This window comes from Priestia sp. P1_B12_1 (assembly GCF_056406695.1).
The window spans coordinates 806913-922255 of record NZ_JBFTZR010000002.1; the positions used below are offsets into that span (position 1 = coordinate 806913).

120 protein-coding genes, 1 other RNA gene, 2 pseudogenes and 2 riboswitches (1 of these 125 only partly in view) are annotated in these 115343 nt (G+C 37.8%); of the genes and pseudogenes, 89 read left to right on the forward strand and 34 right to left on the reverse strand.

All coding sequences use genetic code 11. The features are described 5' to 3' along the window. Window positions 1-812: the 3' portion of a DUF2515 family protein gene (locus tag AC1D0Y_RS09540; protein WP_060745795.1), read on the forward strand. Its footprint begins 181 nt before the window's first position; only the last 812 of its 993 coding nucleotides appear in the window; the start codon falls outside the window, past its left edge; its stop codon occupies window positions 810-812. A gap of 11 nt (window positions 813-823) precedes the next feature. On the opposite strand, the gene AC1D0Y_RS09545 is transcribed toward AC1D0Y_RS09540, so the two are convergent. Then, complete coding sequence (locus tag AC1D0Y_RS09545) at window positions 824-925, reverse strand: hypothetical protein (RefSeq protein WP_016763465.1); 102 nt, start codon at window positions 923-925, stop codon at window positions 824-826. A 227-nt stretch (window positions 926-1152) separates the two neighbouring features. Between AC1D0Y_RS09545 and AC1D0Y_RS09550 the strand changes: the two genes are divergently transcribed. After that, window positions 1153-1407, forward strand: coding sequence for a hypothetical protein (locus AC1D0Y_RS09550; protein ID WP_029325131.1), 255 nt, complete (start codon window positions 1153-1155; stop codon window positions 1405-1407). A gap of 45 nt (window positions 1408-1452) precedes the next feature. Beyond that, window positions 1453-1803, forward strand: a complete 351-nt coding sequence (locus tag AC1D0Y_RS09555) for a YppE family protein (protein ID WP_013056113.1) — start codon at window positions 1453-1455, stop codon at window positions 1801-1803. Window positions 1804-1896: 93 nt separating this feature from the next. Here the strand turns inward: AC1D0Y_RS09555 and AC1D0Y_RS09560 are convergent, their stop codons facing one another. Beyond that, on the reverse strand, window positions 1897-2067 hold the full coding sequence (locus AC1D0Y_RS09560) for a hypothetical protein (RefSeq protein WP_167387310.1): 171 nt from the start codon (window positions 2065-2067) through the stop codon (window positions 1897-1899). Between the two features lie 125 nt (window positions 2068-2192). Continuing rightward, entirely contained in the window at window positions 2193-2387 is a 195-nt protein-coding gene (locus tag AC1D0Y_RS09565; RefSeq protein WP_013056115.1) for a YppF family protein, read from the reverse strand. Window positions 2388-2616: 229 nt separating this feature from the next. Between AC1D0Y_RS09565 and AC1D0Y_RS09570 the strand changes: the two genes are divergently transcribed. Next, on the forward strand, window positions 2617-3030 hold the full coding sequence (locus AC1D0Y_RS09570; protein ID WP_028414073.1) for a YppG family protein: 414 nt from the start codon (window positions 2617-2619) through the stop codon (window positions 3028-3030). A 31-nt stretch (window positions 3031-3061) separates the two neighbouring features. Here AC1D0Y_RS09570 and AC1D0Y_RS09575 read toward each other — a convergent pair whose 3' ends face one another. Both AC1D0Y_RS09575 and AC1D0Y_RS09580 read right to left on the reverse strand, forming a co-directional pair. Next, window positions 3062-3208: a hypothetical protein gene (locus tag AC1D0Y_RS09575; RefSeq protein ID WP_165635688.1), complete on the reverse strand. Its 147-nt coding sequence runs from the start codon at window positions 3206-3208 to the stop codon at window positions 3062-3064. A 151-nt stretch (window positions 3209-3359) separates the two neighbouring features. Beyond that, the gene (locus tag AC1D0Y_RS09580; protein WP_477707525.1) at window positions 3360-3713 is read right to left on the reverse strand and encodes a CotG/ExsB N-terminal domain-containing protein; all 354 of its coding nucleotides are present in this window, start codon (window positions 3711-3713) and stop codon (window positions 3360-3362) included. 168 nt (window positions 3714-3881) lie between these two features. Here AC1D0Y_RS09580 and AC1D0Y_RS09585 point away from each other — a divergent pair, with 168 nt between their 5' ends. The 5 genes from AC1D0Y_RS09585 (at window position 3882) to AC1D0Y_RS09605 (ending at window position 9592) form a co-directional block, all read left to right on the forward strand. After that, on the forward strand, window positions 3882-4970 hold the full coding sequence (locus tag AC1D0Y_RS09585) for a CotH kinase family protein (protein WP_371264468.1): 1089 nt from the start codon (window positions 3882-3884) through the stop codon (window positions 4968-4970). Between the two features lie 131 nt (window positions 4971-5101). Further along, complete coding sequence (locus AC1D0Y_RS09590; RefSeq protein WP_217599220.1) at window positions 5102-6193, forward strand: spore coat protein; 1092 nt, start codon at window positions 5102-5104, stop codon at window positions 6191-6193. A gap of 69 nt (window positions 6194-6262) precedes the next feature. Further along, entirely contained in the window at window positions 6263-6925 is a 663-nt protein-coding gene (locus tag AC1D0Y_RS09595) for a hypothetical protein (RefSeq protein ID WP_033578431.1), read from the forward strand. 167 nt (window positions 6926-7092) lie between these two features. After that, window positions 7093-7210, forward strand: a riboswitch (SAM riboswitch). A gap of 71 nt (window positions 7211-7281) precedes the next feature. After that, window positions 7282-8427: a trans-sulfuration enzyme family protein gene (locus AC1D0Y_RS09600; RefSeq protein ID WP_028407979.1), complete on the forward strand. Its 1146-nt coding sequence runs from the start codon at window positions 7282-7284 to the stop codon at window positions 8425-8427. Next, window positions 8411-9592, forward strand: coding sequence for a trans-sulfuration enzyme family protein (locus AC1D0Y_RS09605; RefSeq protein ID WP_060746059.1), 1182 nt, complete (start codon window positions 8411-8413; stop codon window positions 9590-9592). The genes AC1D0Y_RS09600 and AC1D0Y_RS09605 overlap by 17 nt, the downstream gene beginning before the upstream one ends. A 37-nt stretch (window positions 9593-9629) precedes the next feature. Here the strand turns inward: AC1D0Y_RS09605 and AC1D0Y_RS09610 are convergent, their stop codons facing one another. The 4 genes from AC1D0Y_RS09610 to AC1D0Y_RS09625 all read right to left on the reverse strand — a co-directional run bounded on the left by AC1D0Y_RS09610 (window position 9630) and on the right by AC1D0Y_RS09625 (window position 13035). Further along, window positions 9630-9896 carry a hypothetical protein gene (locus AC1D0Y_RS09610; protein ID WP_060746058.1) on the reverse strand — a complete coding sequence of 89 codons (267 nt, stop codon included), beginning with the start codon at window positions 9894-9896 and terminating at the stop codon, window positions 9630-9632. Between the two features lie 62 nt (window positions 9897-9958). After that, complete coding sequence (locus tag AC1D0Y_RS09615; RefSeq protein WP_028407982.1) at window positions 9959-10618, reverse strand: SIMPL domain-containing protein; 660 nt, start codon at window positions 10616-10618, stop codon at window positions 9959-9961. A gap of 100 nt (window positions 10619-10718) precedes the next feature. Continuing rightward, window positions 10719-12152 carry a sodium/proline symporter PutP gene (gene putP / locus AC1D0Y_RS09620; RefSeq protein ID WP_372482328.1) on the reverse strand — a complete coding sequence of 478 codons (1434 nt, stop codon included), beginning with the start codon at window positions 12150-12152 and terminating at the stop codon, window positions 10719-10721. A 337-nt stretch (window positions 12153-12489) separates the two neighbouring features. Continuing rightward, window positions 12490-13035 (reverse strand): YhcN/YlaJ family sporulation lipoprotein, encoded by a 546-nt coding sequence (locus tag AC1D0Y_RS09625; protein ID WP_016763474.1) that lies wholly within the window; start codon window positions 13033-13035, stop codon window positions 12490-12492. 108 nt (window positions 13036-13143) lie between these two features. Here AC1D0Y_RS09625 and AC1D0Y_RS09630 point away from each other — a divergent pair, with 108 nt between their 5' ends. The 3 genes from AC1D0Y_RS09630 (at window position 13144) to AC1D0Y_RS09640 (ending at window position 14082) form a co-directional block, all read left to right on the forward strand. Further along, on the forward strand, window positions 13144-13311 hold the full coding sequence (locus tag AC1D0Y_RS09630; protein WP_013056129.1) for a hypothetical protein: 168 nt from the start codon (window positions 13144-13146) through the stop codon (window positions 13309-13311). Window positions 13312-13597: 286 nt separating this feature from the next. Next, window positions 13598-13801, forward strand: a complete 204-nt coding sequence (locus AC1D0Y_RS09635; protein WP_013056130.1) for a cold-shock protein — start codon at window positions 13598-13600, stop codon at window positions 13799-13801. A 104-nt stretch (window positions 13802-13905) separates the two neighbouring features. Further along, complete coding sequence (locus AC1D0Y_RS09640) at window positions 13906-14082, forward strand: hypothetical protein (RefSeq protein ID WP_165575379.1); 177 nt, start codon at window positions 13906-13908, stop codon at window positions 14080-14082. 224 nt (window positions 14083-14306) lie between these two features. On the opposite strand, the gene AC1D0Y_RS09645 is transcribed toward AC1D0Y_RS09640, so the two are convergent. The 3 genes from AC1D0Y_RS09645 to AC1D0Y_RS09655 all read right to left on the reverse strand — a co-directional run bounded on the left by AC1D0Y_RS09645 (window position 14307) and on the right by AC1D0Y_RS09655 (window position 16681). Then, window positions 14307-14618, reverse strand: coding sequence for a DUF6509 family protein (locus AC1D0Y_RS09645; RefSeq protein WP_043980580.1), 312 nt, complete (start codon window positions 14616-14618; stop codon window positions 14307-14309). A gap of 150 nt (window positions 14619-14768) precedes the next feature. Next, the gene (locus AC1D0Y_RS09650) at window positions 14769-16280 is read right to left on the reverse strand and encodes a sensor domain-containing diguanylate cyclase (RefSeq protein WP_477707526.1); all 1512 of its coding nucleotides are present in this window, start codon (window positions 16278-16280) and stop codon (window positions 14769-14771) included. Window positions 16281-16429: 149 nt separating this feature from the next. Continuing rightward, window positions 16430-16681 (reverse strand): hypothetical protein, encoded by a 252-nt coding sequence (locus AC1D0Y_RS09655; protein WP_013056134.1) that lies wholly within the window; start codon window positions 16679-16681, stop codon window positions 16430-16432. 121 nt (window positions 16682-16802) lie between these two features. On the opposite strand from AC1D0Y_RS09655, the gene AC1D0Y_RS09660 reads away from it, so the two are divergent. The 13 genes from AC1D0Y_RS09660 (at window position 16803) to AC1D0Y_RS09720 (ending at window position 29618) form a co-directional block, all read left to right on the forward strand. Beyond that, window positions 16803-19073, forward strand: coding sequence for a DEAD/DEAH box helicase (locus AC1D0Y_RS09660; protein WP_028407986.1), 2271 nt, complete (start codon window positions 16803-16805; stop codon window positions 19071-19073). Between the two features lie 4 nt (window positions 19074-19077). After that, entirely contained in the window at window positions 19078-20328 is a 1251-nt protein-coding gene (locus AC1D0Y_RS09665; RefSeq protein WP_477707527.1) for a ribonuclease H-like domain-containing protein, read from the forward strand. 346 nt (window positions 20329-20674) lie between these two features. Beyond that, on the forward strand, window positions 20675-21178 hold the full coding sequence (locus tag AC1D0Y_RS09670; RefSeq protein ID WP_098248337.1) for a spore coat protein: 504 nt from the start codon (window positions 20675-20677) through the stop codon (window positions 21176-21178). A gap of 63 nt (window positions 21179-21241) precedes the next feature. Further along, window positions 21242-21793, forward strand: a complete 552-nt coding sequence (locus tag AC1D0Y_RS09675) for an SLOG family protein (protein ID WP_028414057.1) — start codon at window positions 21242-21244, stop codon at window positions 21791-21793. 104 nt (window positions 21794-21897) lie between these two features. Then, window positions 21898-22230, forward strand: coding sequence for a cell division regulator GpsB (gene gpsB / locus AC1D0Y_RS09680; protein ID WP_013056140.1), 333 nt, complete (start codon window positions 21898-21900; stop codon window positions 22228-22230). A gap of 63 nt (window positions 22231-22293) precedes the next feature. Continuing rightward, window positions 22294-22682: RNase P RNA component class B (gene rnpB, locus AC1D0Y_RS09685), an RNA gene on the forward strand. Window positions 22683-22929: 247 nt separating this feature from the next. After that, window positions 22930-23274 (forward strand): lmo0954 family membrane protein, encoded by a 345-nt coding sequence (locus tag AC1D0Y_RS09690; protein WP_060746054.1) that lies wholly within the window; start codon window positions 22930-22932, stop codon window positions 23272-23274. A 36-nt stretch (window positions 23275-23310) separates the two neighbouring features. Continuing rightward, on the forward strand, window positions 23311-23937 hold the full coding sequence (locus AC1D0Y_RS09695; protein WP_098248336.1) for a PspA/IM30 family protein: 627 nt from the start codon (window positions 23311-23313) through the stop codon (window positions 23935-23937). Between the two features lie 135 nt (window positions 23938-24072). Continuing rightward, window positions 24073-24801, forward strand: a complete 729-nt coding sequence (gene liaF, locus AC1D0Y_RS09700; protein WP_028407991.1) for a cell wall-active antibiotics response protein LiaF — start codon at window positions 24073-24075, stop codon at window positions 24799-24801. Further along, entirely contained in the window at window positions 24798-25844 is a 1047-nt protein-coding gene (locus tag AC1D0Y_RS09705; RefSeq protein WP_477707528.1) for a sensor histidine kinase, read from the forward strand. The genes liaF and AC1D0Y_RS09705 overlap by 4 nt, the downstream gene beginning before the upstream one ends. Further along, window positions 25837-26463 (forward strand): response regulator, encoded by a 627-nt coding sequence (locus AC1D0Y_RS09710; protein WP_477707529.1) that lies wholly within the window; start codon window positions 25837-25839, stop codon window positions 26461-26463. Before AC1D0Y_RS09705 ends, AC1D0Y_RS09710 begins: the two co-directional genes overlap by 8 nt. Before the next feature lie 132 nt (window positions 26464-26595). Further along, window positions 26596-28263 (forward strand): glycoside hydrolase family 13 protein, encoded by a 1668-nt coding sequence (locus tag AC1D0Y_RS09715; RefSeq protein ID WP_028407993.1) that lies wholly within the window; start codon window positions 26596-26598, stop codon window positions 28261-28263. Window positions 28264-28472: 209 nt separating this feature from the next. Next, window positions 28473-29618, forward strand: a complete 1146-nt coding sequence (locus AC1D0Y_RS09720; RefSeq protein ID WP_060746051.1) for a THUMP domain-containing class I SAM-dependent RNA methyltransferase — start codon at window positions 28473-28475, stop codon at window positions 29616-29618. A 41-nt stretch (window positions 29619-29659) separates the two neighbouring features. Here the strand turns inward: AC1D0Y_RS09720 and AC1D0Y_RS09725 are convergent, their stop codons facing one another. Further along, complete coding sequence (locus AC1D0Y_RS09725; protein WP_013056148.1) at window positions 29660-29788, reverse strand: hypothetical protein; 129 nt, start codon at window positions 29786-29788, stop codon at window positions 29660-29662. Between the two features lie 159 nt (window positions 29789-29947). On the opposite strand from AC1D0Y_RS09725, the gene AC1D0Y_RS09730 reads away from it, so the two are divergent. Next, on the forward strand, window positions 29948-30442 hold the full coding sequence (locus AC1D0Y_RS09730) for a hypothetical protein (RefSeq protein WP_477707530.1): 495 nt from the start codon (window positions 29948-29950) through the stop codon (window positions 30440-30442). A 34-nt stretch (window positions 30443-30476) separates the two neighbouring features. Here AC1D0Y_RS09730 and AC1D0Y_RS09735 read toward each other — a convergent pair whose 3' ends face one another. From AC1D0Y_RS09735 to AC1D0Y_RS09750, 4 genes are read right to left on the reverse strand one after another with little or no spacing between them, the layout of a single operon-like run. Next, window positions 30477-31289, reverse strand: coding sequence for a carbohydrate ABC transporter permease (locus AC1D0Y_RS09735; RefSeq protein ID WP_060746049.1), 813 nt, complete (start codon window positions 31287-31289; stop codon window positions 30477-30479). 14 nt (window positions 31290-31303) lie between these two features. Then, the gene (locus AC1D0Y_RS09740) at window positions 31304-32257 is read right to left on the reverse strand and encodes a carbohydrate ABC transporter permease (protein WP_013082365.1); all 954 of its coding nucleotides are present in this window, start codon (window positions 32255-32257) and stop codon (window positions 31304-31306) included. Then, entirely contained in the window at window positions 32241-33488 is a 1248-nt protein-coding gene (locus AC1D0Y_RS09745; protein ID WP_028407997.1) for an ABC transporter substrate-binding protein, read from the reverse strand. The genes AC1D0Y_RS09740 and AC1D0Y_RS09745 overlap by 17 nt, the downstream gene beginning before the upstream one ends. 36 nt (window positions 33489-33524) lie before the next feature. After that, on the reverse strand, window positions 33525-34616 hold the full coding sequence (locus AC1D0Y_RS09750) for an ABC transporter ATP-binding protein (protein ID WP_477707531.1): 1092 nt from the start codon (window positions 34614-34616) through the stop codon (window positions 33525-33527). Window positions 34617-34948: 332 nt separating this feature from the next. On the opposite strand from AC1D0Y_RS09750, the gene AC1D0Y_RS09755 reads away from it, so the two are divergent. The 5 genes from AC1D0Y_RS09755 to AC1D0Y_RS09775 all read left to right on the forward strand — a co-directional run bounded on the left by AC1D0Y_RS09755 (window position 34949) and on the right by AC1D0Y_RS09775 (window position 41140). Continuing rightward, window positions 34949-35128, forward strand: coding sequence for a hypothetical protein (locus AC1D0Y_RS09755; RefSeq protein WP_028407999.1), 180 nt, complete (start codon window positions 34949-34951; stop codon window positions 35126-35128). A gap of 224 nt (window positions 35129-35352) precedes the next feature. Next, window positions 35353-37290 carry an ATP-dependent DNA helicase gene (locus AC1D0Y_RS09760; RefSeq protein ID WP_028408000.1) on the forward strand — a complete coding sequence of 646 codons (1938 nt, stop codon included), beginning with the start codon at window positions 35353-35355 and terminating at the stop codon, window positions 37288-37290. A 124-nt stretch (window positions 37291-37414) separates the two neighbouring features. Next, window positions 37415-38932, forward strand: a complete 1518-nt coding sequence (locus tag AC1D0Y_RS09765; protein ID WP_477707532.1) for a carboxypeptidase M32 — start codon at window positions 37415-37417, stop codon at window positions 38930-38932. A gap of 97 nt (window positions 38933-39029) precedes the next feature. After that, a riboswitch (purine riboswitch) is annotated at window positions 39030-39131 on the forward strand. Window positions 39132-39234: 103 nt separating this feature from the next. Further along, complete coding sequence (locus AC1D0Y_RS09770) at window positions 39235-39828, forward strand: xanthine phosphoribosyltransferase (protein ID WP_028408002.1); 594 nt, start codon at window positions 39235-39237, stop codon at window positions 39826-39828. Window position 39829: 1 nt separating this feature from the next. Further along, window positions 39830-41140 (forward strand): nucleobase:cation symporter-2 family protein, encoded by a 1311-nt coding sequence (locus tag AC1D0Y_RS09775; protein ID WP_028408003.1) that lies wholly within the window; start codon window positions 39830-39832, stop codon window positions 41138-41140. 107 nt (window positions 41141-41247) lie between these two features. Here AC1D0Y_RS09775 and AC1D0Y_RS09780 read toward each other — a convergent pair whose 3' ends face one another. Continuing rightward, window positions 41248-42108, reverse strand: coding sequence for a LysR family transcriptional regulator (locus AC1D0Y_RS09780; RefSeq protein WP_477707533.1), 861 nt, complete (start codon window positions 42106-42108; stop codon window positions 41248-41250). A gap of 130 nt (window positions 42109-42238) precedes the next feature. Here AC1D0Y_RS09780 and AC1D0Y_RS09785 point away from each other — a divergent pair, with 130 nt between their 5' ends. The 10 genes from AC1D0Y_RS09785 (at window position 42239) to AC1D0Y_RS09830 (ending at window position 52855) form a co-directional block, all read left to right on the forward strand. Continuing rightward, window positions 42239-43663 carry an NAD-dependent succinate-semialdehyde dehydrogenase gene (locus AC1D0Y_RS09785; RefSeq protein WP_060746044.1) on the forward strand — a complete coding sequence of 475 codons (1425 nt, stop codon included), beginning with the start codon at window positions 42239-42241 and terminating at the stop codon, window positions 43661-43663. A 392-nt stretch (window positions 43664-44055) separates the two neighbouring features. After that, window positions 44056-44598 carry a GNAT family N-acetyltransferase gene (locus AC1D0Y_RS09790; protein ID WP_060746043.1) on the forward strand — a complete coding sequence of 181 codons (543 nt, stop codon included), beginning with the start codon at window positions 44056-44058 and terminating at the stop codon, window positions 44596-44598. A gap of 224 nt (window positions 44599-44822) precedes the next feature. Further along, on the forward strand, window positions 44823-45908 hold the full coding sequence (locus AC1D0Y_RS09795) for a type III polyketide synthase (protein WP_477707534.1): 1086 nt from the start codon (window positions 44823-44825) through the stop codon (window positions 45906-45908). A 5-nt stretch (window positions 45909-45913) separates the two neighbouring features. Then, window positions 45914-46471 carry an isoprenylcysteine carboxyl methyltransferase family protein gene (locus tag AC1D0Y_RS09800; protein WP_060746042.1) on the forward strand — a complete coding sequence of 186 codons (558 nt, stop codon included), beginning with the start codon at window positions 45914-45916 and terminating at the stop codon, window positions 46469-46471. Window positions 46472-46855: 384 nt separating this feature from the next. Continuing rightward, the gene (locus AC1D0Y_RS09805) at window positions 46856-50473 is read left to right on the forward strand and encodes a dynamin family protein (protein WP_477707535.1); all 3618 of its coding nucleotides are present in this window, start codon (window positions 46856-46858) and stop codon (window positions 50471-50473) included. A gap of 5 nt (window positions 50474-50478) precedes the next feature. After that, window positions 50479-51252: a nucleotidyltransferase domain-containing protein gene (locus AC1D0Y_RS09810; protein WP_060746040.1), complete on the forward strand. Its 774-nt coding sequence runs from the start codon at window positions 50479-50481 to the stop codon at window positions 51250-51252. Further along, window positions 51249-51506, forward strand: coding sequence for a DUF2533 family protein (locus tag AC1D0Y_RS09815; RefSeq protein WP_477707536.1), 258 nt, complete (start codon window positions 51249-51251; stop codon window positions 51504-51506). Before AC1D0Y_RS09810 ends, AC1D0Y_RS09815 begins: the two co-directional genes overlap by 4 nt. Before the next feature lie 105 nt (window positions 51507-51611). Then, window positions 51612-51926, forward strand: coding sequence for a hypothetical protein (locus tag AC1D0Y_RS09820; RefSeq protein ID WP_013056168.1), 315 nt, complete (start codon window positions 51612-51614; stop codon window positions 51924-51926). A gap of 130 nt (window positions 51927-52056) precedes the next feature. Beyond that, window positions 52057-52518 carry a divergent PAP2 family protein gene (locus AC1D0Y_RS09825; protein ID WP_013056169.1) on the forward strand — a complete coding sequence of 154 codons (462 nt, stop codon included), beginning with the start codon at window positions 52057-52059 and terminating at the stop codon, window positions 52516-52518. Between the two features lie 61 nt (window positions 52519-52579). After that, window positions 52580-52855, forward strand: a complete 276-nt coding sequence (locus AC1D0Y_RS09830) for a DUF6123 family protein (RefSeq protein ID WP_028408009.1) — start codon at window positions 52580-52582, stop codon at window positions 52853-52855. Between the two features lie 6 nt (window positions 52856-52861). Here the strand turns inward: AC1D0Y_RS09830 and AC1D0Y_RS09835 are convergent, their stop codons facing one another. Beyond that, entirely contained in the window at window positions 52862-53260 is a 399-nt protein-coding gene (locus AC1D0Y_RS09835; protein ID WP_016763502.1) for a reverse transcriptase-like protein, read from the reverse strand. A gap of 219 nt (window positions 53261-53479) precedes the next feature. Between AC1D0Y_RS09835 and AC1D0Y_RS09840 the strand changes: the two genes are divergently transcribed. From AC1D0Y_RS09840 to AC1D0Y_RS09850, 3 genes are read left to right on the forward strand one after another with little or no spacing between them, the layout of a single operon-like run. Then, on the forward strand, window positions 53480-54133 hold the full coding sequence (locus AC1D0Y_RS09840; protein WP_060746039.1) for a ribonuclease H family protein: 654 nt from the start codon (window positions 53480-53482) through the stop codon (window positions 54131-54133). Window positions 54134-54162: 29 nt separating this feature from the next. Beyond that, complete coding sequence (locus AC1D0Y_RS09845) at window positions 54163-54345, forward strand: zinc-finger domain-containing protein (RefSeq protein WP_013056173.1); 183 nt, start codon at window positions 54163-54165, stop codon at window positions 54343-54345. A gap of 56 nt (window positions 54346-54401) precedes the next feature. Further along, entirely contained in the window at window positions 54402-54674 is a 273-nt protein-coding gene (locus AC1D0Y_RS09850; protein WP_013056174.1) for a DUF2564 family protein, read from the forward strand. Window positions 54675-54733: 59 nt separating this feature from the next. Here AC1D0Y_RS09850 and cspD read toward each other — a convergent pair whose 3' ends face one another. Beyond that, complete coding sequence (gene cspD, locus AC1D0Y_RS09855; RefSeq protein ID WP_013056175.1) at window positions 54734-54937, reverse strand: cold-shock protein CspD; 204 nt, start codon at window positions 54935-54937, stop codon at window positions 54734-54736. 277 nt (window positions 54938-55214) lie between these two features. Here cspD and AC1D0Y_RS09860 point away from each other — a divergent pair, with 277 nt between their 5' ends. From AC1D0Y_RS09860 to AC1D0Y_RS09870, 3 genes are all read left to right on the forward strand, one after another. Continuing rightward, window positions 55215-55502 carry a hypothetical protein gene (locus AC1D0Y_RS09860; protein ID WP_013056176.1) on the forward strand — a complete coding sequence of 96 codons (288 nt, stop codon included), beginning with the start codon at window positions 55215-55217 and terminating at the stop codon, window positions 55500-55502. Between the two features lie 302 nt (window positions 55503-55804). Next, a complete protein-coding gene (locus AC1D0Y_RS09865) occupies window positions 55805-57046 on the forward strand; it encodes an MFS transporter (protein ID WP_028408011.1) in 1242 nt (413 codons plus the stop codon). Window positions 57047-57213: 167 nt separating this feature from the next. Next, window positions 57214-61419, forward strand: coding sequence for a tetratricopeptide repeat protein (locus AC1D0Y_RS09870; RefSeq protein WP_477707537.1), 4206 nt, complete (start codon window positions 57214-57216; stop codon window positions 61417-61419). A gap of 30 nt (window positions 61420-61449) precedes the next feature. Here AC1D0Y_RS09870 and AC1D0Y_RS09875 read toward each other — a convergent pair whose 3' ends face one another. Further along, window positions 61450-62745, reverse strand: coding sequence for a purine/pyrimidine permease (locus AC1D0Y_RS09875; RefSeq protein WP_050690748.1), 1296 nt, complete (start codon window positions 62743-62745; stop codon window positions 61450-61452). Between the two features lie 252 nt (window positions 62746-62997). Here AC1D0Y_RS09875 and AC1D0Y_RS09880 point away from each other — a divergent pair, with 252 nt between their 5' ends. From AC1D0Y_RS09880 to AC1D0Y_RS09935, 12 genes are all read left to right on the forward strand, one after another. Continuing rightward, window positions 62998-63822 carry a M55 family metallopeptidase gene (locus AC1D0Y_RS09880; protein ID WP_060746037.1) on the forward strand — a complete coding sequence of 275 codons (825 nt, stop codon included), beginning with the start codon at window positions 62998-63000 and terminating at the stop codon, window positions 63820-63822. 14 nt (window positions 63823-63836) lie between these two features. Further along, complete coding sequence (locus tag AC1D0Y_RS09885) at window positions 63837-64766, forward strand: ABC transporter permease (RefSeq protein WP_028408015.1); 930 nt, start codon at window positions 63837-63839, stop codon at window positions 64764-64766. Between the two features lies 1 nt (window position 64767). Then, on the forward strand, window positions 64768-65706 hold the full coding sequence (locus AC1D0Y_RS09890) for an ABC transporter permease (RefSeq protein WP_028408016.1): 939 nt from the start codon (window positions 64768-64770) through the stop codon (window positions 65704-65706). A gap of 4 nt (window positions 65707-65710) precedes the next feature. Then, window positions 65711-66709, forward strand: a complete 999-nt coding sequence (locus AC1D0Y_RS09895) for an ABC transporter ATP-binding protein (RefSeq protein WP_028408017.1) — start codon at window positions 65711-65713, stop codon at window positions 66707-66709. A gap of 31 nt (window positions 66710-66740) precedes the next feature. Continuing rightward, on the forward strand, window positions 66741-68384 hold the full coding sequence (locus tag AC1D0Y_RS09900) for a peptide ABC transporter substrate-binding protein (RefSeq protein ID WP_060746036.1): 1644 nt from the start codon (window positions 66741-66743) through the stop codon (window positions 68382-68384). 88 nt (window positions 68385-68472) lie between these two features. After that, entirely contained in the window at window positions 68473-69417 is a 945-nt protein-coding gene (locus AC1D0Y_RS09905; protein ID WP_272801605.1) for a S66 peptidase family protein, read from the forward strand. A 31-nt stretch (window positions 69418-69448) separates the two neighbouring features. Further along, entirely contained in the window at window positions 69449-70354 is a 906-nt protein-coding gene (locus AC1D0Y_RS09910) for a C40 family peptidase (protein WP_060746062.1), read from the forward strand. Window positions 70355-70366: 12 nt separating this feature from the next. Then, window positions 70367-71374: an ABC transporter ATP-binding protein gene (locus AC1D0Y_RS09915; RefSeq protein ID WP_060746034.1), complete on the forward strand. Its 1008-nt coding sequence runs from the start codon at window positions 70367-70369 to the stop codon at window positions 71372-71374. Window positions 71375-71388: 14 nt separating this feature from the next. Beyond that, a complete protein-coding gene (locus AC1D0Y_RS09920; protein ID WP_477707538.1) occupies window positions 71389-72150 on the forward strand; it encodes a serine hydrolase in 762 nt (253 codons plus the stop codon). A gap of 341 nt (window positions 72151-72491) precedes the next feature. Further along, window positions 72492-73043, forward strand: coding sequence for a hypothetical protein (locus AC1D0Y_RS09925; RefSeq protein WP_013056190.1), 552 nt, complete (start codon window positions 72492-72494; stop codon window positions 73041-73043). A gap of 109 nt (window positions 73044-73152) precedes the next feature. Then, window positions 73153-73680: a GNAT family N-acetyltransferase gene (locus tag AC1D0Y_RS09930; protein WP_028408023.1), complete on the forward strand. Its 528-nt coding sequence runs from the start codon at window positions 73153-73155 to the stop codon at window positions 73678-73680. Window positions 73681-73766: 86 nt separating this feature from the next. Next, a complete protein-coding gene (locus tag AC1D0Y_RS09935; protein WP_477707539.1) occupies window positions 73767-76535 on the forward strand; it encodes a bifunctional diguanylate cyclase/phosphodiesterase in 2769 nt (922 codons plus the stop codon). 15 nt (window positions 76536-76550) lie between these two features. Here AC1D0Y_RS09935 and AC1D0Y_RS09940 read toward each other — a convergent pair whose 3' ends face one another. After that, complete coding sequence (locus AC1D0Y_RS09940; protein ID WP_060746032.1) at window positions 76551-76853, reverse strand: hypothetical protein; 303 nt, start codon at window positions 76851-76853, stop codon at window positions 76551-76553. Window positions 76854-76941: 88 nt separating this feature from the next. Continuing rightward, entirely contained in the window at window positions 76942-77493 is a 552-nt protein-coding gene (locus tag AC1D0Y_RS09945) for a TVP38/TMEM64 family protein (protein ID WP_060746031.1), read from the reverse strand. Window positions 77494-77987: 494 nt separating this feature from the next. Here AC1D0Y_RS09945 and AC1D0Y_RS09950 point away from each other — a divergent pair, with 494 nt between their 5' ends. The 3 genes from AC1D0Y_RS09950 to AC1D0Y_RS09960 all read left to right on the forward strand — a co-directional run bounded on the left by AC1D0Y_RS09950 (window position 77988) and on the right by AC1D0Y_RS09960 (window position 79168). Continuing rightward, the gene (locus tag AC1D0Y_RS09950) at window positions 77988-78305 is read left to right on the forward strand and encodes a hypothetical protein (RefSeq protein WP_013056195.1); all 318 of its coding nucleotides are present in this window, start codon (window positions 77988-77990) and stop codon (window positions 78303-78305) included. A 29-nt stretch (window positions 78306-78334) separates the two neighbouring features. Beyond that, window positions 78335-78517, forward strand: coding sequence for a hypothetical protein (locus tag AC1D0Y_RS09955; protein WP_060746030.1), 183 nt, complete (start codon window positions 78335-78337; stop codon window positions 78515-78517). A 126-nt stretch (window positions 78518-78643) separates the two neighbouring features. Then, window positions 78644-79168: a cupin domain-containing protein gene (locus tag AC1D0Y_RS09960; protein ID WP_013056196.1), complete on the forward strand. Its 525-nt coding sequence runs from the start codon at window positions 78644-78646 to the stop codon at window positions 79166-79168. A gap of 33 nt (window positions 79169-79201) precedes the next feature. Here AC1D0Y_RS09960 and AC1D0Y_RS09965 read toward each other — a convergent pair whose 3' ends face one another. From AC1D0Y_RS09965 to desA, 3 genes are all read right to left on the reverse strand, one after another. Beyond that, on the reverse strand, window positions 79202-79804 hold the full coding sequence (locus tag AC1D0Y_RS09965; RefSeq protein ID WP_013056197.1) for a response regulator transcription factor: 603 nt from the start codon (window positions 79802-79804) through the stop codon (window positions 79202-79204). After that, window positions 79801-80943: a sensor histidine kinase gene (locus tag AC1D0Y_RS09970; protein WP_028408034.1), complete on the reverse strand. Its 1143-nt coding sequence runs from the start codon at window positions 80941-80943 to the stop codon at window positions 79801-79803. Before AC1D0Y_RS09970 ends, AC1D0Y_RS09965 begins: the two co-directional genes overlap by 4 nt. Before the next feature lie 117 nt (window positions 80944-81060). Beyond that, a complete protein-coding gene (gene desA, locus AC1D0Y_RS09975) occupies window positions 81061-82104 on the reverse strand; it encodes a Delta(5) desaturase DesA (protein ID WP_013082402.1) in 1044 nt (347 codons plus the stop codon). Between the two features lie 223 nt (window positions 82105-82327). Between desA and AC1D0Y_RS09980 the strand changes: the two genes are divergently transcribed. The 9 genes from AC1D0Y_RS09980 (at window position 82328) to AC1D0Y_RS10020 (ending at window position 91820) form a co-directional block, all read left to right on the forward strand. Further along, complete coding sequence (locus AC1D0Y_RS09980; RefSeq protein WP_217599235.1) at window positions 82328-82723, forward strand: ribosomal maturation YjgA family protein; 396 nt, start codon at window positions 82328-82330, stop codon at window positions 82721-82723. A 158-nt stretch (window positions 82724-82881) separates the two neighbouring features. After that, window positions 82882-83436 carry a hypothetical protein gene (locus AC1D0Y_RS09985; RefSeq protein WP_098332317.1) on the forward strand — a complete coding sequence of 185 codons (555 nt, stop codon included), beginning with the start codon at window positions 82882-82884 and terminating at the stop codon, window positions 83434-83436. 262 nt (window positions 83437-83698) lie between these two features. Continuing rightward, window positions 83699-85201, forward strand: a complete 1503-nt coding sequence (cls, locus tag AC1D0Y_RS09990; RefSeq protein ID WP_060746028.1) for a cardiolipin synthase — start codon at window positions 83699-83701, stop codon at window positions 85199-85201. A gap of 35 nt (window positions 85202-85236) precedes the next feature. After that, window positions 85237-86091, forward strand: coding sequence for a DUF1206 domain-containing protein (locus AC1D0Y_RS09995; protein WP_014460878.1), 855 nt, complete (start codon window positions 85237-85239; stop codon window positions 86089-86091). 84 nt (window positions 86092-86175) lie between these two features. Continuing rightward, the gene (locus tag AC1D0Y_RS10000; protein WP_028408039.1) at window positions 86176-86397 is read left to right on the forward strand and encodes a spore germination protein; all 222 of its coding nucleotides are present in this window, start codon (window positions 86176-86178) and stop codon (window positions 86395-86397) included. 217 nt (window positions 86398-86614) lie between these two features. Further along, window positions 86615-88060 carry a glycosyl hydrolase family 18 protein gene (locus tag AC1D0Y_RS10005; RefSeq protein WP_060746027.1) on the forward strand — a complete coding sequence of 482 codons (1446 nt, stop codon included), beginning with the start codon at window positions 86615-86617 and terminating at the stop codon, window positions 88058-88060. Window positions 88061-88348: 288 nt separating this feature from the next. Then, entirely contained in the window at window positions 88349-89551 is a 1203-nt protein-coding gene (locus AC1D0Y_RS10010) for a macrolide family glycosyltransferase (RefSeq protein WP_028408041.1), read from the forward strand. 45 nt (window positions 89552-89596) lie between these two features. Continuing rightward, on the forward strand, window positions 89597-90505 hold the full coding sequence (gene galU, locus AC1D0Y_RS10015; RefSeq protein ID WP_060746026.1) for a UTP--glucose-1-phosphate uridylyltransferase GalU: 909 nt from the start codon (window positions 89597-89599) through the stop codon (window positions 90503-90505). Between the two features lie 103 nt (window positions 90506-90608). After that, window positions 90609-91820, forward strand: coding sequence for an MFS transporter (locus AC1D0Y_RS10020; RefSeq protein ID WP_477707540.1), 1212 nt, complete (start codon window positions 90609-90611; stop codon window positions 91818-91820). Between the two features lie 110 nt (window positions 91821-91930). Here AC1D0Y_RS10020 and AC1D0Y_RS10025 read toward each other — a convergent pair whose 3' ends face one another. Beyond that, window positions 91931-93154: an MFS transporter gene (locus tag AC1D0Y_RS10025; RefSeq protein WP_060746744.1), complete on the reverse strand. Its 1224-nt coding sequence runs from the start codon at window positions 93152-93154 to the stop codon at window positions 91931-91933. A 418-nt stretch (window positions 93155-93572) separates the two neighbouring features. Here AC1D0Y_RS10025 and AC1D0Y_RS10030 point away from each other — a divergent pair, with 418 nt between their 5' ends. The 7 genes from AC1D0Y_RS10030 to AC1D0Y_RS10060 all read left to right on the forward strand — a co-directional run bounded on the left by AC1D0Y_RS10030 (window position 93573) and on the right by AC1D0Y_RS10060 (window position 100642). Beyond that, window positions 93573-93944: a thiol-disulfide oxidoreductase DCC family protein gene (locus AC1D0Y_RS10030; protein ID WP_028408045.1), complete on the forward strand. Its 372-nt coding sequence runs from the start codon at window positions 93573-93575 to the stop codon at window positions 93942-93944. 154 nt (window positions 93945-94098) lie between these two features. Then, entirely contained in the window at window positions 94099-95019 is a 921-nt protein-coding gene (locus AC1D0Y_RS10035; protein ID WP_060746745.1) for an oxidoreductase, read from the forward strand. A 401-nt stretch (window positions 95020-95420) separates the two neighbouring features. Further along, entirely contained in the window at window positions 95421-96401 is a 981-nt protein-coding gene (locus AC1D0Y_RS10040) for a DUF3231 family protein (protein WP_060746746.1), read from the forward strand. Between the two features lie 140 nt (window positions 96402-96541). After that, a complete protein-coding gene (locus AC1D0Y_RS10045) occupies window positions 96542-97798 on the forward strand; it encodes an alkaline phosphatase (protein WP_060746747.1) in 1257 nt (418 codons plus the stop codon). Window positions 97799-97940: 142 nt separating this feature from the next. Continuing rightward, a complete protein-coding gene (locus AC1D0Y_RS10050; protein WP_060746748.1) occupies window positions 97941-98681 on the forward strand; it encodes a DsbA family oxidoreductase in 741 nt (246 codons plus the stop codon). Window positions 98682-98882: 201 nt separating this feature from the next. Then, the gene (locus tag AC1D0Y_RS10055) at window positions 98883-99842 is read left to right on the forward strand and encodes a S8 family peptidase (protein ID WP_060746749.1); all 960 of its coding nucleotides are present in this window, start codon (window positions 98883-98885) and stop codon (window positions 99840-99842) included. After that, entirely contained in the window at window positions 99839-100642 is an 804-nt protein-coding gene (locus AC1D0Y_RS10060) for an endonuclease I family protein (protein ID WP_060746750.1), read from the forward strand. The genes AC1D0Y_RS10055 and AC1D0Y_RS10060 overlap by 4 nt, the downstream gene beginning before the upstream one ends. A 49-nt stretch (window positions 100643-100691) precedes the next feature. On the opposite strand, the gene AC1D0Y_RS10065 is transcribed toward AC1D0Y_RS10060, so the two are convergent. Next, window positions 100692-101153: a MarR family winged helix-turn-helix transcriptional regulator gene (locus AC1D0Y_RS10065; protein ID WP_050690712.1), complete on the reverse strand. Its 462-nt coding sequence runs from the start codon at window positions 101151-101153 to the stop codon at window positions 100692-100694. Window positions 101154-101432: 279 nt separating this feature from the next. Between AC1D0Y_RS10065 and AC1D0Y_RS10070 the strand changes: the two genes are divergently transcribed. The 4 genes from AC1D0Y_RS10070 (at window position 101433) to AC1D0Y_RS10085 (ending at window position 104463) form a co-directional block, all read left to right on the forward strand. Then, window positions 101433-102071 (forward strand): biotin/lipoyl-containing protein, encoded by a 639-nt coding sequence (locus AC1D0Y_RS10070; RefSeq protein WP_013082429.1) that lies wholly within the window; start codon window positions 101433-101435, stop codon window positions 102069-102071. 33 nt (window positions 102072-102104) lie between these two features. Further along, window positions 102105-103730: a DHA2 family efflux MFS transporter permease subunit gene (locus tag AC1D0Y_RS10075; RefSeq protein ID WP_034275603.1), complete on the forward strand. Its 1626-nt coding sequence runs from the start codon at window positions 102105-102107 to the stop codon at window positions 103728-103730. A 61-nt stretch (window positions 103731-103791) separates the two neighbouring features. Further along, window positions 103792-104220 (forward strand): MarR family winged helix-turn-helix transcriptional regulator, encoded by a 429-nt coding sequence (locus AC1D0Y_RS10080; RefSeq protein ID WP_043979311.1) that lies wholly within the window; start codon window positions 103792-103794, stop codon window positions 104218-104220. 45 nt (window positions 104221-104265) lie between these two features. Further along, complete coding sequence (locus tag AC1D0Y_RS10085; RefSeq protein ID WP_013082432.1) at window positions 104266-104463, forward strand: helix-turn-helix domain-containing protein; 198 nt, start codon at window positions 104266-104268, stop codon at window positions 104461-104463. Between the two features lie 29 nt (window positions 104464-104492). Here AC1D0Y_RS10085 and ytzI read toward each other — a convergent pair whose 3' ends face one another. Next, a complete protein-coding gene (gene ytzI / locus AC1D0Y_RS10090; RefSeq protein WP_013082433.1) occupies window positions 104493-104627 on the reverse strand; it encodes a YtzI protein in 135 nt (44 codons plus the stop codon). Between the two features lie 128 nt (window positions 104628-104755). On the opposite strand from ytzI, the gene AC1D0Y_RS10095 reads away from it, so the two are divergent. After that, the gene (locus tag AC1D0Y_RS10095) at window positions 104756-104923 is read left to right on the forward strand and encodes a YfhD family protein (RefSeq protein ID WP_081085297.1); all 168 of its coding nucleotides are present in this window, start codon (window positions 104756-104758) and stop codon (window positions 104921-104923) included. Window positions 104924-105088: 165 nt separating this feature from the next. Here AC1D0Y_RS10095 and AC1D0Y_RS10100 read toward each other — a convergent pair whose 3' ends face one another. The 4 genes from AC1D0Y_RS10100 to AC1D0Y_RS10115 all read right to left on the reverse strand — a co-directional run bounded on the left by AC1D0Y_RS10100 (window position 105089) and on the right by AC1D0Y_RS10115 (window position 108903). After that, the gene (locus tag AC1D0Y_RS10100; RefSeq protein WP_477707541.1) at window positions 105089-106096 is read right to left on the reverse strand and encodes a FecCD family ABC transporter permease; all 1008 of its coding nucleotides are present in this window, start codon (window positions 106094-106096) and stop codon (window positions 105089-105091) included. Beyond that, window positions 106093-107103, reverse strand: a complete 1011-nt coding sequence (locus AC1D0Y_RS10105; protein WP_336090858.1) for a FecCD family ABC transporter permease — start codon at window positions 107101-107103, stop codon at window positions 106093-106095. Before AC1D0Y_RS10105 ends, AC1D0Y_RS10100 begins: the two co-directional genes overlap by 4 nt. An 81-nt stretch (window positions 107104-107184) precedes the next feature. Continuing rightward, on the reverse strand, window positions 107185-108108 hold the full coding sequence (locus AC1D0Y_RS10110; RefSeq protein WP_028408057.1) for an iron-hydroxamate ABC transporter substrate-binding protein: 924 nt from the start codon (window positions 108106-108108) through the stop codon (window positions 107185-107187). Beyond that, window positions 108109-108903, reverse strand: a complete 795-nt coding sequence (locus AC1D0Y_RS10115; RefSeq protein ID WP_060746753.1) for an ABC transporter ATP-binding protein — start codon at window positions 108901-108903, stop codon at window positions 108109-108111. It abuts the gene before it with no gap. 189 nt (window positions 108904-109092) lie between these two features. Here AC1D0Y_RS10115 and AC1D0Y_RS10120 point away from each other — a divergent pair, with 189 nt between their 5' ends. From AC1D0Y_RS10120 to AC1D0Y_RS10135, 4 genes and pseudogenes are all read left to right on the forward strand, one after another. Then, the gene (locus tag AC1D0Y_RS10120; RefSeq protein ID WP_060746754.1) at window positions 109093-110142 is read left to right on the forward strand and encodes an NAD(P)/FAD-dependent oxidoreductase; all 1050 of its coding nucleotides are present in this window, start codon (window positions 109093-109095) and stop codon (window positions 110140-110142) included. Between the two features lie 153 nt (window positions 110143-110295). Next, the gene (megL, locus tag AC1D0Y_RS10125) at window positions 110296-111483 is read left to right on the forward strand and encodes a methionine gamma-lyase (RefSeq protein WP_028408060.1); all 1188 of its coding nucleotides are present in this window, start codon (window positions 110296-110298) and stop codon (window positions 111481-111483) included. A 213-nt stretch (window positions 111484-111696) separates the two neighbouring features. Next, window positions 111697-112941: a Bcr/CflA family efflux MFS transporter gene (locus AC1D0Y_RS10130; RefSeq protein WP_060746755.1), complete on the forward strand. Its 1245-nt coding sequence runs from the start codon at window positions 111697-111699 to the stop codon at window positions 112939-112941. Between the two features lie 117 nt (window positions 112942-113058). Further along, window positions 113059-113178 (forward strand): annotated as a pseudogene (locus tag AC1D0Y_RS10135) (aldo/keto reductase); the annotation flags it as partial. A gap of 4 nt (window positions 113179-113182) precedes the next feature. Here AC1D0Y_RS10135 and AC1D0Y_RS10140 read toward each other — a convergent pair. Continuing rightward, window positions 113183-113752: pseudogene (locus AC1D0Y_RS10140) on the reverse strand (Y-family DNA polymerase); the annotation flags it as partial. Window positions 113753-113896: 144 nt separating this feature from the next. On the opposite strand from AC1D0Y_RS10140, the gene AC1D0Y_RS10145 reads away from it, so the two are divergent. Both AC1D0Y_RS10145 and AC1D0Y_RS10150 read left to right on the forward strand, forming a co-directional pair. After that, window positions 113897-114178, forward strand: coding sequence for a hypothetical protein (locus AC1D0Y_RS10145; RefSeq protein ID WP_477707542.1), 282 nt, complete (start codon window positions 113897-113899; stop codon window positions 114176-114178). 316 nt (window positions 114179-114494) lie between these two features. After that, on the forward strand, window positions 114495-115064 hold the full coding sequence (locus tag AC1D0Y_RS10150; protein ID WP_060746756.1) for a hypothetical protein: 570 nt from the start codon (window positions 114495-114497) through the stop codon (window positions 115062-115064). The last annotated feature ends 279 nt before the right edge of the window (window positions 115065-115343 follow it).

The following is a 115343-nucleotide window of genomic DNA, read 5'->3' on the forward strand; positions in this document are numbered from 1 at the left end:
CAGGGTGGAATATGTGTGATTTGCAAGGGAAGAACATGAAAAAAGCGTTATCAAAGCAAACGCGCGATTTATTATTTTTGACGTATGAAAGAGCAAATTGGCTTATTTTTAAAGATGCCTTCCCACAATTACTATTGTATGCTGTTTCGCGTAAAAAACATGTCTCTTACGCTCATTTACTTCCCTATTTAAATGTTTCATCTTTTATCGAAGAGAAGTGGAGACAATTTATGCAGAGACCTTGTGAACTGCAGCTTATTCATGCGTTAATTGTGAATGAGCAGCATGTTATTCAACAGCCCGTTATTGAACAGCCTTTTTATCAAGATAGAGTATTTAAAAGTGCGCTGTTTTTTTTTCAAGATATATTCCACTTTAGTTCCGTCCTTTTTCCTACTACAAAAGGGGAATTATACGGTTGTTCTGTTCATGATTTTACAAAAGTAAATAATCGGATTGATTTGGGCAAGAAATTAGCGGCTTTATTATTTCATGAAAAGTATTATCCCTTGTTTTATGAATTTTCTTTGAAAACAAAGCATACGGGGTCGAGATACGATTATGAGCAGTATTTTGTGGATGAAACCAGTTGTACACCTGCACTTCGAAAGGTGTATCCGGTTATTAGACATCATGAAAAAAAGAGAGAAAAGTGGTTTTTAACAAAAAAAGAGGAACAAAAGCTCATGAAAAAGCCGCATTTTCCAAAGAAAGTTCATTTTACAAAGTGGTATCTTCAAAAGCAAAAGCAGCTGCATATATTAATGAAAGTAGCGCAATTAGTTAATGTAAATAAAAACGGTCACAAGTGACCGTTTTGTTCTTAAGTAGAAGGCTGGTTAGGACCGTTTAACTTTTTAGGATCACCGTAGGTTTTTGTTTCAGGCTTATTTTTAGGCTGTGATTTTTGCTGTTTGTTGGCCATGTCTAGGCACCTCCTATCATGTTGTAATGAACGTTCAGCAGCAGAATGTATCTCCTTAGCTGAAATGTCTATACTAGTGTTTTCAATATGTTCTCTTTCGATTCACCATAAATGAAAATGTCGAAAACATCTTTCTTTGACGAATAGAAACTAGTTTTGTCATGTGTGAAGGGACATTGAATAAAAAAGAGAATACGTTATGCAAAGGAAAATTTGGAGGGATGGCGATGAAACAAAGTATGGTTAAAACAAGCGAAATGATGACTTTATTAGATAGCTTACTAGAGCAAGTAGATTTAGTGGATAAAACGATGTCTACATCTATAAATGAAGCATTTACACATTGTGAAGAAACATATATGGAACAAGTTCATCGCATTGACCAATCACTGCAAGAAATTGAAGTAGCTGTGTACGAAAGCATGCCTTCCGAAACAGAATGGAGTAGAAGCCGAAGAGAAATGGTTCTTCATACAGTATAAAGATTGTTTATGTTACAATAGTCATCGTAGAGGTGACGAATAACGATGAATGAAGATGTGAAAAAAAGTACGGAGATCATGTTTCAATATAATGAAGTAGCTGTAGAACGATTAGCGTCTATTCAACAGGAAGAAAATTATGAAGTGAAATTTTTTGAAGAAGTAAAGCCTTATGGAGATATTTTCTTCAAAGAACTTGATGAATGGGCTAGTCTCGTAACGGAATGGCTGAAGAAAGAGCGACCAAAATATATTCATGTTAATCAAGTAGAGACGTTAAAAGAAAATTTACAAAACGTTGTACTACAGTCATTTTATCCCGAGACGCGAGAAAAGCGATTTAAAAAGATGTATCACTCAAATAAGTATGTGCTCGAGTCGATATTGAATAATTAATCCCGGCCTTCCGTTGAGACTTATAAGGTGGGGATTTTCTATGTATGCCTAAAGAGAAAACTCTTTAGGCATTTTATCATTATCAATAAAAAGTTAATCAAAATCTTTTTGTGATTGGATAGAAACAGCTGGGTGATCTTGTGAAGCAACTGTATCGATATGATAATCAACTTTTTCGGTATGTTTAGAAGCAACGGCGTTATTTGTTTTATTTACTGCACCTTGTCCTTGTTTTTTATGATCAAAATGTTTTCCACGACTCATGAAATAAACCTCCTTTATTGAATACTACGTTAAAGCCTTTATAGTATAAACAAGTCAAAAAAGAAGTATGTGTCCACTTTATAAGAAACAAAGAAACCACCGATTTCTCGGTGGTAGTAAAAAAATTAATCATCTTGTGCACTAAAATCGGGCTTAGTAGCTCCAATTTGTTCGAGTTCACGTACAGCGGCTTTGTAATTCATAGGAGTTAAAAAACCTTTTAAATACTGCTGCTGAGCAAAATCGAGTAATTCATTACTTGACTGCGGCTCATACTGTTTCACCGCAATAAAAGCTTCTTGAAGTTCGTTCACATACATGTAAATTCCCTCCTAATCCCCGTTTGTGCCACTACGTATCGTAGTATCACTTGTTCTTATCGTACCATATATTTAAATAATCTCGTTTTTTTGAAAAATTTAAACTTTCGACAGAAACCTACATATTTTTGAATGTGTTTTCCAAAAGTACAAGTAGACGAACGTCACCTCTTATTTCTGCATACATACTATATATTATGTAATATTAAAAAGGAGGTATTGATTTTGCATGTATACAAGTAAGCATTATCCGTATTATGAGCAACATCAACCAGAACGTTTTGATTTAAGTCAGGTACATCCATTTCCGCAGTATCATCAGCAGCCATGGACGGAAGCTTATATGCCGCAACATCCGTACGCTCAGCAACAAATGCCTTTTGGCCCTCAGCAAATTCCCTATATGAACGGAATGTACCAGCAGCCCATGTACAACAATGCAGGTGCGCCTTTTAATCCATATCCTAAAGGTCAGCAGCAAAAGCCTCAGCCATCTCAATTTCAGTCATTAATGTCTCAGTTTAAATCGAGTGATGGCAATTACGATATGAACAAAATGATGAATACTGCGGGACAGATGATGGGAGCCATGAACCAATTAACATCCTTAGTAAAAGGGTTTTCCGGGATTTTCAAAGTATAAGGACTAGAAGTTGTTTTCTAGTCCCAGCTTATTATTTTTTCTGTTGATTTTTCAAATAGTTTTCTCCAAGAAGTGCAAATACTTCATTGTAAGTTAGTCCAGACTGCGCATTTAAACGTTTGATTTCTTCGACATCTGTGGTTGATGAAGTTAAAATTCGATGCTTGTTTTTTTTCATAAAAGCTCTCCTTTTCTATTTCTATGTAAAATGAATAACGCTCCATCTTAGTATATTTCCAAATGTGCACCTTCTATAAGTGGAAAAAAACGCCGAAGACATTCGTAGTTCTTCGGCGTTTTTTTGCAATAAAGATGAGCGTTTAGAGAAATTAAGAGCGGCGAGTAGAACGGCGAGAGCGGCGAGTAGAACGGCGAGAGCGGCGAGTAGAACGRCGAGAGCGGCGAGTAGAACGACGAGAGCGGCGAGTAGAACGGCGAGTACGGCGAGTAGAACGGCGAGTACGGCGAGTAGAACGGCGAGTACGGCGAGTAGAACGACGAGAGCCGCGAGAAGAGCGACGCGTACCGCGGGTAGAACGGCGAGAGCTGCGGCCAGTGCTACGAGAAGAGCGACGTGGCTTTGTTAGTGGACCGGCAGTTGGCTCTTGAAACATAAAAGATTTCAGTTCTGTACATTCTAGGGCTTCAGCAGCCTCTTTAATTTTTTCAGGTGTAATATGCAATACAAAAACCTCCTTGTCAATTGGACTAGGTCTTGCATTAATAGAATACGCGATGATGCTTGTCCTTGATATGAGTCAAAAGTGGAGTTTGCGGAAATAGTTGATGCTGCGGGGTATCATGGAGAATTTACCCTTCATATACTTTAATAATTGAAGAAAGGTGGTCGAATCATGAAGCAAAAAGAAATCCCTCAATACGCTCTGTTTGTGAATGTAAAAGATTTAAAGGAAATGCAAAGAGATATTTGGTCAGAAGAAGCGGTTCAGGCAACGATGAAGTTTAACAAAAAACGCTACGATATTGATTTGCTCCTAAGAGGCTCCCATATTCGGAAGATGAAGAAAAAGTCATATTATATTGAATTTTATTCTCCGAAAATATTTCAGCGCGCCAAAGAAATACATCTAAACGCTGAATACAAAGATCCATCGCTTATGCGCAATAAATTGTCCCTCGATTTTTTCTCTTCTTTAGATGTTTTATCTCCCCACTCTCAGTTTGTCACTCTTAAGATTAATGGGAAAAATGAAGGAATATATCTTCAGCTCGAATCGGTAGATGAACTATTTTTGAAAAAAAGAAATTTAGCGGATGGATCTATATTTTATGCAGTAGACGGAGATGCTAATTTTTCTTTGATGAGCGATTTGGATAAAAAGCCAAAAACAACTTTGTTATCTGGATATGAAGATAAAGCAGTGAGAGAAGGAGACGAGGAAAAATTAGAAAAGTTTATATTTAATCTTAATACATGGACAAATACAGAATTCGAACAGAATATTGAGAAGTACCTGAACGTCGACCGCTACTTATCTTGGTTAGTTGGTATTATTTGTATGCAGAATTACGACGGTTTTGTCCATAACTATGCCCTCTATCTAAATCATGAAAGCGGGCGCTTTGAACTGATTCCATGGGATTATGATGCAACTTGGGGAAGAGATGTAAATGGAAAAGTAATGGAAGGAGACTATGTACGTGCACAAGGATTTAATACGCTTACAGCTCGCTTACTGGCGGTGAATAGCATTAAAAAGCGATATATTCAAAAAATGAACAATGTTCTAAATAATCAATTTACAATAGAATACATGAAACCAATCATTTATCAACTGCATGATTATATTGCTCCATATGTATTAAAAGATCCTTACGTAAAAGATAACTTGGAGCAATTCTATAAGGAACCAGACCTTATGCTTTCTTTCGTAAAAGACCGAACAGCGTACATTAAAAGTCATCTTTTTGATTTTTGAATTTTACTAGACTGATAGGCAAAAGTGGAATTTAAGAATAATAGGCAAATGCAGGAAGACAATAGCTGTACATGATACGTATATATACATTATGAATGACCAATAAGGACAATTAATAAGGAGGAAAAATAATGAGTAACTATTACTACGACCAAAATCAAGACCAAACTCAAAATGCAAATCGTAGTCGCGCTCGTAAAGTTCAACAATCTGAAAGCACGGGCTACTCTGCCCACTTTAAACCATTAAAAGGGAGAGTAGTAACTGTCTATCGCGGGGGGCCTGAATCTAAAACGGGATATTTAATCGACGTTCAATCAGATTATTTAACACTTGCTCTTGAAACAAAACAAAATAACAACCAGCAAAATAATCAACCGGCGCAGCTTATTCCACAACAGCAATATACATTTATTTATTACCAGCTCGCTCATGTTAAAAGCATTACAGAGGATACAAAGTCTAATTCCGCGCAAACATTTTCTGGATTTAATAGTGAAGTAGAACTGCACAGAGCCAACACATTTGCAGGCACTTTATTATTGATGAAAGATAAACAAGTGCAAATAAATCAAGGAGGGCCAGAGAAAAAATTGGGTAAGATCCTTGATGTATTAGGCTCATTTGAATCTGCGTATGTCGTATTACTAACAGAAGATGACGGCGTCGTTTATATCAATGTAGAGCACATAAAGAGTGTAAGTGAAGTTGTAAGCAAAAATACGCCTGTTGTTCCGCAAAACCCATTATTAGTTGAAGAAACACCTGAGTATATTAAAGCGAAAAGTTTCAATGAACTGTTTGAAGAGTTTTCGCATAGATGGGTAGCTATTAACGGTGGAGGGCCAGAGGCTGTAGAAGGTGTGTTAGTTCAAAGTCGCAATGGAAACTTTACTCTTGTACAAAATAATCAAGTTTTACGTTTACAACCAAGACACGTAAAAACCATTGCCTTAGGATCAAAAGGATCTTTCAAGCAAAATGAAGAAAATTCTGAGCAAAATGGAGATACAAATGAAGAAGATTCTGTGCAAGAATCAACTACAGTAGATAAAACCGGAGGTCGCACGGATGGCCGTACTGGAGACCGTACCGGAAGACGTACAGGAAGACGTACAGGAGGTCGCACAGACGATCGCTCGGGAGGTCGCCGTACGGGTTCACGCTCTTCAACACCAGGTGAAAAAGTTATTAAAACGAAAAATTATCGTTGGAAAGCATGATGAACTGGAACATAAAAGGTGCTTATAAAGCACCTTTTCTATCATATAGGAAAAAGGAGGAGAATGAGTATGAGTATGAATCATTATATTGATAAAATTGTTGAAGTCGATATATCAGGTAAAACAACGTTTGTAGGAAAACTTGTTGATCTCGGGTTAGATGTAATGGTTTTATATAATGGACATGATTATTTGTATATTCCCCTTTTACACATACATCGCTTGCGAGAGGTTTCAGAAGAAGATTATACACCTTTACGAACCATAGAAGAGAACTTAATAGAAGAAAGTCAGCGGATTTCTTATCGTAATATTTTACAGCAGGCAAAAGGGAAATTTATTGAAATTTATGTAACGGGAGGGAAATCATTGCATGGCTATATCACAAGCGTGCTGAATGATTATCTTGTGTTTTATTCTCCAGTGTATAAAAATGTCTTTGTTTCTCTACATCATTTGAAATGGCTCACTCCTTACAGCAATGAGTTAACCCCTTATTCTTTAAGTGACAAAGAGCTCCCAGTAAGGCCCGCCTCTGCACCTTTTGTCAGAAACTTTGAAGAGCAGCTTAAAAAATATGAAAATCAACTGGTCGTATTAGATTTAGGGGATCAATCAGAAAAAATTGGCGTACTTAAAGAAGTTTCTAATAATATTGTTGAACTAATTACGGCAAATGGAGAAAGTATGTATTGGAAGTTAGCTCACGTAAAATCTGTACACTTGCCTTAGAAAAAGAGACCTCGCTTTCGTCTCTTTTTTTTATGTGCTTATCAGGACAGGTATATTGAATAAACAAATGAGATGATTTAAATTTTTTAGAAAATTATGTTGACAATAAAGAAAATCTTTATTAAAGTTAGTAACAACAAACGTTAACCACCAACAATTATATAGAACTCTTATCAAGAGTGGCGGAGGGACTGGCCCTGCGATGCCCGGCAACCATCAAATGAAACATTCATTTGAACGGTGCTAATTCCTGTGGAACATCAGTATTGTTCTAACAGATGAGAGAAATCGTGTATAAACGAACACTCTTCCATCTGTGAAGAGTGTTTTTTATTTTGAGTTAAGGAGAGAAATAGATGAAAATTGAAACTTTATTAGTTCGTTCAGGAGTAGGTCGTGATCCTTCAACAGGTTCTATTACAACACCCATTTACCAAGCATCAACATTTGCTCATCCTGCTTTAGGGCAAAGTACAGGATTTGACTATGCACGTACGGCAAACCCTACTCGTACAGCATTGGAAGAAGCAATTGCTGCTTTGGAAAAAGGAGAAGTAGGAGTAGCATTCGCTTCAGGAATGGCGGGTGTAATGGCAGTTTTGGCACTGTTTAAAAACGGAGATCATTTAATTGTATCAGAGGATTTATACGGAGGAACGTACCGAGTACTAAATGAAATCTTTTCAGAGCAAGGAATTACTGTTTCGTACGTCAACACAGCCCATCTCGAGCAAGTAAAAGATGCGCTTCGTCCCAACACAAAAGCTTTATTTATTGAAACACCTACGAATCCAATGATGCACGTGACTGATTTGCCAGAAGCAATTTCGTTAGCTAAACAGCATGATTTGCTTACTATCGTTGACAATACCTTCATGTCCCCTTATTATCAGCGTCCTTTAGAGCTTGGAGCAGATATTGTGATACATAGTGCAAGCAAATACATTGGGGGTCATAATGATGTAGTTGCTGGTCTTGTAGTGGCTCGATGTAGTAGCTTAGGAGAGAAAATTCGTTTTTATCAAAATGCAGCTGGGGCAATCTTAGGTCCACAGGATAGCTGGCTGTTATTACGCGGTGTTAAAACGCTAGCGCTTCGTATGGAAAAGCATAATGAAAACGCACTGAAAATTGCAAATTGGCTTACTGCTCATGATCTCGTGGAAAAAGTGTATTACCCTGGTCTTGAAACACATCCAGGCTATGAAATCATGAAGAAACAAGCAACTGGATTTGGAGGCATGATTTCTTTTGCTGTCTCACACCCTGACATCGTGTCAGTACTTTTAGAAAATGTCAAAGTTATTACATTTGCAGAAAGCTTAGGAGGCGTGGAAAGTTTAATGACATTCCCAGCTCGTCAAACACATGCTGATATTCCGGAAGAAATTCGAAATCGTGTCGGAGTAACAAACTGTTTACTGCGATTATCAGTTGGAATTGAGCACGCAGATGATTTAATTAAAGATTTGAAGGAGGCATTTGATGCATACCAACAATAATAAACATAGATTTGGTACGAACTTAATTCATGCAAATACAGGAATTGACGGTCATTTTGGAGCGGTTAACGTACCTATTTATCAGGTATCTACATTTAACCAAGAAGATGAGACGAACAACGGCCGCTATGACTATTCTCGTTCAGGAAATCCAACTCGTGAGGCTTTAGAAAACACCATTGCTCAGATAGAAAATGGATACGCTGGTTTTGCTTTTTCATCAGGTATGGCTGCTATCTCATCGGTGTTATCTATTTTTGAATCGGGGGATGAAATTTTAGTTTCACATGATACGTACGGCGGGACATATCGTGTATTAACACGATTATTTTCAAAGTTTGGTATCAAAACAACTTTTGTTGATACAACGAAGGTTGAGAAAGTTGAAGAAGCTATCACAAAGGATACGAAGGCTATTTATATCGAAAGCCCTTCAAATCCATTTTTACAGGTAACGGATATTAAAGCAGTAGCAAGTTTGGCGAAGGAGCGCAATCTCCTTACAATTGTGGATAACACGTTTTTAACACCTTATCTACAGCAGCCGATTGACCTTGGTGTAAACATTGTGATTCATAGTGCTACAAAATATATCAGCGGTCACAGTGACGTCATTGGCGGTTTAGTTGTAGTAAGCGATGAAAAGCTAGCAGAAGAAGTAAAGTTTGTACAAAATGCTTTTGGTGCTATCTTGGGACCGCAGGATTGTTTTTTACTGCTTCGAGGAATTAAGACATTAAAAGTTCGTTTAGATCAGCAGTTAAAAACAGCGCTGCAGTTTGCAAAGTGGCTTGAAGAACAATCTCTAGTAAGCCATGTATATTATCCAGGATTAAAAAGTCATCCAGACCACAAACTGATTTCAGAACAAGCAAATGGATACGGAGCTATGATTTCTTTCCAAGTACAGGATGAAAAGGTAGCACGACATATTTTACAAGGAGTAAAATTGGCTTCAATTGGCGTTAGTCTAGGTGCAGTTGAATCCATTTTAACGCATCCTGCAACAATGTCTCATGCAAGTATCCCAAAAGAAGTGCGTGAAGAAAAAGGAATTACTGATTCACTTCTTCGTCTTTCAGTAGGGTTAGAGGAATTCGAAGATTTAAAGCAAGACTTTAAGGCGGTTTTTCAAAGCTTAGAAGAAAAAGCGTTAATTAAATAAAGAAAAGGACTTCCATCAAGGAAGTCCTTTTTTATCGTTATATACAGCTATCTAAAAGGTTTGTGTATAGGGACGCAAGCGCAACTTTTTCATCAGAGGAAAGACTGCTGTTTAGAATTCTTTTTATGCCAAGGTGATATTTTACATACGGTGTTTGCCGGACGCGTGGATGAGTCATTTCATCTTTTAAATCTTTCATAATGGCTTCGTGAAGCTGATCTTCACTTGTCATGGCTTGTTTAGAAGCGAACGAACGGTTCAACCATAGGGTTTGATAAGCTGCTAGTAAATGTTCAGAAGTCATTGTGCAAAGAGCTCCTTTAGATTAGTTTCTTCATTATAATAATCTATAGTTTACCACAAGTATTAATACGTGTACGTAACTTTTACAGAAGCAGATACAATCAAGGACTGAGCTTGAATAGGGGGAGAGGCTGCTAATAACTTAGGCGAGGAGCCAGATGACTGATAGACAGGTCCTTCTTCGATTAAAATAGGAATTTGGTTAATAGGGAGCTGCAGCGTGTTGGCAATGGTAAAGGCCTTTTCTTTAGCGTTAAGCAAAGCTTTGCTTATCGCTTCTTGTTCATATTTATCATCATTTGTAACGTGGAATTGAAGATCTTGCGCTACGTTGGCTCCGCTTGAAAAAGTAGCGTTATAGACATCGCCAGCTTGTTTTACATCTTGTACTCTTACTCTAAATAAGTGCTGTACTTCGTATCCTGTAAGAGTCGATTTTCCATCGCTGTAATCATATTTAGGATTTATGGTGAACGAAGCTGTTTCAATTTGCTGGTCATTGATTCCAAGTTTTTTTATTTCTTGCAGCAAAGTATTTGAAACAGCTGAATTTTCTTTTAAGGCTTCTTGAACGTCTCGGTTTTCCGTGCGGGTTCCAATCGTCATGGAAATTTCATTTGGAACTGCTGAAACACTTCCTTCACCAATTACTTTAATTTCTCTATTTTGTGTATCTACGCGCAGTTGCTGTGTAGGTTCGTAAGGGAAATAAGAATGTTGCATGTAAAAACCCTCCTTAATCTGTCTTTAGTACATATATATGACAACATGGCTTGCATTAAAAGCAAAAAGTACACAAGTTACGACTTGTGTACTTTTTTTACTATTTTGTATGCTGTTCTAATACGCTTTCCATGTTTCTAAATTGATCTTCTACAGCTTTTGAAGGCTTTTTTGTTAACAGACTTACTACAATAACAGCCAGCAAGCTTAAGAAAAATCCAGGAATCATTTCGTAAAGGGCATCCTTCAATGGAGTATTTACCCAAATTAATACTGTAGCAGCACCTACAATCATCCCTGCAAGTGCTCCCCATCGAGTCATACGTTTCCAGTAAAGACTTAGTAAAATAGCAGGACCAAAAGCTGAACCAAATCCAGCCCAAGCATATCCAACCAGTCCTAAAATCGTATCACTAGGTTTTAAAGAAAGCAAAATGCCAATAATTGCAACACCTAAAACTGCAGCTCTTCCAACCGTTACAAGCTCTTTGTCAGAGGCCTTGCGTCGGAAAAATGTTTTATAAAAGTCTTCTGTAACAGAGCTTGCCGTTACAAGCAGCTGAGAAGAAATGGTACTCATAATTGCCGCTAGTAAAGCTGCATATAAGAATCCAGTAATTAACGGATTGAAGAGTATATCCGCAAATTTAATAAAAATAGTTTCAGGATCTGCTAATTTCATACCTGTTTTTTCTACATATGCAATCCCAACCAGTCCTGTCAGCATAGCACCAATAATAGAAATAATCATCCAGCTCATTCCAATACGACGTGCGGGTTTTAACTCCTTAACAGAAGAGATAGCCATAAAGCGAACGATAATATGAGGCTGTCCGAAATAGCCAAGTCCCCAGGCTAAGAAAGATATAATACCTAAAACGGTCGTACCTTTAAAAATGTCAAGGTATGCTGGATTAATGTCCTGTACAATATCTATTGTTGTGTTAACGCCTCCAACATTGGTGAAAGCTACAATAGGTACTAAAACTAAGGCAAGAAACATAATAACACCTTGAACAAAATCTGTTAAACTAACGGCTAAAAATCCACCGAAAAGGGTGTAGGCAATAACAACAGATGCTGTTACAAATAAGCCAATTTGATAATTCACACCAAATGCCGATTCGAATAATCGTCCGCCTGATACCATACCAGCTGAAGTGTAAAGAGTGAAGAAAATAAAGATAACAATCGCTGATACGGTTCGAAGAATCTTGGCATGGTCGCCAAAGCGATTTTCAAAAAAGTCTGGAATTGTAATGGAGTCATTCGCTACTTCCGTATAAGTGCGAAGACGCGGAGCGAGGATTAAATAATTTAAATAAGCACCAATAGATAAACCTACTGCAAGCCATAAACTCGAAAGACCTGTCACATACATGGATCCTGGAAGCCCCATTAACATCCATCCACTCATATCTGAAGCGCCAGCTGAAAGCGCAGTAACGGCCGGACCTAGTCCGCGTCCGCCTAGCATGTAACCCGATACGTCCTGAGTTGTTTTTGTGTAGGCATACCATCCTATTCCAAGCATTCCTACAAAATAAATGCCCAGTGAAATATAAACACCAATATCCACCAAATCTCCCCTTTATGCATTTTTTATGCATGAAACGAGCAGTGCTCGCCATGCAAACATCTTATGGTTTCTAAAACTAACAAACTTTTCCCTTACTATCAACCCACAAAACCGTAAATTACCTAAGTCTAAAATCCCCTAAACCTTTATATTATAGAAATGAAATCGTTTTCAAAATAAAGTAAAATAAAAATATTCAGAAATTTATAAGCGCATTTTTTATGCAATATTTTATGCAAAAAATAAAATAAAAAGAGCATTTCGTAAAATGCTCTTTTGACATTCATGTATATTAGCGTGAGTTCGGGAATACGCGGCGAACAACTTCTGAAAACTCATCAAACAGCCCAGAGACTGGTTTGCCGGTTTGAAGCTTGTCTACATATCCGTTCATACGGTTTACAAAGTCAGGGTTTGTTGATACAAACACTCGATGAACACTGCCGTCAGCTTTTCTCACTTCATGTGCGATCTTATGCTCCATATCTTTTGTGAGATTACCTTCTTTGTTATCGTCTAACACAGCTGCTACGTAAGCTGTATGATCGGTTACGATTACGTTAGCATCTTTAACGTTTTTTAATGCTACGATACGATCAGCCGCCACATCGGCTACTCTCATTCCGCCCGACTGGTTATATTGTTCTTTTTCGTTACGCTGTACATCTTGCGTATCGTTCACGTCATTCATTTTCGTTTTATTGTTTCCATTTTCATATGTGACGTTGCGGACTGTATCATCATCAATGACGCCATCTTTACCTTGATCTGCTGTGCTGCAGCCGAATAAAGAAAGGGTCGTCATGCAGCCTACAACAAACAAAAACGATTTCTTCATAGTATCACTCCTTATAAGTTTTAACCTTTCTTATAATTTGTTAAAAACGTGTGAAGCATACATGAAAAATATAAAAAAGCCTATACTATCGAAAAAGGAGGAATATGTATGAGTGGAATTCAACAAAGCATATTTGTGCTTCATACAAAAGAAGAAAACCATGAAGAAACAACAACGTTTGCACTAACTTCAGAAGAAGCTAAGTTATTATTTGAGACCCTGCAAAATAAACGAAAAGAAATTATCGACGCCCATATTGATAACATGTTGACGTAAGGAAGATCAATATTTTGCAAAACGGCTGAGCCATATGCTAAGAATGGCCAAATATTTGCATTTTACATATAGGTATAGTATAATGCAAACGCAACCAAATTTAATAAATGTAATGAATACTACGTTTGACCATACACTCGAATTAGATTTAGTGAAAATTCACTTGTTATAAAGGAGATCTACTTCGCGTAGGTCTCTTTTATAATATGTGAATTTTTTATTTACGGTATAAATGTAAATATAGAGTAACATATTAAATTTTTTACATTTTTTGGAGGTTTTTTACATGGCTACTACAGGTACAGTAAAATGGTTTAACAGTGAAAAGGGCTTCGGTTTTATCGAAGTACCAGGCGAAAATGACGTATTCGTTCATTTTTCAGCTATCCAATCTGAAGGCTTCAAAACATTAGAAGAAGGCCAAAAAGTTGAATTTGAAATCGTTGAAGGTCAACGTGGACCTCAAGCGGAGAATGTTGTAAAATTATAATTCAACGCTACATATGAAAGCTGCCGACAGGCAGCTTTTTTTATACAAATTTGTTTTATTTGTATGATTAAGAAAATAGATTAAAGTAGGGAAGAAGGGAAGGCATGAGTTCATTTCATTGCTGTGCCACATGTCAACATTTTCAAAGTATTAAATTGGATAAGGGAATGAAATATCGATGCAAAAGACTGGGCTATGAAACCCGTCCTTCTTATCAGTTTACATGCTGGGAGCCAAAAGAAGTAGTTAAAAAGCTAATGGAAAAACGAAATCAAAAATGAGGATTGGACATAACGCAATCAATTCAATCTACAGACGAACAAATGAGATAAATGAGCTAGTAGGGATCGTTTTTTACACAACAGCTAGAAGCAGTTACATACATAAAACCTATGTTCACTCTACCAATGAAAAAATCCGAACGAGTTTGATTCTCCACCAAGAATCTCGATTCATCGTTCGGATTTTCCTTCAACTAAAATACGTTTGTCCCAGTCTCTTTTAATTATTCCTCGTTATTTGTACCTTCCTCTGAAGGTAAGTGCTTCCCGCAAAACTCTTTTACAGCTTCTTCTTCCTCTTCTTCAAGGTCGAAGTCTAATACTTTATTTGTTGAAACTTCGTAAAAATGAGTTTGGGCAATAGAAGTGTTATCTTTGCCTTTAATATATACTAAGCGTAGTGCTAGGTCGTTGCCCGTATATAATTCATCATCTTCTTCTACCTCAATGTATAAATGAAATTCATAGCGTTCACCTAGAAGGAGACCAAATGGATCCTGCAATTGTTCAGCTGTATATTCTTTAATTGTAAACATATGTACGTCCTTTCCATATATCAGTAAAATGCTTGCATCATCTATTATAGTTTTTCTTTGCAAAGAAAGAAAGTGCATGCGTAATCCATGCACGGATTTATTCCTTGATCATTCTATTTAGCGAATCGATGGCGCAAGAACTTCGATGATTTACTTAAATGTGGAAGAAACGCGCGTATGTTTTTGCTTATACATGGCAGCATCTGCTTTTTGAATTAATGTATCTAGGTTGGTGTTGTCTGAAGGCGCACATATAATAAATCCGTAACTCGCAGACAGTGCATACGGCTTATTAAATTCTTTCTTTTTATCTTCTAGCTGTTCATTAATATTTTGCCACAGCTCTTGTACGTATTCTTCCGTTTGTTCAGGAGCAATTAATAAAAACTCATCTCCTCCGTAGCGAAAGAGCGTATCATCGTTGCCAACATAACCACTAATTGATTCTGCTATTGTTTTAATAAGCCAGTCGCCTTCTCTATGACCATATTGATCATTTACTAGTTTTAAAGAATTAATATCGATAAAACATAATAGGAAAGATGTATGATTGGTTTTAGCTCTCAGCAGTTCCAGCTGCAGTTTTTCCATTCCGCTTCTTCGATTTAAAATTCCGGTTAGCATATCAGTTGAAGCGTGCAAGCTCAATTCATGCTCAACCGCTTTTAAATCGGTTATATCGGTAATACCTGCGAGTATACAGCTTTCGCTTTGATACTCTAGTAATTCATAATTGATCATAACCCACTTTGAATCTCCATGTTCACGTGCTTCTAGGATGTAGTTTTTTACATATTTCTCTTGTTGAAGACGTTTTAAAATCTTCTCTCGATCTTCATCAGTAGGATAGATTATAAATCCGTCTATTTGATCAAGATCTTGAGAAACAAGATTGTAAAAGTGAATAGCTTTATTGTTAATGAGCAGCACTTTGTGGTCGGATAATCTCGTTAATAGCAAAGGATAGGGATTAATTTTGAACAGCGTAAAAAAATTACGTTCGCTTTCTTTTAGCTGTAAATGATTCATATATTCTTTGTGACGGTATGTATAAAGAATGTATGAAATAAGCAAAGCGATAACAACTGCTGCAGTTGTATTGATCTGCTTTGAAATAAGGGAAAAAGAATCCGGTACATATCGTGATAAGCCGTATAGTAAAAAAAGATGGTTAGGAATAAAAATGATGCACAGATGTTTTAATTTCATAGGACATAAAACAGCTGTGGAAATCAAAAGCATCATATACACGTCTACGCGACCTGTGAAAAGCTGACTGTTAATAGTAGAAAGTGCTGCAGCAAATACGTAATAAAATATATAGCCATATACAATGGTGCTTAAGTAGTTAGCAAACCGTTCTTTTCTCTTACTAACATAGTAGAAAAATAAATAAAGAGAGGAGAGAGCAAAACTAGTGAAATGAATACCAATTAGTGTATGTCTAAACTGAGATGTCCCCGCATGTTGAAGTAAAGAAAACCCTATATAAATATAAATAGGATAGGAAACTACAAGAGCAAGTGAAACTAGCTTGACTCTCTGTTGAAGCATCTCTACATTCGTTTTATCGAACATTTTATCTTCATTAACTTCTCTTCCAGAAGGAAAACGAAATTTCTTCAAAAAGGAGAAAGGTAAAAGCGAAAGAAGAAATGACATGAACATCATCTCCATATCTTTTTTAGGTATTTTAGCATGTTTCTATAAGAAAAGACATGAATTTTTCAGATGAAAATGTCTGCTTTTTGATTAAGAAAAAGCATAAAGATTTATATGATTAAAGGTGAGGACAAAGAGCCTCACCTTTTTTATTGAAGTTTATTGGATTCAGCATGCCGTACAAACATGGTTTCATCTTCTACTAATCCGCAAGCTCCGCACTGAATGCGTTTTTGCGGTCCGTTATAAGCAGCGTGAAAGGCATCGAGCGTATCGTTTGTGTATTCTTCTACAACGTCTCCGCTTCTTGGATCCATTTTTACAGGTTTTGCATTTTGTTCAATGATATTAAAACGCGTTCGATTTGTTTTGCAGCTAGGGCAAAGATAAGGGCTTCCCATTTTTAACATCTCCTTGAAAAATTTACTGTATTAATACCATGTCCGAATCCACCAAAAACATACAAAAACTTATGGTTTTCTATCGAACGTTCATTCGTTAAAATAGAAGTAGGTGATGAAAATGAGAATACGAAAAAACTTACAAGAAGTAATGGATGTCTTGCAAACGAATCCATCGTATCAGAAAAATATTGTTCATTGGCATACAATCGAAGAGAAAGAAGCTAAAACTTCGCCATTTCCGGCTTCTTTGCATACGAAACTGCGGCAAGCACTTGAGAACCGAGGAATTGGTTCGCTTTATACGCATCAAAAAACAGCGTTTGATTTGGCGACAGCTAAGAAGAATGTTGTGGCTGTGACGCCTACAGCATCGGGGAAAACATTGTGTTACAACTTGCCGGTACTTCAGAGTATCATGGAGAATGATCAAGCTAGAGCTCTTTATTTGTTTCCAACAAAAGCGCTTGCCCAAGATCAAAAAAGTGAATTAAATGAAATCATTGAAGAAATGGAAGTACCAATCAATAGCTACACGTATGATGGAGATACTCCGGCAAATATCCGTCAAAAGGTAAGAAAAGCAGGTCATATTGTTATTACGAATCCAGATATGCTTCATTCAGCTATTTTACCTCATCATACTAAATGGGTATCACTGTTTGAAAACCTGAAGTACATTGTGATCGATGAACTTCATACGTACCGCGGTGTTTTTGGAAGCCACGTAGCTAACGTTATACGCCGGTTAAAGCGAATTTGCCGCTACTATGGAAGCAATCCTATCTTTATTTGTACATCAGCGACCATCGCTAACCCAAAAGAACTTGCTGAGCATTTAACGGGAGCTCATGTTATGTTAGTAGATAACAACGGAGCGCCTAGCGGCCGCAAGCATTTTATTTTTTATAACCCGCCTATTGTTAATAAACCTTTAAACATTAGAAGAAGTGCTACCCTTGAAGTGCGAAATATTGCAGGAGAGTTTTTGAAAAATAAAATTCAAACGATTGTATTTGCACGAAGTCGAGTACGAGTGGAAATTATTTTAACGTATCTGCAGGAGCTCGTAAAAAACCAGCTTCAAAATAAGTCTATTCAAGGGTACCGCGGAGGATATTTGCCGAAGCAGCGACGCGAAATAGAAAGAGGACTTCGAGAGGGAAGTATTTACGGGGTAGTCAGTACGAATGCTTTAGAGCTAGGAGTGGATATCGGGCAGCTGCAGGTGTGTGTGATGACAGGTTATCCAGGCACGGTTGCAAGCGCTTGGCAGCAAGCAGGACGAGCAGGGAGACGTCACGGAGAAGCCGTCATTGTGATGGTCGCAAGTTCAAGTCCGCTTGATCAGTATATGATTCAGCATCCCGATTACTTTTTTAGCAGAAATCCAGAAACAGCTCGAATTAATCCTGATAATCTTGTTATTTTAGTCGATCATTTAAAATGCGCGTCCTATGAGCTGCCGTTTAAGCAGGGAGAAACATTTGATGGGGTAGAAATTGAAGACGTGCTGGAGTTTTTGCAAGAAGAGCGAGTGATTCATTTTAGCGGAGACAAATGGTACTGGATGAACGATTCGTTTCCAGCTCATAATATCAGTCTGCGCTCTGCATCCCAAGAAAATGTTGTCATCATTGATCAATCGGACGTTGCAAATGTGAAAGTAATTGGAGAAATGGATCGCTTTAGTGCCATGACGCTTCTTCATGATGAGGCGATTTACTTGCATCAAGGCATTCAGTATCAAGTAGAATACTTGGACTGGGATGAGAAAAAAGCGTATGTTCGTGAAGTCGATGTAGACTATTTCACCGATGCAAACTTAGCGGTTAACTTAAAGGTTCTAGAAGCTGATAAAGAACGAGTGGAAAGGACATATTCAATCGGTTACGGTGATGTAATGGTCAGCGCTATGGCTACGATATTTAAAAAAATAAAGTTTGAGACGCATGAAAACATAGGGTCAGGTCCCATTTCACTTCCGGAAGAAGAGCTTCATACAAATGCCGTGTGGCTAAGCTTTGAAAAAGAACAGTTTTACGAATCTGAAGAACGATTGGAACAAGCACTCATTTCCGTGGCAAATGCCATTCAGTCAATTGCACCGCTTATGGTGATGTGCGATCCGGCTGATTTACATGTAGTGCCTCAGATAAAAGCGGTGCACAACGAACAGCCGACTATCTTCTTATATGATCGATACCCGGGAGGCATTGGACTAAGTGATAAAGTATACGAACAAATGAATGATGTGCTAAATCAAACCAATCAATTAATTGTAAATTGTTCTTGCGAAAGCGGCTGTCCGTCTTGTATCGGTATGGAAGCACAGGGAGAACACGCAAAAAGCGATGCGCTCGTGCTGCTACAACAACTGCAAAGTAGGTGAACTCTTGTCTTTTAAAAATAAATTAAACCGTATGAAAAAGCATCTTCACGTTACAGAAGCAAAGCCGCCGGTTGAAAGTAACCCGCAGCGGCCTAAGAGCGCATCTATTCCCTATGAGCAGGAATGGAAGGGAAATCGTGCTGTGCCTTACTTTGCGGAAGACAGCTACTGTATGATCAGAGAAGTGGTGTACCCGCTCGACTACAAACATGGACATTATGAATTTAATGAGCTAAAAAAAGTAGTGCAAGTATGGAATCGGTCTACAGTTGCCCATCCGCTTTCATCAAAAGGCCACACATATTCAGATTTATTTTTCTTTGATACGGAAACGACGGGGCTTAGTACAGGTACGGGAACGACTATCTTTTTGCTAGGATATGCAAGGGTGCTAAAAGATTCCGTCGTTTTTCGTCAGCATATATTAACGGAGCCAAGTGGAGAAGTAGCATTTTACGAAAGTTTTTTAAAAGAAGTAGACTATACGACGCTTGTGACTTATAATGGGAAATCTTTCGATTGGCCTCACGTGAAGACTCGCCATACGCTATTGAGAGATCATTTGCCCAAGCTGCCTAAGTTCGGTCACTTTGATTTGCTGCATGCGTCAAGAAGGCTGTGGAAACACAAAATGAGTTCGGTGAAGCTTGCGAATGTCGAAAAAGAAATACTTGGAATTGAAAGAGTTGATGATATTCCAGGTTTTTTAGCTCCCATGATCTATTTTGATTTTATTGAAACGAAAAATCCAAGAGGCTTATTCGATATTATGAAACATAATGAACATGATATTTTATCGCTTATTACCTTATACATTCATTTATCAAAGCATCTCCTTACTAGTGAGGAGTTTACAGAGAAAGAAACATACGAAGTAGCAAGGTGGTATGAGCAGTTAGGGGAGAACAAGCACGCTTTCTCTCTTTATCAGGGCGTAGCAGAAAAAGAAAAAGAAGAGCATGAAAAAGCTCAGCTAGCGATGGCTTATCATTATAAAAAAGAGAAGAGTTGGAAAGAGGCAGTGGACATGTTTGAACCCTTGGTTCAAACATGTGAAGGTGACGTCGCTATAGAAGCATTGGTTGAGCTAGCTAAAATTTATGAGCATCGTCTCAAAGATGTTCATCAAGCACTTCTATATACTGAGCTAGCCTCGGAGAAGTGGAATCAACTCAGAGGAATGACTAAAAAAACGTCGAAGGAAGCACTTGAAAAAAGACTTCTTAGACTAAAAAATAAATCAGCTAAAGCATAGACTTCGGCTGATTTATTTTAAAAAATTCAGAATTATTATTCTTTTGTTTTTGTGGATGTTTTATATTGTTCTATTTTTCAGTCATTGATAAAATTAGTCAATGTAAGACTTATTCTTACAGCTTAAAAACAGAACTTTGGTGAGATGGAGAGAGGCCCCATGAAAAATGTGATTTTAGTATCATTTTTCGCATTAATTTGTTTAACAGTAATTGTCTTAAGCAGTTTGAAAAATTCGTATAACTCCTTTATGTAGGTCAAAAATAGGTGTTTGTCTTAGTACATGTACATTGCCCTTCACATATTGTAATAGTGTAATAACTAAACAGTGAAAGGGGAAAAAGGATATGTATCCAAGACCAACAAAATGTATGCCACCAATTGTGCATCCAACAAAATGCTGCACGCAGTTTACTTCTCAGGAGGTAGTAGTACCTCACATTCATCCAAGTCATAATACATTGGTGAATCATACAAATGTGAAGCACGTACATTACTTCCCGCAAACGCAATCTGTTGTAAATGAAACTTCAAATCAACAGTTTTTTGGCGGCGCGCAGCAATATCCAACTCAAGTAGGAGGAGCAGGCTATCCAGGTCAAGTGGCAGGAGCAGGCTACCCAGGTCAAGTAGCAGGTGCTGGTTATCCAGGTCAAATGGGAGGCTATCCAGGTCAAGTAGCAGGTGCTGGTTATCCAGGTCAAATGGGAGGCTATCCAGGTCAAGTGGCAGGAGCAGGCTACCCAGGTCAAGTAGCAGGTGCTAGTTATCCGGGACACAAAGGTTGCGGCCAAGGAAGCTGTCATACAAAAGGCGCGCATCAAGGACCAAATTCAGGGTATTTTAGATAATGTACGCTAATAGGAGCTGATTTCATCAGTTCCTATTCTATTTTGTTATAAAGGAGTTATATAATGAAGGTGCTAACAGTTACCGGTTATAAGCCATTCGAACTTGGCATTTTTAATGAAAAACATCAAGGTATTACATATATAAAAAAAGCACTCTATAAAAAATTACAGGAATTAGTAGAAGATGGATTAGAATGGGTATTGATTAGCGGCCAGCTAGGAGTAGAAATTTGGGCAGCAGAAGTGGTATTTGATCTTCAGCTCGATTATCCCGAGCTTCAGTTAGCTGTTTTAACACCGTTTTTGGAGCAAGAAGAAAAATGGAATGACGTGAATAAAGAATTGTATGAATTCGTCTTAAGTCAAGCAGATTATGTAGATAGCATTACAAAAAAGAAATATGAAAGTCCAGCACAGTTTCGGTTGAAAAATCAATTTTTAGTAGAAAAAAGTGAAGGTATTTGTTTAGTTTACGATGAAGAGCACGAAGGAAGTCCCAAATATATGTTAGAAACGGCTAAAAAACGTGCTGAACGAGAAGAATACCCTATTATAATGGTGACATCTCATGACTTACAGGATATCGTGGATGAAGAAAAATTTTCGTCTTTTTAACGCCACTTGGCGAAACATTTTAAAAGATAAATTGACATTTGAAGCTATTTTTGAAAAAATGAATTATAATAAAGATAAGGTTTATCGTATTCGAGGTGATAGAGATGTTAGCTGATAAAATCCGTTTAACGGCCAAAGAAATTTTAGAAAAAGAATTTAAAACAGGCATGAGAGGCTATAATCAAGAAGAAGTAGATAAGTATCTAGATTCTGTTATTAAAGATTATGAAGCATTTCATGAAGAAATTGAAGCATTACAAACTGAAAATTTACGCTTAAAAAAGCAAGTAGAAGAATTATCTAAAAAGCCGCAACAACCTTCGTTTACCCCGCCGCCGGCTCAACAGCAGCAGCAAGCGGGTACGACAAACTTTGATATTTTAAAACGTTTGTCGAACTTAGAAAAACATGTGTTTGGAAGTAAATTATACGAATAACCTAAAAATAGGAGTTGCATTCAACTCCTATTTTTATTATACTAAGGAAAGTCGTTATCAATAACGTTCGGGTAATTGCTGCATCACATATGAGGATGTAGAGGAAAGTCCATGCTCGCACAGACTGCGATGTCTGTAGTGTTCGTGCCTAGCGAAGTCATAAGCTAGGGTAGCTGTTAAAAGCTAACGGCGGGGAAAAAGCCTAAGTCTTTTTAAGATATGGCTTGACTACTCTGAAAGTGCCACAGTGACGAAGTCTTATCAGAAATGATAAGAGTGGAACGAGGTAAACCCCTCGAGCGAGAAACCCAAATAATGGTAGGGGAACTTTCTGGAAGGAACTGAACGGAAGGAAGGACAAAATGGTTACATTTTGTAGATAGATAATTGCCACCGGAGTACGAGGTAGCTAGCCGCTTGCAGTACAATGGTACAAAACATGGCTTACAGAACGTTATTGAAAAGCAATCGACACTTGTTGTTACACACTATATTTTAATCCAACCCAGCTCTTCGTATAACGGAAGAGCTTTTTTTATGTCAAAATGACAGCTTATCATAAGCTGTCATTTTTTTGTACAACCAGACTGAGCTTGTTGTCAGCCTCAGGTCTTAGGAGAAAATAAAGCTTTAGCTCGTTTTGAAAAAACGTCATAATCCTTAAACTAAGTATATAGATAAGCGAAAGGAGGAGACAAAATGAAAAAAGTTGGTTTGTTTTTGATTGGAGCGGTAGCTGCTATCGTTCTTCTTGCAAATGCCGGTCCGATGGTAGGACTTGCACTTGGCTTAGTTATTTTGTACGTAGCATTTAGAGGGTTTGTTAAAGCAGAGACCCCCTTTAAAAAATGGCTCTGGGGGTTTATAGGTGTTGTCGTACTCTTAACAACTGTTTCAAATCTCCCGGCCCTTGCTGGTATCATCGCAGCAGTCGTACTTTACATTGTATATAAAAAATGGAACAGCAGCAGCCCTATAAAAACGGAAAAAGAAGATCCGTTTAAGCATTTTGAACGTCAGTGGGCTGATTTAAATCAAAAATAATGAAAGTTTACTTTATTATCTAAGGAGATGAACAAAATGAGAAACTTATTTACTCGAATGAAAGAAACGATTTCTGCAGACCTTCATCAATTACTTGATCACAAAGAACAAAAAAATCCAATTGCTGCACTAAACCACTATTTGCGTCAATGCGAGCAGGAGACCGAAAAGGTAAGGCAGCTTGTTGAGCGACAGCACACGTTAAAAGAACAGTTTAATCGCGAATACCATCTGGCCCTTGACATGATGAAAAAACGTCATGAGCAAGCACAAGTAGCACAAGCAGCTGAAGAAACGGAATTACATGAATTTATTTTAAAAGAACATGCTCACTACGAAGAGAGAGCAAAGCGTGTAAAAGAATCTTATGAAGATACATCCAAGCAGTTAGAAGAGCTTGAACAAAAGTATGAAGAAATGAAGCATAAGGTAAAAGATATGCATATTCGCCGCATGGAACTAATGGGACGCGAAAATATTGCTCGTGCGCATCATCGTATGAATTCAGTAATGAAAACAGAAGCATCTTATACGTCCTACAGCCAGTTTGACGAAATGGAAACCTATATTGACCAGCTTGAAAATCAAATTAATACAAATTACTATAGACAAACGGTAGACAGCAAGATTGCTGAATTAGAAAAAAGAGTAAAATCATCGTAAAAAATCAGTGTTTCTGCATAAAACATGGTATTCTAAAAAAGGCGTAGGTTTCTGCGTCTTTTTAAGGTGAGAGAATAGATACCTGCAGCATCCAAAGAACGCTATGTCATCTACGAGGAGAAGGGAGAGAGAGCTGTGCAAAGCGTAAACAAAACAGAATCTCTTATGTTCATTTTTATTTGCAGTTTATTTGTCCTGTTTATTGAAATTATGTTTTTTCACAGCGGCTTGATCTTTTCTGTATTAATTGCCGGTGCGTTCATGTATATTGGGCGAAAAAAAATGAGAAGAAAACTAGGGCGCATTTTATTTTGGATTGGCGTTATTGGACTTGTGTTGAATATATTTAATACGGTTGCCTTTAAGTTTTTAGTTATTGCTCTTTTTCTGTATTTTTTACTTAGATTTATTCAATCAAGAAAGCACCCGGTTGAATTCAGACCAACTGACCAATTTACCCAGCAGCCAAACCAAAGTTTGGTGCAGGTCCGCCCGGTTTTGACGAATAAACTTCTTGGTAGTCAAAGAACCGAAGACTCCGTATACGAATGGGATGATATTAATATTCAAAGCGTATGGGGAGACATTGTGGTTGATTTAAGCAATACCGTTCTGCCAAAAGGCGATGCGGTTATTTTTATTCGTCAGGTGTTTGGAAATATTAAAGTGCTCATTCCTTACGAAACGGAAGTATCTGTGAATCATTCTAAACTAGCAGGAAACGTAACGGTTTTTGGACATCAGCGCGGCTTTTCGTTCAATGAAAATTTGTCTATCAAAACAGAGGAATTTGATCAATCTGCTCATAGGGTGAAGATTGTTACAACTGTTGTGATTGGAGATTTAGAGGTGCAAAGGATATGAGTATTCTTCAACGGCAGTTATTATGGGGGATTTTCTTAAGTTTTTTTGTATTTGTATCCGTGCTCCTTACCGTGTTTTTTGCATATCCTGTTTTTCAACTTAGCGACTTATGGAAAACAAGCGTATTTGGCATGCCTTTTGTGCTGTTTTCCTTCAGTTTAAGCCTTACGATTGGAAGCGTGATTGGAGGAATCATGGGGTTTATGTGGAGACAGCAGTGGACATATGTTGAAAACCGATTATATGAAATAGAAAATGGCCATCGGCATATGTCGGCAAATGAACCGTTTATTCAAGAAACGTCTCGAATTATAAGCCGTTTAAATAAAGTAGATCATAAAATGATTCTTCAAGCACAGCAATCTCAAAAGATGGCAACGGAAAAAGTGGAAAATCAGCAAAAGCAAGTGCAAGAAATTGTTTCTCAGGAACGAAATCGGCTTGCTAGAGAATTGCATGACTCCGTTAGTCAGCAGCTATTTGCCGCTTCGATGCTTATGTCTGCTATTACGGAATCCACTCTTACGCTGCAAGATTCTGAAGCTAAGCAATTAAAGATGGTTGAAAAAATGATTAATCAATCACAGCTTGAAATGAGGGCTTTGCTTCTTCATCTTCGTCCTGCAGCATTAAAAGGAAAATCGCTACAGGCCGGAATGAAAGAACTGATGAATGAGCTTGCTCAAAAAGTACCGCTTGAATTAAATTGGAAAATAGAAGGTTTTGAACTTGATAAAGGCATTGAAGACCACTTGTTTAGGATTTTGCAAGAATCCGTATCAAATACGCTGCGTCATGCCAATGCAACAGCTTTAGATGTGCTGCTGATTAAACGTGACTTTTCCATTATTTTACGTATTGTTGATAACGGAGTTGGTTTTGATGTAGAAAAGGAAAAAGTCGGATCGTACGGCCTGCAAAATATGTACGAACGCGCAGTTGAAATTGGAGGCCTATTAAAAATTATTAGTTTGCCCGACAAAGGAACAAAGCTAGAAGTGAAAGTACCGTTAGTAGAAAGAGAGGAGAAGCAAAATGATTAATGTACTGTTAGTAGATGATCATGAAATGGTTCGTATTGGCGTAGGAGCGTATTTGTCGGCTCAAGCAGACATTCATGTGATAGCTGAAGCAGCAAATGGCCAACAGGCCGTTGAATTAGGGCTTCAGCTGCGCCCGGATATTATTTTAATGGATTTAGTCATGGAAGAAATGGACGGGATTGAAGCAACAAAACAACTGATTAAGCAGTGGCCAGAAGTGAAAGTGATCATTGTTACTAGCTTTCTAGATGACGAAAAAGTATATCCCGCTCTAGAGGCAGGGGCAACAAGCTACTTATTAAAAACGTCTAAAGCAGGAGAAATTGCAGCTGCTATTCGCCGTACATATGAGGGGCAATCTGTATTAGAGCCCGAAGTAACCGGTAAAATGATGTCTAAAATGAGAAAACCGTCGTTACCTCATGAAGAACTGACAGCTCGTGAAATGGAAATTTTACTGCTAATGACACAAGGCAAAACAAATCAAGAAATTGCAGACGAATTATTTATTGCGCTAAAGACGGTAAAAACACATGTGAGCAATTTATTAAGTAAGCTGGATGTACAGGACCGGACTCAAGCCGTCATCTATGCCTTTAAACACAAATTAGCGCAGTGAGAATCGTTATTCAAAAGAGAATAACGATTTTTTTTGTGAAAAACCTATTTTTTTGCATGTATTCATTATAAAATAGCGATATGCGTAAAGGCGAACGCTTACGTAAAAGCACTATTTTGAGGGGTTGAGCACATGGAAAAGAAATGGTGGAAAGAAGCTGTTGCGTATCAAATCTATCCGCGAAGCTTCATGGATTCAAACGGCGATGGAATTGGTGACATTCAAGGGGTTATTTCAAAATTAGACTATTTATCTGATCTTGGAATTGATGTCATTTGGATTTGCCCGATTTATCAGTCTCCTAACGACGATAATGGCTACGATATCAGTGATTATAAAGATATTATGAAAGATTTCGGAACAATGGAAGACTTTGATGAGCTGCTAGATGAAGTTCACCATCGCGGAATGAAGCTGATTATGGATTTAGTTATTAATCATACTTCAGATGAACACCCTTGGTTTTTAGAATCCAGGTCTTCTAAAGAGAATCCATATCGTGATTATTATATTTGGCACGAAGGTAAAGATGGCAAAGAGCCAAACAACTGGGAATCTATTTTTAGCGGATCAGCTTGGGAGTTCGACGAAAAGACAAAAGAATATTACATGCACGTATTTTCTAAAAAACAGCCCGATTTAAACTGGGAAAACGAAAAAGTACGTCATGAGCTTTATGAAATGGTTAACTGGTGGTTAGATAAAGGAATTGACGGCTTTCGTGTAGATGCTATTTCGCATATTAAGAAAGTGGCCGGCTTCCCAGATCTACCGAACCCTGAAAAGCTAGATTATGTGCCATCGTTTGAAGGACATATGAATCGACCGGGAATTCAAGAACATTTAAAAGAGCTAAAAGAAAATACGTTTGCCAAATACGATATTATGACGGTTGGAGAGGCAAATGGTGTAACATCGAACAGCGCGGATGAGTGGGTAGCTGAAGATGGCGGAAACTTCAATATGATTTTTCAGTTCGAGCATATGGGACTGTGGGATAAAGGAGAAGAAAAACCGCTTGATTTAATCGAGTTAAAAACGATTTTAACTAATTGGCAAAATGGTTTAGAAAAAATCAACGGCTGGAACGCTTTATATTTAGAAAATCATGACCAAATTCGTTCTGTAAATAAATTCGGCAGCGTAGCTTACCGAGTGGAAAGTGCAAAGTGCTTAGCTGCACTATACTTTTTAATGAAAGGAACACCGTTTATTTATCAAGGACAAGAACTTGGAATGACCAATGTTAAGTTCGATTCTATTGACGATTATGATGATGTTGGTATGATTAACTACTACCGTATTCAGCGTGAAAAAGGCGATTCACATGACGAAATTATGAAAGTGATTTGGGAAACAGGCCGCGATAATTCAAGAACGCCAATGCAGTGGAATACAGAAAGAAATGCAGGATTTTCTACTGGTACACCTTGGATGAAGGTGAATCCAAATTACGTAGATATTAACGTAGAAGAGCAGAAAAGTGATAAGAATTCGGTACTGAATTTTTACAAACAGCTCATTAAAATTAGAAAACAGCATGATGTGCTGGTGTATGGAACTTATAAGCTGTTGGCAGAAGAAGATACCGCTATTTACGCGTATACGCGAACATTAGAAGGTAAAACTGCTGTTGTTATTTGTAACATGTCACCGAAAAATCAAACGTTCGAGTTTCCTTCAGAGAGCGCATTTACAAACAGAGAAGTGCTGATTCATAATTATCCGTTGGATACAAACGAAACGCTTGAAAAATGTACGCTGCACCCATATGAAACACGTGTATACTTACTTTCATAAACAAGTTGAGCAACCGATTGCGCAACTTTAAAGTGAAAAGCTTTTAAAAACGCATTTATCTGCGACATAGGTGAAGAAACTGCTGGCTCTGTCAAGAGCCAGCGGTTTTTGTATTTTAATAAAAAGACGGAGAAAGCTTTGACTACGGCGCATGTATATGGTACTTTTACACTTAGTGTAGATAATTAGAAACAAAATGAGGTTGAAAAATGGCGAAATATAAAATTATTGCAACAGCAGCAATGGGAATTGAAGCACTGGTCGCTAAAGAAGTGCGTGCTTTAGGATATGAATGTGAAGTAGATAATGGCAAGGTTATCTTTGAAGGAGACGAGCTCGCAATTGCTCGCTGCAATTTATGGCTTCGTACAGCAGATCGAATTAAAGTGCAGGTTGGACAGTTCAAAGCTCGTACGTTTGATGAGCTTTTTGAACAAACAAAAGCATTAAATTGGGGAGATTACTTGCCCGTAGATGCACAGTTTCCTGTATCGGGAAAATCAGTTAAATCTAAACTTTTCAGCGTATCAGATTGTCAAAGCATTGTGAAAAAAGCAATTGTTGACAGCATGAAAAAACATTACAACAAAACAACAGGATGGCTCGAAGAAACAGGATCAACGTTTAAAATTGAAGTAGCGCTATTAAAAGATGTTGCTACATTAACAATTGACGCAAGCGGTGCAGGACTTCATAAGCGCGGTTACCGCGTAGGACAAGGGGAAGCTCCTTTAAAAGAAACGCTGGCAGCGGCTTTGATTATGCTAACACCGTGGAATGCGGATCGTCCGTTTGTCGATGTTTTTTGCGGTTCTGGTACAATTGCTATCGAAGCAGCGCTTATCGGTCAAAATATCGCACCAGGGTTTAACCGTGACTTTTTATCAGAAGAGTGGCCGTGGATGTCAGCAAGTATTTGGGACAAAGCGCGCGAAGAAGCAGAAGACTTAGCGAACTACGACCAAGTGCTAGATATTGCTGGTCATGATATTGACCATCGTATGGTAAAAGTAGCGGAGCAAAATGCATTTGAAGCTGGACTTGGAGATTTAATTCAATTTAAACAAATGCAAGTGCGCGATTTTACGACGCCGAAAGAATATGGAATCATTATTGGTAACCCTCCGTACGGCGAACGTTTAAGCGATCGTCCTTCTGTTGAAAAAATGTATGCTGAAATGGGCCAAGCGTTTTCTAAGCTTGATACGTGGTCAATTTATATGCTTACATCTCATGAACAGTTTGAACAGTACTACGGTAAAAAAGCGACGAAAAAACGCAAATTATTTAACGGATTTATTAAAACAGACTACTATCAATACTGGGGACCTCGTCCTCCACGCAACGACCAATAATAAAAAGCCAAGCGGTGTAAAAACCGCTTGGCTTTTTTACGTTATTTCTTTTTTAAACCGCGATAAGCTAGCATTCCAAACATGCCTATACCGAGCACGACAATTAATAAAATAAACCAAAACGTGGCATTAAGCAGGTATTTATATAGTCCGTCATAATAATCATGCATGTACTCACCCCATTGTGTTTTTTTATAGTATGGGCGAGTAGCGGGGCAATATATGTATTCATTTCTTTTTACTAGCAGGCTTAAAACGAGAAATGATCAGCTTATTTCTAACATATTTACGAAAGGGAAATCTCATACTAAAACCTAAGAGGTGATAAAATGAGAAAAAATCGATCAGCACGGGTTTTTGGCGGGATGATGCTTCTTTCATGGTTAACCATCCCTTTTATAGGACGACAGCATATTAAGCGTTATTTATCATCTACTATGTTTATTTCCTTTTTGATTATGGTTGAAAGCTATATTGCTGAAAAAAAGAAGTGGTGGATATTCCCTAATCCTCCTCATCCATATCTAACAGGTGAAGCTGCTTTACTTTTAGGTCCATTTTTAGCAGGTTCTTTATGGATTAAAAAGTTCACATATGGCCATTTTGGAAGGTATATGTTATTAAATGCAATCGTAGATACATTTTTTGTTTATCCTTTTCAACGAGCTATGAACCGTGCAAAGCTTTTTAGGGTAGGCACATTTAAAGAGTACCATTTGCTAGGTATCTTTCTGTTGAAAGCTGCTTTAATGTACGTTTACCAACATCTAGTAGTAGAGAAACCAAAATCTCAGCGTGCTTTAAAAAATAATCCTATAGAATAAAGGAGCAGGCAGGGAAGCGTGATTTTCTTGCCCGCTATTTTAATGCTCCAGATGTCATTCCTGAAATGAAATGCTTTTGCAAAAACACGTACGCAATCAATAATGGAATAGAAGAAAGAACGACTGCTGAAAACAGCATAGGGTAATTAGTCAGAAATTCCCCTTGAAAGTCCAATAGTGCAATAGGCAGCGTTTTTACTTCTTTAGATTTTAACAAGAGCAAAGGGAATAACAGATCATTCCACACAATCACAAACGAAAAAATTCCTACTGTAGCCATTGATGGTATTGAGAGTCGAAGAGCGATTTTTGAATATATTTTCCACTCTGACGCTCCGTCCATGCGAGCAGCTTCAAATAGTTCCTTTGGCAAAGTTTTCATAAACCCCGTGATAATAAACACACCGATGGGAAGCAAAAAACTTATGGAGACGATAATGACGCCTGTTAGCGTATTGACGAGCCCAAGCTTATTCATCAGCAAAAAGACAGGAATCATATTGACTTGGGTAGGGACAATCATTCCGCAAACAAAAAAGCCGTATACAATCCATCCAAGCTTTTGAGGTAGCTGAATAATAGCATAAGCAATCATGCTTGAAAACCATAGAATAAAAAACGTGCCAAAGACGGTAACAATCACGCTGTTTTTAATATAGCCAAAGATGGGTTCATTGACGAGCAGCTGTTTATAATTTTCAATATTCCAGCCTGCTGGTAATCCGATTGGGTTGCTGTAAAGCTCAGGCGTTGTTTTAAAGGTTGTTAATAAAACCAAGCTTAAGGGCAACAGAATGATTAAACCGTATATCCCTAAAATCAGTTGTCTGAATGGGTTTTGTTTCATAAAAGAATCTCCTTTTACATTTTGGTTAAGCGAAGTACGCGAAATTGAAGAAACGTTAAAAGAGCAATTACAATCATAAATACAACTGAAATGGCAGAGGCATAGCCGAAACGAAAATTAATAAAAGCTTCGTGATAAAGCAGTGTCGAAAGAATTTCAGTTGAGTTGGAGGGACCTCCATTTGTCATTGCAATGATTAAATCAAATGCTTTAAAACTTTGTATGGTCGTATAAGCTACAACCATTGTCGTAGCTGGAGCTAAAAGAGGCCACGTAATGCGCTTGAATTTTTGCCATCTTGTTGCTCCATCAATACTAGCAGCTTCATATAACTCGCTGGGAATAGCTTGAATTCCAGCTACAAAAATAATAAGCATTTGACCAGTATGTGCCCAAAATTGTACAAAAGCCAAGCTGTAAATGGCGATATGTCCATTTCCAATCCAAGACTGGGTCCAATGCTCAAGGCCTATTTTACTTAAAAATAGGTTCACTCCTCCAATGTTGGGGTCATACATAAAGTTCCACGTGAAGGCAATCGACACGGACGAAATAATCGTCGGTACAAAAAAGAGTGAACGATAAAATGTATTCCATGCAGAATTTTTATAAAGTAAAAGTGCAAAGCCTAAGCTCAATAACGTTTGAAAGATCAGCACGCCAATTGTAAACTTTAAGTTGTTTGTAAGAGACTGTGTAAAAATAGCATCGTTTGTTAAAATTTCTTTGAAGTTTTGAAACCCTACAAATGAGAACTGAGAAGACAATCCATTCCAATCAGTTGTGCTTAAAAATAAAGCAGAAAGCGTTGGCAATGCAAAGAAAACAGTATATATGATAAAACCGGGAAGTAAAAACAACCATAGATGTCTGCTTTTAGAGATACTTTTAAATGAAAAGAGAGGAAAAGAGAACGAAGGGGTTCTCTTTTCTTCTTCTTGAATAGACGTATTAGTTTTTAGCGACACGTTCTACCTCTCCTTGTGCTTTTTCAGCAGCTTTTTTCGCTGACATACCGGATAGTACGTCCTGTACAGATGTTTCAACAGCTTTTGATACGCGCTCATTTAAAATTGTAAATCGAGGTTGGAAGACCGTTTTTTTGTCTTTCCATTTTGCGCTTTCTTTGAGTTCAGGTGAATCATATTTCACGTCTTTGACCGTTAATAACTGGCCAGTAGCATTCGCATACTCAGAAGAAATCTTTGGATCTGCAAGGAAAGTTAAAAATTTCTTAGCAGCTTCTTTGTGTTTTGATTTTTCAGCAACACCTAATAAGAATGTCGTGGTATGAACACCTTCGTATTTTGCTTTATCTTGATCCACTGTAATCGGGGCAAGCAAACCTTGATCAATCTTCGGATTTTGCTGTTTGACTGTAGCCATCATATAAGAACCTTGAGCAAGCATTGCGCCTTTTTCCTGAGCAAAAAGTGCTGCAGCACTTTCTTTTTTCGTACCAAGAGCATCTTTTTGGAAGTAACCTTTGTCATTTAATTCTTTAATTTGAGATAGGGTTTTGATAAACCATTCATCAGTTAGCTTGCGCTTGCCCGTTTCTACTTCGTGAAGGGCGTTGTTTGTAGGTTCGTTATTCATAATCATTGGATTAATAAATTGAGAAGGACTTACGTCTCCTGAAAATAAAATCGGAGTATATCCATTTTTCTTTAATGTTTCAGATGTTTTTAAAAAGCTATTCCAATCTTTAGGAACATCTAAATTTAGTTTTTCAAAAATGCCTTTGTTATAGACAGGGATGTTATAGACTAGCTGATAAGGAAGAGCATATTGCGTATTATCCGCTTTGCCCGCTTGGATTAGCTTTTCGTCAAATTTGCTGAGTAAGTTTTGGTCGTCCAGCTTGGCAAAACCGTTTGCTTTGCGAATCGTTTCAAATTGACTTCCTGGAAAACTAGCAAATACATCGATACCTTCTCCAGATAATAGAGATCCTTGAATTTGTGATTGATAGGAATCAGAAGGAAAGACGGTCATTTCTACATGAATATTTGGATTTTTCTTTTCAAATTGCTCAATGATAGAATCAAAAGCTTTCGAATCTTCTCCTCGCCAATGCGTAAAGTTAATGGTTACTTTTTTAGAAGAGTCACTGCTGTCGCCGCTTGTTGAACTGTTTTTGCCGCAGCCCGCGATGATCACGGTGAGCATTGCTAACAGAATTAATAATTTTTTCATTTTAGTTCCCCCACTTATAGAATTCTTTTTAGATAGTTATTGGTCAATTTTGATACGGTTGGTAGATGCTTGGTCAAAGAAATGAGCATGATTCATTTGAAAATGAAATGGAAAGTGCTGATGAACTTGAATATGTTCATCCCCAGGGATTTTAGCTATAAAGAGCTGGTCTCCTAAACTACTGTATAGTATGTACTCTGCTCCTAATAACTCAGACACCTCTACCGGTAATGAAATATGAGAAGCATCAGAAGAGGCGCGCGTAATATGCTCTGGTCGAATTCCTACAGTAATGAACTGATTGTTGTAGCCTTTTTCATGTAACGAATGCATTTGATTTTCTGTCAGCTGAAACTCATGTTCACTGATGTACAGTTTGTTGTTCACTACTTTTCCTGTGAAAAAGTTCATTCCCGGCGATCCTATAAAACTGGCTACAAACGTATTCTCTGGAGCATTATACACTTGCATAGGTGAACCTATTTGCTGAATTTTTCCGTCTTTCATAACTACAATTCTGCTTGCCATCGTCATCGCTTCTGTTTGATCGTGGGTTACATAAATAATGGTCGTCTGCAGCCTCTGATGAAGCTTACTGATTTCAGCACGCATTTGTACGCGAAGCTTCGCATCAAGATTAGATAAAGGTTCATCCATTAAAAAAATTTGGGCATTCCGTACAATGGCTCTTCCTAAAGCCACTCGCTGACGCTGCCCTCCTGATAACGCTTTTGGCTTGCGTTTTAAATAGGGTTCTAAGTCCAAAATATGAGCCGCTTCACGAACGCGATCATCAATTTCTTGTTTTGGGACTTTGCGGAGCTGCAAGCCAAATGCCATGTTGTCGTAAACTGTTAAATGAGGGTAAAGCGCGTAGTTTTGAAACACCATTGCAATATCCCGGTCCTTAGAAGGTAAATCGTTTGCACGATCTCCATTAATAAGCAATTCTCCTTCTGTTATCGATTCAAGGCCGGCGATCATTCGAAGGGTACTGGATTTGCCGCACCCTGAAGGTCCTACAAACACAATAAATTCTTTGTCTTGAATATGAAGATTGAAATTATCAACTGCAAGACTATCTTTTCTGTATTTTTTATACACGTGCTGTAACTGCAGTTCTGCCATTTTTTCTCCTTTCAGCAGGCTTTTAAAAAAATAAAAGCCTCTAATTGCACAGACGGATTGTACGTGTATCTGGCAATTAGAGGCTATCGGTTGACCGGCAAGCCTGTATTATGTAGTTTTGAGTGATTGAATCTGTAAGTAATTTTAAAATATATTATTCCTATATGTCAAGTGAGAATTAAAATATTTTAATGAGTTCGATTATTTTCTTAAATGAAAGAAGCCATTTATTAAGCCAGAGATGCTGGTTTTGGGAATAAAATAAACAGCTGGTGTATAGAATGATAGTATTCACTTTTATAGTAAGCACTACAGAGAGAGGATGTTTATAAATGGATAGAAACACGCAGTTCACTATGATTCGTCAAGCGTTGGAAAACAGCTATCATTTAATGCAGCAGGGAATAGAAGTGAGCGGAGAGACGCTTACTCAGCTGGAACAAGCAAAAGCCGAGTATGAAGCGGCCTTTTTATTGTCTCATTCCACGGACTCAAAATTCCGCTGTAATTAATTTTTTAATAGCACTTATTCCGTTTGCGTTCTATACACTCAGCTTTTATACAAAAAGGTTCTGTCCTTACAGGCAGAACTTTTTTATGTTCAGCTCTTTTTATTGACATTTTAGATAAAGTAGTCAATAATTAAGTTTTGCTTACATGAGAAATTTACTAGATAAAAAGAAGTGAAGCTAATTTTTATTGATAGATATTTACATAAATAAAGGAGTCAGTATCGATGATGAGAGAGCGGTTGCCTTTTACAATTGAGCGGGATGAAAACTTTTTTGACAAATTAAATGAATGGATAGGTGATGTTTTTTATGATCATCTTCCAGACGCAGGGTTAGAACTTCGAGACGAACAAATTTTTATGGCTTTTCAAATCGAACGAGCTTTTAAAGAAAAAAATGTAATCTTTGCAGAAGCAGGTGTAGGAACAGGAAAAACTATTGTGTATTTACTGTATGCTATTTGTTATGCAAGGTATATTGGCAAGCCAGCAATTATTGCCTGTGCGGATGAAACATTAATTGAACAGTTAGTAAAAGCCGAAGGAGACATTGCCAAGCTCTCTGGTATTTTAGATATTAACATGGATGTTCGCCTAGCAAAATCTCAAGATCAGTATCTGTGTTTAAAGAAATTAGATGCTGTGACAGCACGAACAGATAATGAAAACATTGAAGAAATTTACGATACGCTTCCTGATTTTGTTCATGATCATAGCGGTATGCAGTCGTTCTATCACTACGGAGACCGTAAAGAATATCCTCATTTAACGGATGAGGAATGGAATCAAATTAACTGGGATACGTTTCAAGACTGCTCTTCCTGTGAGCAGCGTCATAGATGCGGCTTAACGCTTTCACGTGAGCACTATAGAAAAGCACATGACTTAATTATTTGCTCTCACGATTTTTACATGGAGCACATTTGGACATATGAAGCCCGCAAGCGTGAAGGACAGCTTCCCCTTCTTCCTGAAAGCAGCTGTGTTGTATTTGATGAAGGTCACCTGCTGGAATTTGCTGCACAAAAGGCTTTAACATATCGAATTCAAGAAGATACGTTAGAAAACTTGTTAACGCGTCTATTAGAAAATGACGTGCGAGAAGAATTTGCTGTGAAGATCGAGCACGCTATCGATGTGTACGCAATGTTCTTTGACCGTTTAAGTGAAGCAAGCACAGAAATCGTTGGTTCTAGCCGTAAAGAAGTAGCCCGTACAAATGGATTACAAAGTGTAGGAAAAGAACTTTTATCGCTGCTTGAGCATATCGGAAACGAGCTTGTGTTTGAGAGTGAGACCTATACAGTAGACGAATATACGCTGCGAATTGTAGATGAGTACCTAGATCAAATTGATTATTCGCTGCGCTTATTTATGGACAACGAAAATGCCATCTACTGGGTGGAAGAAAACAACTGGCAGCTGACGTTGGTTATTATGCCGCAAGCAGTAAAAGACGTCTTAAAAGAACGAGTATTTGCAAAGAAAATACCATACATTTTCACGTCTGCCACTCTGTCAGATAACCAATCGTTCGATTATTTAGCATATAGCTTAGGAATTGCAAAGCCGCTTTCTTTTTCCGTTGAATCGCCATTTGATTATGATGAGCAAATGAAAATTGCGGTAAAAAATGTTTCAGATGATCAAGAAGAAGCGTTTGCTGAAAAATTCGCCTTTGCTGTTGCGCAGCTCGAAAAAACGAACGGACGAGCACTTTTACTGTTTAACAGCAAAGAAGAACTAGAGATGTTCAAAGAAGTTTCCAAAGAGTTAAATCAGTACACATTCTTATTTGAAGGCGATCAAGAAATCAGTAAATTAGTATCTCAGTTCCAAAGGGAAGAAAAAACGATTTTATGCGCTGTTCATTTGTGGGAAGGATTGGATATTCCTGGACCTTCGCTATCTAATGTAATTATTTGGTCTCTGCCGTATCCACCAAATGATCCGGTCTTTGAAGCAAAACGCAATCAAGTAGTCGATCCATTTTGGGATGCAGATATGCCGTATATGCTTCTTCGCTTAAAGCAAGGAGTTGGAAGGCTGATTCGCTCTCATAACGATAAGGGTCTAATCACGATCTTTATGCCAAAAAGCACAGATTCAAAAGTGCGTTCAATCATTGAACAAAATGTCCCAACAAAAATAGAAAACGTATAAAAAAGCGCGGTTGTAGCCGCGTTTTTTTATACGTATAATAGATTGAATATTCAGTTATATACACGCCGTTACTATTATGATAAAATAATTTATGGTGAAATAAGGAAAGTAAGGAGGAAAAACAATGAGAGAAGACATACAGAAAATTGAGAAACAGTTTTATGAATACATGAATAAAATCAAAAGTTATCACGAGGCAATCGGAGTGATGTACTGGGATTTGAGGACGGGTGCTCCAAAAAAAGGGGCGGATCAGCGTTCTGAAGTTATTGGCATGATGTCATCAGAAGCGTTCAATCTTTCGGTTTCTGATGAAATGGCAGGTTTTATTGAGAAATTAACGAACCCTGAGTCACAGCCTTACATAAACGATATTACGAAAAAAGCAGTGGAAGAATGTAAAAAAGAATATGACTTAAATAAAAAGATTCCTCCGCATGAATATAAAGAATACGTTACATTAACTTCAAAAGCTGAGTCGGTTTGGGAAGACGCAAAAGAAAAAGCAGATTTTGCTTTATTTCAACCGTATCTCGAAAAAATTGTAGCGTTCAATCAGAAGTTTGTGGAGTATTGGGGGTATGAAGGAAACAAATATAATCGTTTATTAGACCTTTTTGAACCGGGGATGACGGTTGAAATCTTAGACGAGGTATTTGGAAAGCTACGGAAGCATATTGTGCCTCTTGTTCAGCGAATCGCCGGGTCGAATACAAAGCCAAATACGGAATTTTTATTCCGTACTTTCCCAAAAGAAGCGCAAAAGCAATTTAGTCTAGACGTGTTAAAAACGCTTGGCTATGATTTTGAAGCGGGGCGACTTGATGAAACAGTCCATCCTTTTGCTACTGGTTTAAACCCGGGAGATGTGCGCATCACGACTAAATATGCCGAAAACGATTTTCGAACGGCTATTTTTGGAACAATTCACGAATGCGGCCATGCTTTATATGAGCAGAATATTTCAAAGGATCTTGTCGGTACAGTTCTATGTGAAGGTACTTCAATGGGAATTCATGAATCACAGTCACTGTTTTTTGAGCAGTTTGTCGGTAAAAATAAGGCATTCTGGCAGCATCATTACGACGTACTAAAAAAGCATGCGCCGGGACAATTTGACGATGTAGATTTAGAAGATTTTTACCGAGGAGTAAATGAGGCGAAACCGTCTCTTATTCGTATTGAAGCAGATGAGTTAACGTATCCTCTTCATATTATGATTCGCTATGAGATTGAAAAAGGATTAATAAACGGAGAATATAAAGTTGCAGATTTACCGGAAATTTGGAATGAGAAATACGAAGAATATTTAGGAGTTCGTCCAAGTCACGATGGAGAAGGCGTGCTTCAGGATGTACACTGGGCCGGAGGAAGCTTTGGGTACTTCCCTTCCTATGCTCTTGGCTATATGTACGCAGCGCAGTTTAAGCATACCATGTTAAAAGACTTGCCTAATTATGATGAACTTCTTGAAAAAGGAGAAATTTCGCCGATTACAAATTGGCTAACAGAACATATTCATCAGTGCGGAAAAATGAAAAAGCCTCTTGAAATTTTAAACGATGTAACGGGAGAAGGCTTAAATGTAGATTATTTAATTCAATATCTAGAAAAGAAATATGGAGAAATTTATCACGTATAAAAAACGCTATAACCGAATATTATGTTTTGTATCGAAAGTAAATGTTCGAAAATATCGCTTTTAGATATTTTCAAATAAAAGATTTGCTGATATAATACAATTAACTCAATAACGCACTCATATAATGACGAGAATAAGGCTCGTAAGTATCTACCAAACTACCGTAAATAGTTTGACTATGGGTGAGCGATGAAGTTTGTTTTTCACTTTTGTGCGTAACAGCTCAAGGACATTGCTCTACTCATATACGAGTGCAGCTATGTTTTTGAGCTTTTTTAATACAAACGTTGGAGGAACGAACTATGAAAGCTTTGCAAAACAAAATTTTAACAGATGGTATCGTATTATCGGACACGGTTTTAAAAGTAGACACATTTTTAAACCACCAAATGGATCCTGTATTAATGAAAGAAATTGGAGAAGAATTCGCTTCACGTTTTGAAGATGCAGGAATTACGAAGATTTTAACGATTGAATCATCAGGAATTGCTCCAGCGATTATGACCGCATTGAAGCTAAACGTTGAGATGGTGTTTGCCAGAAAAAGAAAATCTTTAACACTTCAAGACGGACTCATTACATCAAAAGTATATTCATTTACAAAAAAAGAAGAAAATGAAATTTCAGTTGCTGATAAATTTATTCGAGAAGATGACGTGATTTTAATTATTGATGACTTTTTAGCAAACGGCCAAGCTGCATTCGGCTTGATGGATATCGTACAAAAAGCAGGTGCTAAAGTAGGCGGCATTGGGATTGTTATTGAAAAAGCGTTCCAAGATGGAGGAAAACAAATTCGTAAATCAGGCGTTAAAGTAGAATCATTAGCACGCATTCAGTCTTTATCAAATGGTAAAGTTACATTTGCTGAAGATAAACCAACAGTGGAGGTTTAATATGAATAAAGGAAAAGTCTTTTCACTTGGTTTACAGCATGTTTTAGCTATGTACGGAGGTGCGATTGTTGTTCCGCTTATTGTTGGAGGAGCCATTGGCTTGACTCAGCAGCAGCTTACGTATTTAGTGGCGATTGACTTATTTATGTGTGGTGTGGCAACTCTGCTGCAAGTATGGAAAAATCGTTTTTTTGGAATTGGTCTTCCAGTTGTATTAGGGTGTACGTTTACTGCAGTAGGACCTATGATTTCAATTGGAGGTTCTTACGGCGTTTCTTCCATATATGGTTCTATTATCGTCGCTGGTTTACTCATTGTCCTTCTTTCTGCTTTTTTAGGTAAATTGGTTAAGTTTTTCCCTCCTTTAGTTACGGGCTCGGTTGTAACGATTATTGGAATTACGTTAATTCCTGTAGCGATTAAAGATTTAGCCGGAGGAGAAGGAAGTAAAGATTTTGGCAGCTTGAGCAATTTAGGTTTAGGTTTTGGCGTTTTGTTATTAATTATTGTTCTGTATCGATTTACAAAAGGATTTATGCGCTCCGTCTCCGTGTTATTAGGATTAGTTGTTGGAACAATTGCAGCTTCTTTTATGGGAAAAGTAGATTTTTCCGGTGTAAAAGAAGAAGCGTGGGTTCATATGCCACATGTTTTGTACTTTGGGATGCCAACTTTTAATATTATGGCCATTCTGACAATGTTCCTCGTTTTACTTGTTGGTATTGTCGAGTCAACAGGCGTTTATTTTGCTGTTAGTGATATTTGTAAAAAAGAAGTGGATGAAAAAGATTTATCTAAAGGCTATCGTGCAGAAGGACTGGCGATTTTATTAGGCGGATTTTTTAACGCATTTCCTTATACAGCGTATTCTCAAAATGTAGGACTTTTACAATTGTCAGGTGTTCGCACAAGAAATGTTATATTTGCAGCGAGTGGAATTTTAATCGTTTTGGGTTTTCTACCTAAAATCGCAGCCGTGACGACGGTTATCCCGAGCTCTGTCCTTGGTGGAGCAATGGTAGCTATGTTTGGAATGGTAATCTCTTCAGGTATTAAAATCCTTAGTCAAGTTGATTTAGCAAAACAAGAAAACCTTCTTGTGATTGCATGTTCGGTTGGCATGGGTCTAGGGGTGACGGTTGTACCTGAACTCTTCAAAAACTTACCAGATAGTCTTCAAGTTCTTACTGGAAGCGGTATTGTAATGGGGAGTTTTACAGCAATCTTTTTAAATATTGTCTTTAATATGATGAAATCACCACGTACGCAAGTTGCAGAAACAAAGTTAACAAATGAAGTAGTATCGAAATAAAAAGAGGCTAGGACAAAAATATTTTAGTTGAGAAGATCCGAACGATTAATCGTTCGGATCTTTTCATTGTAATGGGGAACATAGGCCTAATTTGTTCGTTTTTCCTATTAAGACCGTGTTTTGAAAAACAGTGTATAAAGCATTTTTCCCACATCAGGGTTTTTTGCCACTAATGAAATTTCTCTTTTGAATTTGAAGTCTGTAATGGATAACGCTTTAATGGTTGAGCTTTGTAAATGGCGCATAAAAATTTCAGGCAGAATTGAAATACCTAAATTAGCTGAAATAAATCCCATAATACTTTGCGCAAATTCAATTTCATTGGCAATGGAAATTTTTAAGTTATGACGATTGTACGCTTTTTCTACTAGTGTCCGAACATCGCACCCTGGCGGGAGAACTACAATGGGTTCTTCTTTAAAATCTTTAAATGATACGCTTTCTTTTTCGGCTAACGGGTGCTGATCATTCACAAATAAATAAAAATCTTCTTTGAATAATAGTTTTGACCAGTAAGTATGTTGAACCTCTCGATCATCAAATAAAGCCCCATCAATTTGATTGCTTTCTAACTGCTCTAACAAATCATAATAGTGATGCGAGGTTTTTATATCAATATGGCGATTGTGATCTTTAGCAGAAGCCAGTTGATAAGGTAAGTAAAAAGCAGCCATACTCTGCCACGTTCCGATAGTTAAATCACAAGCTTCTTGCGTAGACACTAATTTTTTTTGAAGAGCATGAACGCTTGATAGTATGGATTCACCTTCTTGTAAAAGAATTTCACCTGCTGAGGTTAATTCTACTCCTGTAGCGGAGCGAATAAATAATGTTACCCCTAAATCTTCTTCTAGTTTTCTCATTTGCTTACTGAGCGCGGGCTGCGTCATATGCAGCTGTTCGCTTGCTTTGCTTAAGCTTTTTGTTTTGGCTGTTTCAATAAAAGACTCAAGCCATTCTGTTTTCATATTTATCACCTATAACCTTTTGTTATACCCATAGTATAGAAGGGAAGTTCTCATAAATCAATGAAGATGCTAGTGTATATAGTGTAGTTAACACAGCACAAAGAAATTCACACAACTAGGAGGATGAATGATGTATCCAAACAAACTATATATTAACGGTGAATGGACAACAACAGAAGAGAAAATTGATGTAGTCAATCCAGCAACAAAAGAAGTAATAGGACAAATTCCAAAGGCAGGCGCAAAGGAAGCAGCACTTGCCGCTGAGGCAGCGGCTGCAGCTTTTAAAACATGGTCGAAAAGAACCGCTCAAGAGCGCAGTGCTATTTTAATGAGATGGCATCAACTAATTGAAAATCATAAAGATGAACTAGCAGAAATTATGACAACGGAACAAGGCAAACCATTTGCAGAAGCAAAAGGTGAAGTGCAGTATGGCAATGATTATATTGCTTGGTTTGCTGAAGAAGGAAAGCGTGTATACGGTGAAACGATTCCAGCTCATCATACACATAAACGTATTACGGTTAAAAAACAGCCTGTTGGCGTTGTAGCAGCTATTACACCATGGAACTTCCCTGCAGCAATGATTACGCGTAAAGTGGCCCCAGCTCTTGCAGCAGGATGTACAATTGTTCTAAAACCATCTGAAGAAACACCATTTACAGCATATCGTTTAGTAGAGCTCGCAGAAGAAGCTGGAGTTCCAAAAGGTGTGATCAATGTTGTTACTGGAGATGCAGCAGCTATTGGTGACACATGGCAAAAAGACGGACGTATCCGAAAATTAACATTTACTGGTTCAACAGCGGTTGGCAAACATTTAATGCGCGGTGCTGCTGATACTGTGAAAAAATTATCGCTGGAATTAGGCGGTCACGCACCGTTTATCGTAACAGAAAATGCAGATTTAGACGCTGCTGTAAACGGCGTAATTGCTTCTAAGTTCGTAAACGCAGGTCAAACGTGCATCTGCACAAACCGCGTATATGTACAAGAATCCATTGCAGATGCTTTTGTTGAAAAATTTGCAGCAAAAGCGGCGGAATTAACAGTAGGAAATGGATTAGAAGAAGGTACACAAGTTGGACCGTTAATTAACGATAAAGCGGTTGAGAAAGTAAAAGCACAAATTGCGGATGCAAAAAGTAAAGGAGCTAAAGTTGTGGTTGGCGGACAAGCTATAACAACTAAAAACGGTTTCTTTATGGAGCCGACAATTATTACAAATGTAACTGATGACATGAATTGCATGTTTGAAGAAACGTTTGGACCATTGGCACCTGTAGCAACATTTAAAACAGTAGAAGAAGCCGTAGAACGAGCAAACAATAGCCCTTATGGTTTAGCCGCTTACGTATTTACAGAAAACATTAAGGAAGCAACGTTTGTATCTGAAGAGTTAGAATACGGCATTGTAGGAGTAAATGATGGCTCTCCATCTGCAGCTCAAGCTCCATTCGGCGGCTTTAAAGAAAGTGGTCTTGGACGCGAAGGAAGTCATTACGGCATTGAAGATTATTTAGAAGTAAAATATATCTCAATGGGACTTTAATCAAAAGCAGAGGGACAAAAATATTTTAGTCGAAGTGAAATACGAACTAGCAACTAATAATCAAAATGATTGGTTGTTAGTTCGTATTTTTTTGTTGTTAAGGTGGACGTAACTTTCAGGTGTTTCGTTGTGTCCTAGCTTTTTTTATGCACTTTTGTAAAGAAAATTTGGAATAATAGTTCTTTAGCGCAATTAATTGCATTTCTAGGGTGTCTGTGCAAGAATAAATATTTCAAAAATGGTTTAGCTTTGTCTAAAGCGTGGGTAATACAACAAATGCATATGATTGCTTGTTAGATGAAATGAAAAGCAGAACTTTACCACTGATAAATTACGCAAGCTAGAACCAAAATAGTAGTACTGAATGGTGAAAAATATAGGAGTTGATATAGATGATTACAGCAGAGAAAAACATAGTGAAATTTAAAGCAAAAGACGGACGTGAAGTCACTATTCGCCCTGCGCAGGCAAGCGATGCAGAGCATATTACAACAGCGGTAAGAGAAATTATTGAAGCCGGTGAATTTATTCAAAAAGATGAGCCGCGCACAGTCCAAGAAGAGCAAGATTTTATTGCATCAGTAGAAAAGAACAATCACATGTACGTTGTAGCTGAAGTCGAAGATGAAGTTCTTGGAATTGCACGTGTTCTTAGAGGCGAAATTAAAATGAAGCGCCACACGGGGCTCTTCCGTACATGGCTTATTTCAAAAGCACAGGGAATGGGAATAGGAAAACAATTTATGAATTATACGCTAAACTGGTGCAAAGAAAATAATCTTCATAAACTTTCTTTAACTGTGTTTGCTTCGAATAAAGTGGCATACGAATTGTATAAAAAGGTAGGATTTGAACAAGAAGGCGTTATGAAAGAACAAGCTTATTTCAACAATGAATATGTAGATGAAATCTATATGTCCATTTTCTTTTCATGAAAAATAAGCACTTATTTTCGTCAATCCATAAATTGTATCTGTACATTCAGATTATTTGCGCTATAATAAAAGTGCACAACAAACATACACTTCTTCAAAACGTAGACTTTCCTGAGTTACAGGAAAGTTTTTTTATGTTTCGCCTCCATTCCACTAAAAAAGAATTGAATAAATCCCCAGCTATTACAAATGTTAAATGTAACGCAATCAAAGAGGTGAAGTGTATGCCAAAGATTATCTCAGTTGGATTTGGAGTTCCCCCCTATGAATTAACTCAGCAAGACACGCTGCTATTTGCAAAAGAACTTTTTTCCGAATCGTTTAAAGATATTAATCGTCTGCTAACCGTTTTTCAAAATGGTCAAATTGAGAAACGTAATTTTGCCAAAGACTTATCTTGGTTTCAAGAAGACCATACATTTGAAGAAAAAAATGATGCTTTTATAGAATCTGCTGTTGAATTAGGTACAAAAGCAATTGAAGACTGCTTAACAAATAAGAACTATGTAAGTACCCCTTTGCCATGTGGAGAAATTGAGGCTATTTTTTATGTTTCAACAAGCGGTTTAGCTACGCCTAGCATTGAAGCACGAATTATGAATAAGCTTGCGTTCTCAGACCACACAAAACGAATTCCTATTTGGGGATTAGGGTGTGCTGGAGGAGCGGCTGGGCTTTCAAGAGCTTATGAGTATTGCAAAGCCTTTCCGCGTGCTAAAGTCCTTGTTTTATCCATTGAGCTTTGCAGTTTAACTTTTCAGCGAAATGATCGTTCAAAAAGCAACTTAATCGGTACGTCTTTATTTGCAGATGGAGTAGCGGCTGCTTTAGTCGCAGGTGACGAAGCTGATACCACTTTTGCCCTTGCAAAAAGCTATCCTTACATTTTACATACACAATCGACACTCATGCGCAATTCAGAAGATGTAATGGGGTGGGAGATCAAAAATGATGGACTATTTGTTGTCTTTTCAAAAGATATTCCCACGATTATCGATTCGTGGTTAGGCGGAGAAGTTGAGTCATTTTTACAAACACAGCATTTGACTAGTCGGGATTTAAAGCATTTTGTTGCTCATCCTGGAGGGAAAAAAGTGCTTGAAGCATATGTATCAACGCTGTCGCTAAACGAAAATATGATTGCTGATTCCCTAGATGTACTTAAAAACCATGGAAACATGTCTTCCGCAACCGTTTTGTATGTATTAGACCGCTTTATGAAGAAAGAAATTTCGAGTGAAGAATACGGTTTATTAACAGCTCTTGGCCCTGGATTTAGTTCTGAAATGCTTCTATTAGAGTGGAGGTAAAGCGATTGTTTTTTTATAGCTTTTTTGTATTTATTATCTTACAGCGTCTATGTGAATTGGTTATTGCCAAAAGAAATGAAGCTTGGATGAAGAAGCAGGGAGCATACGAAGCTGGTCAAAGTCACTACAAATGGATGGTAAGCATGCATGCCGCTTTTTTTGCTGCTCTTTTTACGGAAGTGTATGTATTAAACGATGGAATGTATCACTTTTCTTTTTTGTTGTTTAGCTTTTTTGCGCTTGTACAACTTGCAAGAATATGGGCTATTTCTTCGTTAGGAAAGTATTGGAATACAAAAATTATCGTTTTGCCTAATGCGAAAGTTGTGCTAAGAGGTCCTTATCGTTTTATGAAGCACCCTAACTATACGGTAGTAGCGGCAGAATTGGTGTTAGTTCCGCTTATGTTTCAGGCATACTGGACGTTAGCTATTTTTTCTGTTTTCAATTTGTGTATATTAGCTGTTAGAATTCCCTTAGAAGAGCAAGCGTTAACGAATGAAACAAATTACGGCGAAGTGATGCAAAACAGGGGACGTTTCTTTCCTGTAAAAAAATCTTAAAACTAATTGAAAATGATTATCTTTCATGATAAGATGAAACAAATGATAAAGATTATCAATTTCATCAAGTAGAAACGGTGGTGGACGTAATGGTTAGTCTTTTTGTGATCGGAGCTCTTGCTACATATGTTGGCGTCACAACGTATGTAATGAAAAATATTGAAAAAGCCCAAAAGGCGTAACATACATGCGATGAATAAAAAATACGATACAAAGCTGTCAAATTATTGACAGCTTTTTTTATTGTTTTTGTAACTAAAAATTCAGTTTTTTATGGGAAAACGCATGCGAATCAAGTAAAATAGAGAAAGAATAAGCAGAAATGAAGCTGGATAGAGAACATTTAAATACAGTCTTGAATGAGGCAAAAGGGGTAGAGTAATAATGGGTAAAGTGAGTGTGAAACATCAAGAAAATCTCCGATTGGAAGCATCTCTTTTTCATTTACATAAGCAATTTCAAGCAGCTGGAGATGAACAGCAGGCAGCAAAAGCAATACAGCTGTTAAAAAAGTGGGTGAACGGTGAATTTGTTGTAGCTTTTTGCGGACATTTTTCGGCTGGAAAATCGAGCATGATTAACGAATTAATGGGGCAAGCAATTTTGCCTGCAAGTCCTATTCCAACAAGCGCAAACTTAGTATCAGTAAAAGCTGGGGATGAGCATGCAACCGTTTATTACCACAAACAGCCGCCGGTGCGTTATGAAGCGCCTTATGAGTATGAGCAAATTAAGCAGTTTGCTGTCGATGGAGATGAAGTAGAGTCCATTCATTTATCGATAGATACAGATGCTATTCCTAAAAATGTTGTGGTGATGGACACACCGGGAATTGATTCAACAGATGATGCGCATCGTGTATCGACCGAGTCAGCTCTTCACTTAGCGGACGTTATTTTCTACGTGATGGATTATAATCATGTGCAGGCAGAATTAAATCTTCAATTTGCAAAACAGCTGCAAGAAGCTAATAAAACGCTTTATTTAATTGTAAATCAAATCGATAAACACCAAGAAGATCAGCTAACATTTCAAGCATTTAAAGAATCTGTAGAAACGTCATTTTTAAAGTGGAATGTGAGACCAGAAGGAATCTTCTATACGTCGTTAAAAGAGCCAACCAACCGTCATAACGACCTTTCGTACGTAAAATCTCTATTACTTGCTATGATGACGGAAAAAGAAAACCGACATCAGCATATTCAACATGCGATGCAAATGGTAATTGACGATCACCTTGCCTTTATTGAAGACCAAGAAGAAGAAAAGTTAACGATTCATGACGATCTGCGCCATAAGCTGACGCTTGAGAACCATGAAATCAATAAGCAGCAAAAAGAGCAGCTTCTCGAAAAAGAAGCGGAAATGAGGTGGGCTGAAAAGCAGCTAGCAGAAACGTACCAACAAGAAACAGGTAAGATACTAAGCAACGCCAATTTAACACCATATGAAATGAGAGAAAAAGCTAGGCTGTTTTTAGAAACGACAAAGCCTGATTTTAAAGTGGGTCTTTTATTTGCTAAGAAAAAGACCGAGGAAGTAAAAAAAGAGCGGCTGACGTTATTTTTTGATGATATGAAAGAACGTGCAGCTTCTCAGCTGCAGTGGCACTTGCAGCAATATGTGCAAGAGCTGGTGAAAAATCAAAATCTTACCGACCCGGATCTTATACGCCAGGTTCAGCAGTTTGAAATTCCGTTAGAGCCGCATGATTTAATTGAAACGGTAAAGGCAGGAGCTACAATTAATGGTGATTATGTTTTAACGTACGCAAAAGATGTAGCCGATCATATTAAGAAAAAAGCGACGCGATTATTATATGAGCTTTATGCGCAAATTGAACAAAGCAAAATCGAGCAAGATGAAGTAAAGCGTGAAAAAATTTATCAGCACTTGCAGGAATATGAAGCATTTGAAGAAGCGTATACATCTCTTCAGGAAATGAAAGCAAAATTGGCACGTACAAAAGCTTTGCTTCAATCTTTACAGCAAACTGATGACGACCTAACGGCAGAAGATGCGAACGAGTTGTCATATATGTTACAAGAAGAATATGAAACGGGCATCATGAAAGCTGAAGAAAAGCATGAAGCCGTGAGTGAGCAGCAGTTAGTTTCAGAGCCTGAGGAAGCTGCGCATGAAACAGGAACAGAAAAGGTTCTTCAAGATGTATCAGCTGTTCTCGAACAGCTCCGTTCATTTGGAAAGTTAGACCGCTTTATTAACAGGCTTCAAGAAAAGCGTAAAAAGCTATCAAATCAAACGTTTACCGTAGCTTTATTCGGGGCGTTCAGTGCCGGTAAGTCATCTTTTGCTAATGCGTTGATTGGAGAAAGATTACTTCCTGTATCTCCGAACCCAACAACAGCAACCATCAATAAAATTATGCCTCCAACAGAAAAACGGCCGCATAAAACAGCTGTTGTGCAAATGAAAACAAACGAGCAGATGATCCAAGATTTAAATGGTGCACTTAAGCTGTTTCATCATGAAGTAGAATCAATTGACGAAGCGCTAACAATTATTCCAACCCTGCAGGCAACAGAAGAGCTGCAGCTGCATTTGTCGTTTTTACAGGCAGTAGAAAAAGGCTACGGCGAAGTCAAGCAGCATATCGGTTCAGAAGTTGTAGTGGATACGGAAGGATTTCATGATTATGTAGCCAAAGAAGAAAAAGCGTGCTTTGTTCAATTTATTAACCTGTATTATGACTGTGAATTTACTCGCTTAGGCATTACGCTCGTTGATACACCCGGAGCTGATTCAATCAATGCGAGGCACACGGGAGTAGCGTTTGAGTATATCAAAAATGCAGATGCCATTTTATTTGTAACGTATTATAATCATGCGTTTTCAAAAGCTGACCGCGAATTTCTTATTCAGCTTGGCCGTGTAAAAGATGTATTTGCGCTTGATAAAATGTTTTTCTTAGTAAATGCAGCGGACCTAGCCAGCTCGGATACAGAGCTGCAGTTAGTTCAGACGTACGTAAAAGAGCAGCTTGAACAGTATGGTATACGCTTTCCGCGCTTATACCCGGTATCAAGCTTACAGGCTTTGCAAAACCACGAGGATAAAATGTTTCTGCCATTCAAAAATGCGTTTTACCGCTTCATAAATTATGAATTACCAGAGCTTGCTATCCAAAGTGTTTATGCAGATTTCGAACAAATTTTAGCAGTTGCCAATGAAATGCAACAGGTGCAAACAAAATCAGAAGTGGATAAAAAGCGATACATTCAATCTCTTCACATAAAGAATGAGCAGGTAGCAGCAAAACTGCATGAAATTCATTTTGAATATGAACAACAGCAGTTTGACCGAGAATTAGAAGAGCTTTTATTTTATGTGAAAAAACGTCTGTTTGTGAGGTACGATGACTTCTTTAAAGAAGCCTTCAGTCCGGCAAACTTAAGGGATGATCGAGGTGAAAAGCAAAAGCAGCTGCGCCTGTGTTTGCAGGAGTTATTAACGTCTATTTCCTTTGACGCAACGCAAGAAGTGCGTGCGACCACTTTGCGAATCGAAAAATACATCGTAAAATTAATCGAAGACTGGCATCGAATGATCATTACAAAGCTCCAGCGCTATGAACCGACGTTTACTCCAACGTTGAACTCTTTAGAGCCTCCAAATGGCAGTGAAGTTGTGACAAGTCATCAATTTGATGAGAATGAATCGTATCAAAAAGAGCTTTCACTGTATAAAAACAATAAAAGCTTTTTTGAAAAAAATGAGAAAGCAAAGCTTCACGCTGCTTTACTAGAACGTATTAAGCCAGAGGTTAATCACTACATTGCGAAAGAAGAAGCCGCTCTTCATTCACACTATACCCATTTAGTGAATCAGTACGTTTTAGCGCATAAACAGTCTGTGTCTGAAGAATGGTATGATTATTACAAACAGCTGCAAGCAGCCGTGTCTGAAGAATTTCCAATTCAAGAATTGGTAAGTACAATGACGGTGTTAGAACATGTATTGGAGGAAAGAAAGGGTCATTAATTTTTATGTCTACACACATAAATCAACGTTTACAGGAAATTGAAAAAGAATATAATGTGGAAATTTTGTTTGCATGTGAATCAGGCAGCCGTGCTTACGGACTCGACACGTCAGCGAGTGATTTTGACGTTCGCTTTATATACAAATATAAAGCGTCACGCTATCTTCATCTCAATAGACCTCAGGAGGTCATTAATGTAGCAGAAGGCAATTATGATATGCAAGGGTGGGATTTGTACAAAACCATTTATTTGTTTGCAAAATCAAACCCTTCGCTTTATGAGTGGCTATGGTCGCCTCTTGTTTATTATCAGAAGCCATCGTTTGCTGAGCCACTGCGGCAAATGATGGCTCAATCATATTCCTTAAAAGCATTGGGATATCATTATTTTAAAATTTTAACGATAAATAGTAAAAGAAATCTGACATCTTCTGTTACAATAGAGGATATAAAAGTGATGCTTCAACTGATTCGTGCATTTTTATCACTGAAAGTAGTAGTAAAGCAGCGCAGTTTCCCTGTTATTTTATTTGCCGATTTATGTAAGCAGGCAAATCTCGACGATAGGCAGCAATCCATCATTGAGCAATTTGTACAGTGCAAGATAAGCCGGAAAGTTGCTTTTAATGAAAAGATGAAAAACTTTTTAGACAGCATTAAGAAAGAAGCTGCAGCGATAGAAAAAAGCTTAAAAGAATTACCGGAAAAGCAAATCAGTTGTGAGGACATTAACTTATTTTTACTAACTCAGCATAATATAATGGAGGAACGAACATGAGTGTACATAAAGAAATTTCAGCCCATTCTAAAAAACAGCACGAATTAGTACGTGCTTTTGCCAGCTTAGAAGCTCGACGCGAGCAAGCTATTGAAGCAGCTGTGCTTTTGTGTAAAGAAGGGAAACCCTTTTCTGTAGATGGTATTAATACTGTAACAGCAGAAATTAATGAACTGTCTCAAAAATATACCATCATTCCAGGCCGTAAAGTAGTGACAGAAGAAATGGTTAAAGAGTACGTAGCAAGAATATAAACGTGCTAAGCTCTGGTGTTTTTACCTTAATTTGAACAGGATATGACGTACCGCTTGATCCATACTAATAGTGTACCAACGAGGTACAAATAGGAGGAGATAGCGATGGGTCGTCAAAAATTAGGTAATAAAAATGCGCAAGCGAATAACAATGCAAAGCATAATTATAACCAAGAGTTCTCTTCTGAGTTTAAAGCAAATCAGGCTCAAAAAGCAAAGCGTGCAAAAAGTGCAAATGACACTTATGCTGGGGAGTTTGCTTCTGAGTTCAACGTGCAACAAAACCAAAACAATTCTGTTAACAAGAAGTTAGAAGCTAATAAAAGTGCAAATAATCAATATGGCCAAGAATTCGGCTCTTATGCTGAAGTTGAATCTGCCAAAATGAATAATGCTGCACAAAAAAAGCGTAAAAAATAACAGAACTGTTTCCAAAAGCGCCGGGATTAGTCTGCTCTGTCAGCAGATTAGCCCGGCGTTTTTTGTTGGGCAATATTTGCTTGGGTACGAGATGTCAATCCATCGCAAACTATAGATGAGGTGAAGCAATATGAATAAAGGAATTGTCATTGCTCTTTCATCAATCGGTTTAGCCCAAGCCTTAAAAATCCCCATTAAAAAGTATCAAACAGGAAAATGGGATATGCGGATGATTGCTGCGTCGGGTGGAATGCCAAGCTCTCATTCAGCCGGCGTATCTTCTTTAGCGACCTATGTAGCGTTAAAAAGAGGTGTTTCTACGATTGATTTTGCGTTAGCATCTGTTTTTGGAATTATTGTGATGTACGATGCCCAAGGAATTCGAAGGCAGACTGGCGAAATTACTATTAAAGTGAATACGTTAGATGAAGAAATTGAAAAGCTTGCGGGTCTTCCAGACGGAGGCTTTCACGATTTGACGGAACAGCGCTTGAAAGAAATGCTTGGGCATCAGCCCGAAGAAGTGATTGGCGGAGCCATTTTAGGAGTAGCGCTTGGAGCGATTGGCTATTTTTTAGAAGGGAAATCATAGTCAAACAGCCAAAAGTAAGCTAAGATAAAGAAGAACCTTTGCAAAAGGATGGGACGAAAAAGTGACAAAAACAGCTCAAACCGTTGAAGAGTATCTTCTTTATCTTGAAGAAAAAGGCTTTCATTTAGCAGAAGATGCACGTGGATTTATTTCATTTGGTCAGCAGTATACGCGTGCAGCTGACGAGATGGTCATATTTACAATTGAATGGACACTAAAAGTACAAAAAGAATTTGACGGCAGTTTTTTTGTATCGCTCCTCGAGAATTTGACATCACATCGTATTAGCAATCAAAAACAAGCCATTCAATATTTAAAGTCATCAGGTATGATTTAAGCAGGATTACATTCCTGCTTCTTTTTGATTAATGGCTTGTCTTGCCAGCTGATCAGCACCTGCGTTTTGAGAGCTAGGGATCCACTTTATAAAAAATAACTCAAATTGACTGGACAATTTGAGGGCTTCTTCCAGTAAAGGAGCAAACGCTTTATTTTTAACGTATTCTTGGTTCATTGCGCGGTCTACTAGCTGAGAGTCCGTTCGAAAAGATACGCTCGTATACTTTTTTTCTAAACAAATTTTTAATGCATGAAGAAGTGCATGGTACTCTGCTTCATGATTCGTCATTGTCCCAAGAGCAATAGCGTAACGATGATGTTCACCATTTCCTTTAATTAAAATACCAGCTCCAGAAGGACCAGGGTTACCAGCAGTGGCTCCGTCTATATAAACTTCAATCATCATACAGCCTCCTTGTTAAAACAATATAAGCTTAAACCATGTTTTTTCATCAATAGTATTGTATCATAAGTACTTCAGCTATTTTATATTAGCACGTATAGACGCTAAAATCCGCTTATTAGGTAAGAAAACTGTCATGAAAAGACATAATAGAAGATAAAATACAAAAAAGCAGAAAAAGTGTTGAATTCAAAATTGCTGATGAAAGGAATGCTCGTTATGAATTTCCAAATTGAATGGCATTATAAATCCTCGAAACATAAACAGTTAATTTTCACATCCGATTTCACAGATGCGAATGAGGCGCTAATGATTGTGGGTGATTTAGAAAAAACAGGTCGAACGAAGGAAATTTTTCTACTTGATGAGCAACAGCAAAAATGGACTGTAAAAGAAGCGAAAAAGCTCTTACAGGAAGTACAGACAGAGCCTCACGATATTGTGGCATATTTTGACGGAGGCTATGAGCATGATACGCTCTTAGCGGGGCTTGGGGTTGTGATTTATTTTAAACAGAACAACAGCTCTTACCGAATACGACGCAACTCAAGGTTGCAAGAGATTGAATCAAATAATGAGGCAGAGTATGCTGCTTTTTATTATTTGATACAAGAGCTTGAGGAACTTGGTGTTCATCATATACCGGTAACGTTTAGAGGTGACTCTCAGGTTGTATTAAATCAGCTGGCTGGGGAGTGGCCCTGTTTCGAAGAAGAGTTTAATCGGTACTTAGATCGAATAGAAGATAAAATGCAGGAACTTGGTATCCGACCCGTATATGAGCCTATTTCAAGGAAAGAAAATGAAGAGGCCGACCAGCTTGCTACTCAAGCTCTTCAAGGGATACCAATTGCTAGCAGGAAGCAAGTGTAACACACAGAACGAAATGGAGATGAACGAGAGTGGAACGTAAACAATTATTAGAAGAAGTAACGGAGTTATTGGATTACTACTGTAGTGATTGTTTTGTAAAAAAAACGTTTAATAAAGAAAAGGGCAAAACATACGCTCAGACGTTTTGTATTAAAGAGTGTACCGTAGGAGAAAAAATTAAGCAGTATGGAGATTTGCTGACTAAAAAGTAAGCGTGTATAATTTGCCGGCAGCAGCTTCATTCTATCCATATGGAGGTGTTCTTTCAATGGATAAGTTTTCAAATGAAGAAGTAACAACGGGATATAATGATTTAAAGCAAGTAGAAGTGTCTATTCAATCTGCTCAAAAGATGATTGGGACAGCTACGATGAGTATGAGTCCTCAGCAGCTTGAAGAGGCAACGAATGCGCTTAATGATGCAAAAGCACAGCTTCAATCTGCCAAAGCTCATGGCACAGGAGTAGACGAGCAATTTCTTCAGCAGTGCATGCAGTCTATTCAAACATGTGAACAGCAGCTTACTGAGGCCAAACGCTAGGTATAACAAAAAAGAGACTCGGAAAAGAGTCTCTTTTACTATAAAATAAAAAGATCTATTTATGATAGCTTAGTGACATTAGCGGCTTGCGGGCCTCTATTGCCTTCTACAATTTCAAAAGATACCTCTTGTCCTTCTTCCAAGGATTTATAACCTTCGCTTTGGATGGCAGAAAAATGTACAAATACGTCGCTGCCGCCTTCAACTTCAATAAAGCCATAGCCTTTTTCATTGTTGAACCATTTTACTTTACCATTTTGCATAACTTGAATCCCCCTAGTACTGTGCAGCCTCATGCTGCTGAAACTCGAATTATCATTTCCAATAGAGGTAAATGATTGTTTATATTATATAATAAGAAGAAATAAAATTTCAATATTAAAATTTAACTTTTCTGAAAATTAAATTTTTATGTAACCTGGACGTAGTACAATTATAACTAAAAAAATTTCTTATGAGATGAAAAATAACTGAAAATTTAGTTTATAATAAAAGTATAGTCAGCATAATTTTAACGCGGTGATAAGGAGTGGGTCGTGTATGTATCGTACACAAGTAAATGGAAAAGAAATCATTTTGTTATTTTCAACGCTCGAAGCAGCAAAGAGCCGCAGCAACCTAGAGAAAGAGCAAATTTATAAGCGCGTATTGCATTTAAATGAGCAGCTGCTAATGTTTCAAAATGGAACAAGCTTCACCATTGGCGATCCGTTAGGATTAATTGTAGCTCAAGTGAAAAAAAGTGATTTGACAACCATATATATCGAACATATCATTGATAAACAGTTTATGTATGATGGAGATGGTCATCGAGGTGAAGTAGTGTAACAAGATGACACCTATATATGAAGAAGCGTACGGAGATACTCGTACGCTTCTTCATATATAGGATTAAAAATATGTGATTTTACAAGTATTAACAGGGATAAATAACAAAGTTCAATAAATTGAAGAAGAAAAGTGAAACCATGAATAGCAATCACCTTTTTAGCTAAAAAATATAGATATACATCATCTTATGTAATGAGATAGTTAAGCTTTAAAATCAATGAACACGAGAGGTTTTATAAAGCTTAAATTGAAAAACGTGTGATTGTGACGTTAATTAGAAGTAAGGTTTGGAGGACGCTATGGAAAGTAGAAAAAAATTGGATTTACTTGCTCTTGCTTCTGTGCCACTTATCATGACCCTCGGAAATTCAATGTTAATTCCGGTGTTGCCGGTGATTGAAAAACGTCTACAGATAAGCTCGCTGCAGGTATCCATGATTATCACGGTCTACTCAATTTTCGCTATTTTTTTAATCCCGATTGCTGGTTATTTATCAGATCGATTTGGCCGCAAGAAAATTATTATTCCTAGTTTGCTGCTTGCTGCAGTAGGAGGGGCTTTAACAGGCTGGGCTTCATGGCAAATGGCCAATCCATTCTGGGTTATTTTAATTGGCCGCGCGATTCAAGGAATAGGTTCAGCAGGAGCTATGCCTGTTGTGATGCCTTGTGTAGGAGATATGTTCAAAGACGAGCAAGAAATTACAAAAGGACTAGGTTTAATTGAAACAGCTAATACGTTTGGGAAAGTACTAAGCCCAATACTGGGAGCTTTTTTAGCGGCTATGATTTGGTTTCTTCCTTTTTGGTTCATTCCTATTCTTTGCCTTATTTCGATTCTTTTAGTTATCTTTTTAGTAAAAGTTCCGAAAAATGACAGTTCTTCTGAATCGGAACAAAAAAAGAAAAGTATTACGCAGTTTTTAAAGGATTTGAAGAAGACGCTCAAAGAAAATATGGGATGGCTTATGGCTATTTTTATTTTAGGCGCCATTATTATGCTTGTATTATTCGGGGTTTTATTTTACCTATCGACCATACTAGAGGAGCGTTATCATATTGTGAATACGAAAAAAGGTTTAGTAATGGCTATTCCCTTGCTCGCTTTATCTATTTCTTCTTTTGTGGCGGGGAAAAAAGTTGGCAACAATAAAATCGTTATGAAGTGGTCTGCTTTTTTTGGCTTTTTATTGTTAACATGTTCTTTCATCATTTTATTTTTTAATACGTCTCTTTTTAGTATTTTACTCACTTTAGTGCTTGGTGGAATTGGAATTGGAGCAGCTCTTCCCAGTCTTGATGCGCTTATTACAGAAGGAATTGAAAAGGAAGAGAGAGGAACCATTACGTCTCTTTACAGTTCGATGCGCTTTGTCGGAGTAGCAGCTGGACCTCCTCTTTATACATTGCTTATGAAGTGGTCGGACATGGCTGTGTTCCAAACGTCTCTAGGGGTTAGTGCAGTAGGTGCCATTTTAGTTTTAAAAGCTATCAAACCAAAACCTGAAGGCGGCGTAAAACTGAAGAAAGCTGAAGTGTGATTTTATAGAGCTGTCTTATGATAAAAGACAGCTCTTTGCTATTTAAAGACCCGTCAATATGCTTAAATTTATATTGTGTATAGAAAAAATCCTTGAAATTTCTTATACTTCAATTTATAGACAGCAGATGCAATAGTTCTTATTTTATTGAATAAGGTGGTTTTGAATTGAGTATAAATTATCAGAAATTAAAAAGCATGGTGGATCATTATCAAATATTTGATCTTGTAGCGTATATAACAGAAGAAGTACAAAGCCTTCAACCAAAGAGCCTTACGGGTATTGTGAAAGAATGGTTAGCAAACTTACAAACGGAAGAAGAGCTGTACGAGCTTATCCGCTTTTGTGATGAAGCTTTATTAAATCGTTTAAGTCGAATGTTAACGACATATGGATATCGTCGATTTGGCTCGATTCGAATGGTAACTCTTTATTGTGATGATCTCCTGCGAGAAGGCAAGATACTCGACGCTGATGATAGACTTTCTTTATTAATTTCTCAGCTGGATACGGAATCAGTTAAAGAGGAACAGCTTGAGAAAATCTATTTTTTAAAGGTAAGAATTCTTTTAGAAATGAAACAAGTGGATGAAGCTTCTGAGTGGATGAAACAAGTAACGTTCCATAATCAAAAGGGTATGGCTGACAGATGGGGCTATTTTTATTTGCAGCTCAACGACAGAATGAAAGCTGAAGCCTGCTTAAAAGAAGGAACGACATATAAGGAGAATGGAGATTTTTGCTATGCAATGCTCGCAGATCTATATGCCTATGAAGGGAAGCATAAACAATCGCTTGAAAAAATTAACGAGGCTATTGTCCGCTACCCACAGCTTCCGTCTTTATATATGGATAAAGTGATGCGATTAAAAGATTTAAAAGAGTATTCTCTTTTGCTTGAAACGATTGAATTTATTGATTCAAAGTTACCCTATCACGATTATCAAGATTTTTTTACGCTGCTGCGCGCCGACATTTATTTTGAACAGAAGCAGCAATCTCAGCTTACGCATCTGCTGTCGACTAAGCGATGTTTAAAAGATTCACCTTATCAAAAATTAATTGGAAAGAATACAGACGATAAATGCAGTACAATCAAGCTTCCTATTGTACCGATTGTTCAAAAAGATAATTATTGCGTGCCAGCTAGTATGAGTATGATGTTAAGGCTTTTACATACCGAAAAAACACAGGATGAGATTGGGACGCGTATTTACGGAGGGTTAGGCTCCAAATTATCAACTGCGGTGAGCTACTTTGAATCTCTTGGCTTTGCAGCGATGTTTTTTACAGGCACAGTTGAACAGTTTAAAGAACTATTAGACAAAGGGCTGCCTATTTTGGTCAGTCTGGAATTTGAACAAGCTTCCCATGTTCAAGTTGTATTTGGCTATGATGATGAACTTGAACTTTTTCATGTACAAGATGCTAATTTTCTAAGTCCAACGTATGTAGAATATAAAAATTTTGATCAGCATTACGCTAATTCGGGTTTTTTATCAATTGTTGCTTCTAAAGCGGCAGCGGATCTCGCTTCACTTTCTAAAGAGCAAGATGTGTTTATTCGTCAGCTGTATGACTTAATCGAACTAGTTGAAGCGGATGAAGAGGCACACATTAATGATCTCGTTTCTTTACTAAAAGCAAATGAGCATGTTCCATTTGCCGCTATTTACAGTATGAAGCATTTGTATAGAAAAGAGCATGAAGCCTATATTCGTACGTGTATTAACCATGTGTTAGAGAAGTATAGCAATCATGATTACCTTAAGCTTCACGCTGCATATGCCTTTTTTAAACTTGACGACAGTAAGGGAGCATCTTCCTTGTTACACCACATAGATAACAAAAAGCATAGCTCTTTTTATCACTATCTTAAAGGAAGAATTGCGCTCGATGAAGAGAGATATGATGAGGCTGTTGAAGCACTGCGGAGCTCCCTGCAATTAGACGTAGAGCAGCATTTGAACTGGAGCTATTTAGCACTTGCATATATGTACAAAGGAAACCTCGAAAAAGCTTTTGAATGCTCGACCATTTCCTTAAATATGTATGGCGATGAATCTTATACACAAATCAATCACGGACTTATTTTAATGGAGAAAGAAAGATATGCAGAAGCCAGAAATCTTTTCGACGCGTTATTAAAAGAAAATCCAAAAGATGCGCACAGCTGGTTTGAAAGAGCCCGTTGTGATGAACATTTAAAAAAGTTTCGTAAAGCTTACCGGGGATTTCAAGTAGCTAAAAAGCTTTTGCCGACTGTTCCTTATCCATATCTTTCGATAGCTGATTTGCTACAATATCAACTAGAAAAAACAGACGAAGCTGAAAGCTATCTCAAAGAAGGCATGAAGCATCTCCCAAGCGACATGACAATTCGAGGAAGACTAGGCGATTTATACGTCGCGAATCAAAGGTACGAAGAAGCTATTGCTCTGTATAAAGAAGGCTTAAAAATAGAAGAAGATGCCCTTATGTATTTGGGCTTATCTTATGCGTATCTAGAAACAGGTGAACATTTAACGGCCGTTGATACGCTCACGCTTATTGCGCAGAAGTTTTCATCGAACAGCGACGTCCTGTTGGATGCAGGCAGCATGCTTTTGGATGCAGCAAAAGAGAAGAATCTAGACGACCAAACGATAGAGTTTGGATTTGCTCTTTATGAAGAAGGAATTCATTTTGCTCAAACAGCGCTAGCTGAAGTGTTAGAAGCATATACGAGTTATTTAGAAGACACGGCTTTACTGACTCGTGGAATTAAGTTTTTAACTGCAGAACATCAAGAGCACCCTGATGAGATTTTGTACATGTGCTACTTAGGCATATTATACGAACAAGCCAAGCAGCTAACAAAAAGTGAGAAACTTTATCAACAAGCGCTTCGTATCAAGCAAGATGCTTTGCCATATTATCGGTTAGGTGAAATATATCAATCAATGAATCGCATCACTGAAGCAAAAAAGGCCTTCCAAAAATGCTTAACTCTTGATAAAACATTTGAAGCCGCTTGTATGAAGCTTGCCGAAATAGCTTGTGAAGAACAAAATCGAACGGCTGAAAGGAATTGGCTGCTTCAATGGATACAGCTGAATCCTATGGAAGTAAACGTTGAGCACGCAGCTTCACTTTGTGAAACAGAGAAAGAGTATGAAGAGCTGTTAGAGGTATTAAAAAGCGTAGAGGAAATTGTACTTCCCCAATGGCTCGCTGACAGCCAGGCTCATGTGTATCGCCTAAAAGGAGACATTTCACAGGCTGAAACGTATTTAGAGAAGGCGCTTGAACTAGATCCACAGAATCCTGCTATTCGCCATCATCAGGCAAAATGGCTCATCATGGAGCAGAGATATGAAGAAGCTAGAAAAATTCTTACAGAGTTACTAAGTGAGGATCCGGAAGATTACGCTCTATTTCAAACGTTCATGTCTAGCTTTCCAAATGGAAAAAAACTGTCTGGGCTTACGGCAGATTTAAAAAAGATAAAAATGGAAAAACAAAGCAAAAGCTTGTTATTTAAAAACGCAGCCGAGGCTTTAAATGAGTATGCCGATTCGATCGTAGAAGAGCAGAAAGGATCTATTTTCAAACGAAGCTTAGCAAAGTTCAAAGCAAAAGCAAAAACGGTTACGCTGCTTGGCTTAACGATTGAACTGTATGAACTTGCTATAAAAACGGATCGAAATAATAAAGAGGCTGTGCATGCATTTGCGGCTTTTTACGAAGAGAAAGGATTAATTGAAGATAGCATCACCGTGCTGAAAAAATCGCTGCATCAAAGCTGGGATTTTGATGTTGCCTATCATTTAGCCAATATACTCGTTAACATCCATGAAAATGAACAGGCTGCACATGAAGCGCTAAACTTAGTTCAAAAACTTCTTGAACAGCAGCCATATCATATAGATTTGCAGATATACCGAGCATTTATTTTGAGTAGCCTTGAAGAGGTAGAAAAATCGGAGGCAGCTTTTCAAGAATTACTTCAGCAGGAGATTTATCAGCCTGACATATATGCAGGACTAGCAAAACTGTATAATAAAATGGAACGTTATCATGAAACTGTTCAGCTTCTTCAAAAAGCAATTGAACAGCGTCAAGAGTATGAAGGGATGTATACCGATTTAGGTATCGCATATCATTTAGAAGGTGAAACGGAAGCAGCAGCTTCGCTTATGATAACCAGAGTAGAAAGTGGAGACGAAGATCTTTTTATTCGCTATAACTTGGCATGCTATCTAGCTGTTCTTGGAAAAACTGCTTCTGCTCAGGAAGAGTTGGATTATGTTTTAGCGCACGATGAAACGGGAGAATTTTATGAAATGGCTATGGAAGACGATGAACTAAAAGGATTAACGGTAAGAAGGTAAAAAAAAGAAGCTGGGTTTCAGCTTCTTTTTTTATCCCTCTTTTGCACCTTGTCTGTTCAAAGAAATGGATTCGGAAATTTCCAGTGCAAGAATGATAATGGTACCAAGAACTAATCCGTTGCTTAAAAACGTAGTAACTAAAGGAGGCAGTGTTGAAAAAGCTTGAGAAGGCAAAAACATAACCCCTATCCCCGACAGCAACGCAATACCAGCTTTTTTCATTGCTTTTTCGGGCTGTTTGGCATGCTTGAATTCTCCAATTCCAAGAGCCATCATACCTGTAAAAACAGGAAAGATTGCCGCGTATCCGACGGCAGGAGGAAGAGCGGACATAATGGACGTTAAAGGAGTAAAGATACTCAGAAAAAGCAAAAGACACGATGCTACAATGAAAGGAACTCGGCTATAAAGATTTGTAGCTGAAATAAATCCACCGGAACCTGAAATAGGAACGGCACCGACACCTGAAAACAATCCTCCAAGCAGCTGACTTATACCCGAAACCATCCCGGAACGCTTAATATTGTCTTTTTCAATTTTTTCTCCTTTTTGTTTATAAACAGACTCAACAACACGAATAGAAGCGAGCATGTTTGTAATTAAAATGAGCGTCACAAAAAAAGCAGTAACAACCATATTCCATTCAACGCGAGGAGCTCCAAATACGAACACTTTAGGTATGTAAAATAACTGCGCCTGAAACTCGATAGGTTTAGCTAATCCTAGCATTGCAAATACTCCCCAGCCTACACCAATACTAATAATAATGCTGAGCTTATTTAACGTCCGGTGCGATAATAAATAAAAAGTCAGCAGCAAAATCGCAGCTGAAGCCAGCGCAATTGGAAGTTTAATAGCTGAATTCGTTTCTGTAATGCCAAACATTCCTTTTAAAAAGGAACCGCTGAGCTGCGTCACTAATAAAATTAAATATGTACCGGTAACTGTCGGGGTAAAGTATTTTGCTAGTTTATCAATGAGACCAAGCAGGCTCATCAAAATAGCAATTATCCCGCTTATAAGGAGGGTAAACTGCAGCACCCGGAGCGTTTCAGAGTGAGAACCAAACAGAACGGTTCCAAGACTCGCATACAGAGAAAAGACGCCCCACCAAACGCCAGCTGGCCCTTCCATGATTGGGTATTTATGCCCTATAAATACCTGCAAGAGCCCGGATAAAGCTAAAATAAATAACGTTCGCTGTAAAAATTGAATAGAATCCGCTGCGTTTAAATGAAACTGAGAAGCAATTACAATAGGAACAATCATACTATTAGAAATCATAAATAAAAACCATTGTAGTGAAGCAATGGAAACTCGAAACATTCTTAACACCTCAATTAATGCCGACGAGCGGCTGAATGAACCAACAGGCTTCTCTATTATTTTACCATGGGATTTCCAATTTGTAAGCGATATCTTGTTAAAAGAAAGATGAGTAAAGTGTCAAAAAATTCAATATATTGTTGTAAAAAGAAGAAAGATAATTTATAATTTTCTTACAATTATAAATTATAAACATAAGAATAATTTATAATGAACTGACTAACAGTCAAGGAAGGAGGAGGAATAAGACAAATGAAACTATATCTGTCGGTTGATATGGAAGGAATTACGGGACTCGTCGATCACACAAATGTTCTGCGACAGAAAGAAGATTATGAAAGAAGCCGCAAAATAATGACGGATGAAGCAAATGCAGTAATTTATGCAGGATTTAAAGAACAGTGCTCAGAAGTTGTGGTAAATGACAGCCATTCGAGTATGAATAATCTCCTTGTTGAACGGCTTCATCCAGAAACTCAGCTTATTTCAGGAAGTGTAAAACCATATTCAATGGTACAGGGATTAGATCAGACTTTTGATGGTGCTATGTTTCTAGGGTATCATGCTAAAGCATCCATGCCTGGTGTCATGTCTCATTCGATGATATTTGGTGCCCGCAATATGTACATAGACGATAAGAATATTGGAGAGTTAGGCTTCAACGCATACGTCGCAGGCTATTACGGCGTGCCAGTTTTAATGGTAGCCGGCGATGACCAAACGGCGCTGGAAGCACAGCAGCTTATTCCAAATGTAACGACTGCTATCGTCAAACAGGCCATTTCACGTTCTGCAGCCAAAACATTAACCCCTAAGAAAGCAGAACAATTACTTCAAGAAAAAACAGCCGCAGCTATTCAACACAAACACCTTGTTAAACCTTTAATTCCACCTAAACATCCAACCTTACGAATAGAATTTGCAAATTACGGTCAAGCAGAGTGGGCGCATTTAATGCCGGGAACAGAAATTGAGCCTGGAACGACGACCGTTCGGTTTCAAGCAAAAGATATTTTAGAAGCTTATCAGGCCATGCTTGTGATGACTGAATTAGCTACACGCACAACATTCTGTTAGAAGGTGGGATAAAGGTGAAAAGTTATATTTTGAAACGATTTTTATCCATGCTTGTCACGCTGTGGGTAATTGTGACCTTAACCTTCTTTTTAATGCATTCGATTCCTGGATCTCCATTTAATGAAGAACGAGCGACAAGCGATGCAGTTCAAAAAAACCTGGAATCATTCTATCACTTAGATGAGCCGCTAGCTGTGCAATATATTCTTTATTTAAAATCCATTGTTACCTTTGACTTTGGTCCTTCCATTAAACAGCCCTCTCAAACGGTTAACGACCTTTTAGGAAGAGGATTTCCTGTGTCATTTGAACTTGGAATAGTGACGTTAATTCTTGCCGTGATTTCCGGTATTACACTAGGCATTATTGCTGCTCTTAGAAGGAATGGAATAATTGATTACATGGCGATGAGCATAGCAGTTATCGGATTGTCGGTTCCAAATTTTGTTATGGCCACGTTGTTAATTCAACAGCTTTCTGTTAATTTGAAAATTTTACCTGCCGCTACGTGGACGAGCCCTTTACATATGATTCTTCCGACTCTAGCTCTTGCCACAGGTCCTATGGCTATTATTGCACGTTTGACTCGTTCCAGCATGATAGAAGTACTAACTCAAGATTATATTCGAACAGCGCGTGCAAAAGGGCTTTCGCCAGTAAAAATTGTATTTAAGCATGCGCTTAGAAATGCTTTAATGCCCGTTATAACAGTTCTTGGAACGATTGCAGCCAGCGTATTAACCGGCACATTTGTTATTGAACAAATCTTTGCTATTCCTGGCATGGGAAAATATTTTGTGGACAGTATTAATACGAGAGACTACCCGGTAATTATGGGCACGACGGTCTTTTACAGTTCGATTCTCATCATTATGCTTTTTTTGGTAGACATTGCTTACGGAATACTTGATCCACGAATCAAACTGTACAAGAAGGAGGGATAATGTGCTGGAAAAACAGGAGTATAAGCAAATTCCTGATGAGTGGTTTGTGCCAAAGAAAAAAAAGAAATCTGAAGCTGAAGCAGTTGTAAGGCCGAGTCTTTCTTATTGGCATGATGCTTGGCGCAGGCTTGTAAAAAACAAGTTAGCCATGCTGGGCCTCTTTTTTTTAGTCATTCTCGTTGTGATGGCTATATTCGGCCCTATGTTTTCACCCTACAGTGTAACGAAAGCTTCTTTTACAGAGCAAAACCTTCCTCCTTCAGCTAGTCATTGGTTTGGAACGGATGACTTAGGAAGAGATATGTACACTCGGACATGGTACGGGGCTAGAATTTCTTTATTTGTAGGGCTGATGGCAGCGCTTATTGATTTTATCATCGGTGTCATTTACGGGGGATTCTCCGGCTACAAAGGCGGAAAAACAGATAATGCCATGATGCGCGTAATTGAAATTTTATACGGTCTTCCTTATTTATTAGTGGTGATTTTACTAATGGTAGTGATGGGCCCTGGGCTTTCTACGATTATTGTGGCACTTTCCGTTACAGGTTGGATCGGGATGGCGAGAATTGTACGGGGGCAAGTATTGCAAATAAAAAACTATGAATACGTGCTTGCATCCAAAACCTTTGGAACAAAAACTAGTCGTATCATTAAGCGAAACCTGCTTCCAAATACGATGGGACCGATTATCGTTCAAATGACACTAACCGTGCCAACTGCCATTTTTGCTGAAGCTTTTTTAAGCTTTTTAGGGCTGGGTGTACAGGCTCCTTATGCCAGCTGGGGAGTAATGGCAAACGATGGTTTATCAACGATTCTATCAGGCTATTGGTGGCGTTTATTTTTCCCTGCGTTTTTTATTTCTCTAACCATGTTTGCTTTTAATGTCCTTGGAGACGGACTGCAAGATGCACTTGATCCGAAATTAAGGAGGTAAGCAAATGGAAAAAATGATCCAAATCAAAAACTTACACGTACAGTTTTCAACTTACGGAGGGCGAGTTCAAGCTGTAAGAGGCGTTAGTTTTGATTTACATAAAGGAGAAACACTAGCGATTGTCGGAGAGTCAGGGTGCGGAAAAAGCGTAACATCTCAAAGTATTATGAGGTTAATTCCGACACCTCCGGGCAGGATCACAAGCGGATCTATTTTATTTAAAGGCCAGGATTTAACGAAACTACCAGAAAAGAAAATGCGAGACATTCGAGGCGCTGATATTTCGATGATTTTTCAGGATCCTATGACTGCGCTTAATCCAACTCTTCGCGTAGGCGAGCAAATTTCAGAAAATATTATGCAACATGAAAACATCTCGAAAGAAAAAGCCAAAGAAAAAGCATTTGAAATGCTGGAGCTAGTCGGAATCCCAAATCCTAAAGAACGCTTAAAGCAATATCCTCATGAATTTAGCGGGGGAATGAGACAGCGTATTGTCATTGCAATGGCTCTTGTGTGCAATCCCGAAGTGCTAATTGCTGATGAACCTACCACAGCTCTTGACGTCACGATACAAGCGCAGATTTTAGAATTGTTTAAGGATATTCAGCAGAAAACGGATGTCTCCATTGTTTTAATTACCCATGATTTAGGGGTAGTGGCTCAGGTAGCTGACCGAGTGGCCGTAATGTATGCAGGAAAAATTGTAGAAATTGGAACAAGAAGAGATATCTTTTATACGCCGCAGCATCCGTATACAAAAGGATTGCTGCGTTCAGTTCCTCGGTTAGATTTATACGAAAGTGAGCTTGTGCCTATTGCAGGATCGCCTCCCGATTTATTTGCACCTCCATCCGGATGTTCGTTCGCACCTCGCTGTCCTTACGTAATGGAAGTGTGTGATCGCATGTATCCTGTATCGACAAAGCTGAAAGAAAGTCACCAAGTGCACTGCTGGCTTCAAGATGAGAGAGCCCAAAAATTTGTAACAACTATAAGCTAGATTTATAGATGAATAGATGAATAGAGAACTTATGAAAGAGGGGGAAATGATGAAAAAAATAGGGTCTTTACTAATGATGTGTGTACTTATATTTGCACTTGCTGCCTGTACGGCCACAAAAGATTCCGGCGCGGAGCCAGAAAAGAAGAGCAGTACAGCAAAAGATGAGGGTAAGGTCCTTTATATGAATAATGGCGCAGAACCTACGTCTTTTGATCCACCTATTGGATTTGATTCATATTCATGGAATATGCTTAATAACTTAATGGAAGGGCTGACTCGTTTAGGAAAAAGCGATGAGCCTGAAGGAGCAATGGCCGAGAAATGGGATATCTCTGATGACAAAAAGGTCTATACGTTTCATTTACGAAAAAATGCTAAATGGTCAAATGGAGATGACGTGAAAGCAAGTGATTTCGTATTTGCTTGGAAGAGGCTGTTAGACCCTAAGACGGGTTCACCAGCGGCATTTTTAGGTTATTTCATCCAAGGTGGAGAAGAATTTAATACGGGTAAAGGCAGTGCTGATCAAGTAGGGGTAAAAGCGCTAGATGACAAAACCTTTGAAGTTACGCTTAAAAGCCCTCAAGCCTATTTCTTAAGCGTAGTTTCCAATCCAGCGTTCTTCCCAATTAATGAAAAAGTAGCAACAAAAAATCCGAAATGGTTTGCAGAAGCAGATTCGTTTGTTGCTAATGGTCCCTTCAAATTAACTCAATGGAAGCATAACAGTAATCTAGTCATGGAAAGAAACGATCAGTACTGGGATGCTGAAAATGTAAAGCTCGACAAGGTAAAATGGGCAATTGTTGAAAATACAAACACAGAATATCAAATGTATCAAAATGGAGAACTAGATGTGTCTGAAATTCCATCGGATTTAAGTGAAAAGCTGCTGAAAGATGGAGATGTTCATATCGAAGACCAAGCGGGAACTTACTTCTATCGCTTTAACTTAGATAAAGAGCCCTTTCAAAACAAAAATATCCGTAAAGCATTTGCAATGGCTGTAGATCAAGATCAAATTGTTAATTTTGTTACAAAGAATAAAGAAAAACCAGCTCGCGGGTTCGTGTCTTACGGATTTAAAGATGCAGATGAAAAGGATTTCCGGAAAACGGGCGGCGACTTATTAAAAACAGATGGCAAAGAAGCAAAAGCACTTCTGAAAAAAGGAATGAAAGAAGAAGGATATAAAAAGCTGCCAGCTATTACGCTAACATACAGTACAGACGATACGCATAAAAAAATAGCAGAAGCACTGCAGCAAATGTTCAAAGAAAATCTAGGCGTAGATGTGAAGCTTGCCAATATGGAGTGGAATGTTTTCCAAGAAGAACAAAAAGCGTTAAAGTTTCAGCTGTCACGAAGTTCATTTTTAGCTGATTATGCAGATCCAATTAACTTTTTAGAAAGCTTCCAGACGGGTCATTCAATGAACCGTACAGCTTGGAGCAATAAAGAATATGATGAGTTAATTAAACAAGCTATGAACGAAACGGATAATAAAAAACGTTTTGAGCTTATGTATAAAGCAGAAGGTATTTTATTTGATGAGATGCCGATCATTCCTATCCATTTCTACAACTATGTGTTTTTAATCAAAGATAACGTATCTGGAATTGTTCGTCATCCTGTTGGCTATTTAGATTTGAAGTGGGCAGATAAACAGTAAAGTGGAACTTTTTGTCAGAGGGGATTTCAATTCCCTTCTGACCCAAGTTTCACTTTCTTCATTTCTTTACCCAAAAGGAGTGTAACAAATGATAAAACCACAACGATTACAAAAAGGTGATACAGTAGCTGTTATTGCACCTGCTAGTCCGCCTAATCAGCACAATCTAAAAAAAGGAATAGAATATTTAAAGGAAATAGGGTTAAACGTAGTAACAGGCGCGCATTTATATAAAAAACACGGGTACTTGGCAGGGACTGATGAACAGCGGGCAGCGGATATACATGCGATGTTTGCTAATAAGCAAGTAAAGGCAATTATCTGTGCATGCGGAGGGTACGGGACTGCTAGGCTTGCCTCGCAATTAAACTACGATTTAATTAAACGAAACCCAAAGATTTTTTTGGGGTATAGTGATATTACATTTTTACATACGGCTATTCATCAGCGTACAGGTTTGGTTACCTTTCACGGGCCAATGCTTTCGTCGGATCTCGGAAAAGAAGATGTTCATATAGAGACGAAGCAAGCTTTTTATCAATTATTTTCTCACCGTTCTTTGTGCTATACAGATCAAATTAGTACGCTCGACACTATTTGTGAAGGAGAAGCAACTGGTCAGCTGATAGGAGGAAATCTTACTTTGCTGGTAAGCACGCTGGGCACGCCATTTGAACTAGATACAAAAAATCGAATTTTATTTATTGAAGATATTGATGAAGAACCGTATGAAATTGACCGCATGATGACACAGCTGTATATGGCCAATAAACTGCAGGATGCAGCAGGAATTATTATCGGAGATTTTCATAACTGCTATCCTAAAAAACGTACGGAGTCGCTTTCATTAGAAATGGCATTAACAAGTTACCTGACTTCTTTAAAAAAGCCTGTTATGAAAGGGTTTCGCATCGGACATTGTTCTCCTCAAACAGCCGTGGCGATTGGAAGTTATGCCACGATGTCTACTCATCAACGAACCGTGGAGTTTGAATCAGGTATCGCATTACCAAAAGATAAAATCGAACGCTGAAGGTTAAACCTGAGAGGAGGATAAATAAGTGGTGGATAAAAAAACGTATTACGTTTGCGTAGCTGTGGCGACTGTTTGGACTTCCTATGACTCTAGCAGAGAAATAGATGACAATGCAACAAGTGTCCCAGTAAAACTGGATAAATGGTTAGAACAATTAACGTATACACGCCGGTTGGACCTTTGTGAGAAAAATTTAGTTCAAACGCAGCTGTTACTAGGAGAAGAAGTATATGTAACAGAAATCAAAGGTAAATGGGCAAAAATCGTTATTCCTTCTCAGTTTTCTTCTAAAGATGAAAGAGGATACCCCGGTTGGGTTCCTTTCCACCAACTGATTTCTCAAGCTGAATATTTTCCATTGAATAAACCAACGGCAGTGGTATCAGCAACGATTGCGACCCTGCACCTAGCGGAAGAAGCCTTGCAAATTAGTTATCAAACGCAGCTGCCTCTTTTAAAAGAAGATAAAGAATGGCTAGAAGTTCAAACGCCGGTTGGCAGGGGGAGAATAAAACGTCAAGATGCTGTTGTAATGGAGGATAGAAACCGTAAAGTAAAAGGAACTGGCGATATGATTGTTGCAGCAGGAGAACAGTTTTTGAATCTTCCATATTTATGGGGCGGCATGAGTGCCTGGGGATATGATTGTTCAGGGTTTGCCTATGCTACTCATAAAGCAAACGGATATCTTATTCCAAGAGATGCAACCGATCAAGCAAGGCAAGGAAAAGAAGTAGGGTTAGCCTCTATTCAACCTGGAGATTTGCTGTTTTTTGCTCATGAAAAAGGTGAAGGGTCTATCCACCATGTTGGTATTTATTATGGTAAAGGAAAAATGCTTCATTCACCTAAAACAGGTAAAACCGTTGAACTGATTGAATTAAAAGGAACGCTTTATGAAGAAGAGCTGTGCGCAGCCCGGCGCTATTATTAGGAGGTGGCAGTTATGGCAACGAAGCATTTGTTAGAAGTAAAGCAGCTGAGCAAATATTTTTCGATTACGAATAAGCAGGTTTTGAAAGCAGTAGACGGCGTGTCTTTTCATATTTCAAAAGGAGAAACCTTTGGACTTGTTGGTGAATCCGGCTGCGGAAAATCAACTGCCGGACGAACAATCATTGGGTTGTATAACCGTACATCAGGAGAGGTGCTTTATAAAGGGAAAAACGTGCATGAGCTATCAGAGAAAGAAAAATTTGCTTTTCATCGTAATATGCAAATGATTTTTCAAGATCCATATGCTTCACTAAACCCTCGTTCTACCGTGAAGGAGATTATCTCAGAACCAATGGAGGTTCACGGACTTTATTCGAATAAAAAAGAGATGCTGAACCGCGTGTATGAGCTGCTAGAAGATGTCGGGCTAAACCGTGATCATGCCAATCGCTATCCTCATGAATTCAGCGGCGGGCAGCGCCAGCGTATAGGGATTGCGAGAGCTTTAGCACTAAATCCAGAATGCATTATTGCAGACGAACCTATTTCTGCTTTAGATGTGTCTGTACAGGCTCAAGTAGTTAATTTATTAAAAAAACTCCAAAAAGAAAAAGGGTTAACTTATTTATTTATTGCACATGACTTATCGATGGTAAAGCATATAAGCAATCGTATTGGAGTTATGTATTTAGGACATTTAGTAGAATTAACAACAAGTTCGGAGCTGTATCAAAAACCGCTTCACCCTTACACTCAAGCTCTACTGTCAGCTATTCCTATCCCTGATCCTGACGTTGAGGATAATCGGAAGCGGATTGTTCTTAAAGGAGAATTACCGAGTCCAATTAACCCGCCCTCTGGCTGCGTGTTTAATACGCGCTGTCCTCTTGCAGGAGCAGCCTGTAAGACTCAAAAGCCGGAGTGGCAGGAAGTTGAAGACAATCACTTTGTAGCCTGTCACTTATACAATCAAAAGATAATGAGTAACAACTATATGGAAACAGCTGCGACAAAATGATGGAAAGAGCGAGAATGAAAATCGAAGATGCAGTTACTACATGGAAGCGGAGTAATAATGGACTTATACGTATTCATATTGAAGGAAAAGAATCCATACAGATTAATTCTTTTATCCAACAACGAGCAGCAAGTACAATCAAGCTGCTGCTTGCAATAGAAGCGTTTCGTCAAATTGATGCGGGCATCTTGGCTTTGACATCTGTCATTCAAAGAATGGAAAAAAACACGGTTGGCGGAGCAGGCGTACTTAGAGCTCTTCCGCGGTTAACATATATTAAAGTGGAGGAGCTGCTTACCCTTATGATAGTTGTTTCTGACAACACAGCTACAAATGAGCTCATTTCTTTAGTAGGATTTGAAAAAATTAACGAATGTGCTAAAAATCTAGGATTAAAGAAAACCGTTTTAAACCGCTATATGATGGACGAAATCGCTGTTGAAAAAGGGATTGATAATTATACGTGTGCCTCTGACGTAGTAAAGTGTCTAAGGGAAATATATGAAGGAAACCTTTTGCAAAAATCTAGTCGCGAAAAAATAATGAGAATGTTAAAAATACAGCAGTTTCAGCATAAGCTTCCAGCACGTATAGGGTCAGCGTTTCAAGCTGCGAATAAGACTGGAGAACTACAGGGAGCAGAACATGATAGTGCTATTCTCATGCGAGGTAACGAAACGTATTATGCTGTTGTTTTGATAGATGGACTAAGTGACAATGAACAGGGAAGGAGATTAATTGCTGATATTGGATACCTTCTGTCATCTAACATCTAAAAATCTTTTGACCATATACTTCAATAAGTGGGATTGGTTTGGTCTCTTTTATTTAATGTCTTCTATCAAAGAAAAACTCACATTTACTAATAATAAATGCTTGTCTTCTCAGATTTTGGCGAGACCGTTATTTGCTGTGCTGGATTTATGCTAGTAATAGATAAACATGTTCTTTTTCATAAAATTTTATGAAAAAATAATGATAAATCATTCATCCTATACCAACTTATTCATATTTTTTATATAATAGAATAATAGTATATATTTTAAACGAATAGTGAATGTCTATGCAAAGCAGCAAGAAGCATGAAATTATTCGATTCATAAATGGTGGTGTATGTATGGCAAACGAACATGTAATGATAGATATTATAAAAGCATTTAAACGCAATTCAACTGAATCCATTGCCATGGATTTAATTAAGGAAGTGCGAGGGACATTTAGTCCATTACCTAAATATATAGCGGATTTAATTGATGAGCTGAGAAAATTAAATTTAAAAGACGAAGTGATCAGTGTAATCTTGTATCAATCTGTATATGTGGCAGATCATCAATTTAATATTAAAGATACCATTACCAATCGTCAGTTTGTAAAAGATACAATTGAAATGGGCAGAAGATGGGTGCATCAGTACGGCCGAATTGAGACAGTAGAAGAAGCAATCCATATTGCAGAGCAAGTGTCTACAAAAGAGGACTTGCCTCACCATTTGCAAACAGCAACAATTGACGAAAAAATTACGCTTGAGGTGCAGCTTGATCATCAAACGTATGAAATGTTAAAAAACATAGCGGTTTATTATGATCATCATTCCTATGAACAGTCAATGACTGTAGCAATTAATCGTTTATATACGCAGCTGCGTGATGCACAATCAAAAAATAGTTAAATGTCAAATCTCACATGTTCCGTGCACCATGTGAGATTTTTTAAAATGTGAAAGAGGCGCAGATGAAAATGTCTTGCTCCATCATTCACCAAAGGGAGGGAGAACATAGATGAGGGTATATTTATCTCCTCTTCAAAAAAAAGATGCTTCTAAAGTTTTTGCATATTGGTCGGATGAAGAGGTTACTAGATATATGAATATTGAGCCCTTTACGACGCTTTATCAAGCGGAAAGCATGATTGCACTTCTCCAGAGTTTGACGAAAGAAGGCAAAGCAACACGCTATGCTATTCGATTAAAGACTTCCGATGAAATCATTGGAACCTGCGGTCTAAACCGTATTGATTATGTTAAAAAGCAAGCAGAGATTGGGTATGATTTAGGCAGACCTTTTTGGAAAAAAGGCCTCATGACAGAAGCGCTCTGCCTTTTGCTAGAAAAAGCTTTTGAAGAGTTTCATATACAAGAAATTGAAGCAAAAGTTGATCCTAATAATAAAGATTCAATTACTCTTTTAAAAAAATTTTCGTTTCAACTAGAAGAGGCGTATGAGTCAGATGATTGCACTTGTTTATACACCGTCAACAAGGAAAAAGTGAGCGCGATATTGTCAGGACGTTCAAAAGGTAAGAAGTAAATCAAGCATAAGTTCTTTTGAAATAGTAAATATTTTTAGGCCTTAACCGATAACAAAGAAAAGAACGAATTGAAGGAAGGTCATGAATGAATCATCATACACATTTACTAGAAGGGACGTACAATGAGTTACTCGTTACACTCTCTTTCCTTATCGCTATTACTGCGGCGTACGCTTCTTTTGGGTTAGCTAATCGTGTGAAAATTTCCCGGGCAAAATTTATTCAGTTTTGGTTAATCAGCGGGGCATTTACATTGGGAATAGGCATTTGGTCAATGCATTTTATCGCCATGCTTGCTTTTCACTTGCCCGTAGATGTTTCATATAATTTATGGTTTGTTCTTCTCTCAATCTTGGGAGCGATAACGGGATGTTATATAGGCCTCTACCTCATTCACAAACAAAAGAAAAGTATAAAAGCACTTATCATTGCAGGGAGCTTTATGGGAGCTGGAATTGTTTTTATGCACTATTTGGGCATGATGGCTATGGACCCAATTATGATTTCATATGATCCATTTATCGTTTTTCTCTCTATTCTTATTGCTGTTGCTGCTTCTAATACAGCTTTGTGGCTTGGTTTTTATTCAAAGCTAAATGAAGGCAAGCTTACCGTTTTTGCTAAGGTTATTTGTTCTACTATTATGGGCATTGCTATTGCAGGTATGCACTATACGGGCATGCAGGCAGCTTCTTTTTCAGGAATGTCAATGTCTGAACACTCAAACGGTTTTGCCTTAAATCCAATATATTTATCCGTCGTTATTGTTTTTTTTATTGTCTGCCTATTTACGGCTGTGTTTTTAACCATTTTTATGGATCGACGCGTACAAAAACAAGAAGTTTTAAAATGGGCTTTTTTTGAATCCGCCCTGGATGCTATTTTGGTGATCGATGAAAAAAGACATGTTTTATCGCTCAATTATGCAGCGGAAACGCTTTTCTCTCTTAAAGCATCAGATGTAATCGGGAGTAATGTTGTTAAGCTGCTCCCCTTCTATGAATTTTCTTCTCTACAAGATGGACGAACTGAGCACTCCCTTTTGATAAGTAATAGAGAAGTTACGGCTGAGATAACGGTGATGGCGGTAGCGATTGAAGAGACGGTTGAGTATATGCTGTATATCCGCAATATGACGCAAGAGCGCGAAGCGGAAAAAACGTTGATTGAAGCAAAAAATCGCTATGAAAACTTGTTTTACTCCTCTCCATTGGCCATTATGGTCCATCGAGAAGAAGAGGTCGTGTCTGTGAATGATGCTATGATTCAGCTTTTAGGAGTAACGGAAGACCAGCTCGTTGGTAAATCGTTATATGATTTCTTTTCATCTGAACAAGTTCCTGATATTAAAAAAGGATTGAAGGCAGTAAAGGATAGAAAAGATGAGCCAAGATCTCCATTAGCTCAGTTGAAAATGTTTAATGCGTTAGGTAAGGAACTCTTCTTAGAAGTAAAATCTACGCTCATTCAAATTAATGGAGAGACGCTTTTTCAGACAGTAACTAGAGATGTAACGGAACAGAAAAAAGCTCAAGAATCGCTTCAATATATGGCTTTTCACGATATGCTAACAGATTTACCAAATCGAAGTATGTTTTCAAGCATTGTAGAGAAATCCATTGATTCAGCAGCTGATTCAGGAAAAAAGCTTCATTTCTTATTTTTAGATCTCGATCGTTTCAAACAGGTAAATGACACGCTTGGTCATCATGCTGGAGATCAGCTTATGCTTCAGGTTGTTGATCGAATGAAGAGCTGCCTAAGAAACCAAGATGTGCTTTCGCGTTTTGGAGGAGATGAGTTTTTAGTTTTACTGCATGATAGGACGGATGAAGAAGTGGAAAAAATCTGTCAATCATTAAATGACTGCTTATCCACTCCTTTTGTAGTGCTATCGAGAGATGTTTATTTAGGGGTAAGTATCGGAGTTAGTTTGTTTCCTAAAGATGGAAATTCACTTGAAGTGCTCGTTCGCCATGCTGATTTAGCGATGTATGAAGTCAAAAAACAAGGGCGTAATCATTATCTGTTTTATCAAAAAGAAATGCAGGTTCATACTACGCGACGAATGAGAATTGAAGATGGGTTACGCAAGGCTTTTGAGCTGGGCGAAATGGAGCTTCACTATCAGCCGAAAGTCAATATTCAAAGTGGCCATATTGTTGGAGTGGAGGCTTTAATCCGGTGGACTCATGCCGAGATGGGCGTCATTTCTCCCGCAGAATTTATTCCGATTGCTGAAGAAACAGGGGTTATTGTTACACTGACGAAATGGGTATTAAAAAAAGCGTGCCATCAAAATAAGTATTGGCAGCTTCAAGGACTTCCTCCCTTAAAAATGAGTGTGAACATATCAAGCGTGGATTTTGGTACAACTGATTTTGTTGATTATGTGTTAGGTGTCTTGCGTGAAGTAGAGTTAGAACCACGATATTTAGAACTTGAAATTACAGAAAGTGTAACGATGAAGCATGTTGAGCAAACAATCGAAAAGCTACAAATCTTAAAAGATGCAGGAGTATTTATTTCGATTGATGATTTTGGCTCAGGATACTCCTCGTTCAGCTATATTCAGAAGCTACCTATTCATACGCTGAAAATTGACCGGTCTTTTATTAAAGATTTAGATCCTAATACAACGGAAGTATCGATTGTCAGAGCCATTATTACACTAGCCAAAAGTTTGCAGCTATCCGTCGTAGCAGAAGGTGTAGAAGAAGTTGAACAAGTAGAACTTCTTCATAAAGAAAAATGTGATGAAGTGCAGGGATACTATTTTTCCAAACCGATTTCAGCGGAGGAATTTTATGAGAAATTTCATAAAATCGAAGAAAAAATGGAATTTGTTCATTAATGTAAAAAGCCGTTCTTATTTAAAAGAACGGCTTTTTACATTTAAGGTCAGAGCTAACAGTTTATACAATACATAGATTCCAAGGTATGCACCGGTTAATAAAAAAGCTGAATTTAAAAAGATTGCATGGATGCTCGTCATAAAAACAGTATGGTTTTTTAAGATACGATAGATAGAAGCAGCAGCTATATTTCCAAATACTAGCGCTGAAAGAAGGGCTAGCGTATTAAAAACTAGCTCTGCTCCTTTCCATTTGAGTGAGAAAAAGAGCATGATAATAGGAACAATAATACTTCCAGAAACCAGCAGGAAAATCAATGGACCATCTCCAATACGTTAGCTTATTACAGTTACATAAGATAATGTTTTTGCTTATTTTTAGATAGTCTTCCCTTTTTATAATCCGTTAAGCTTTTTTCTTCCATTTTTTACTTATATAAAAAAGTGAAATAATAGATAAAGCCACTAAAATGATTTTGCCTTGCATAGATCCTTGCGTAATATGATAAACGGAATAAACTTCAATAAAAAGCGCTGGAATTTTTCCAAGTGCGCTAGCAGAAATGAATACCGCAAAGGAGCCTTTTCCTACAGCGCTGAAGAATGCAACGAGGCCTGATGGAACAAAGGGCAGTAATCGCAAAGAAAGAATCAATATAAAACTTTCTTTCCCTTGTACGCGCAGCAGCTTTAGCCACTTGGAGTGAGAAGGTGTTTTGGTATGAACAAGTGTACGGAACCCTTTTCGATACAGCCAAAAAGAGAGAGCTGCACCTAAAACTTCTCCAATAAAAGAAAGTAAAAATCCGTTCCAAAAACCAAATAACTTTACGTTTACGAACGTAAGGGGTGCGCTTGGAAATACGCCCGTAATGCTAATAAGAATGTTCAAAAGAATGCTGATAAACCCAGCTGCTTCTAAATGTTCAAGCAGAAATGTTTGAAGATAGTCAGTCATGGTTATACTCCTATTTATGTTTTACCTGTAGGGCTATTTTAGATGATTTTCTACTATTATATAATTTTTGGCATGAAATAAGTAGGTAGGCAGTTTATAAAAAACGAAACAGGGTAACTACTTACTAATGAAAGATGACTCACTGATTTGAAGGGATGGACAACTCATGTTGAAATTTTTGCTTGTTATTGTAGTTATATTATTAATTATTATGATTTTTAAACGCTTTATCCGAAAATAAAAATGCTAACTAAGCAGCTCGTGAGATCTTTCTCACGAGCTCTTTTGCGGAGCTATTCAGTAGCTCAACAATACATTTTTTACCTGTGATGAATATCACTGCAGCTAGAAAAATGAAGGGGTAAGATAGAAATGGGAGGGAGGTATATGGAATTATTATTCTATCTCAGCACTTATTTATCAGGGGGAGCTATCGCATTATGGCTAATTAATGCAGCATTTAATGGATTATTAAAATAATAGAGGGAGAGAAAATGAACGATTCTAAAGGTATATTTAACGATAAAGAAAGAAAGCTTGCTCGCTATTTGGAGACGTACACAACTGAGCAGATTTTAACTGAAGCAGGCATGTCTTCGTCTGCTGCGCTATATGAGTTGAAAAAAATAAGATTACCGCGGGCAGTTGCTAATACGATTGTTTATTACGTACTGGCAACAAATAATCAAAAGCTGGTTATGTACAAACTGCTCATGTTAGCTGGCGTTTGTAAAAAGCTTGGCATTCAAGATGCACAGGCAGCCCTCACTTTTATCAAAAAATATTACGTTTGTCATCAGCATTTACACTAAAAAGTACATTTGTCTGAGGGGGAAAAGAGATGAATATTGTCCCGTTTAAGCAGCGTTCATCTGCAAAAAATGTTCAAGGCAAAGAACAGCCGTTTCAATGTTTCATTGAGGGAGATCGATTTCAGTTAGATTTGTATATGACATATTTATTTCATCGCTGCCATTCTAGCAGGTATAGATATAGCCCTGCTAACAGAAAGGGTAGGATGTAATGATAAGATACGGGTGGTAAGCGGCTTCATTTTTCCTGATGGAATAATGAAGCCGTTTGTTGTGTTAGAAAGAATGATTTACTATGATGTAGTTAATGATAAAAGAAAAAGAAGGGAAGGAACGTAATGGATTTACATAAGTGGGAATATTGGATTTCAAAGCTCGAGCTTCAGCCTCATCCAGAAGGAGGGTTTTATAAACAAACCTATCGCTCCAATGATGAAATTTCTGATAAAGAAGTGTCATCGCAGTTTGATGATAAACGATTTCTATACACGAGTATTTACTTTTTATTAAGATCTCAAGATGTATCGCATTTCCACAGGCTGCAATCAGATGAACTATGGTACTATCATGGAGGAAGCCCTTTAACCATTCATATTATTTACCGCGACGGAACCTATCAAGAAGTAAAACTAGGTACAAACTTAGAAAATGGAGAAGTTCCTCAATTTTTAGTTCCAAGAGATACGATTTTTGGTTCCTCTGTGGCAAATGAGAATACATTTTCTCTCGTTGGATGCATGGTCGCACCAGGTTTTGATTTCCGTGACTTTGAATTATTCACAAAACAGCAGCTGCTTGATGAATTCCCTGAGCATGTTGTGATCATCGACAAATTAGGGTACGATAAATTGCCAAATGATTAAAAAGCATGCATCTCGGTTTGATGCATGCTTTTTTCATTTGAACCAGCCTTTTTCCTTAAAGCGAGTAATGGCTTCAATGCGGTTCTTTACTTCGAGTTTGTCCAGAATGGTAGAAATATAATTGCGCACCGTTCCAGTCTTAATAGATAGTTCGTCAGCAATTTCTTTTGTGTTTTTTCCATCAGCTACTAGAGCTAATACTTCTTTCTCTCTAGCTGTAAGAGGACTAGTAGATTCACTATATAAGTCATCCACTAACTCTGGAGCGTAGAGGCGTCTGCCTGCCATCACGCTTCGAATGGAATTTGCGAGTTCTTCACTCGGACTATCTTTTAGCAAGTATCCGCTTACGCCGGCTTTCAAAGCTCTTTGAAAATAGCCGGAGCGAGCGAACGTTGTCAAAATGATGACTTTGCAGTTTAAATCTTTCAGTTCCTCTGCAGCTTCAAGCCCAGTTTTAAGAGGCATCTCGATATCCATTACGCATATATCTGGCTGGTGCTGCTTAGCAAGTGATACCGCTTGTTCCCCATTTGAAGCTTTTCCGACAACTTCCATGTCATCTTCTAAATTTAACAAAGAGCCTAAAGCCCCTAACATCATTTGCTGATCTTCGGCAATAACAATTCGAATCATAATTGTTCCTCCTTAATATGTTTAACGATGTTTGGAACTGTAATATGAATAATCGTCCCACCTTGACTGGAGATATCAAGATGGCCGTTTACAAACTCCAGCCGTTCTTTCATTCCTAAAAGACCGTTTCCTTTCCAGCAGGTTTTCTTCGTATTAATACCAACTCCATTGTCTTCTACCCTTATGCCTACTTCTTTTGCAGACTGATGTAAAGTAATTGTGCAAACGGTGGCTTGACTATGTTTGACCACATTGGTTACGGCTTCTTTTAAGCACATGCTAAGAATATTTTCAATTAGCAACGACACATTCTCTAATGAAATGGCCTCTTCTCCTACAAACTTAATTTCGGCAGCTTCTAAAAGCTCTTGAACGCGTTTTAGTTCTTCACTAAGGCGGATTCCACGCATTTGAGAAACCATGTTTCTCACTTCATTAAGAGCCGTGCGCGCTGTTTGCTGGACATCTTTTAATTCTGATTTTGCTTTTTCAGGATCTTTTGTAATAAGTTTTCTTGCTAAATCACTTTTTAGACCGATAAGAGACAGCTTTTGTCCTAACGTATCGTGCAGATCGCGAGCTATCCGCTGGCGTTCTTCCTGTTTTACAAGCTCAGAAATACGTTTGTTTGCATCTTCAAGCTGTTCTTCCAGCCGGTCTCGCTTCTTTCGATTATAAATGCTGAATGGCAGTACAATCACACTGATGGAAATTACAAAAATGAAAGGCAGCTGTTTTAAAAAGATCTCTTCTTGCATCACAACGTTAAAGTTTACCGAAATAACGGTGCTAATTAAATGAACAGCATACAAAGTGAAGAAAGCGAGTCGTTTTTGGATATTTCCAATAAAATAAGCGATAAAAAAAGCAAAGTAAAAGGCAAAGTAAATATAATTAAAAATAGTTGTCAGGGCTAAGGAAATAACGATTAACAAAGCTGTCCATACGTAAACGGACTTGCCTGTTGAAACAAACGCAAAACGATAGAAAATAAAAAATAAGATGGTGAGTAACGAACCAACAATAATGTGATTCATGGATGAAGATTGTAAAATAAAATAAAATGGTAGAATGACAAATACCGTCCATATGTACGGAGATAGCCCAGTGATTTTTTGGAAAAACGTATATTTTTTCATAAAGAACCTCGTTTACTTGTTAAAATACACTATTAGTTTACCACAAAGTAGAACGAAATAAGTTTAGAGAGATAGATAAAACAGTCAAGCTTCTGAAAGCTTGACTGTTTTGTTTTATTAAAGTTCTGCTTTTGTTTGAGATGAAATTCTGCTTGCTTTTGGTGCAGCTGAGCGTGTTTTTATTTCTTTAAAGCTCACAAACATTTTGTTTTCTTCATCCCATAGACGGAACCGAAGAGAGCGAAGACTTGTTGCGAGTGTAATGGTTGGTACATTTTGAAGAGGCTGTGTGTGTTGATGAACAGCTTCAAGCTTATAGTTGGGCACTCTTGGGCTTAAATGATGTACATGGTGAAACCCAATATTGCCTGTTAGCCATTGCAATAGTTTTGGAAGCTTGTAAAATGAACTTCCTTCAACGGCTGCTTTTACATAATCCCAGTGCTCATCTTCTTCAAAATAGGAATCTTCAAACTGATGCTGTACATAAAACAGCCAAATTCCAATGGAACCTGAAATGAAGAAAATCGGTCCTTGAATTAATAAAAATGCCTGCCAACCTACCAACCAGCAGGTCGCTGCTGCTAATGCAACGATCAATACATTTGTAAGATACGTATTCATTCTTTCTTGTTTCTTCGCATTTTTTTGATTGAATCGGTTTGTAATCAAAAATACATATATAGGTCCCACGCCGAACATAATGAACGGGTTACGATAGATACGGTAAGCAATTTTTTTCCAAATAGAAGCTTCTTTATATTCTGTTACGGTTAAGACCCAAATGTCACCCGTACCTCTTTTATCTAAGTTGCTGCTTGTTGCATGGTGAATTGCATGGCTATGTCCCCATTGACTGTAAGGGAACATCGTTAAGACACCGGTAATGGTTCCGAGAATTTTATTGTGTTGTCTACTTTTAAAGAAAGAGTAGTGACAACAGTCATGAAAAATAATGAATATTCTTACTAAAAATCCTGCTGCGATAACAGTTAGCGGAAATGCTAAAAAATAAGAAATTGAAAGGCTCTCATAAGCGAGAAACCACAGTGTGAAAAAAGGTAAAAAAGTATTAATCAATTGTCTTATGCTGTCTTTCATTACTGCTTTTTCAAAAGGTGCAACTTGTTTTCGTAAATTCTTTTGTTTTTGTATAGTCATATGAAATTCCTTTCATCACCGTATATTACCCTCAGTATAAAGAGATTTTTCTGACTATTTAAGACATACGTGTCATATAGAAACTATGACAGTTGTCATATATACGTAGGGGGAAGCTGTAAAAAATGAAAAAAAGCGGTATTTAACAGTCTGCGGTTCTGATAAAATTATACAGTGAAGGCTTAGTGCTACGGAGTATTTAAGAAGAAAAAAGGAGTTTGAAATGAATAAAAGAAATAGATGGGTATATCTTCTTCTAGCTTTTGTGATCATGGGAGCAGGCCTTTTATCAAGAAAACTTACCGCGTATCTTCCTCACATCGTAAATATATATGCGGGAGATTCGTTATGGGCCTTAATGATTTTTGTCAGCGCGGGTTTTTTGTTTCCTGCATGGAAGACAAAAATGATTGGTATGTTTGCTATAGTGTTTTGTTACTTTATTGAATTTACACAGCTGTATCACGCTCCGTGGATTGATGACATAAGAAAGACTGCGCTAGGAGAGCTCATTCTGGGGTATGGCTTCTTATGGAGCGATATACTGGCTTATTCGATTGGAGTCGGAGTAGGAATGAGCTGGGAATATTATAGATATCAATTTAAAAGATCCGTCTAGCAAATACGGTTCAACGAATCTTAGAACTCAGCTGAGGATGGAATAAGCCGTAAGGTTATGAAGCAGGATGTATATACATAAAAATAAACTTATGCATAAAAATTTTTTACTTAAAACCAATTGTTTATTCGTTGAACGAGAGGAAGAGAGGGGATTATTTGAACTTAATAGCCTGGATGATTATTGCATGTGAAATCGCTTTTTGGATAGTCATCGTTTTAGGATTAGCAACAAGGTATATGTTTAAAAAACAAAAGCTCAGTTTTTTTATTTTAGCTCTAACACCTGTTGTTGATTTTTTTCTTCTGATTGTGACGAGCGTAGACCTTTACGGAGGTGCTACAGCGACGTATGCTCACGCTATTGCAGCCGTGTATATTGGAATTTCGATCGCTTTTGGAAAAAGTATGATTCAATGGGCAGACGAACGCTTTCAATATTATGTGATGAAAAACGGAGAAAAACCTCGTAGACGCTATGGAAAAGAATATGCAAAGCATTATTTTAAGTCATGGATACAGCATCTTGTTGCTTACGCCATTGGAGCAACTCTTTTAGCGGCGATGATGTATATAGTACCAAATGGAAAAACCAACGTGCTGCAAAATGTAGTGGAATTTTGGACAGTTATTGTAGGAATTGATTTCTTATTATCTCTTTCTAATTTCGTTTGGCCTAAAAAAGAAAAAGAGTCCGGTTATACCAACTCATAAAAAGGCATCGTCATGTGTGAAAAATCAGCGAAAAAACCTCCCCGCAAGGAGGTTTTTTGTTTTACCATCCAGGGTATAGGTATATGAATGATGCTTGTCTGAGGTAGTTCAGTTTAGTTGCTTAAGCGGCTAAACTGCTTTTTGTGCAAATATATGTACATTTTATGTAGCATGCATGATAAGAATTCTGTGTATTCCATATACTACCTCATATGAAAGATAGACAAGTGATACAATACAGTTTGTTTTTAGGAGAGCTTTTATGAAAAAACGCCGGTTGGACTTTATTTTTTTATTTATTATTTTACTTTCAATTTATGCTTTCTTTTTTACCTCTATTGATGTTCATTGGAAGTATGCCTTAGTTGGATTATATGGTGTCATCATTTTCATTTGTATGTATTCACTTATGCTTGAAAATCGAACGCCTGAAAGTACGTTGGTTTGGATGTATGTCCTCTTTTTCTTTCCTGTTGCAGGCTTTTTCTTTTATTTGTATTCAGGACAGCTCTATTTAAAGGGGCATATGTTCAAAAAAAAGCGTATGCATAACCGAGAGATGCTTAGAAAGATGGCAGACAAAGAAACGACGCCTGATCTATCGCCGCTTCAATCTCATCAGCGTTACTTTGCTCAGTATCTTCAATGTGTATCTTTGACGAAGATGAATGTTCATACAAAAACCTACGTCCTTAAGAACGGGCAAGAAACGTTTAATGAAATCAAAAAGCATTTGCAATCAGCAAAACAGTTTATTCATATGGAATATTATATGTTTCACTCGGATTCTCTAGGAAAAGAAATCATTGATATTCTAATAAAAAAAGCAAGCGAAGGTATAGAAGTGCGCTTTACATTCGACACAATGGGAAGTTTTACACTATCGGGTTCAGATATTAAACGAATGAAAAAAGCGAATATTAAAGTGCATCCTTTCTTACCTATTAAGTATGGATTTTTCAACCAAAAATTTAACTTTCGAAACCACCGTAAAATAGTCGTAATTGACGGGGAAGTAGGTTTTGTAGGGGGATTGAATGTTGGGGATGAGTATCTAGGAAAAAACAAAAAAATTGGTTTTTGGAGAGATACTCATCTGATGCTAAAAGGAGAATCTGTTCAAACCTTGCATTCGATCTTTATGTTCGATTGGGAATACGTTTCTGGAGAATGCTTAATTAACAATGAAGCATATACAAAGCCTCATCCTGTCGAAGGAGAAGGCTTTGTGCAAGTGGTGGCGACGGGGCCGGATACGCAGGAAAATATGAGTGATTATTACTATACTATGATTACAAGCGCGACGAAATCAATCTGGATTTCAACCCCTTATTTTGTTCCAAATGAAGCCATAAGAACCGCCCTTCGTATTGCAGCTAGAAAAGGCGTAGAGGTACGAATTATGGTACCAGAAATTAATGACGGCTTTCTGACTCAATATGGAACGAGGTCATATTTTGCTGAACTTCTTCGATGTGGAATTGAAGTATATTCGTATAAAAAAGGGTTTTTGCATCAAAAAATTGTGATTATAGACGGAGATATGGCTTCGGTCGGTACTGCAAATATGGATATGAGAAGTTTTCATCTGAACTTTGAAGTTAATGCATTTTTAATTGAAGGAGAGACAATTCAAACGCTCATCAAAAATTACGAAGAAGATATTGAAGACAGTCATTTGATCAAACCAGTAGCATTTTACAAGCGAAGCTTAGTAGAACGTTCGAAAGAGTCATTTGCACGCTTATTTTCAGGTGTTTTATAAAATAAAGTTTGTTTTCAAAAAGCAGGAGGAAACGTATGGGTGAATCTCCATTTGTTAAAAAAGATACGTTTGGTCGAAAGTTACATCGCTTAAAAGAACGTACTAAGCCATTTGTCGTGCGTTTTTCACGGTTTGGTCATGTGGCTCAAGGTGTGGTCTATTTTATCATCGGTATATTAGCGATTCAGACGGCTTTCGGATTAAAAGGCGATTTAGTTACTTCTCAAGGAGCCCTACACACAATTGCAAAGCAGCCGTTTGGCTTTTTAATTTTAATTGTTTTAGCAGTAGGTTTAAGTGGATATGCGTTTTGGCAAATCATTTCTGCTATTTTTGATCCTCACCACGTCGGGCATGGGGTAAAAGGCGTTTTTACTCGTTTAGGCTATTTAGTTGTAGCCACGTTTTATATTAGCCTTTGTGTGAGTTCGGTAAAAATTTTGCTTCATGCTCACGTTCATACGTCAGGTAAGCATTATCAAACGGTATCAGCCAAGCTGTTATCTTATCCCTTTGGGCAAACCATCATTGCGCTTACAGGTATCGGCGTTATTATCTTTGGGATTGGACAAGTATATTGGGCTCTTTCAGGACGATTCCTAAAAAAACTAAAGAAAAACGAAATGTCAAAAGAAGAGTGGCGATGGAGCGGACATATTGGAAAAGCAGGTATTATTGCTCGAAGTATCGTCTTTGGCATTATTGGTTTCTTTCTTATTCGCACGGCTCTTCAAGCGGATCCAGACGAAACGAAAGGGTTAGATGGAGCCCTTGCTGAAGTAGCACAGCGTCCTTTTGGGTCTGTACTGCTGGCTATCGTATCAATCGGACTTATGGCATACGGAGTATATATGTTTGCAGAATCAAGGTATAAACGAATCGATCCTTAATAAAATTAAAAAGATGAAAAAGCTACTTTTTAGCTTTCTGCTCATATCCTATAGCAGATAGATAATGAACAGGAGGAGAGGCAGATGCCATCGGTAGTAGGAGCCGTAAATATCTCGAATGTATTGGTTTCATCTTCAGTGGAGTTTGGTGATTGTCTGGCTATTAAGCCAAAAAGTACAGCTTTTACAACAGTCGGTTCTGGCAGCGGGAACACGGGGAATTTTATGAATATTACAAGCAGTTCCAGTACCGCTAATACAATTGATATGGATATTAAGGATCAAAATCTAGTGGGAAATGCATAAGAAACGAAAGCTTATCGTCATCGGACGGTAAGCTTTTTTATTTGAATTTTACGTATACCCAGACGTTTCTTTACCACAATGTACCTCTAGGATTCTATCTTATAGGAGTAGTAAACTAGACAGGTGATGTCAAAAAGTGGGGAGGCGAAATTATAAAATGAAGAAAATATGTATGAGCCTGATCGTTCTCTGTCTTTTCAGCGGAGGATTGGCCCCGATGAGTAAAGGAGCCGCTGCTTCTTCAGTGGGCACTGTCAAAGGTGACAACGTAAACGTATATCGTTCTCCTTCCTTGCATTCTTCTGTTATGCAGACAGTGAAAAAAGGAGAAGAATTTCCTGTCATTTCATCTGAAGCTGGAGATGCAGCTCAGGTTACTACTCATACGGTAGTGCCGGGAAATACACTATGGCTACTAGCTAAGCAATACGGTGTAACAGTCAGTGATCTAATAAAACAAAATCAGCTAAAAAAGACGGAGCTGATTCCAGGGCAAACGCTGAAAATACCGCCAAAAGGCTTGTTACATAAAGTAGTATCAGGAGATACGCTTTGGAAAGTCTCCGTAAAGTACGGTGTAAAAGCGAATGAATTAACAAAGTTAAATCAGCTATCCTCAACAAATATTAAGCCCGGACAAATGCTTATTATTCCTGATTACTATGTACAAGTACAGCTTTTGGAAGGGAAAAAGGGCTGGATCAAAAAATCTGATTTAGCGCAAAAGAAGCATCAGCCTGTAGTTATGGGTTGGAGCTTTAATGAAAAAACAGCAGGCTACACAGAATCGATGAAACAAAAGAATTTAGACGTTGTTTCACCTCGTTGGTTTACGCTAACGTCGAATGACAAAGTTGTTTCATCTTCTATAAATGAATCATATGTTCAAACGGCTCATAAAAACGGCAAAAAAGTCTGGCCGCTTATTGGTAACAATTTTGATGATGTACTTACAAGTGATGTGCTGAGCAACAAAGCAAAGCGGCAAAAGCTTGTATCGTCAGTAGAAAGTTCGCTAGTAAAAACAAACAGCGATGGGATCAATGTTGACTTTGAAAATATTAATATTAAAAACAAACAAGATTTTGTTTTATTTATTAAAGAATTAAAAGCAGCGTTAAAACCTCATGGTATGACTATTTCAGTAGACGTAACAAGAGAAAATAATGATCCTTTTTGGTCGGGAAGCTTTGATAGGAAACAGATTGGTCAAGTGGCAGACTATGTCATTATGATGGGATATGAAGAACACTGGGGAGGAAGTCAAGTTCCAGGATCTGTTGCTTCACTGCCTTGGGTGAAAGAAGGTACACAACTTCTTATGAAAGATGTACCTGCACACAAAATCCTGCTGGGAGTTCCTTTTTATACGCGAGAATGGAAAACGGACCTATCGACCAAAAAAGTTGTCACAAAAGACTTAACGATGAAAGAAGCAGAAGCTGTTATCTCTTCTAAAAAGTTAACTAAAAAATGGGATAGCCAATCCTCACAGTACTATGTAGAATACACGGAAAATGGTACGAAGCATCAAATATGGCTCGAAGACAAAGCATCTATGCAGCGCCGGGTTAATTTGATTAAGGACTATCATTTAGGCGGAGCGGCAGCTTGGTATATTGGTTCAGAAACATCAGATATATGGGAGTTATACAACTTTTAAATAAAAAACACACCTCTTGCTTGATTTAGCGAGGTGTGTTTTTTTATTTGAATCATAATGAAACGCATACATCTATTTACAAACGAGATAAATTTTACAATATTTGTTTTTCTTGAGTTAATTTATAACTATATTCCAAAATGAGCCTATTTAACCTTTTTTTAGTTGAAAACGCTTAATGACTTTACGATAAAGATAATTTATAGTAAATTCAGTTTCTATACAATGAATTTACTAAATGAACAATTAAGTGATTTAATTATTAACTAAGTGAAAGGAATGAATGTTATGGGAAATGTATTAGTAATAGGATTTCCAGGTGAAGGGCATGTGAATCCTTCTTTAGGAATTGTAAAAGAATTGATGGCTCAAGGGGAAAAGGTCGTCTATTACGGTATTGAAGACTATGCTGAAAAAATTCGAAAATCAGGCGCGGAATTTCGTGAATATGAAGATTTTCGTCCAAGTCTTGATATGAGCAATCGAATGACCCAAGAAGAGTCTTATGATCGCTATGAAGTAATGAATTTGTTTTTAAATGAATCTGAGAATATTATTACTAAAATCATGAGTGAAACAAAGCACGAAACATATGATTATGTACTTTACGATTATCACCTTTTAGCAGGTTCCGCTGTGGCCGACCTTCTTCAGCTTCCGAAGGTTTCTCTTTGTACGACATTTGCGTTAGATAAGGAGTTAGCAACTTGTATGATGCCAAGTGGTCAAACAGAACCTGACCAATCTTCCTTTTATCCTCAATTCGAAAAATCATTAAATAAGTTCAACAACCAATATAATACTGAGTTAAAAGATTCCATTGACATTATGTCGAATCCAGGGGATATTACGCTAGTATTTACGTCAGAATTCTTTCAGCCAAACGTAGCTGAATTTACGAGTGAGTACAAGTTTATTGGTCCTTCAATTGTTAAACGACTAGATATTGAAGATCCTTCTTACTTACAAAATGAAAATGAAAAAATTATTTTTGTTTCTATGGGAACTATTTTTAATCAGCAGCTAGAAATCTATAACTTATGTGTAGAAGCATTAAAAGATTTTAAGGGTAAAGTTATTTTATCTATTGGTAAAAATACAGAACCTGAAGAATTAGCACACATTCCAGAAAACTTCGTTGTGAAACAATATGTGCCTCAGCTGGAAATTTTAAAACGCGCGGATTTATTTATTACTCACGGCGGAATGAACAGCAGCAGTGAAGGTTTATACTACGATACGCCGCTTGTCGTTATTCCAATGGCAGTGGATCAATTTATGGTTGGCGATCGCGTGCAGAAGTTAGGAGCAGGTGTAAAATTAGATAAAAATAATGTATCTGCTGAGCTAATCAAAAATACAGTTAACGACGTTTTAACTACTCACACATATAAACAGCACGCACAACAAATTGGAGAATCACTTCGCTCAGCGGGAGGATACAAGCAAGGCGTGAAAGAAATCTTCAATGTGGTGCCTGTTAAAGCGTAATAGATGTAAGGCAGCTAGATAACTAACAGAGAGGAGTAAATAATTATGAAGACTATAAAAAAAGCAGTTATACCAGCAGCAGGGTTGGGCACTCGTTTTTTACCCGTTACAAAATCTATCCCAAAAGAAATGCTTCCAATTGTAAATAAACCCGTAATTCAATTTATTGTAGAAGAAGCCTTAAAATCAGGAATCGAAGATATTTTAATTGTGACAGGAAACGGGAAACAAGCAATTGAAAATCATTTTGATCACAATATTCAACTAGAACACTTGCTTCATCAAAAAGGAAAAACTGAACTATTAGAAGAAATGGAGCAAATCTCTGAACTAGCGAACATTCATTACGTGCGTCAAAAAGAAATGAAGGGGCTTGGCCACGCGATTAACTGCGCTCGACAGTTTATTGGAAACGAACCGTTTGCAGTTTTACTTGGAGATGACTTAACAGATCCATACCAGCCTTGTTTAAAACAGCTGATTGACCAGTATAACCAAACGGAATCGTCGGTTATCGGCGTACAGCGCGTCGAGGAAGAATCCGTTCACCGCTACGGGATTATAGATCCAAAAGCAAATAAAAACCGATTATACGAAGTGAATGGTTTTGTAGAAAAACCATCAGTCGAAGAAGCTCCGTCTAATTTAGGAATTATTGGACGCTATGTATTTACACCTGACATTTTTGATTATCTTGAAACACAGGAAGCTGGAAAAGGCGGGGAAATTCAGCTAACGGATGCTATTCAGCGTATGAATATAGACCGTTCTATTTATGCTTACGAATTCGAGGGTGAACGTTATGATGCAGGGGAAAAATTAGATTTTATTTTTACGACTCTTGCTTTTGCATTAAAAGATGAAGAATTAAAAGTACCTCTTTTGACCAAATTCAAAGAACTTATCAGCAAAGAAGAACAAAAAGAAAAAATTGCTGTACAAATTGGAAAATAACCTTCATTTACACACCTTTCTTCTACTTTTTCTTGAAGAAAGGTGCATTTTTTTGCGGAAATTGAACGTTTGACAGCTGGATAGAAAGGGTTGAAATGAGTTTATGTCGAAAACAGAAAATTCGTTTGTATCAGGCATAAAGATTGTATTTACAGACCGGGATTTTCGAACGATTTTTATTTCATTATTTATTATTGGATTATCTGTTGGCGGCTTTATGCCTTATTTAACGGTTTGGGCAACAAATACATTGCATGCCACTTCTTTTCAAGCAGGATTTTTATTTGTGCCAATGAGCATTATTGGTCTAATCGTATCGTTTTATTTAGCTTCGTTATCAGACAAATGGGGGAAACGAAAGCCATTTATTATTTGGGCGTTACTGATTGGAACCATTTCAAGAGTGCCGTTAGCGTTTACGCATTCTTATACAATAGCACTCATTTTACTTGCTATAGGAGGGTTTAATGCGTTTTCTTTTTTCTTTGCCCTGCTGAATGATTTTATTGTTAAAAAGCAAGAAAGCAAATCGCAGGCAGGTACGATTACTGGTACCGTGCGAATGGCTTTTTCACAAGGCTATATTTTTGGACCTATGCTTGGCGCTTTAATTATTGACCACGGAGGGTATACTCTTTTATTTTTATTATCAGGGTTGTTATCGCTAGCAACTTTAGGGTGGGTTCTTTTTGCACTTAAAGAAGACAGTATGCCCCAAACTTCAGCTCATGCATCTTCAAAAGCGCCAGCCGGTATACCTTCTGTGTTAATAGCTGTATTCGTAGCAGCTCTTTTCATTTTTGCGGGTGATTCCGGGCGTTCTATGTATTTGCCGCTCTACATAACGGATACGTTAAAACAATCCGTTTCGATTGTAGGGATTCTCTTTACCGTTACATCTGTTTTTGAGCTAGTATTTATGCCGTTAGGGGGCTATTTTTCTGATAAGATCGGAGTTAAACGATTCTTTGTTATTGGAATTGCTTTCCAAGTGCTTTATTTTGTTTTAACGGGCCTTCATTTACCACTGAGTGGGTTAATTGCGCTTCAAGTATTTTATGCCTTTATTCTGTCCGCTACGATGGGAGTGGGAATGGTATATGCTCAGTCACTGGCTCCGCGCCAAATTGGACTAGCCACGACGGCGTATATGACCGCTATACAAACTTCAGCAGTTGTCAGCAGCTTAGCTATGGGGTCACTAGTTAGCGTGATTCCTTTGCCTTCTACTTTTTACATTTTAGCTGTTTTTGCAGTTGTTTCAGGTGTGATGTTTCTATTTATGAAGCAAAAACCAGCTGAGGAAATGAGTTGAGAAGTTAAGAAGAGAGTGAGACATACGTTCACCACAACAAAAAAACGAACCATTGATCAATGGTTCGTTTTTTTACTTTTTCTAAAATACTTTTGCCCCAGCTTCTTTTTTTATGATGCTGTTTCTTGAATTTGTTCGCTGCGATTTTTATTTAAAATTTTGCGGTAGCGGTAATTAACAAAAGCGGCAGCCGCCATACCTACTACTGAAAGCATCGCATCAAAAATAAAGATGATTGAAATATGTCCCGTTTTAGACATGAGCCCTGTTGCTAAAGGCAATAAAATTGCAGCTAATCCAGCAGCGGTCGCTACAATTCCCGTAACCGTTCCTTTTTTGTTCCAGAAAAGCTCGGTCATAACGGTAATCGCTAATTGAAAGACCCCAGCCGTAGAAAATCCCATGAAAAAAGCAGCTGCAATTGCAATAGCAGGTACTTTAACAAACAGAAGCGTAAGTACGGCTATAAGGGTAATCATCGGGTAAACGAGAATAACCGTTACAGGACGAAGCACTTTGCTTAACAATACAGCTAATACTAAAACAGAGATTAACGCTCCGATGCTGTAGTAGCTTAAAAGGCGGACCGAGGTGCTTTCGGCCATACCTAATACTTGTTGACCATAAGTAGGGAGCCAAATTTGAGCCACCGTAAAAAGCGCTGTAGAAGTAAATCCAATCACAATAAGAGCAATTCCTTCTTGTTTCATTTTAGGAGCAGAGATAAATTTATTCTCTGCTGTATTTTGCTGTTGTACTGTACTCTGTTCGCGTTTATGATTGGGAAAAGGCAGTTTGAACATAAAGATCATATTTAGTAAATAAATAAGAGCAGGAAGAAAAAAAGCATACCCATAAAATAAATCACGATCTGCAAAAAAAGCAATCATAAACGGAAGAAGCGCTGCTCCTGCTGAAATAAATGCTTTTACAAGAACACTGGCTGAACCTGAAGATTTAGGAAAGACCTCAATCAAAGCAGGATACGTTCCAGCATCCATAGCAGAGTTTGCAATACCAGCAATAATGGCAAAGATAAAGGCTGTTTGATAATTTGGCGATAATGGAATGCCGATTAAAAAAATAGCCATCGTCAGAGATGAAACAATAATCAAAGGCTTTCGTCCGAATTTATCAGACAAGATGCCTGATAGAGAATACGAAAGCAATTTTCCAATTCCAATAGCAGAAATAATATAGCTGATTCCAGCGCCGTCGGTATTTAATTGTTTTGTCAAAAATGACATATTTGATGCAAGCATGATATTTACCATGCCAAGTAGAAAGTAGTTAATATACATACCTGAAGCTGACAGCATGTACTTATTTTTCATCGTTTACACATCCTTACGTAAAAAAGCTTATATGAAAGGGATAAAAGTAACACCCGTTCCTCCTTTTTTCTTCGTTATTTATAAACCTACTTCCATGATAAGTTTACGAAGACATTACCTTTACCTTTTATCATTATATTTATTTAGTCCTTTTTAGTATGTGACTAAATGCGTGCACCTAGTGCTTCAAATCAATATGAAATCTATTCTAACATGTTTTTAGCGCTTTAAACCAAAAAAGTGATATTTTATAAAAAAATCCTGTCTTCTTTCGCGGCTTCACAAAAGAAACCCCACAAAAAATGTTTGTTTTAAAGCCAGGATGCACAAGAAGTGCCTCCCAATAGTGGTTATTAAAAAGGAGAAAAGGGTATTTATAAATTAAGGAAAAAGAAACAAAAGAAGAAAGGTGGAAACAATGAAACACAAAGTATTTTTTGATGCGCAATGTCCTTTATGTTATAACGTAAAAAAAATAATTAAAGCGCTGGACTGGACGAACCAAATTCAGTGGATTCCAGTTCAATACATTGAACGAACGGAGTATAGTTACTTAAAAGAAGAGGGAAGAGACTTATATGATCAAATTCATATGGTGACCAAAAAAGGAGAAGTTCTAGCAGGATTTGAAACGGTCAGACGTCTTTTAGCTGTTTTGCCTCTTACATTTCCAATAGGTGTGCTTTTGCATTTACCATTAATGAACAAAGCGTTTAGTCCGCTATACAAATGGGTCTCCACAAACCGATACGACTGGTTTGGACGCTACGATTCTCCGCGAACCACATAAACAAACAAAAGGGACAAGCTTTGAAAAAGCTTGTCCCTTTTGTTTTGAAGACATTATACTTTATACATACTTTAATTTTAAAAAAACGTTAATTTAGTGTGATTTAGACGCGTGAATTTTAGAAAAACAGCTATAGCTGAAAGGGAGAACTTATATGATAACAAAATGGACAGCTGAACGAATGCCTGATGTAACGGGAAAAACAGCCCTTATAACGGGAGGAAACAGCGGCATTGGATTTGAAGCAGCAAGGGCTCTAGCAGCTCGAGGAGCAGAAATCATTCTTGCTGTGCGTAATGAGGAAAAAGGGAAAGAAGCTGAGAAAAGAATTAAAGCGGATAACGGAAATGCTAAAGTGACTATTATGTCATTAGATCTCAGTGACTTGAGCTCTATTCGGCATTTTGCCAATCAATTTCTTCAACAATACCCGTCTTTGGATCTTCTTATTAATAATGCAGGTGTGATGGTTCCGCCTCACAGCAAAACGAAAGACGGATTTGAACTGCAGTTTGGCTGTAATCATTTAGGGCATTTTGCGCTTACGGGTTTGCTGCTTCCTTTACTAATGGCAACTCCACATTCAAGAGTCGTAACGGTAAGCAGTATAGCTGCTAATTCTGGAGAGATCTATTTTGATAATCTAGACGGGGAAAAAGGCTACAGTCCAATGAAGTTCTATAGACAAAGTAAACTTGCCAACCTATTGTTTGCTAAAGAACTGCAAAACCGCTTAGAAGCAGCTGGATCGACGACAATTAGTGCTGCGGTACATCCGGGTATTTCAAATACTAACCTATTATCACGAGGTTCAGGTAAAGAGCCAAACGGCTTGCTGAAATTTTTAGTCAAGCTATTTAGTCAATCTGCAGAAATGGGCGCGCTGCCTACTCTTTATGCAGCCACTGAATCAATAGAAGGCGGTACATATATCGGGCCGGATGGAAAAGATGCTAAAAAAGGATATCCTGTAAAAGATAGGATGGGAGATGTTTTATTTAAACCGGACGTAGCGGAAAAACTATGGAGCGTATCCGAGAAATTGACAGGTGTTATGTATTCGTTCCGTGCGTAAGGTAAAAAAGAGGTTGAGACATAACGAGATAAATCCAATTGAAAGGCGAACAAATGGGATACATAGCTGAACCGCTCGTGAAACCGCCGTTGATTTCCGTGCGAGACTTCTCTTTCCCTCGAATCAACTGCTAGAAAGACTTACACACATTAAACCTACGTTTACCATAACCAACAAAACGAACCACGAATCAAACATCTTGATTAATGGTTCGTTTTTTATTTCGTCTAAAATACTTTTGTCCTAGCCTCTTTTTTGTTGCCCAAAAGCTATAGGTCAGCGGGTTAAATAAAAAAAAGAATGTTGGATAGCATAATGATAAGTAAATGTAAAATGAGGATGCTCTCTTTTCAAAGAAGTAGACGTACTCAACAAAGTTGAAGAAGCGGAGGGAAGTAACAGTGCCTGACAAACCTAGTATTACCTCAAGCGAAATTGGGACGCTGTGGATGACATATCAGCAGAAAACGTTAATTATTTGCTTGTTAGATTATATGATTGAACATGCGGATGATGAAGATGCTAAAACAATTATGACGGACTTGCGTGAGCAGCTTATTATATACATACGAAAAATAAAAACAATATTTGAAAAAGAGGGAGCGGTAGTGCCAACAGGGCTTTCATCACAAGACGTAAACGTACAGGCTCCAAAACTATTTACTAATGGATTTGATATTATGTTTCTTCGTGTCATCAAAGAAATTAGTATGGGGATGTATACATTAAGTTTAGGCAAGGCCTACAGAGAAGATGTGGTGAAATTTTATCAAGATTTAACAAAAATTACGCAAGAGTGCTACGATTCCTGTACGCAGTACTTATTGAAAAAAGGAATTTTATCACGTCCACCCTATATTCCGATGCCAACCACCGTTGAGTTTGTTTCGGATAGAAAATATCTGAGCGGCTTAAATGTATTTGCGGACAAAAGAGTATTAAATACGATGGAGCTAGCGCAAATTTATCATGGAGTCGAAACAAACATTGTCGGGATGAAGTTAATGAAGGCTTTTTCTCAAACGGCGAAAGATGCCGAAGTGAAAAAGCATTTTTTGAAAGGAAAAGAGCTCAGTAAAAAAATTATTACGCGACTTGAAGAAATAATTATACAAGACGATATTTCACCTTCTGTTGCCTCAACAGGAAGCATAACGACTTCTGAAACGCCTGCTTTTTCGGATCGTTTGATGCTGACATGCGATATTTTACTAAGTAACTTCAGTATCGGAAGTCAGGCGTTTGGAGCAGCATTTAGTTTTCGAAGAGATATTGTCGCTAAAATGATGCTGATAGGAGAAGATGCGTTTCAATATGCAAGCGAAGCAACGGAAATTATGATCAAAAAAGGCTGGCTTGAAGTTCCGCCAAGTATTGATTAGCTAAAAGGAAAGCCTCTTTCATGCATTGTAAATGGAAGTTTATATATCTTTACACACCTTTAACCTTTTATTCAAGTTGATTTAACAGACTGCGTGTACAGTTAAGTTATGTCAATAATAAACAGTAAAGGGTGTAAACAATGAAAAAACGTGCAATTGGAGCGGCAGTATTATCAGCGGTAACTGTAGCAGCGCTGGCATTTGGAACAAATTCACCAACAGATGCTAAAGCAGCTAAAGGCGTAAATAACCAAAAAGCTAAAAATGTTATCCTTTTTGTTGGAGACGGTATGGGTACCGATCATCGTGATGCGATCCGACTGGCCGCCGTAGGTGCAAATGGAAAGTTAGCAATGGATGATATGCCGGCAGTAGGAAGAGTCCATACATCTTCAGGAAATTCATTTGTTACGGATTCCGCTGCAGCTGCTACAGCCATGGCTTCAGGAGTTAAAAGCTATAATGGCGCTATTGGCGTAAATATGAAAGGAAAGCCAGTTCAAACGGTTTTAGAAAAAGCAAAATTAGCTGGGAAAACGACGGGGCTTGTGACAACAAGTCAAGTAACAGACGCAACTCCGGCTGCTTTTGGCGCACATGTTAAAGATCGAAGTGCTCAAAGTGACATCGCGAAGCAGTATCTTGAAAATAGTAAAGTAGATGTGATTCTAGGTGGCGGAGAAGATTATTGGTACCCAAAAGGAAATGAAGGTGCACACTCAGATGCCCCGCCAGAAGATAAAACTGAAGGAAGCAAAGGAACGCAAGGGAACTTAGTAAACAAAGCACAAAAACTTGGGTATACGTACGTTAATAACGAAAATGAATTAAAATATGCTAAAGGAACAAAACTGCTTGGTCTGTTTGCTAATGAAGAAATGTTTCAACAAGCTCCTGAAGGCCAAGGTGATGTGTACAATCCTCAAGTATCTCTAAAAGACATGACAAAAAAAGCAATCAATACGCTATCACAAAATAAAAAAGGGTTCTTTCTTGTAGTAGAAGAGGAAGCCATTGATGAAATGGCTCATAATAATAATGCTGAACTCATGATTAAAGCAGGTAAGCAGCTTGATGATACGGTGAAGATGGCTAAAGCTTATGCTAAAACACACCCAGACACTCTCGTATTAGTAACAGCTGACCATGCAACCGGAGGTTTAGCACTTGAAAAAGTAGACAATAAAGATAACGGTGAAAATGAAGCATCAAAAGAAGACGGACCATTTGCAATCGCTCATTCAAAAGAGCAGTTCGTTGCGGATTGGACAACTGAAGAGCATACGTCATCAGACGTTCCTTTAAATGCAATGGGTGCCGGCTCAGAAAGATTTACCGGAGTATATGAAAATACGTATTTACATGATGCTCTTCTAAAAGCAATGAATTTAAAATAAGTGAGATAAAAACACGGTGTTGATTTAATACACTTAGTATGTAAATCAACACCGTGTTTTTGCTTTGTTTGAGCAAGTTATGATGGAATTTCTTCAAAGGTATGCTACGATAAGAATTATCTTGAATTGAAGAGGTGTCACGATGAAAATAGAAGTTTGGTCAGATTTTGTCTGTCCTTTTTGTTATATTGGAAAGCGCCGATTAGAGCAAGCGCTTCAGCAATTTGCACACAAAGATGATGTGCAGGTTGAATTTAAAAGCTTCGAGCTAGATCCAAACGCCCCAGTTAATACTGGCAAAACGATTAATGAAGCTCTTGCTGCTAAATATGGAATGACGATTGAACAAGCGAAGCAAGCAAATGAAGGAATCGGACAGCAGGCAGCTAGTGTGGGCTTATCCTTTAATTTTGACGATATGAAGCCAACTAATACATTTGATGCTCACCGCTTAGCTAAATTTGCAAAGGCTCAAGGAAAAGAAGCAGCCATTACAGAAAAACTCTTATATGCATACTTTACTGAATCAAAACATCTAGGTGAAGAAGAGACGCTGGTTGCTGTTGCAGAAGATGCAGGTCTTGACCGAGAAGAAGCACGTCAAATTCTCGCAGATAAAAACGCATACGCAAATGAAGTCCGCAGTGATGAAGCAACGGCTCAGCAATATGGTATTAGCGGTGTTCCATATTTTGTTGTTAATCAAAAATATGCGATTTCAGGTGCACAGCCAGTCGAAAAATTTGTAGGAGCTCTCCAACAAGTATGGGAAGAAGAAAATCCGACTCCCGCTTTGAAGAGTCTTTCTCCAGAAGGCGCAGATGATGCCTTTTGTGCAGATGGTCAATGTGCCGTTCCTGATTCCTCTAAAAACCAACAATAAACAAAAAGCAGAGGTGGAAATTTCGCTTCTGCTTTTTGTTTATTTGTAAAAAAAATTTACAAAAACACAAACATGTGTTCTATTTTTATGTTATAATAAGTTTAGAAGCAACAAACCTCGATGAGTAAGCTCCAAAAATAAGCGATTAAAAGTGATCCCACCATGAACTAGCTTCCATTTAATCCTGCAGGGGGAATCTGAATGAAGAGCAAAGTGCGCATTATCCCATTTCAAGTAGTTGAACAATGGAATCAATTTAATGAAGTCCCAGAAGGAGTCGCTCTAATTGGAGCAGAGCAAGTATGGAAGCAAACAAAGGGACGGGGAATAACCATAGCAGTTTTGGATACTGGCTGTGATGTTACACATCCAGATTTGCAGGAACGAATTATTGGAGGAAGAAATTTCACACACGATGATCAACAAAATCCAGATATTTTTCAAGATTATAATGGTCACGGTACTCACGTAGCAGGCACAATTGCAGCAGCTCATAATGGTACAGGTGTTGTAGGAGTGGCTCCCGAAGTGAATTTACTTATTCTGAAAGTACTTGATGAAAATGGTTCAGGTCAATATGAGTGGATTATTGAAGGTATTACCTACGCTATTAAGCAAAAAGTAGATATCATTTCGATGTCGCTTGGAGGTCCGGCGGATGTGCCTGAGGTACATGAAGCGATTCAAGATGCTGTTGATCAGAATATTTTAGTTGTCTGCGCAGCGGGAAATGAAGGAGATGGAGAAGGCTCCACAGATGAGTTTGCGTACCCAGGGTCATATAATGAAGTGATTAGCGTAGGAGCTGTTGATTTAGAGAAACGATCTTCGGCATTTTCCAACTCAAACAACGAAGTAGATGTAGTGGCTCCGGGAGAGAAGATTGTATCAACTTACTTGAACGGAAAGTATGCCGCACTGAGCGGAACCTCTATGGCAACACCTCACATAGCGGGGGCCTTAGCATTGATAAAAGTTCTTTCAAATGAAACGTTTGGAAGGACACTTACAGAACCAGAGCTTTATGCACAGTTAATTAGAAGAACGCTTCCATTAAATGAATCACCAAGAGAAGTAGGAAACGGATTTGTGCACTTGACCGTTGTTGAAAAGCTGTTGCGTGAAATTCAACGTCAAATGACTTCAGAGGTGATCGGATGAGAAGCAGTTTAGATATGTTAATGATGGAAAAGCAGCAGGCAAAAGCTCTTTATCACGAATACGTAAACAATCGAAGTTATTATGATGAAAAGATGGATGAAGAAAATAAAAATCTTTATTATCAAGATACGCTCTTTGAAAGAGAAGCCATGCAAACTTTGTTAACGGAAACGCATCAGCATTTGCTGAGTTATTCGCCACATAAATATGTATATCCATGGGTGGATCTACAGGAGAATGGGGAGCTGAAAAGTCTATACTCAGGGAAAGGGATGGATCCGTTAGAAACTATACAGCAAGATATTGATCAACTTCAGGCGCTTAGTAACTCATCTTTTTCAAGCAATGATATACTGCTGAACTGTGAGCACGTTGTCCCGCAATCTTGGTTTGGGAAACAAGAGCCTATGAGAGGTGATTTGCATCATTTATTTGCGTGTGAACCTTCTTGTAACAGTCGAAGAGGCAATTCTTCTTATATTGACTTCCCGGATTATACGCCGGAAGTAAAGCAATCAGATGTGAAAGAAGGATGTGGCAAAGCAGAAAAAGGTAAGTTTGAACCTGAATATGGCAAAGGAATTGTGGCTCGGGCTACGCTTTATTTTTTTATTCGCTATCATAATAAAATTGACTCTTCGCGAGTAGATCTTCCTCTTTTACTAAAATGGCATGAAGAATTTACTGTTTCACTTTATGAAAAACATCGCAATGCAGCAATCTTTGAGTTGCAAGGCAACCGAAATCCTTTTATCGATTTTCCTGACAAAGCAGGTGCGTTAATGAGTTCTGCTTTCTAAAATAGCGAAGAGATCCGCTTCGGATTGAAGCGGATCTCTTTTGGATAATCTAATATGAAAATCCATATTTATCACTTAAAAGGGCATCCATTTTATTTAATAAGCGAAAATATTCTTCTTGTTCTTCTACAGTTAGAGCTGCTAGCATATCTTTTAAAAATCCATTTCGCTTCTCTGTAATCATTAAAACAAGTTTCTTTGATTCATCGGTCAGTGAAACCCACACGACTCTCCGGTCTTTTTCGTCTCGCACGCGTTGAATGAGAGATTCTTCTTCCAATTGATTTAATAAGCTAGTTGTAGCGCCCGAGGTTAAGTGAAGTTTATTTGAAATATCTGCTACCATATACTTTGTGCCGCTGGCAATGTAGTTTAAGATATAAAATTTAGTGGGTGTTAAGTGATAAGGCTGTGTTTTTAATGTTTCTTCGACTAAATGCCGCATATATTGAAAAAAAGATGTGTTAATTTGATAAAGGTGTTCAATTTTTGAATCTAAATTGTTATCCATGCTAGCTTCCATCTCCTTGTACACTACGGACGTATATAAACTAACTCTAAAATAAAATGAAACAATTGTAAAGGATGGCAATGATTATCTTTAACCACCATTATTATTTTTAAATTAATATCTTTACGAAAAAATATCTTTATGATAAAGTTATTTAGGTGGTTAACCAAATAGATGACTGTAAAGAAACATATCTCATAATAGATGGAGATAATATCTTTATGAAAAAGCTATATAAAAAAGTAATTTTATTAGTGAAGTATTAAGGAGGAGTAATGAATGTCTAGAAGTCGCTTAATGGTAACAAATTTTATTGGAATTATCGTTATTTTAGCTTTATTAATTGGAGGAGGATATTATTACGTTCAAAAATCGAACTATATTACAACGGATAACGCTAAAGTATCCGGAGATGTATACAATGTAGTTGCACCTGCAGCAGGTAAAGTAGCAAGCTGGACAGTAGAAGAAGGAAATGATGTATCAAAAGATGCTGAAATTGCTAAAATTCAAGCTGAAAAAGGGTCTGTAGCTGCTAAAGTGCCAGCAGATGGAAAAATTATTCAAACAAACGTAAAAGAAAATCAAATGGTTCAAGCTGGACAGCAAATTGCAACGGAAGTAGATATGAAAGACCTATTTATCGTAGCAAATATTAAAGAAGATCAGCTTAAGGATATTAAAGAAGGCGACGATGTAGATGTAACGGTAGACGGAGACAGCAGTGCAAAAATCGACGGCAAAGTCGAAGAAATTGGATATGCAACCAATTCACTTTCATCTTTAACATCGAACTCAAGCTCAGATGGAAACTACACAAAAGTGTCTCAAACGGTTCCTGTGAAAATTTCTATTTCTAATTATTCAGAGCATGTACTGCCAGGTATGAACGCCGAGGTAAAAATTTCGAAAGACTAATTCTTACTACAACAGTTCAAGAAAGGAGGAAATATGATGACAGCCAGTATAGAAAACACAAGTGATGGATCCATCAAAAAGCATATTCCGCTATTGATTGTTTTAATGCTTGGTTTGTTTCTTGCGATATTAAACCAAACGTTACTGAACGTAGCCATCCCGCATTTGATTACTGAGTTTGGCGTAACGGCAAATACAGCTCAGTGGTTGTTAACAGGATATATGCTTGTGAACGGGGCGTTAATTCCGCTTTCAGCTTTTTTAATTGAACGATTTGGTGTGCGTCGCTTGTTCTTATTTGCAATGTTTTGTTTTACAGTAGGGTCATTGATTTGCGGAATTGCACCTACGTTTTCGATTATGCTTACCGGCCGTTTAATTCAAGCTATTGGCGGAGGTGTCTTATCGCCTCTTGTTATGACCATTATTGTGTTTATTTTCCCTCCTCACATGAGAGGAAAAGGGATGGGGATTTTTGGTTTAGCCATGATGTTCGCACCGGCTATTGGACCAACGTTATCTGGATGGGTTATTCAAAACTATGATTGGCACATCCTTTTTAACGGCATGGTGCCATTAGGTGCCATTGTATTAATTATTGCTTTCTTTCAATTAAAAGACATTCAGCCTCCAAAGGATGTAAAAGTTCACATGCCTTCTGTTGTGACATCACTTGCAGGTATGGGATTATTGCTTTATGGATTCAGTGAAGCTGGAAATGACGGCTGGACGGATTCAGTTGTTCTTTCTACAATCATTGGTGGAGCAGTTCTTTTAATTATATTTGTTCTTCAACAAATTAAATCTGAAAAGCCGCTATTGGATATGCGTGTGTTTAAATATAATATTTTTTCACTATCAAATATTATTAGTATTGCGATTACAATCAGTATGTACGCAGGTATGTTCTTGCTTCCAATTTACTTGCAAAATATCCGCGGATATTCTGCTTTTGATTCAGGACTGCTCTTGCTTCCTGGCGCACTTGTTATGCTGGTTATGTCGCCGATTTCAGGTACATTGTTTGATAAGGTGGGACCTCGTCCGCTAGCAATCGTTGGTATGCTCATTACATCTATTTCAACGTTTGAATTTACGAAGCTGACGATGGATACACCGTTTAATCATATTTTAGCGATTTATATTATTCGCTCGTTCGGTATGTCACTGTTAATGATGCCGATTATGACAGCGGGTTTGAATCAGCTTCCGCAGCGACTAAGCAGTCACGGAACATCAATGTCTAATACGCTTCGTCAAGTAAGTGGTTCAATTGGTATTAGTTTAATGACGACCATTTTTACGAACCGTACAACGTATCATGTAAATGAAATCAGCAGTTCCATGAATACGTCTGATCCATTCTTTATGAACAGCTTTCATTTATTTGTACAAAAAGTAGCTGCTACTTTGCATTTATCACAAGATCAGGCTCAGCAGCAAGCGCTGAAGGTTTTATCTGGAAAAATGACGCAGCAAGGTACGATCCAAGGTATTAACGATGCCTTTTACTGGGCAACAGCAATTTCTGTTATTGGTTTAATTTTAAGTTTCTTCCTTCGTGATGTACGTAAAGATAAAGTAGTCGAAGAAAAGAAATCAAAAGCTCAAGAGGAAGATATTCGTATGCTTCCAGCTCCAAAAAGTATAAATTCATAAGGAGCTATAGAAATCTAAAGTTCATCATAAAAATGTTGGAGAGAAAGGGTCAGTGAGGCGGATGGATCCATTGATATTTGGTGAAGAAATTCAAAGAATTTCAATATCTTTAAACAAAAAAGTAATGACAAATGTAAAAAGCCTTTTACAGCATTACGGAATTACCCCTTTTCAATATCATATTTTACTGATTGTTGAACGTGCAGATACAATGCCTGTCACCAAAGTGGCAGACGAGATAAAGGCGAGCCCAAGCGTTATTACAGCATCGATTACACGTTTGTATGAACTGAATCTTGTGGAGCGCTACCATTCAAAAAGAGATAGGCGTAAAGTTATGGTCGAGCTTACAAACAAAGGGAAGCAAGTGATTCAAGCTGCTGAAAAAGACATGCAGCAAGGGGTTGAAAAACTGTTTGCTTGCTATAAAGAAGAAGAACAGCAGCAATTTCTCACGCTCTGTCGACAGCTAGATGAACATGTGACTTGAACTTGAGTAGAAAAAAGTATATTGAGTTAAGCGGAGTGAGTGTAAATGAATAAAGAAACGGTAAAAAACATTCGGAAAAACTACAATATGAATCAGCGAAACTTCGCTCAAGCAGTAAACTGCAGTTTTTCTTTAATTGCACTGGTTGAAGTGGGGAAGCGAAGAGTAACAAAAAACTTGGAAGACAAAATTAAGCAAGCATTTCAATTGAACGATCACGATTTAAAAACACTGCAAGGGTAATACAAAAAGTAGGTGTGAAACGAGCGCACCTACTTTTTGTCGTCTTGTTTTTTTGTAAGCGGATCTACCGTATGTTTATAATCGTAAGCTTTCGAAGTAGTAACTATGCATAGCAGTAAAATAACAAATACAATGATAATAGAGAGCGTAATAATGATGATCATATAAAACGTCCTTTCTTTTTCTTATTACGTATGCTTTCGGTCTTATTGGTAAAATTCCTTCTTTCTCCACATAGTGCAGAAACGACAAACGCATACTAGTAACAGCCTAAAATAAAGGAGTGTTTATAATGAATGAAAAAGAGTTGAAAAAACAATTAAAAAAGGTAGCGGATTATCCTTCATCTAAAGCAGATGGAGTAGACGAAGAGTTTTCTCGTGAATTAGCAGACCAAGACGATTTAGAAGCTCAGGCTAGAGCGAACGCTGCAGATGAAAGACAAAAAAAGCAAAACTAAAGCTGAGATAAAAGTATTTTAGCCCAAGTGAAAAACGAACCACTAATCAAAATGTTTGATTAGCGGTTCGTTATTTTTGTTATGGTGTAACGAGCGGTTCAGCTCATACATTCAATTGGTTTGTCTTTAGATTGGATTGACGTTGTTATTTCTCAGCCTCGTTTATTATTTTTTCAAAAGTAAATAAACAAAGTAAGGAGCACCGATTACGGCGGCAATAATTCCTGCTGGTACACCGTTAGGATCGGCAATGTTATGTCCTATTGTATCTGCAATCAGCAAGAGCCAGCCGCCAAGTAAAATGGCAACGGGAATAAAAAGCTGGTTTCTCGGTCCGACTAAGCCTTTGGCAATATGAGGAGCAAGAAGCCCAATAAAGGCCACGCCGCCTGTAACTGAAACTGCGGCTGCCGCTAATGCAACCGCGGCTAGAAGCAATGTGATACGCTCTTTCTCCATAGCGATACCGACTCCAATAGCTGCAGCTTCATTTAAGTTAAAAATGTTTAATGAATTTGCTTTGTACAATATAAAAGGAATCAAGACAAGCAGCCAAGGTAGAAGTGCCCATATAAAAGGCCAGTCTGTCCCCCAAATGTTTCCTGCAATCCATTTAGCAATAAAATCAACTTTAGCACGATCAGCTGATGACATAATCACCACCATCATTCCAGAAAGAGCCATCGAAAAACCTACGCCTGTTAAAATAAGTTTTACAGGCTGCAGTCCTTGGCTTTTACTATATGCACAAAGGTAGATAAGACTAGCTGTAAACAAGGCACCGATGAACCCTACTAACGGAAGAGCATACAAGAAAGAGCCAGCTTCAATTGGAAAAAATAAAAAGAATACGGCAATTGCGACGCCTGCTCCTGAATTAATTCCTATAATTCCAGGTTCCGCTAAGTCATTGCGCGTAACCCCTTGTAAGATAGCGCCTGATAAAGCTAGAGCCATTCCTGCTAAAAGAGTAATGATAATTCGCGGAAGTCGAATTGAAAAAAGAACAAACTCATCTGCAAAATTCCCTTTGCCAAACAGAGTAGGAAATACTTTATTATAAGGAAGGGAGGCATCCCCAAGCCCCATCCCTATTACAATCGTTCCAAGAATCAAAACAGTGAGCAGCATCATAATTATTCGTTGTTTTCTAATAAGCGCTGGGTGGATCATGATAATGCTTTTCCTCCTTTACGAACAATGACTAAAAAGAAAGGTAAACCAATCATGGATACAACTGCTGCTATCGGTGTTTCATAAGGCGCACTTACGGTTCGGCCCAACGTATCAGCGAGCAGCATAAACGCTGCGCCAGTGACAGCGGACATAGGGATAATATAACGATAGTCGGTTCCTACAATTCCTCGTACAATATGAGGAATCATCAAGCCGATAAACACCATGTTTCCGACTAGCGCAACAGAAGCACCTGCAAGAAGAATCATGACAACAAATAAAACGGTTTTGACCTTTGTTGTTTGCTGACCTAACCCCACAGCGACTTCTTCGTTTAAGCTTAAAATAGTAAGCTGCCGGGAAAGCAAAAGGGCAATGAATATACCTCCGACAATAAAAGGAACAATGATTTGAAGCTGTTCCCAAGAAGTGCCTACCATTCCGCCAGCAGTCCACATCGATACATCTTTTGAAATTTTAAAATAAATACCGACGCCTTCTCCGATCGCATAAAGAAACGCTGAAACGGCAGCCCCGGCTAGTACAATTCGAAGCGGAGAAAAACCGCCTCTTTTTATAGCAGCAATTCCAAATACCAAAATTGCGCCAACCGCAGCTCCGATAAAGCAAGCAATCGTAATACCTAAATAATTTACAGAAGGGATAAAGGCAATGGTTACAGCTAAAGCTGCATTTGCGCCAGAAGTTAAGCCTAAAAGTCCTGGATCTGCAAGAGGATTTCTTGTCATACCTTGCATAATCGCCCCTGATACTGATAAAGCAGCGCCAACAAAAACAGCGGCGATTTCACGAGGTAAACGAATATCTCGGATAATCGAAATCTGTTCGTTTACACTGCTTGATGAAAGCGCTAGCCACACATCTTTTATCGATATATCAGCAGCGCCAAAAACCATTGAAGAACCAAACGTTATGATGAATACGAGCAGCATACCTATCAATTTATATAAAAAAGGAATGAAACGCTGATTGTCTATTTTCATAAAACACCCATCTTTTCATGTAAGAATAAATGTAGTAAAACAAAGCAAGAGGAATTCTAAAAAGAATTCCTCTTGAATGAATTACTTGCCAAGAAATTTTTGAGTAAAGAAATCTAGTTGATAATCTAATGTGATTGGATCATTAAAATAAAATTCTTTTGCATTTGCTTCAAATACGTGATTATTCTTTACAGCAGGAATATTTTTGTACGTATCTGTTTTCTCAAATGATGTATCTCCATCTTGGTTTTTGCTGAAGATTAAATAATCTCCGGCATATTCAGGAAGAACTTCTGGTGAAATTGCATAGTAACCATCTTTCAAAGCCATGTCTTTTACTTTCTCCGGCATTTTTAATTTCATTTCTTGATAAAGAATTTCTGTTCCGCGTCCCCAGTTATCGCCAAACACATAAAGCTGCTTGTCAAAGTTTTCAATAACTGAAACCGTGGTATCGTCGCCAATTTTAGCTTTGATGTCAGAACCAGATTTTGCCGCACGCTTTTTAAAATCGTTTACCCATGACTGTGCTTCTTTTTCTTTATTTAATAGTTTGCCGATTTCTACATGCTGAGTAAGGTAATCTACTTTATCGTATGTATACGTAACGGTAGGAGCAATTTTTTTCAATTTATCAACGTTTTTTGTAGTAGATAAGCCAATAATTAGGTCAGGCTTTAATTTAATGATTTTTTCTAAATTTTCATCTGATACTTCTTCAACGCCTTTTAATTTCTTTTCAAAGCGGGGATTCATTTTAGACCATGAATCCACTCCGACAATATTGACACCTAATGACATGACGTTACCTGCGTAGGAGCCTAACACTACAACACGTTTCGGGTTAGCCGGAACTTTTACAGGACCGTCTTCCGATTGATATGTGATTGTCTTGGATCCGCTGTTTCCTTTATTAGAATCGTTTTTGCTTTCAGTTGAACCGCTGCTGCAGGCACTAATAAGTAGTACGAATATGAGCATGAATGGAAGCAGTAATTTTTTCATTTAGTTATCTCCTCTTAATAAGTTATACGTGATGCACATTGGTTTATTGGTTCTCGGGTCTCGTCCGATTTCAGCGTCGATATGAAACACTTTTTTTAGAACGTCATGCGTAATGACTTCGTCACACGTTCCGGCTTTAACAATTTCTCCATCTTTTAAAGCGATAATATAATCTGCAAAGCGAGCGGCTTGATTTAAATCGTGAAGCACCATTACGACGGTACGTTCTTGCTCTTTGTTTAGCTTTTGAAGCAGCTCAAGCACTTCTAACTGATGAGCCATATCTAAGTAGGTAGTCGGCTCATCGAGGAATATAATATCTGTTTCTTGAGCTAAAGCCATTGCAATCCACACTCGCTGACGCTGACCGCCTGAAAGAGAGTCAACGAGACGAAATTTGTAATCTTTTGTTCCGGTTACTTCAAGCGCCCAGTCAATCGTTTGATAGTCTTGTTTCGACAGACGCCCAAACCCTTTTTGATAGGGAAATCGCCCATAAGATACAAGTTCTCCAACAGTTAAGCCGCTGGCACTTTCGGGGGTTTGAGGGAGAATGGCCATTTTTTTAGCTAGTGCTTTTGTATGTTCTGTTGAAATATTTTCGCCATCTAAAATGACGGAACCGGATTGATGAGAAATAATGCGGGTGACGGCTTTTAAAAGCGTTGATTTGCCGCATCCGTTTGAACCAATAATCGTGGTAATCTTTTTGTCTGGAATGTTAACGCTTAAATTCTTTACTATTGGACGTTCACCATAACTAATATGTAATTTCTCTGTATATAGGCGAACCATATCTGACCCTCCGTTTACGTTTAATACAACAAATATTTGATAATGATTATCAGTATCGTTTACTTTACATACTATAATTCGAACGTTTCGGGATGTCAATAGTTATTTTTATTGTCAAAACGGTGAAGAAGATGTATATTCAAATGAGAATGATAATCAATAACAATTAATTGCAAGGAGTGGGTGTTCATGACACATAACGAACTGTTCGACGTGACGATTATAGGCGGGGGACCGGCTGGCCTTTATTCTGCCTTTTATAGTGGACTAAGAGAAATGAAAACAAAGCTGATTGAATATCAGCCAAAATTAGGCGGAAAATTACACGTTTATCCTGAAAAAATGATTTGGGATGTAGGAGGGCAAACGCCTATTTCTGGGGCGAAGCTAATTGAACAGCTTGTTGAACAAGGGCTGACGTTTGATCCAACTGTTGTTTTAAATGAGAAGATTGAATGGATTTCTCGCTTAGAAGATGGTATTTTCCAGCTGACGAGTTCTTCAGGTGAACATCATTACTCTAAAACCATTATCCTTGCTGTCGGAGGAGGTATTTTAAATCCGCAAAAACTCAAAATTGAAGGGGCAGAACGATTTGAAATATCAAATTTAAACTATACGGTTAAATCTTTGCAGCATTTTAAAAATAAAACGGTGATTGTTTCCGGGGGAGGCAATTCAGCCATTGATTGGGCAAATGAGCTAGAGTCCGTTGCTAAAAAAGTATATATTACGTATCGAAACAGTGAACTAAACGGTCATGAAGCACAAGTGAGACAATTAATAAATAGTTCAGCTCGGTGTCTGCTTAACACATCTATTACAAAATTAGTGGCTGATGCGACGCATGAATTTATTGAAAAAGTTGAGCTGACTAATCATCAAACCGGTGAAATTTCTTATTTACCGATTGACGAAGTCATTATTAATCACGGTTATGAAAGAGATACAGAGCTGTTAAAAAACAGTGAATTACATATTAAAACCATTGATGACTGCTATATTGCAGGTAACGCAGCAAGCGAAACGTCTGTAGAAGGCGTGTATGCAGCGGGAGATATTCTCATGCACGAAGGAAAAGTCCATTTAATTACAGGTGCTTTTCAAGACGCTGCTAATGCCGTAAACAAAGCAAAACAATTTGTTCAGCCCTCCGCGGCTAAGACAGCTATGGTTTCTTCTCATAATGAAGTATTCAAAAAGCGCAATTCAGCACTAATTAAACAAATGATGACGTAAAGCGAGGTGCAGTGTGCATGTCGCTTCTTTTTCTAGGGTGGAATTATCTAAGCAGGGAGGCAGGGAACGAAAAAAGAAAAGAGAAATATAATAAAAGAAAACGCTTACATTTAAAAAATGACATAGTGCTTGTGTGCATAAGGGGGAAGCCGTATGAATGAAAAAGAGAAATATCAGTTTGAAACAAAAGCCATTCACGCAGGGTATGAATCAAAACATCATTTTGATAGCTTAGCTCCACCTATTTATCAAACGTCTACATTTACATTCTCATCTCTAGAACAAGGTGCAAACCGGTTTAGCGGAGCAGAAGATGGTTATGTATATTCCCGGTTATCGAATCCAACGGTCACCATTTTAGAAGAGCGTATGGCACAGCTTGAAGAAGGAGAAGCAGCTTTGGCATTTGGATCGGGAATGGCTGCAGTATCGGCTGTATTGATTGGACTTACAAAAGCAGGCGATCATATTTTGTGTTCTAAAGGAGTGTATGGATGCACGTTTGGTCTCTTAGAAATGCTTGAGGAAAAATATCAAATCCATCATTCTTTCTCCAACTTGGAAACTGAAGAAGAAATTCTTGCTGCTATCAGAAAAGATACAGCATGTATTTATATTGAAACACCGATTAATCCGACTATGACTTTAGTAGATTTAGAGTTAGTTGCTTCTATCGCCAAACAAAAAGGAATTCCTGTGGTAGTAGACAATACCTTTTCAACTCCTTATTTGCAGCAGCCGCTGAAGCTTGGATGCGACTTAGTCATTCATAGCGCAACAAAATTTATTGGTGGACACGGAGATGTTGTTGCAGGAATTGTAGTAGGGAACAAAGAGGTTATTTCCGTACTGCGCAAAACGACGCAAAAAGATATCGGAGGCATTCTTTCCCCGTTTGATGCGTGGCTGTTACTCCGCGGGTTAAAAACACTGGCCGTTCGGATGGATCGTCACTGTGAAAATGCTGAACACATCGCAAAACAATTAAGTCTCCACCCCAAGGTGAAAGCCGTTTATTATCCGGGTGATAAAAAGAGCACTGCTTATTCTCTCATGCAAAAGCAAATGAAAAAAGGAGGGGGGCTTCTCTCTTTTGAAGTGGAAGGCGGTTATGAAGAAACCGTAAAAGTGGTTAATCAGCTTAAGCTCATTTCCATTGCGGTGAGTCTTGGAGATGCTGAAACACTTATTCAGCATCCTGCCTCGATGACGCACGCAGTCGTGCCGGAAGAAGCTCGAAAAGAAATGGGAATCTCAAATGAACTCCTTCGCTTATCAGTTGGGCTGGAAGCATGGGAAGATATTATGAGAGATTTACAGCAGGCATTAGATAGTATATAACAAACGCTCAAACAGCGCTTGAAGTATCTTAAGGATATTTCAAGCGTTGTTTTTTGAATATCAACTGCATGTCATCACTCATAGATCTTTTTTTGCGAGTGGAACTTTACCTACATCTTTAGACAAATGTCCTAGACAGAAGAGATGCCTTTCAATAGACTAAAGGTTATCTGTAAAAATACAATATTTAGGTAAGGAAGGTGCTCTGCTATTATGCTTCATAATCCAACTGGAAAAAAACGTCTAGGATTGGCGTTTCTCCTCAGCACGCTTGCGATATTAGGTCCGCTTAATATCGATATGTATTTGCCAAGTTTCCCTGCTATTGCTGATCATTTAGATGCGCGAGCTTCACTTGTACAGCTTAGTTTAACATCATGTTTACTAGGCCTTGCCATTGGTCAAATCGTGATCGGTCCAATCAGTGATGCGAAGGGACGAAAACGACCTTTACTCATTTCCATCTCTTTATTTATGATATCGTCCTTGCTCTGTGCTTTGGCTCCTACTATTACAGCTTTAGTCATCGCACGCTTTTTACAAGGGTTTACCGCTTCGGCAGGAGTTGTTCTTTCTCGCGCGATTGTCAGAGACGTTTTTAGTGGAAGAGAGCTTACGAAGTTTTTTGCTCTATTAATGGTTATTAATGCCTTTGCACCAATGATAGCACCAATGGCCGGAGGTGCTATTTTACTTCTTCCTTTTGCAAGCTGGCATACTATTTTCTTGTTTTTAAGTTTAATAGGCCTTTTAATTGTCTTAACAATTTCAATGCGTTTAAAAGAAACTTTGCCAATTGAAAATAGAACGCCAAGTTCAATTGGTCATTCCATTCGCACGATGGGCAGTCTATTACAAGACCGTTCTTTTATTGGGTATGCCTTAATTGTCGGACTGGTCCATGGAGGTAGCTTTGCTTATGTATCAGGCACTCCATTTGTCTATCAAGGGATCTACCATGTTTCTCCGCAAATTTTTAGCATTTTGTTTGGCATTAACGGCTTAGCCATTGTGACTGGAAGCTTTATTATTGGGCGCTTTAGCGGAATTCTTCATGAAAGAAGCCTGCTTCGCATTGCCGTGATTACGGCTGTAAGTGCTACTAGCGTACTTCTTATCATGACCATGCTTAAAGGGCCGCTGGCTACGATTGTTATTCCCATTTTTATTTACATGATCTCTATAGGAATGACGATCACAGGCTCGGTGACATTGGCAATGAAAAATCAAGGACATAGAGCAGGAAGTGCGAGTGCCGTGTTAGGCATGCTTCCACTAACTTTAGGATCCATTGTTTCTCCTTTAGTGGGTATTAACGAAACAACAGCGATTCCGATGGCTGCTATTTTATTTAGTACGGCGCTTTTAGGTTTTGTAGCTTTCTTTACGTTAACTAAAAACAAGAAAGAAACAGAAAAGTGCGAAGTTAACGAGTTTAAAACGAAGGTTTCTCCGTAATCACTTTTTTGAATGTTTGAAAGCATCACTCCTTTGTAAAAATGAGTGATGCAAATTTATTCAAGTATTGGATAATATGTGCTAACCTTAGGGCATGATCGAAAGGAGTGGATAATAATGAGTAAAGTAATTCCTGAAATAACCCTTAATGACGGGGTAACCTTGCCTGCTATAGGTTTTGGTACATACAAGCTTAACGGAAATGAAGGAGTCAACGCTATAACGAGTGCGATTGATGATGAATAGCCCACAATTTAAAGGGAATATCCTCATATCGCCAATAAGCCACTCCTGTTGGGCTATTCTTAGCCTCATGGTCTAAGCTTACCTTCGCCAGTAAGAGATTAGGGCCTATGCCTGCCGTAGCTGTCAGGCGTGTCTTATGATAAATTTCGTCGATAATATTGTGGGCTAATTCTTCTGGTGTACGAGCGAATAGATGCAACGAAGCTGTCGCATCAATAAACAACTCATCAATACTATAGGCATGAAAATCCTCAGGAGCCACATACTGTAACACCAAGCTCGAAATATAGGTCGAAGCCTTGATATACCTCTCAATGGATGGATTCACCACATGGATATCTTTCCTTTTAGGAATGTCGAAAAGGTGACTTCCTGTTTTGACCCCTTCTTTCTTTAATAAGGGTGTGGCAGCTAATACAACGGATCCCGACCGTTTGATATCTCCGACTACCGCAAGCTTTGTTTTCAACGGGTTTAATCCTCTTATGACAGAAGAAACGGACGCATAGAACGCCTTCATGTCAATACATATAATGATTCGGTTTGGTAACTGCTCATCCTCCATTGAAAATACTCCTAAAATAAAAACTCTACATTTTTCCCAATCATTGCTATCACTTGCATAGAATTTATTGTTACATTAACAGAAGTAACTACTACATAACGTAATGGTAAGAGTTCAAAAAGACTAAACCCTAAAGGGGGATAAATGTTGAAAAAAGAATATTTTGTGCAATATTCAGACCAAAGTATAATTGATAGTTTTGACTTTCCAGAAGATAAATTTGTATCTATTACTGTAGGGATTAGGGACATTAATCATGATCTGATCATCTCTTTAGTTCGAAAAATGTTTGGTTTACCTGTTTTTTTTGTTTTAGACTCAATGCTCTCTGGACATGAAAAAGAAACATTGATTAAAAATAAAACTCCTTTTTATGAGCATTCATCAGATGGTGCTATTATTAAAGTTGATTCTGAAAAAAATTGAGCCATGTTAGTGGATTAGCAGAAGAATTAGTTAAGAATGGGCTCAGTATATTCATTTTCTACGGAGAAGGTATTGTAGAGCAGGATTTAATTCCTTCGAGACAATGGAATAAACCTATAGAATTTAAAAATGTCGATATAGATAAAGTCGATACATTTGTGGATGTGGAAGAGGTTGGATTTACGATATTCAGTAAGAGTGATCTATTTAACTCACCTGGAAAAGTCAAAAATTATATACCTCGTAGCTACTCACTTGATATTAATAGCAGCAATATTTAACATTTCTAAATTAAAAGAAGGAGGGTTTGTAGTCAATGAAGTATAAAAATAATAAGAGTATACTAAAAATGTTAGCTATCATCCTTCTTTCTATAGATCTATTCTTTTATCTTTTAGCACTAAAGAGCCTATACGTTTTCTCTTCAAAGGTTTCGATATATTTTCTGATATTTGTGCTACACTTTATCTATTTATACATAGTCCTTATAACCGTTAGCAAAACAAAAGAGTCTAAAGTTTTTTGGGGAGTAATTGGGCCGTTTTTTATTGTACCTATAGCAATCGTTGGGTGGTTCACGTTCTTTTATACTAATAAAGTTGACTATTATGATCTAAGTTCCCCTAAGAATACCCAAAAAATTATTATTGGTTATTCCAATTGGAGTCTTGGAGAAACTAACCATTACTATGATTTTTATAAACAAACGGAATTCCCTTTGGTGAAAAAACGAATAAATCAAGAACCTCTTCATGTCATGACACGAAATACGGATATGAGCGATTTAAATGTTTTAGGAGCTCATGATGCACAATGGGGAAATGAACAAACAGTAACTTTTACATCTCCATATCTAAATAAGGAAGTAACCTTTAATTTAAAGTAAGTACTTTTTTCTACTTAAACAACAGAGTTGAGAAAAAGCCTGTATCTAAGGAGATCCAGGCTTTTTATTTTCTAGTTTAGTTACCATAAGTTTGATTATAGGAACCATACAAAAATATGAGCTCTTGATATACAAGGGCTCTTTAACCTTCCATATTTTTCGTCACACAGTTATTTTTGTTATTGCGTCATCTTCCCAGGTAACATATATTTTAAATCTTTGTAAAACGCAGTTTTATCACTTTCAATTGCTACTATATCTTTATTCACAAGTGAAGCC

Bases quoted from the DNA above. Each gene is read 5' to 3' on its own strand.
- AC1D0Y_RS09545 (WP_016763465.1), bottom strand. From the start codon at position 925: ATGGCCAACAAACAGCAAAAATCACAGCCTAAAAATAAGCCTGAAACA.
- AC1D0Y_RS09550 (WP_029325131.1), top strand. From the start codon at position 1,153: ATGAAACAAAGTATGGTTAAAACAAGCGAAATGATGACTTTATTAGAT.
- AC1D0Y_RS09555 (WP_013056113.1), top strand. From the start codon at position 1,453: ATGAATGAAGATGTGAAAAAAAGTACGGAGATCATGTTTCAATATAAT.
- AC1D0Y_RS09560 (WP_167387310.1), bottom strand. From the start codon at position 2,067: ATGAGTCGTGGAAAACATTTTGATCATAAAAAACAAGGACAAGGTGCA.
- AC1D0Y_RS09565 (WP_013056115.1), bottom strand. From the start codon at position 2,387: ATGTATGTGAACGAACTTCAAGAAGCTTTTATTGCGGTGAAACAGTAT.
- AC1D0Y_RS09570 (WP_028414073.1), top strand. From the start codon at position 2,617: ATGTATACAAGTAAGCATTATCCGTATTATGAGCAACATCAACCAGAA.
- AC1D0Y_RS09575 (WP_165635688.1), bottom strand. From the start codon at position 3,208: ATGAAAAAAAACAAGCATCGAATTTTAACTTCATCAACCACAGATGTC.
- AC1D0Y_RS09590 (WP_217599220.1), top strand. From the start codon at position 5,102: ATGAGTAACTATTACTACGACCAAAATCAAGACCAAACTCAAAATGCA.
- AC1D0Y_RS09595 (WP_033578431.1), top strand. From the start codon at position 6,263: ATGAGTATGAATCATTATATTGATAAAATTGTTGAAGTCGATATATCA.
- AC1D0Y_RS09600 (WP_028407979.1), top strand. From the start codon at position 7,282: ATGAAAATTGAAACTTTATTAGTTCGTTCAGGAGTAGGTCGTGATCCT.
- AC1D0Y_RS09605 (WP_060746059.1), top strand. From the start codon at position 8,411: ATGCATACCAACAATAATAAACATAGATTTGGTACGAACTTAATTCAT.
- AC1D0Y_RS09610 (WP_060746058.1), bottom strand. From the start codon at position 9,896: ATGACTTCTGAACATTTACTAGCAGCTTATCAAACCCTATGGTTGAAC.
- AC1D0Y_RS09615 (WP_028407982.1), bottom strand. From the start codon at position 10,618: ATGCAACATTCTTATTTCCCTTACGAACCTACACAGCAACTGCGCGTA.
- putP (WP_372482328.1), bottom strand. From the start codon at position 12,152: ATGCTTGGAATAGGATGGTATGCCTACACAAAAACAACTCAGGACGTA.
- AC1D0Y_RS09625 (WP_016763474.1), bottom strand. From the start codon at position 13,035: ATGAAGAAATCGTTTTTGTTTGTTGTAGGCTGCATGACGACCCTTTCT.
- AC1D0Y_RS09630 (WP_013056129.1), top strand. From the start codon at position 13,144: ATGAGTGGAATTCAACAAAGCATATTTGTGCTTCATACAAAAGAAGAA.
- AC1D0Y_RS09635 (WP_013056130.1), top strand. From the start codon at position 13,598: ATGGCTACTACAGGTACAGTAAAATGGTTTAACAGTGAAAAGGGCTTC.
- AC1D0Y_RS09640 (WP_165575379.1), top strand. From the start codon at position 13,906: ATGAGTTCATTTCATTGCTGTGCCACATGTCAACATTTTCAAAGTATT.
- AC1D0Y_RS09645 (WP_043980580.1), bottom strand. From the start codon at position 14,618: ATGTTTACAATTAAAGAATATACAGCTGAACAATTGCAGGATCCATTT.
- AC1D0Y_RS09650 (WP_477707526.1), bottom strand. From the start codon at position 16,280: ATGTCATTTCTTCTTTCGCTTTTACCTTTCTCCTTTTTGAAGAAATTT.
- AC1D0Y_RS09655 (WP_013056134.1), bottom strand. From the start codon at position 16,681: ATGGGAAGCCCTTATCTTTGCCCTAGCTGCAAAACAAATCGAACGCGT.
- AC1D0Y_RS09660 (WP_028407986.1), top strand. From the start codon at position 16,803: ATGAGAATACGAAAAAACTTACAAGAAGTAATGGATGTCTTGCAAACG.
- AC1D0Y_RS09670 (WP_098248337.1), top strand. From the start codon at position 20,675: ATGTATCCAAGACCAACAAAATGTATGCCACCAATTGTGCATCCAACA.
- AC1D0Y_RS09675 (WP_028414057.1), top strand. From the start codon at position 21,242: ATGAAGGTGCTAACAGTTACCGGTTATAAGCCATTCGAACTTGGCATT.
- gpsB (WP_013056140.1), top strand. From the start codon at position 21,898: ATGTTAGCTGATAAAATCCGTTTAACGGCCAAAGAAATTTTAGAAAAA.
- AC1D0Y_RS09690 (WP_060746054.1), top strand. From the start codon at position 22,930: ATGAAAAAAGTTGGTTTGTTTTTGATTGGAGCGGTAGCTGCTATCGTT.
- AC1D0Y_RS09695 (WP_098248336.1), top strand. From the start codon at position 23,311: ATGAGAAACTTATTTACTCGAATGAAAGAAACGATTTCTGCAGACCTT.
- AC1D0Y_RS09705 (WP_477707528.1), top strand. From the start codon at position 24,798: ATGAGTATTCTTCAACGGCAGTTATTATGGGGGATTTTCTTAAGTTTT.
- AC1D0Y_RS09710 (WP_477707529.1), top strand. From the start codon at position 25,837: ATGATTAATGTACTGTTAGTAGATGATCATGAAATGGTTCGTATTGGC.
- AC1D0Y_RS09715 (WP_028407993.1), top strand. From the start codon at position 26,596: ATGGAAAAGAAATGGTGGAAAGAAGCTGTTGCGTATCAAATCTATCCG.
- AC1D0Y_RS09720 (WP_060746051.1), top strand. From the start codon at position 28,473: ATGGCGAAATATAAAATTATTGCAACAGCAGCAATGGGAATTGAAGCA.
- AC1D0Y_RS09725 (WP_013056148.1), bottom strand. From the start codon at position 29,788: ATGCATGATTATTATGACGGACTATATAAATACCTGCTTAATGCCACG.
- AC1D0Y_RS09730 (WP_477707530.1), top strand. From the start codon at position 29,948: ATGAGAAAAAATCGATCAGCACGGGTTTTTGGCGGGATGATGCTTCTT.
- AC1D0Y_RS09735 (WP_060746049.1), bottom strand. From the start codon at position 31,289: ATGAAACAAAACCCATTCAGACAACTGATTTTAGGGATATACGGTTTA.
- AC1D0Y_RS09745 (WP_028407997.1), bottom strand. From the start codon at position 33,488: ATGAAAAAATTATTAATTCTGTTAGCAATGCTCACCGTGATCATCGCG.
- AC1D0Y_RS09750 (WP_477707531.1), bottom strand. From the start codon at position 34,616: ATGGCAGAACTGCAGTTACAGCACGTGTATAAAAAATACAGAAAAGAT.
- AC1D0Y_RS09755 (WP_028407999.1), top strand. From the start codon at position 34,949: ATGGATAGAAACACGCAGTTCACTATGATTCGTCAAGCGTTGGAAAAC.
- AC1D0Y_RS09760 (WP_028408000.1), top strand. From the start codon at position 35,353: ATGATGAGAGAGCGGTTGCCTTTTACAATTGAGCGGGATGAAAACTTT.
- AC1D0Y_RS09765 (WP_477707532.1), top strand. From the start codon at position 37,415: ATGAGAGAAGACATACAGAAAATTGAGAAACAGTTTTATGAATACATG.
- AC1D0Y_RS09770 (WP_028408002.1), top strand. From the start codon at position 39,235: ATGAAAGCTTTGCAAAACAAAATTTTAACAGATGGTATCGTATTATCG.
- AC1D0Y_RS09775 (WP_028408003.1), top strand. From the start codon at position 39,830: ATGAATAAAGGAAAAGTCTTTTCACTTGGTTTACAGCATGTTTTAGCT.
- AC1D0Y_RS09780 (WP_477707533.1), bottom strand. From the start codon at position 42,108: ATGAAAACAGAATGGCTTGAGTCTTTTATTGAAACAGCCAAAACAAAA.
- AC1D0Y_RS09785 (WP_060746044.1), top strand. From the start codon at position 42,239: ATGTATCCAAACAAACTATATATTAACGGTGAATGGACAACAACAGAA.
- AC1D0Y_RS09790 (WP_060746043.1), top strand. From the start codon at position 44,056: ATGATTACAGCAGAGAAAAACATAGTGAAATTTAAAGCAAAAGACGGA.
- AC1D0Y_RS09795 (WP_477707534.1), top strand. From the start codon at position 44,823: ATGCCAAAGATTATCTCAGTTGGATTTGGAGTTCCCCCCTATGAATTA.
- AC1D0Y_RS09805 (WP_477707535.1), top strand. From the start codon at position 46,856: ATGGGTAAAGTGAGTGTGAAACATCAAGAAAATCTCCGATTGGAAGCA.
- AC1D0Y_RS09810 (WP_060746040.1), top strand. From the start codon at position 50,479: ATGTCTACACACATAAATCAACGTTTACAGGAAATTGAAAAAGAATAT.
- AC1D0Y_RS09815 (WP_477707536.1), top strand. From the start codon at position 51,249: ATGAGTGTACATAAAGAAATTTCAGCCCATTCTAAAAAACAGCACGAA.
- AC1D0Y_RS09820 (WP_013056168.1), top strand. From the start codon at position 51,612: ATGGGTCGTCAAAAATTAGGTAATAAAAATGCGCAAGCGAATAACAAT.
- AC1D0Y_RS09825 (WP_013056169.1), top strand. From the start codon at position 52,057: ATGAATAAAGGAATTGTCATTGCTCTTTCATCAATCGGTTTAGCCCAA.
- AC1D0Y_RS09835 (WP_016763502.1), bottom strand. From the start codon at position 53,260: ATGATTGAAGTTTATATAGACGGAGCCACTGCTGGTAACCCTGGTCCT.
- AC1D0Y_RS09840 (WP_060746039.1), top strand. From the start codon at position 53,480: ATGAATTTCCAAATTGAATGGCATTATAAATCCTCGAAACATAAACAG.
- AC1D0Y_RS09850 (WP_013056174.1), top strand. From the start codon at position 54,402: ATGGATAAGTTTTCAAATGAAGAAGTAACAACGGGATATAATGATTTA.
- cspD (WP_013056175.1), bottom strand. From the start codon at position 54,937: ATGCAAAATGGTAAAGTAAAATGGTTCAACAATGAAAAAGGCTATGGC.
- AC1D0Y_RS09860 (WP_013056176.1), top strand. From the start codon at position 55,215: ATGTATCGTACACAAGTAAATGGAAAAGAAATCATTTTGTTATTTTCA.
- AC1D0Y_RS09865 (WP_028408011.1), top strand. From the start codon at position 55,805: ATGGAAAGTAGAAAAAAATTGGATTTACTTGCTCTTGCTTCTGTGCCA.
- AC1D0Y_RS09875 (WP_050690748.1), bottom strand. From the start codon at position 62,745: ATGTTTCGAGTTTCCATTGCTTCACTACAATGGTTTTTATTTATGATT.
- AC1D0Y_RS09880 (WP_060746037.1), top strand. From the start codon at position 62,998: ATGAAACTATATCTGTCGGTTGATATGGAAGGAATTACGGGACTCGTC.
- AC1D0Y_RS09895 (WP_028408017.1), top strand. From the start codon at position 65,711: ATGGAAAAAATGATCCAAATCAAAAACTTACACGTACAGTTTTCAACT.
- AC1D0Y_RS09900 (WP_060746036.1), top strand. From the start codon at position 66,741: ATGAAAGAGGGGGAAATGATGAAAAAAATAGGGTCTTTACTAATGATG.
- AC1D0Y_RS09905 (WP_272801605.1), top strand. From the start codon at position 68,473: ATGATAAAACCACAACGATTACAAAAAGGTGATACAGTAGCTGTTATT.
- AC1D0Y_RS09915 (WP_060746034.1), top strand. From the start codon at position 70,367: ATGGCAACGAAGCATTTGTTAGAAGTAAAGCAGCTGAGCAAATATTTT.
- AC1D0Y_RS09920 (WP_477707538.1), top strand. From the start codon at position 71,389: ATGAAAATCGAAGATGCAGTTACTACATGGAAGCGGAGTAATAATGGA.
- AC1D0Y_RS09925 (WP_013056190.1), top strand. From the start codon at position 72,492: ATGGCAAACGAACATGTAATGATAGATATTATAAAAGCATTTAAACGC.
- AC1D0Y_RS09930 (WP_028408023.1), top strand. From the start codon at position 73,153: ATGAGGGTATATTTATCTCCTCTTCAAAAAAAAGATGCTTCTAAAGTT.
- AC1D0Y_RS09935 (WP_477707539.1), top strand. From the start codon at position 73,767: ATGAATCATCATACACATTTACTAGAAGGGACGTACAATGAGTTACTC.
- AC1D0Y_RS09945 (WP_060746031.1), bottom strand. From the start codon at position 77,493: ATGACTGACTATCTTCAAACATTTCTGCTTGAACATTTAGAAGCAGCT.
- AC1D0Y_RS09950 (WP_013056195.1), top strand. From the start codon at position 77,988: ATGAACGATTCTAAAGGTATATTTAACGATAAAGAAAGAAAGCTTGCT.
- AC1D0Y_RS09955 (WP_060746030.1), top strand. From the start codon at position 78,335: ATGAATATTGTCCCGTTTAAGCAGCGTTCATCTGCAAAAAATGTTCAA.
- AC1D0Y_RS09960 (WP_013056196.1), top strand. From the start codon at position 78,644: ATGGATTTACATAAGTGGGAATATTGGATTTCAAAGCTCGAGCTTCAG.
- AC1D0Y_RS09965 (WP_013056197.1), bottom strand. From the start codon at position 79,804: ATGATTCGAATTGTTATTGCCGAAGATCAGCAAATGATGTTAGGGGCT.
- AC1D0Y_RS09970 (WP_028408034.1), bottom strand. From the start codon at position 80,943: ATGAAAAAATATACGTTTTTCCAAAAAATCACTGGGCTATCTCCGTAC.
- desA (WP_013082402.1), bottom strand. From the start codon at position 82,104: ATGACTATACAAAAACAAAAGAATTTACGAAAACAAGTTGCACCTTTT.
- AC1D0Y_RS09980 (WP_217599235.1), top strand. From the start codon at position 82,328: ATGAATAAAAGAAATAGATGGGTATATCTTCTTCTAGCTTTTGTGATC.
- cls (WP_060746028.1), top strand. From the start codon at position 83,699: ATGAAAAAACGCCGGTTGGACTTTATTTTTTTATTTATTATTTTACTT.
- AC1D0Y_RS09995 (WP_014460878.1), top strand. From the start codon at position 85,237: ATGGGTGAATCTCCATTTGTTAAAAAAGATACGTTTGGTCGAAAGTTA.
- AC1D0Y_RS10000 (WP_028408039.1), top strand. From the start codon at position 86,176: ATGCCATCGGTAGTAGGAGCCGTAAATATCTCGAATGTATTGGTTTCA.
- AC1D0Y_RS10005 (WP_060746027.1), top strand. From the start codon at position 86,615: ATGAGTAAAGGAGCCGCTGCTTCTTCAGTGGGCACTGTCAAAGGTGAC.
- AC1D0Y_RS10010 (WP_028408041.1), top strand. From the start codon at position 88,349: ATGGGAAATGTATTAGTAATAGGATTTCCAGGTGAAGGGCATGTGAAT.
- galU (WP_060746026.1), top strand. From the start codon at position 89,597: ATGAAGACTATAAAAAAAGCAGTTATACCAGCAGCAGGGTTGGGCACT.
- AC1D0Y_RS10020 (WP_477707540.1), top strand. From the start codon at position 90,609: ATGTCGAAAACAGAAAATTCGTTTGTATCAGGCATAAAGATTGTATTT.
- AC1D0Y_RS10025 (WP_060746744.1), bottom strand. From the start codon at position 93,154: ATGAAAAATAAGTACATGCTGTCAGCTTCAGGTATGTATATTAACTAC.
- AC1D0Y_RS10030 (WP_028408045.1), top strand. From the start codon at position 93,573: ATGAAACACAAAGTATTTTTTGATGCGCAATGTCCTTTATGTTATAAC.
- AC1D0Y_RS10035 (WP_060746745.1), top strand. From the start codon at position 94,099: ATGATAACAAAATGGACAGCTGAACGAATGCCTGATGTAACGGGAAAA.
- AC1D0Y_RS10045 (WP_060746747.1), top strand. From the start codon at position 96,542: ATGAAAAAACGTGCAATTGGAGCGGCAGTATTATCAGCGGTAACTGTA.
- AC1D0Y_RS10050 (WP_060746748.1), top strand. From the start codon at position 97,941: ATGAAAATAGAAGTTTGGTCAGATTTTGTCTGTCCTTTTTGTTATATT.
- AC1D0Y_RS10055 (WP_060746749.1), top strand. From the start codon at position 98,883: ATGAAGAGCAAAGTGCGCATTATCCCATTTCAAGTAGTTGAACAATGG.
- AC1D0Y_RS10060 (WP_060746750.1), top strand. From the start codon at position 99,839: ATGAGAAGCAGTTTAGATATGTTAATGATGGAAAAGCAGCAGGCAAAA.
- AC1D0Y_RS10065 (WP_050690712.1), bottom strand. From the start codon at position 101,153: ATGGATAACAATTTAGATTCAAAAATTGAACACCTTTATCAAATTAAC.
- AC1D0Y_RS10070 (WP_013082429.1), top strand. From the start codon at position 101,433: ATGTCTAGAAGTCGCTTAATGGTAACAAATTTTATTGGAATTATCGTT.
- AC1D0Y_RS10075 (WP_034275603.1), top strand. From the start codon at position 102,105: ATGATGACAGCCAGTATAGAAAACACAAGTGATGGATCCATCAAAAAG.
- AC1D0Y_RS10080 (WP_043979311.1), top strand. From the start codon at position 103,792: ATGGATCCATTGATATTTGGTGAAGAAATTCAAAGAATTTCAATATCT.
- AC1D0Y_RS10085 (WP_013082432.1), top strand. From the start codon at position 104,266: ATGAATAAAGAAACGGTAAAAAACATTCGGAAAAACTACAATATGAAT.
- ytzI (WP_013082433.1), bottom strand. From the start codon at position 104,627: ATGATCATCATTATTACGCTCTCTATTATCATTGTATTTGTTATTTTA.
- AC1D0Y_RS10095 (WP_081085297.1), top strand. From the start codon at position 104,756: ATGAATGAAAAAGAGTTGAAAAAACAATTAAAAAAGGTAGCGGATTAT.
- AC1D0Y_RS10100 (WP_477707541.1), bottom strand. From the start codon at position 106,096: ATGATCCACCCAGCGCTTATTAGAAAACAACGAATAATTATGATGCTG.
- AC1D0Y_RS10105 (WP_336090858.1), bottom strand. From the start codon at position 107,103: ATGAAAATAGACAATCAGCGTTTCATTCCTTTTTTATATAAATTGATA.
- AC1D0Y_RS10110 (WP_028408057.1), bottom strand. From the start codon at position 108,108: ATGAAAAAATTACTGCTTCCATTCATGCTCATATTCGTACTACTTATT.
- AC1D0Y_RS10115 (WP_060746753.1), bottom strand. From the start codon at position 108,903: ATGGTTCGCCTATATACAGAGAAATTACATATTAGTTATGGTGAACGT.
- AC1D0Y_RS10120 (WP_060746754.1), top strand. From the start codon at position 109,093: ATGACACATAACGAACTGTTCGACGTGACGATTATAGGCGGGGGACCG.
- megL (WP_028408060.1), top strand. From the start codon at position 110,296: ATGAATGAAAAAGAGAAATATCAGTTTGAAACAAAAGCCATTCACGCA.
- AC1D0Y_RS10130 (WP_060746755.1), top strand. From the start codon at position 111,697: ATGCTTCATAATCCAACTGGAAAAAAACGTCTAGGATTGGCGTTTCTC.
- AC1D0Y_RS10145 (WP_477707542.1), top strand. From the start codon at position 113,897: ATGTTGAAAAAAGAATATTTTGTGCAATATTCAGACCAAAGTATAATT.
- AC1D0Y_RS10150 (WP_060746756.1), top strand. From the start codon at position 114,495: ATGAAGTATAAAAATAATAAGAGTATACTAAAAATGTTAGCTATCATC.